General features: G+C 63.7%; 95 protein-coding genes and 2 pseudogenes. 56 read left to right on the forward strand and 41 right to left on the reverse strand.

The genetic code is table 11. The features are described from left to right. Positions 1 to 158: 158 nt before the first annotated feature. The 4 genes from BM374_RS22445 to BM374_RS22460 all read left to right on the forward strand — a co-directional run bounded on the left by BM374_RS22445 (position 159) and on the right by BM374_RS22460 (position 8,523). The gene (locus BM374_RS22445; protein WP_092296577.1) at positions 159 to 1,304 is read left to right on the forward strand and encodes an OpgC domain-containing protein; all 1,146 of its coding nucleotides are present in this window, start codon (positions 159 to 161) and stop codon (positions 1,302 to 1,304) included. A gap of 79 nt (positions 1,305 to 1,383) precedes the next feature. After that, positions 1,384 to 3,684 (forward strand): heavy metal translocating P-type ATPase, encoded by a 2,301-nt coding sequence (locus BM374_RS22450; RefSeq protein ID WP_092296580.1) that lies wholly within the window; start codon positions 1,384 to 1,386, stop codon positions 3,682 to 3,684. A gap of 406 nt (positions 3,685 to 4,090) precedes the next feature. Continuing rightward, positions 4,091 to 5,551, forward strand: a complete 1,461-nt coding sequence (locus BM374_RS22455) for a sensor histidine kinase (RefSeq protein ID WP_092296583.1) — start codon at positions 4,091 to 4,093, stop codon at positions 5,549 to 5,551. After that, positions 5,548 to 8,523, forward strand: coding sequence for a bifunctional [glutamine synthetase] adenylyltransferase/[glutamine synthetase]-adenylyl-L-tyrosine phosphorylase (locus BM374_RS22460; RefSeq protein ID WP_092296586.1), 2,976 nt, complete (start codon positions 5,548 to 5,550; stop codon positions 8,521 to 8,523). The genes BM374_RS22455 and BM374_RS22460 overlap by 4 nt, the downstream gene beginning before the upstream one ends. Before the next feature lie 70 nt (positions 8,524 to 8,593). On the opposite strand, the gene BM374_RS22465 is transcribed toward BM374_RS22460, so the two are convergent. The 7 genes from BM374_RS22465 to BM374_RS22495 form a co-directional block, all read right to left on the reverse strand. Continuing rightward, complete coding sequence (locus BM374_RS22465; protein ID WP_244552663.1) at positions 8,594 to 9,928, reverse strand: glycoside hydrolase family 3 C-terminal domain-containing protein; 1,335 nt, start codon at positions 9,926 to 9,928, stop codon at positions 8,594 to 8,596. Beyond that, entirely contained in the window at positions 9,819 to 11,177 is a 1,359-nt protein-coding gene (locus BM374_RS22470) for a glycoside hydrolase family 3 protein (protein ID WP_177248459.1), read from the reverse strand. Before BM374_RS22470 ends, BM374_RS22465 begins: the two co-directional genes overlap by 110 nt. Positions 11,178 to 11,255: 78 nt before the next feature. Beyond that, a complete protein-coding gene (locus BM374_RS22475) occupies positions 11,256 to 11,492 on the reverse strand; it encodes a formate dehydrogenase subunit delta (protein WP_177248460.1) in 237 nt (78 codons plus the stop codon). Continuing rightward, positions 11,479 to 12,309: a formate dehydrogenase accessory sulfurtransferase FdhD gene (gene fdhD / locus BM374_RS22480; protein ID WP_092296598.1), complete on the reverse strand. Its 831-nt coding sequence runs from the start codon at positions 12,307 to 12,309 to the stop codon at positions 11,479 to 11,481. Before fdhD ends, BM374_RS22475 begins: the two co-directional genes overlap by 14 nt. Positions 12,310 to 12,313: 4 nt before the next feature. Beyond that, positions 12,314 to 15,187 (reverse strand): formate dehydrogenase subunit alpha, encoded by a 2,874-nt coding sequence (gene fdhF, locus BM374_RS22485; protein WP_092296601.1) that lies wholly within the window; start codon positions 15,185 to 15,187, stop codon positions 12,314 to 12,316. A gap of 10 nt (positions 15,188 to 15,197) precedes the next feature. Beyond that, positions 15,198 to 16,754 carry a formate dehydrogenase beta subunit gene (locus tag BM374_RS22490; RefSeq protein ID WP_092296604.1) on the reverse strand — a complete coding sequence of 519 codons (1,557 nt, stop codon included), beginning with the start codon at positions 16,752 to 16,754 and terminating at the stop codon, positions 15,198 to 15,200. Next, the gene (locus BM374_RS22495; RefSeq protein WP_092296607.1) at positions 16,751 to 17,239 is read right to left on the reverse strand and encodes a formate dehydrogenase subunit gamma; all 489 of its coding nucleotides are present in this window, start codon (positions 17,237 to 17,239) and stop codon (positions 16,751 to 16,753) included. The genes BM374_RS22490 and BM374_RS22495 overlap by 4 nt, the downstream gene beginning before the upstream one ends. A gap of 224 nt (positions 17,240 to 17,463) precedes the next feature. Between BM374_RS22495 and BM374_RS22500 the strand changes: the two genes are divergently transcribed. Then, complete coding sequence (locus tag BM374_RS22500; protein ID WP_092296611.1) at positions 17,464 to 18,360, forward strand: LysR family transcriptional regulator; 897 nt, start codon at positions 17,464 to 17,466, stop codon at positions 18,358 to 18,360. A 3-nt stretch (positions 18,361 to 18,363) separates the two neighbouring features. Here the strand turns inward: BM374_RS22500 and BM374_RS22505 are convergent, their stop codons facing one another. The 12 genes from BM374_RS22505 to BM374_RS38685 all read right to left on the reverse strand — a co-directional run bounded on the left by BM374_RS22505 (position 18,364) and on the right by BM374_RS38685 (position 31,949). Then, entirely contained in the window at positions 18,364 to 20,694 is a 2,331-nt protein-coding gene (locus BM374_RS22505; protein ID WP_092296614.1) for a PAS domain-containing sensor histidine kinase, read from the reverse strand. Between the two features lie 225 nt (positions 20,695 to 20,919). Next, positions 20,920 to 22,293, reverse strand: coding sequence for a cation-efflux pump (locus BM374_RS22510; protein WP_092296617.1), 1,374 nt, complete (start codon positions 22,291 to 22,293; stop codon positions 20,920 to 20,922). A gap of 176 nt (positions 22,294 to 22,469) precedes the next feature. Continuing rightward, entirely contained in the window at positions 22,470 to 23,438 is a 969-nt protein-coding gene (locus BM374_RS22515; protein ID WP_092296620.1) for a zinc-binding dehydrogenase, read from the reverse strand. Between the two features lie 25 nt (positions 23,439 to 23,463). Further along, on the reverse strand, positions 23,464 to 24,459 hold the full coding sequence (locus tag BM374_RS22520; RefSeq protein ID WP_092296623.1) for an NAD(P)H-dependent flavin oxidoreductase: 996 nt from the start codon (positions 24,457 to 24,459) through the stop codon (positions 23,464 to 23,466). A gap of 344 nt (positions 24,460 to 24,803) precedes the next feature. Then, complete coding sequence (locus tag BM374_RS22525) at positions 24,804 to 25,454, reverse strand: hypothetical protein (protein ID WP_092296627.1); 651 nt, start codon at positions 25,452 to 25,454, stop codon at positions 24,804 to 24,806. A gap of 58 nt (positions 25,455 to 25,512) precedes the next feature. Beyond that, entirely contained in the window at positions 25,513 to 25,716 is a 204-nt protein-coding gene (locus tag BM374_RS22530; RefSeq protein WP_018647766.1) for a hypothetical protein, read from the reverse strand. A gap of 427 nt (positions 25,717 to 26,143) precedes the next feature. Beyond that, a complete protein-coding gene (locus BM374_RS22535) occupies positions 26,144 to 26,917 on the reverse strand; it encodes a fumarylacetoacetate hydrolase family protein (protein WP_177248461.1) in 774 nt (257 codons plus the stop codon). 11 nt (positions 26,918 to 26,928) lie between these two features. Further along, positions 26,929 to 27,942 carry a 2-dehydropantoate 2-reductase gene (locus BM374_RS22540; RefSeq protein ID WP_092296633.1) on the reverse strand — a complete coding sequence of 338 codons (1,014 nt, stop codon included), beginning with the start codon at positions 27,940 to 27,942 and terminating at the stop codon, positions 26,929 to 26,931. Between the two features lie 112 nt (positions 27,943 to 28,054). Beyond that, positions 28,055 to 28,480 (reverse strand): CBS domain-containing protein, encoded by a 426-nt coding sequence (locus tag BM374_RS22545; protein WP_092296636.1) that lies wholly within the window; start codon positions 28,478 to 28,480, stop codon positions 28,055 to 28,057. A gap of 205 nt (positions 28,481 to 28,685) precedes the next feature. Then, the gene (oxlT, locus tag BM374_RS22550) at positions 28,686 to 30,020 is read right to left on the reverse strand and encodes an oxalate/formate MFS antiporter (RefSeq protein WP_092296639.1); all 1,335 of its coding nucleotides are present in this window, start codon (positions 30,018 to 30,020) and stop codon (positions 28,686 to 28,688) included. Between the two features lie 252 nt (positions 30,021 to 30,272). Next, positions 30,273 to 31,562, reverse strand: coding sequence for an oxalate/formate MFS antiporter (oxlT, locus tag BM374_RS22555; protein ID WP_092296642.1), 1,290 nt, complete (start codon positions 31,560 to 31,562; stop codon positions 30,273 to 30,275). A 249-nt stretch (positions 31,563 to 31,811) separates the two neighbouring features. After that, on the reverse strand, positions 31,812 to 31,949 hold the full coding sequence (locus BM374_RS38685) for a hypothetical protein (RefSeq protein ID WP_177248462.1): 138 nt from the start codon (positions 31,947 to 31,949) through the stop codon (positions 31,812 to 31,814). Positions 31,950 to 32,245: 296 nt separating this feature from the next. Here BM374_RS38685 and BM374_RS22560 point away from each other — a divergent pair, with 296 nt between their 5' ends. After that, positions 32,246 to 33,574, forward strand: a complete 1,329-nt coding sequence (locus BM374_RS22560; protein WP_092296645.1) for an Hsp70 family protein — start codon at positions 32,246 to 32,248, stop codon at positions 33,572 to 33,574. A gap of 90 nt (positions 33,575 to 33,664) precedes the next feature. On the opposite strand, the gene BM374_RS22565 is transcribed toward BM374_RS22560, so the two are convergent. The 4 genes from BM374_RS22565 to BM374_RS22580 form a co-directional block, all read right to left on the reverse strand. Next, entirely contained in the window at positions 33,665 to 34,108 is a 444-nt protein-coding gene (locus BM374_RS22565) for an SRPBCC family protein (RefSeq protein WP_092296648.1), read from the reverse strand. 463 nt (positions 34,109 to 34,571) lie between these two features. Beyond that, on the reverse strand, positions 34,572 to 35,849 hold the full coding sequence (gene frc, locus BM374_RS22570) for a formyl-CoA transferase (protein ID WP_092296651.1): 1,278 nt from the start codon (positions 35,847 to 35,849) through the stop codon (positions 34,572 to 34,574). A gap of 63 nt (positions 35,850 to 35,912) precedes the next feature. After that, complete coding sequence (gene oxc / locus BM374_RS22575; protein WP_092296654.1) at positions 35,913 to 37,646, reverse strand: oxalyl-CoA decarboxylase; 1,734 nt, start codon at positions 37,644 to 37,646, stop codon at positions 35,913 to 35,915. 60 nt (positions 37,647 to 37,706) lie between these two features. Next, positions 37,707 to 38,402: a GntR family transcriptional regulator gene (locus tag BM374_RS22580; RefSeq protein WP_177248481.1), complete on the reverse strand. Its 696-nt coding sequence runs from the start codon at positions 38,400 to 38,402 to the stop codon at positions 37,707 to 37,709. A 344-nt stretch (positions 38,403 to 38,746) separates the two neighbouring features. Between BM374_RS22580 and BM374_RS22585 the strand changes: the two genes are divergently transcribed. The 7 genes from BM374_RS22585 to BM374_RS22615 all read left to right on the forward strand — a co-directional run bounded on the left by BM374_RS22585 (position 38,747) and on the right by BM374_RS22615 (position 47,826). Then, positions 38,747 to 40,876, forward strand: coding sequence for an acetate--CoA ligase family protein (locus BM374_RS22585; RefSeq protein WP_092296660.1), 2,130 nt, complete (start codon positions 38,747 to 38,749; stop codon positions 40,874 to 40,876). Positions 40,877 to 40,933: 57 nt separating this feature from the next. After that, on the forward strand, positions 40,934 to 41,770 hold the full coding sequence (locus tag BM374_RS22590; protein ID WP_092296663.1) for an IclR family transcriptional regulator: 837 nt from the start codon (positions 40,934 to 40,936) through the stop codon (positions 41,768 to 41,770). A 117-nt stretch (positions 41,771 to 41,887) separates the two neighbouring features. Then, on the forward strand, positions 41,888 to 43,690 hold the full coding sequence (locus BM374_RS22595; protein ID WP_092296666.1) for an adenine deaminase C-terminal domain-containing protein: 1,803 nt from the start codon (positions 41,888 to 41,890) through the stop codon (positions 43,688 to 43,690). A gap of 152 nt (positions 43,691 to 43,842) precedes the next feature. Beyond that, on the forward strand, positions 43,843 to 45,633 hold the full coding sequence (gene gcl / locus BM374_RS22600) for a glyoxylate carboligase (RefSeq protein ID WP_092296669.1): 1,791 nt from the start codon (positions 43,843 to 43,845) through the stop codon (positions 45,631 to 45,633). An 11-nt stretch (positions 45,634 to 45,644) separates the two neighbouring features. Beyond that, a complete protein-coding gene (gene hyi, locus BM374_RS22605) occupies positions 45,645 to 46,430 on the forward strand; it encodes a hydroxypyruvate isomerase (protein ID WP_092296672.1) in 786 nt (261 codons plus the stop codon). 11 nt (positions 46,431 to 46,441) lie between these two features. Then, the gene (locus BM374_RS22610) at positions 46,442 to 47,329 is read left to right on the forward strand and encodes a 2-hydroxy-3-oxopropionate reductase (protein ID WP_092296675.1); all 888 of its coding nucleotides are present in this window, start codon (positions 46,442 to 46,444) and stop codon (positions 47,327 to 47,329) included. 113 nt (positions 47,330 to 47,442) lie between these two features. Beyond that, the gene (locus BM374_RS22615; RefSeq protein ID WP_092297015.1) at positions 47,443 to 47,826 is read left to right on the forward strand and encodes a DUF1236 domain-containing protein; all 384 of its coding nucleotides are present in this window, start codon (positions 47,443 to 47,445) and stop codon (positions 47,824 to 47,826) included. Positions 47,827 to 47,902: 76 nt separating this feature from the next. Here BM374_RS22615 and BM374_RS22620 read toward each other — a convergent pair whose 3' ends face one another. Together BM374_RS22620 and BM374_RS22625 are read right to left on the reverse strand one after the other, a co-directional pair. Next, positions 47,903 to 48,499, reverse strand: coding sequence for a thiamine pyrophosphate-dependent enzyme (locus BM374_RS22620; protein WP_092296678.1), 597 nt, complete (start codon positions 48,497 to 48,499; stop codon positions 47,903 to 47,905). A 7-nt stretch (positions 48,500 to 48,506) separates the two neighbouring features. After that, positions 48,507 to 49,073, reverse strand: a complete 567-nt coding sequence (locus tag BM374_RS22625; protein WP_092296681.1) for a thiamine pyrophosphate-binding protein — start codon at positions 49,071 to 49,073, stop codon at positions 48,507 to 48,509. A 241-nt stretch (positions 49,074 to 49,314) separates the two neighbouring features. Here BM374_RS22625 and BM374_RS22630 point away from each other — a divergent pair, with 241 nt between their 5' ends. Together BM374_RS22630 and BM374_RS22635 are read left to right on the forward strand one after the other, a co-directional pair. Continuing rightward, a complete protein-coding gene (locus BM374_RS22630) occupies positions 49,315 to 50,364 on the forward strand; it encodes a hydroxyacid dehydrogenase (protein ID WP_092296684.1) in 1,050 nt (349 codons plus the stop codon). Positions 50,365 to 50,584: 220 nt separating this feature from the next. Continuing rightward, positions 50,585 to 50,797, forward strand: coding sequence for a hypothetical protein (locus tag BM374_RS22635; protein ID WP_092296687.1), 213 nt, complete (start codon positions 50,585 to 50,587; stop codon positions 50,795 to 50,797). A 3-nt stretch (positions 50,798 to 50,800) separates the two neighbouring features. Here the strand turns inward: BM374_RS22635 and BM374_RS22640 are convergent, their stop codons facing one another. The 3 genes from BM374_RS22640 to BM374_RS22650 all read right to left on the reverse strand — a co-directional run bounded on the left by BM374_RS22640 (position 50,801) and on the right by BM374_RS22650 (position 54,291). After that, positions 50,801 to 51,376 carry a GNAT family N-acetyltransferase gene (locus BM374_RS22640; protein ID WP_177248463.1) on the reverse strand — a complete coding sequence of 192 codons (576 nt, stop codon included), beginning with the start codon at positions 51,374 to 51,376 and terminating at the stop codon, positions 50,801 to 50,803. A gap of 6 nt (positions 51,377 to 51,382) precedes the next feature. Then, a complete protein-coding gene (locus BM374_RS22645; protein ID WP_092296693.1) occupies positions 51,383 to 53,740 on the reverse strand; it encodes an Orn/Lys/Arg family decarboxylase in 2,358 nt (785 codons plus the stop codon). A 71-nt stretch (positions 53,741 to 53,811) separates the two neighbouring features. Beyond that, positions 53,812 to 54,291 carry an Lrp/AsnC family transcriptional regulator gene (locus BM374_RS22650; protein ID WP_177248464.1) on the reverse strand — a complete coding sequence of 160 codons (480 nt, stop codon included), beginning with the start codon at positions 54,289 to 54,291 and terminating at the stop codon, positions 53,812 to 53,814. A gap of 134 nt (positions 54,292 to 54,425) precedes the next feature. On the opposite strand from BM374_RS22650, the gene ald reads away from it, so the two are divergent. Next, a complete protein-coding gene (gene ald, locus BM374_RS22655; RefSeq protein WP_092296699.1) occupies positions 54,426 to 55,541 on the forward strand; it encodes an alanine dehydrogenase in 1,116 nt (371 codons plus the stop codon). A gap of 11 nt (positions 55,542 to 55,552) precedes the next feature. Here the strand turns inward: ald and BM374_RS40290 are convergent. Next, positions 55,553 to 56,059 (reverse strand): annotated as a pseudogene (locus BM374_RS40290) (flavin-containing monooxygenase); the annotation flags it as partial. Positions 56,060 to 56,222: 163 nt separating this feature from the next. Between BM374_RS40290 and BM374_RS38690 the strand changes: the two are divergent. Further along, positions 56,223 to 56,441, forward strand: coding sequence for a hypothetical protein (locus BM374_RS38690; protein ID WP_177248465.1), 219 nt, complete (start codon positions 56,223 to 56,225; stop codon positions 56,439 to 56,441). A gap of 131 nt (positions 56,442 to 56,572) precedes the next feature. After that, positions 56,573 to 57,631 carry a YeiH family protein gene (locus BM374_RS22670; protein ID WP_092296702.1) on the forward strand — a complete coding sequence of 353 codons (1,059 nt, stop codon included), beginning with the start codon at positions 56,573 to 56,575 and terminating at the stop codon, positions 57,629 to 57,631. Positions 57,632 to 57,694: 63 nt separating this feature from the next. Here the strand turns inward: BM374_RS22670 and BM374_RS22675 are convergent, their stop codons facing one another. The 5 genes from BM374_RS22675 to BM374_RS22695 form a co-directional block, all read right to left on the reverse strand. Next, the gene (locus BM374_RS22675) at positions 57,695 to 58,567 is read right to left on the reverse strand and encodes an ABC transporter ATP-binding protein (protein ID WP_177248466.1); all 873 of its coding nucleotides are present in this window, start codon (positions 58,565 to 58,567) and stop codon (positions 57,695 to 57,697) included. Further along, on the reverse strand, positions 58,564 to 59,478 hold the full coding sequence (locus tag BM374_RS22680) for an ABC transporter permease (RefSeq protein ID WP_092296708.1): 915 nt from the start codon (positions 59,476 to 59,478) through the stop codon (positions 58,564 to 58,566). The genes BM374_RS22675 and BM374_RS22680 overlap by 4 nt, the downstream gene beginning before the upstream one ends. Beyond that, positions 59,475 to 60,896, reverse strand: coding sequence for an ABC transporter substrate-binding protein (locus BM374_RS22685; protein WP_177248467.1), 1,422 nt, complete (start codon positions 60,894 to 60,896; stop codon positions 59,475 to 59,477). The genes BM374_RS22680 and BM374_RS22685 overlap by 4 nt, the downstream gene beginning before the upstream one ends. A gap of 180 nt (positions 60,897 to 61,076) precedes the next feature. Continuing rightward, positions 61,077 to 61,850, reverse strand: coding sequence for a Crp/Fnr family transcriptional regulator (locus BM374_RS22690; protein WP_092296714.1), 774 nt, complete (start codon positions 61,848 to 61,850; stop codon positions 61,077 to 61,079). Between the two features lie 74 nt (positions 61,851 to 61,924). Beyond that, positions 61,925 to 62,230: a gamma-butyrobetaine hydroxylase-like domain-containing protein gene (locus tag BM374_RS22695; protein WP_092296717.1), complete on the reverse strand. Its 306-nt coding sequence runs from the start codon at positions 62,228 to 62,230 to the stop codon at positions 61,925 to 61,927. Positions 62,231 to 62,424: 194 nt separating this feature from the next. On the opposite strand from BM374_RS22695, the gene BM374_RS22700 reads away from it, so the two are divergent. The 16 genes from BM374_RS22700 to mmsB all read left to right on the forward strand — a co-directional run bounded on the left by BM374_RS22700 (position 62,425) and on the right by mmsB (position 80,282). Then, positions 62,425 to 63,198 (forward strand): ferredoxin--NADP reductase, encoded by a 774-nt coding sequence (locus BM374_RS22700; protein WP_092297019.1) that lies wholly within the window; start codon positions 62,425 to 62,427, stop codon positions 63,196 to 63,198. A 103-nt stretch (positions 63,199 to 63,301) separates the two neighbouring features. Next, a complete protein-coding gene (locus tag BM374_RS22705) occupies positions 63,302 to 65,044 on the forward strand; it encodes a fumarate reductase/succinate dehydrogenase flavoprotein subunit (protein ID WP_092296721.1) in 1,743 nt (580 codons plus the stop codon). 31 nt (positions 65,045 to 65,075) lie between these two features. Beyond that, positions 65,076 to 65,309, forward strand: a complete 234-nt coding sequence (locus BM374_RS22710) for a 4Fe-4S dicluster domain-containing protein (RefSeq protein WP_008141081.1) — start codon at positions 65,076 to 65,078, stop codon at positions 65,307 to 65,309. Positions 65,310 to 65,311: 2 nt separating this feature from the next. Beyond that, positions 65,312 to 66,289 (forward strand): HEAT repeat domain-containing protein, encoded by a 978-nt coding sequence (locus tag BM374_RS22715; RefSeq protein ID WP_177248468.1) that lies wholly within the window; start codon positions 65,312 to 65,314, stop codon positions 66,287 to 66,289. A gap of 114 nt (positions 66,290 to 66,403) precedes the next feature. Next, positions 66,404 to 67,576, forward strand: coding sequence for a fumarylacetoacetate hydrolase family protein (locus BM374_RS22720; RefSeq protein ID WP_092296727.1), 1,173 nt, complete (start codon positions 66,404 to 66,406; stop codon positions 67,574 to 67,576). Between the two features lie 368 nt (positions 67,577 to 67,944). Then, positions 67,945 to 68,910, forward strand: coding sequence for a galactofuranose ABC transporter, galactofuranose-binding protein YtfQ (gene ytfQ / locus BM374_RS22725; RefSeq protein WP_092296730.1), 966 nt, complete (start codon positions 67,945 to 67,947; stop codon positions 68,908 to 68,910). 119 nt (positions 68,911 to 69,029) lie between these two features. Next, entirely contained in the window at positions 69,030 to 70,571 is a 1,542-nt protein-coding gene (locus tag BM374_RS22730; RefSeq protein ID WP_092296733.1) for a sugar ABC transporter ATP-binding protein, read from the forward strand. After that, on the forward strand, positions 70,568 to 71,560 hold the full coding sequence (locus BM374_RS22735) for an ABC transporter permease (protein WP_092296736.1): 993 nt from the start codon (positions 70,568 to 70,570) through the stop codon (positions 71,558 to 71,560). The genes BM374_RS22730 and BM374_RS22735 overlap by 4 nt, the downstream gene beginning before the upstream one ends. Continuing rightward, positions 71,557 to 72,537: a galactofuranose ABC transporter, permease protein YjfF gene (gene yjfF, locus BM374_RS22740; RefSeq protein WP_092296739.1), complete on the forward strand. Its 981-nt coding sequence runs from the start codon at positions 71,557 to 71,559 to the stop codon at positions 72,535 to 72,537. Before BM374_RS22735 ends, yjfF begins: the two co-directional genes overlap by 4 nt. Then, entirely contained in the window at positions 72,534 to 73,304 is a 771-nt protein-coding gene (locus BM374_RS22745) for a FadR/GntR family transcriptional regulator (RefSeq protein ID WP_092296742.1), read from the forward strand. The genes yjfF and BM374_RS22745 overlap by 4 nt, the downstream gene beginning before the upstream one ends. Positions 73,305 to 73,307: 3 nt before the next feature. After that, positions 73,308 to 74,234, forward strand: a complete 927-nt coding sequence (locus BM374_RS22750) for a Gfo/Idh/MocA family protein (RefSeq protein WP_092296746.1) — start codon at positions 73,308 to 73,310, stop codon at positions 74,232 to 74,234. A 2-nt stretch (positions 74,235 to 74,236) separates the two neighbouring features. Beyond that, positions 74,237 to 75,313, forward strand: a complete 1,077-nt coding sequence (locus tag BM374_RS22755) for an aldose epimerase family protein (RefSeq protein ID WP_092296749.1) — start codon at positions 74,237 to 74,239, stop codon at positions 75,311 to 75,313. Next, entirely contained in the window at positions 75,313 to 76,191 is an 879-nt protein-coding gene (locus tag BM374_RS22760) for an SMP-30/gluconolactonase/LRE family protein (RefSeq protein WP_177248482.1), read from the forward strand. The genes BM374_RS22755 and BM374_RS22760 overlap by 1 nt, the downstream gene beginning before the upstream one ends. A 74-nt stretch (positions 76,192 to 76,265) precedes the next feature. Then, complete coding sequence (gene chvE / locus BM374_RS22765; protein WP_092296755.1) at positions 76,266 to 77,339, forward strand: multiple monosaccharide ABC transporter substrate-binding protein; 1,074 nt, start codon at positions 76,266 to 76,268, stop codon at positions 77,337 to 77,339. Positions 77,340 to 77,517: 178 nt separating this feature from the next. Then, positions 77,518 to 79,095: a multiple monosaccharide ABC transporter ATP-binding protein gene (mmsA, locus tag BM374_RS22770; RefSeq protein ID WP_092296758.1), complete on the forward strand. Its 1,578-nt coding sequence runs from the start codon at positions 77,518 to 77,520 to the stop codon at positions 79,093 to 79,095. Then, positions 79,092 to 80,282 (forward strand): multiple monosaccharide ABC transporter permease, encoded by a 1,191-nt coding sequence (gene mmsB, locus BM374_RS22775; protein ID WP_092296761.1) that lies wholly within the window; start codon positions 79,092 to 79,094, stop codon positions 80,280 to 80,282. Before mmsA ends, mmsB begins: the two co-directional genes overlap by 4 nt. Positions 80,283 to 80,405: 123 nt before the next feature. On the opposite strand, the gene BM374_RS38695 is transcribed toward mmsB, so the two are convergent. Next, positions 80,406 to 80,561 carry a hypothetical protein gene (locus BM374_RS38695; RefSeq protein WP_092296764.1) on the reverse strand — a complete coding sequence of 52 codons (156 nt, stop codon included), beginning with the start codon at positions 80,559 to 80,561 and terminating at the stop codon, positions 80,406 to 80,408. Positions 80,562 to 80,735: 174 nt separating this feature from the next. Here BM374_RS38695 and BM374_RS22785 point away from each other — a divergent pair, with 174 nt between their 5' ends. From BM374_RS22785 to BM374_RS22855, 15 genes are all read left to right on the forward strand, one after another. After that, the gene (locus BM374_RS22785) at positions 80,736 to 81,311 is read left to right on the forward strand and encodes a cytochrome c oxidase subunit 3 family protein (RefSeq protein WP_092296766.1); all 576 of its coding nucleotides are present in this window, start codon (positions 80,736 to 80,738) and stop codon (positions 81,309 to 81,311) included. Then, a complete protein-coding gene (locus BM374_RS22790; protein ID WP_177248483.1) occupies positions 81,311 to 81,571 on the forward strand; it encodes a hypothetical protein in 261 nt (86 codons plus the stop codon). Before BM374_RS22785 ends, BM374_RS22790 begins: the two co-directional genes overlap by 1 nt. Before the next feature lie 115 nt (positions 81,572 to 81,686). Next, positions 81,687 to 82,139 carry a c-type cytochrome gene (locus BM374_RS22795; protein ID WP_092296772.1) on the forward strand — a complete coding sequence of 151 codons (453 nt, stop codon included), beginning with the start codon at positions 81,687 to 81,689 and terminating at the stop codon, positions 82,137 to 82,139. 37 nt (positions 82,140 to 82,176) lie between these two features. Then, positions 82,177 to 83,523 carry a cbb3-type cytochrome c oxidase subunit I gene (locus BM374_RS22800; RefSeq protein WP_092296775.1) on the forward strand — a complete coding sequence of 449 codons (1,347 nt, stop codon included), beginning with the start codon at positions 82,177 to 82,179 and terminating at the stop codon, positions 83,521 to 83,523. 63 nt (positions 83,524 to 83,586) lie between these two features. Beyond that, the gene (locus BM374_RS22805) at positions 83,587 to 84,396 is read left to right on the forward strand and encodes a CbbQ/NirQ/NorQ/GpvN family protein (RefSeq protein WP_092296778.1); all 810 of its coding nucleotides are present in this window, start codon (positions 83,587 to 83,589) and stop codon (positions 84,394 to 84,396) included. A 3-nt stretch (positions 84,397 to 84,399) separates the two neighbouring features. After that, positions 84,400 to 86,319, forward strand: a complete 1,920-nt coding sequence (locus BM374_RS22810; protein WP_092296781.1) for a nitric oxide reductase activation protein NorD — start codon at positions 84,400 to 84,402, stop codon at positions 86,317 to 86,319. A gap of 78 nt (positions 86,320 to 86,397) precedes the next feature. Continuing rightward, on the forward strand, positions 86,398 to 87,060 hold the full coding sequence (locus BM374_RS22815; RefSeq protein ID WP_092296784.1) for an HAD family hydrolase: 663 nt from the start codon (positions 86,398 to 86,400) through the stop codon (positions 87,058 to 87,060). 4 nt (positions 87,061 to 87,064) lie between these two features. Continuing rightward, positions 87,065 to 88,015, forward strand: coding sequence for a sugar-binding transcriptional regulator (locus BM374_RS22820; protein WP_092296787.1), 951 nt, complete (start codon positions 87,065 to 87,067; stop codon positions 88,013 to 88,015). Between the two features lie 288 nt (positions 88,016 to 88,303). Then, complete coding sequence (locus BM374_RS22825) at positions 88,304 to 89,614, forward strand: ABC transporter substrate-binding protein (RefSeq protein ID WP_092296790.1); 1,311 nt, start codon at positions 88,304 to 88,306, stop codon at positions 89,612 to 89,614. A 149-nt stretch (positions 89,615 to 89,763) separates the two neighbouring features. Then, positions 89,764 to 90,636, forward strand: coding sequence for a carbohydrate ABC transporter permease (locus BM374_RS22830; RefSeq protein ID WP_092296792.1), 873 nt, complete (start codon positions 89,764 to 89,766; stop codon positions 90,634 to 90,636). Between the two features lie 4 nt (positions 90,637 to 90,640). Further along, positions 90,641 to 91,471 (forward strand): carbohydrate ABC transporter permease, encoded by an 831-nt coding sequence (locus BM374_RS22835; RefSeq protein ID WP_092296795.1) that lies wholly within the window; start codon positions 90,641 to 90,643, stop codon positions 91,469 to 91,471. Positions 91,472 to 91,486: 15 nt separating this feature from the next. Then, positions 91,487 to 92,494 carry an ABC transporter ATP-binding protein gene (locus tag BM374_RS22840; RefSeq protein WP_092296798.1) on the forward strand — a complete coding sequence of 336 codons (1,008 nt, stop codon included), beginning with the start codon at positions 91,487 to 91,489 and terminating at the stop codon, positions 92,492 to 92,494. 20 nt (positions 92,495 to 92,514) lie between these two features. Next, on the forward strand, positions 92,515 to 93,288 hold the full coding sequence (locus BM374_RS22845) for an SDR family NAD(P)-dependent oxidoreductase (protein ID WP_092296801.1): 774 nt from the start codon (positions 92,515 to 92,517) through the stop codon (positions 93,286 to 93,288). Positions 93,289 to 93,327: 39 nt separating this feature from the next. After that, positions 93,328 to 94,986 (forward strand): FGGY-family carbohydrate kinase, encoded by a 1,659-nt coding sequence (locus BM374_RS22850; protein WP_092296804.1) that lies wholly within the window; start codon positions 93,328 to 93,330, stop codon positions 94,984 to 94,986. Next, positions 94,980 to 95,915, forward strand: a complete 936-nt coding sequence (locus tag BM374_RS22855; RefSeq protein WP_092296807.1) for a carbohydrate kinase family protein — start codon at positions 94,980 to 94,982, stop codon at positions 95,913 to 95,915. Before BM374_RS22850 ends, BM374_RS22855 begins: the two co-directional genes overlap by 7 nt. A gap of 5 nt (positions 95,916 to 95,920) precedes the next feature. Here BM374_RS22855 and BM374_RS22860 read toward each other — a convergent pair whose 3' ends face one another. Continuing rightward, on the reverse strand, positions 95,921 to 96,808 hold the full coding sequence (locus BM374_RS22860; protein WP_092296810.1) for a LysR family transcriptional regulator: 888 nt from the start codon (positions 96,806 to 96,808) through the stop codon (positions 95,921 to 95,923). Between the two features lie 122 nt (positions 96,809 to 96,930). Between BM374_RS22860 and BM374_RS22865 the strand changes: the two genes are divergently transcribed. The 6 genes from BM374_RS22865 to BM374_RS22890 all read left to right on the forward strand — a co-directional run bounded on the left by BM374_RS22865 (position 96,931) and on the right by BM374_RS22890 (position 103,841). Beyond that, positions 96,931 to 98,352: an amidase gene (locus BM374_RS22865; RefSeq protein WP_177248469.1), complete on the forward strand. Its 1,422-nt coding sequence runs from the start codon at positions 96,931 to 96,933 to the stop codon at positions 98,350 to 98,352. Between the two features lie 86 nt (positions 98,353 to 98,438). Next, positions 98,439 to 99,389 carry an ABC transporter permease gene (locus BM374_RS22870; RefSeq protein ID WP_092296813.1) on the forward strand — a complete coding sequence of 317 codons (951 nt, stop codon included), beginning with the start codon at positions 98,439 to 98,441 and terminating at the stop codon, positions 99,387 to 99,389. Then, positions 99,386 to 100,279 carry an ABC transporter permease gene (locus BM374_RS22875; RefSeq protein ID WP_092296816.1) on the forward strand — a complete coding sequence of 298 codons (894 nt, stop codon included), beginning with the start codon at positions 99,386 to 99,388 and terminating at the stop codon, positions 100,277 to 100,279. The genes BM374_RS22870 and BM374_RS22875 overlap by 4 nt, the downstream gene beginning before the upstream one ends. A 2-nt stretch (positions 100,280 to 100,281) precedes the next feature. After that, positions 100,282 to 101,289: an ABC transporter ATP-binding protein gene (locus BM374_RS22880; protein WP_177248470.1), complete on the forward strand. Its 1,008-nt coding sequence runs from the start codon at positions 100,282 to 100,284 to the stop codon at positions 101,287 to 101,289. Further along, positions 101,286 to 102,290 carry an ABC transporter ATP-binding protein gene (locus BM374_RS22885; RefSeq protein ID WP_092296822.1) on the forward strand — a complete coding sequence of 335 codons (1,005 nt, stop codon included), beginning with the start codon at positions 101,286 to 101,288 and terminating at the stop codon, positions 102,288 to 102,290. The genes BM374_RS22880 and BM374_RS22885 overlap by 4 nt, the downstream gene beginning before the upstream one ends. A gap of 57 nt (positions 102,291 to 102,347) precedes the next feature. Continuing rightward, complete coding sequence (locus tag BM374_RS22890; protein ID WP_092297024.1) at positions 102,348 to 103,841, forward strand: ABC transporter substrate-binding protein; 1,494 nt, start codon at positions 102,348 to 102,350, stop codon at positions 103,839 to 103,841. Between the two features lie 326 nt (positions 103,842 to 104,167). Here the strand turns inward: BM374_RS22890 and BM374_RS22895 are convergent, their stop codons facing one another. From BM374_RS22895 to BM374_RS22910, 3 genes are all read right to left on the reverse strand, one after another. Continuing rightward, positions 104,168 to 105,250, reverse strand: coding sequence for an acyltransferase family protein (locus tag BM374_RS22895; RefSeq protein WP_092296825.1), 1,083 nt, complete (start codon positions 105,248 to 105,250; stop codon positions 104,168 to 104,170). Positions 105,251 to 105,598: 348 nt separating this feature from the next. Further along, positions 105,599 to 106,234, reverse strand: coding sequence for an alpha/beta hydrolase (locus BM374_RS22905; protein ID WP_092296831.1), 636 nt, complete (start codon positions 106,232 to 106,234; stop codon positions 105,599 to 105,601). Beyond that, positions 106,231 to 107,169, reverse strand: a complete 939-nt coding sequence (locus tag BM374_RS22910; protein ID WP_092296834.1) for a ring-cleaving dioxygenase — start codon at positions 107,167 to 107,169, stop codon at positions 106,231 to 106,233. The genes BM374_RS22905 and BM374_RS22910 overlap by 4 nt, the downstream gene beginning before the upstream one ends. 129 nt (positions 107,170 to 107,298) lie before the next feature. Here BM374_RS22910 and BM374_RS22915 point away from each other — a divergent pair, with 129 nt between their 5' ends. Then, positions 107,299 to 108,186 carry a LysR family transcriptional regulator gene (locus BM374_RS22915; protein ID WP_092296837.1) on the forward strand — a complete coding sequence of 296 codons (888 nt, stop codon included), beginning with the start codon at positions 107,299 to 107,301 and terminating at the stop codon, positions 108,184 to 108,186. 197 nt (positions 108,187 to 108,383) lie between these two features. Here the strand turns inward: BM374_RS22915 and BM374_RS22920 are convergent. Then, positions 108,384 to 109,116 (reverse strand): annotated as a pseudogene (locus BM374_RS22920) (IS5 family transposase). A gap of 180 nt (positions 109,117 to 109,296) precedes the next feature. Beyond that, positions 109,297 to 110,369 (reverse strand): peptidoglycan D,D-transpeptidase FtsI family protein (locus BM374_RS22925; protein ID WP_143270228.1); only part of this gene is annotated, 1,073 nt, incomplete at its 5' end.

Raw genomic sequence — 110,369 nt, forward strand, 5'->3', positions numbered from 1 at the left:
CGGGGTTTTTATCTGTGAGCGGTCGGTATCTATCCCAGCGACCGGGTTGCACCGGGGTCGCGCATATTAAAGAGGCCGCGTGATAGCTCGGAGCTTCGTGTATAAAGAGACGGAAAACGCAGGTGCGCCGGCACCGTCTCAATGCGGGAACGAACGACTTGAACCACGGTCCCAAGCACGGATGCGATCACGTTGGTTATCTTGATGACGATCGTCGTGATTTGCGTCTCGACGCCTGTCGCGGGCTCGCACTCTGGTTCATTTTCATCGACCACATTCCCGGCAACACTTTTGACTGGTTGACCCTTCGGAACTACGGATTTTCCGATACTTCCGAGATTTTTGTGTTCGTGTCCGGCTATACCTGCATGCTTTCCTATGGCGGGGCGCTGCGGCGGCAGGGTTGGCCAACCGTCGTTGTCCGCAGCCTGCGGCGGAGCCTGGAAATTTACGCTGCATTTGTGCTGCTGGTGATCGCCTATCTCGCTCTGGTCTGGGTCACTGGAAGTGCCCTCTATCGCGACGAGACCAATACCAGGGTCTTTTTTGACAATCCGGGAATTGCCCTCATCCATCTTCTGGCCCTGCAATACACACCTGTGAATACAGATATCTTGCCGCTGTTTGTCATGCTGCATTTCTGTTTTCCGCTCGTGCTGTGGCTCGTGATTCGCAATGCAACGCTCGCGCTCGGCGCCTCCTTTCTGCTGTACATTATGGTGCAGCTCTATAGCTGGAATTTGCCGGCGTGGCCGGGCCGTGAAGCATACTTCAATCCGTTGGCCTGGCAGATGTTGTTCGTGATCGGCGCTTACTCCGCAACTCCCGGCGCCGCCCGGCTCGCGGGTATCTCGTCGTCTCCGGTTGTGGTTTCGGTTGCCGCGAGCGTCGTCCTATTCAGCCTTGTCGTCACGCTGAGCTGGCGTATCGAACAGCTCAAATGGCTGGTCCCGGACGCAGTTGTGGGTTGGATCTATCCGATCTACAAAACTCATTTGGCGCCGCCCCGGCTCGCGCACTTCTTGGCCCTGATGTTCGTGGGACTGCGCTTCTTATCACCGATCACGCATGGCAAGCTGAAGCCGTGGGCGATTGCAATGGTTCGCTGCGGAGAAAACTCATTGTCGATCTATTGCTGCAGCGTACTGGCTTCATTTCTCGGCTTCGTCATCTTGAAAGAGATCTCCGGCGGACTGGCAATGGAGGCCATTGTCAGCGCCTCAGGAATTATCTTGATGATCGCGATTGCAAGCCTTCTTACTTGGGAGGCCAAGCTGGACCGGCGCGGTCCGAAACCGTTTTAGCGTTCCATAGCGAGAGTTCGAGGCGTGATGTTGATTCTCCTCAAATAGCCGGCCGGTTCCGGACGATAATCATCATGCGATGTGGAGCCAGACCAAATCCATAGAGCGGGTGCTGCGATGGAGCTTGGTCGCGATCGCAATCGCGGGATTGTCCGCGGGTGTTGTTGCACGAGTGGCGGGCCGGACCGATCTGGCGGATCTTGCGTGGGAGCTCGGCACCGCGCCCGTGGTCGGTGGATTGGGGGTCTCGATTGTCAGGGACCTTCTGAGCGGGCGCTTCGGAGTGGACGCGATTGCGCTGCTGTCGATGAGCGCAGCGTTGGCGCTCGGCCAGCCACTTGCCGGAGCCGTGGTTGCGCTCATGTATTCCGGTGGCAACGTGCTGGAGGAGATTGCGATCGCACGGGCGGAGCGCGACCTGCGCTCGCTGGCGGATCGGGCACCGCGGCAGGCGCACCGCAAGAGCAACGGTAGGATCGAGGACGTTCCGGTTGACGCAGTCTTGGTCGGCGAAGAGCTCCTCGTAAGGGCGGGCGAGATCGTGCCGGTCGACGGCATCGTTGGCTCGCTCGTGGCTATCATCGACGAATCTGCGGTGACGGGCGAGCCCATCCCTGTCGAGAAGACGCGCGGCAGCGCGGTTCTCTCCGGTTCGCTGAATGTGGGCGAGACTTTCGCGTTGACCGCGACCGCACCGGCAGGCGAGAGCACCTACTCGGGCATCGTGCGCATGGTGACCGCGGCGCAAACCGCGAAGGCTCCCTTTGTTCGGATGGCTGATCGCTTTGCGCTGATCCTTCTACCGGTGACGCTCGTCGTTGCCTTCCTGGCGTGGCGCATATCCGGTGATCTGACGCGCAGCCTTGCTGTGCTGGTGGCGGCGACGCCTTGTCCCTTGATTCTGGCAGCACCGGTCGCCTTCATTGCCGGGGTGGCGCGAGCGGCTCGGCGCGGCATCCTTGTCAAGGGTGGAGGGGCGCTGGAGGCGCTGGCCCGCGCTCACACGGTGCTGTTTGACAAGACCGGTACCCTGACCGTCGGAGGGGCACGGCTGCTTTCGATAGAGGTGGCTCCCGGTGAGGACCCTGACGAGGTCCTCTGGCTTGGCGCATCGCTCGAGCAGGCTTCGCATCACGTGCTCGCCAAGACCGTCGTCGCCGCGGCGCTCGATCGCGGGCTCAAGCTCAAAGCACCCGAACAGGTCAAGGAGACCATGGGCAGCGGCTTGTCGGGACTGGTCGATGGACGCCAGGTCACCGCGGGCTCGCGGGAGCTGCTTCGCTCGCATGGCGAACCGTCGCCTTGGGAGCTGCGGGCGATCCGGCGCGCGTCATGGCGCTCGGCACTGATCGTCTTCGTCGCCCTGGATAGCCGTCCGATCGGCGCGCTGCTGCTGGCTGACGAGTTGCGGGCCGATACGCCGCGCGCGATCCGCCTGCTGCGCGATGCGGGCATCGCGCGAATGGTGATGGTCACGGGCGATCGCGCGGCAGCAGCGCAAGCCATTGGTGCAGCGCTTGACCTCGACGCCGTGCTGGCCGATCGCGTTCCTTCGGACAAGGTCGAGGCGGTGCGCACCGAACAGCGGCTGCATCCGACCATCATGGTCGGCGATGGCATCAACGATGCCCCGGCACTTGCCGTGGCTGATGTCGGAGTTGCGCTCGGCGCGCGCGGCGCGACCGCCTCGTCCGAGGCAGCCGATGTGGTGATTTTGGCCGACCGGCTCGATCGCGTCAGCGAAGCGATCATCATTGCGCAGCGGGCGCGACGTATTGCCTTGCAAAGCATCATTGTCGGCATGGGGTTGTCATTGGTGGCAATGCTGGCGGCCACCGTTGGCTGGCTTGATCCCGTACCTGCGGCCATCGTCCAGGAGGTCATCGACGTTGCGGTCATCCTGAACGCCCTGCGGGCGCTCACTCCGGCGCTTATGAGGGGCGGAGCGCACATCAGCGCGGAGCAGGGGCTGGCACTTCATCACGATCATCAGGCCCTGTTCAAGGACCTCGATCGTTTGCGCAAGGTCGTCGATGCGCTCGATGATGCGGCCCCCGAATCTGCCGCGGCGTTGATCGGCGATGCTCAGCGCATCGTTCAGAGCAGCGTTGTCATGCACGAGCGTGCGGATGAGGACAGTGTCTATCCGAAGCTTGCTGAGGTGCTCCGCGAACGCCACGGCCTCTCCGCCATGAGCCGCGCCCATCGCGAGATTCTGCACCTTACTCGGCTGCTCGATCGGATCGTGGAGGATCTGCCGTCAGAGAAGGTCGATCGCTATCTCGTCCGCGACGCTCAACGGGTGATCGAGGCGATCGAAACGCTGGTGCGCATGCACACAGCCCAGGAGGAGGATATCTACGAAGCGGTGTCTGCGTGAGCGATGCAAATTCAATGTTCCAACGGTCGTCAGGCGGCTTGGTCAAATTCATCTTCGGCTGCGCTGTCGCGGTCGCCAGCCCTGGCGAACTCCATCTGCGCCCGCTTGCCCTCGGGGGACGGAACGCCCACACCGGTCACCACTCCTGCGGTCCACCGCGTGGGGTCCCCACAGTGTCCGCGTGACCGCCAGCTTGCGGGGAATTAACTTGGTTGGAGTTGAGTGGCACTTTAACGTTCCCCTTCCGCTTACCACCTACCGTCACGGGTGCTTTGCGCGTGTTCGGCGATCTTAGGCGATCGCAGACCACTGGTTATGAAGCCAAGGCATTGTAAACAAAGCAGAATTTAAAGAGTGGCGATGCTCGGTGATATCAGACGCGGTATCGAAATTGGATGCATGATCCGTGACGGCATTCGGTAAACTCGTTCGTACCACTGCGTTCCGGCTGACGCTGGTCTATCTGCTGCTGTTCGCGATGTTCGCGGCTTCGCTGCTCGGCTATTTCGCCTGGAATACGCGGCGGCTGATCACCGAAGAGATCACGCAGACGGTAAATGCAGAGACTTCTGAGATCAACGACATCTACGGTCGGCGCGGCTTGCGCGCCCTCGTGCTCGCGATCGAATACCGGGCGCTGCGTCCCGGCGCCAACCTCTATCTCGTCACCACGCCGACCGGGCAGGCGATCGCCGGCAATGTCGGCTCGCTCGCGCCCGGCGTGATGGCGACGCGTGGCTGGTCGGAGACCGCCTACCGGCGGATCGAGGATGCCGATGACCGCGACCATCGCGCGCTGGTGCGCGTCACCGAACTCGAGAACGGTTTCCGCCTCCTGATCGGCCGCGACCTCGCCGAGCGGCGGCGCTTGTTCGGCATCGTCGCCAAGGCGGCGCAATGGTCGATCCTGATCGTCGTCGTGCTTGGCCTCGGCGGTGGCGTCTTCGTCGCGCGCAGGGTGCTGACGCGCATCGATGCGATGTCCGGTACGGCCCATCGCATCATGACCGGCGATCTCAGCGAGCGCCTGCCGGTCGGCCGCAGCGGCGACGAGCTCGACCGCCTCGCCGAGAACCTCAACGCCATGCTGGAGCGGATCGAGGCGCTGATGTCGGGGCTGAAGGAGGTCTCCGACAACATCGCCCATGATCTCAAGACGCCGCTGACGCGCCTGCGCAATCGTGCCGAGGAGGCGCTGGCGAAATCGGGCTGCGAGGCGGATTACCGGGCCGCGCTGGAGCGGACCATCGAGGAATCCGACGGGTTGATCAGGACCTTCAACGCGCTGTTGATGATCGCGCGCGCCGAGTCCGGCCAGGCCCGCGGCAACATGGATGATTTCGATGCCGCCGAGGTCGCGGGCGGCATCCACGAGCTCTATGAGCCGCTCGCCGAAGAGGACGGCATGACCTTGAAGGTGAGGGCGGAGCCGACTCCGGTTCACGCCAACCGCGAATTGATCAGCCAGGCGCTCGCCAATCTCGTCGAGAATGCGATCAAGTACGGCAAGCCGGTCGCGCAGACCGGTGGAACCGTGGTCAGCATGGATTCCAGGCAGATCACGATCGAGGCCAAGCGCGAGGGCGATCAGGTGCTGCTCAGCGTTGCCGATCGCGGCCCCGGCATCCCAGAGGCGGACCGCAAGCATGCCGTCGAGCGTTTCGTGCGGCTGGAAGCGAGCCGCACGCTGCCGGGCTCCGGCCTCGGCCTCAGTCTCGCCTCGGCGGTTGCGACCTTGCATGGTGGCGAATTGCGGCTCGGTGATGCTCAGCCGGGTCTCATCGCCACGCTGGTGCTGCCGGCGCGGGCGGGCGCCGGCGACAGGGTTGCTCCGCCAATGCCGGATGTGCCACAGAAGGTGGCATGAACCACTCCGCGCCGGGAAACGCGGACAAGACTGGGAAGAGTCTGGCCGCACGCTTCGCGGAGGCTCCCCATATTGCCGCTTCCGCAACCCTCGAACGACGTCTTGAAGCATGGTTGGCAGAGCTCGAGCCGGCACATCAGGCCCGTCTCGAAGCGCTGCTGGTCCATCCTTTCGCCCGGGACATCCTGGCCGGCATCGCGGAATTCTCGCCTTATCTGTTCGATCTGGTGCGCGCCGATGCGTCGCGCCTGATCCGGCTGCTCGAATGCGATCCGGACGTACATCTTGCCGCGCTGATCGCGGAGGCGAGGGCTGCCGTGCTCGCCGCCCCCGCCGAGGCTGAGGTCATGCGGCTGCTTCGCCGCATGAAGGCGGAGGCGGCGCTGCTGATCGCGCTCTGCGACATCGGCGGGGTCTGGCCGGTGATGCGGGTGACGGCGGCGCTGACCGATCTTGCCGTCTCTTCGGTGCAGGCGGCGCTTCAATACCTGCTGCGACAGGAAGCCGCACGTGGCAAGCTTTTGCCGCCCAATCCGGAGGCACCGGAAGAGGGCTCCGGCGTGATCGTGCTTGCCATGGGTAAGATGGGTGCGGGCGAGCTGAACTATTCCAGCGACATCGATCTCATCGTGTTCTTCGATCCCGACACCACAACGCTTGCGCCCGACATCGAGCCGCAGCCGTTCTTCGTCCGGGTGACGCAGGGCATGGCGCGCATTCTTCAGCAGCGGACCTATGACGGCTATGTCTTCCGCGTCGATCTGCGGCTGCGGCCCGACCCGTCCTCGACGCAGGTCGCGATCTCGCGAGATGCCGCGCTGAACTACTATGAGCGGGAAGGGCGCACCTGGGAGCGCGCCGCAATGATCAAGGCGCGGGCCTGTGCCGGCGATTCCAGGGCGGGCGAGGCCCTGCTGGCTGAAATCGCTCCCTTCGTATGGCGCAAGCATCTCGATTTCGCCGCGCTCGCCGACGTGCACGACATGAAGCGACAGATGCAGACCTATCGCGGCCAGAGCGAGATCGCGGTGGAGGGGCACAACGTCAAGGTCGGTCGTGGCGGCATCCGCGAGATCGAATTCTTTGCCCAGACCCAGCAGCTGATCGCAGGCGGTCGCCATCCGGAATTGCGGGTGCGGCCGACGCTGGCTGCGCTCAACATTTTGGCGTCCAGCAACTGGATCACCTCTGCCGCGCGCGACGAACTGACCGCAGCCTATGAATTCCTGCGCCGGGTCGAGCATCGTCTCCAGATGATCGCCGACGAGCAGACCCACACGCTCCCCGAGGACAAGGAGGCGGTCGAGCGCTTCGCCTGGTTCTTCGGCTATGACAGCCGCGAGATCTTCGCACGCGACCTGCTGCGCCAGCTCGAGATCGTCCAGGGACACTATGAGAAGCTTTTTGAAGGCGACGATCCCACCGGCACGGCCAAACTGCCGGCGCTTGACTACAGTGCAGGTCCCGAAGATCCGCGCATGCTGCAGCACCTGGCCACGCTCGGCTTCAAGAAGCCCGCTGCGGTCGCGCAGACGGTTCGCGACTGGATCACCGGCGACTACCGCGTGTTCCGCAATGAGGCGACGCGCAGCGCCTTCGTCGAGTTCGTGCCGGCTCTGATCGACGGTCTCGCGCATGCCGAGGAGCCGGATCGCGCCGTCGTGACATTCGATCAGTTCCTCGGAGCGCTCCAGCGCGGTGGGCGGCTGATCACGTTACTCGGCCAGAACCGCGACCTCGTCGCGCTTGTGGCGCTCGTGCTTGGCGCGGCCCCCCGGCTTGGCGAGATGCTGGCGCGGCAGCCGCAGCTGATGGACGGCCTGATCGACCCGCGCTTCTTCGGTGCGATGCCGGATCGGCAGGAATTGTCGGCCCGGCTCGCAACTACGGTACAGGACGCCGGCTCCTACGAGGAGTTTCTGGACCGCCTGCGCCTGTTCGGACAGGAAAGCCTGTTCCTGATCGGCACGCGCATCCTCTCCGGCACCGTCTCGGCGCAGCAGGCAAGCACGGCATTCGCCGATGTCGCCGAAGGTATCGTTCACACCGTGCATGGCCTCGTCGCCGATCGCTTTGCAGCGCAGTACGGCCGGATCAAGGGACAGGAGACGGCGATCATCGCGATGGGGCGCCTCGGCAGCCGCGAGATGACGGCATCCTCCGATCTCGATCTGATCCTGCTGTACGATTTCGACAGCGAGAATCCGGATTCGGACGGCGAGAAATCACTTCAGGGCGCGCATTATTTCGCCCGCTTCACCCAGCGTCTGATCAGTGCCTTCACGACCCGCACCAACTATGGCGTGCTCTACGAGATCGATATGCGACTGCGGCCGTCGGGCCGCGCCGGTCCGGTAGCTTCGAGCCTCGTCTCCTTCGCGGACTACCAGGCCAACGAAGCCTGGACCTGGGAGCACATGGCGTTGACGCGTGCGCGCGTGGTGTCGGCATCGGGAGAATTCCGGGAGCGAATTCAGCGTGTCATCCGCGAAGTCCTCACCCGGCGCCGCGATCCCGCGATCATCGCCATGGACGTCGCCGACATGCGGCGCGCGATCGCGCAGGAGAAGGGCGAGAGCGACCATTGGGATCTCAAATATGCGGCCGGTGGCATGGTCGACATCGATTTCATCGCGCAATATCTCCAGCTCGTGCATGCCCACGACAAGCCGGAGATTCTCGACGTCGGCACCATACAGGTGCTGGACAATGCATGCAGACTAGGCGTGCTCGCACAATCGGAGACCGAGATATTGCGCGCCGCAGCGCGACTCTATCATGATCTCACGCAGATCCTGCGGCTTTGCGTCAGCGACCGCTTCAAGCCGGAGACGGCGGGCACCGACCTTCAGCGCCTGATGGCGCGCGCCGGCGATGCGCCGGATTTCTCATCGCTGGAAGCGCGGGTGAAGGAGACGCAGAGCGAAGTGAGAAGGGTCTTTCGGGGGATCGTAGAAGCTGGCATTTCGTAGGGCGGCAGCATCGCGTATGCAGGTTCTCGCCGTGCGCCAGCAAATCGACGCGTCCGTCTGTTGCAACCTCTCAAGATCGGTTTTTCGCTTCGACATCGAGGCTCAATGGATGATCGACGGAGGACGCGCCGATGGAGATCTTGTAGACTCCCGGGTTGACGATCCAGGCATTGGACTGCTCGCTGAAGTTCGAGAACGCGCGCTGGTCGAGGACGAAGGTGACGACCTTGCTTTCTCCGGGCGCGAGGTCGACCTTGTCGAAGGCACGGAGCAAGCTCGTCGGCTCCGCCGAGGCCTCGGGATAGGTGACGTAGAGTTCGGGAACGGCAGCGCCTCTGACTCTGCTCGTATTCGTCACTTTGACGCTGACCGAAACTCCGGGGTTGCCCTTGAAGGTCGCATCCTTCCCGGGAACGCCGATCCTGAAATCTGGACGGTCTGCGACGATGCCGCTGAAAGCAAACGTCGAATAGGATAGACCATAGCCAAAGGCAAACAACGGCCGCGGGGCGTTCGCGCCGTTGAAGTAGCGATATCCGCTTGCAAGTCCTTCGCGATAGACCGTTACGCGATCGATGCCGGGAAATTGCGTCCTGTCCGCGGTCGGCAGGTCCTCGTCCCTGACCGGAAAGGTGACCGGCAGCCGGCCGCTCGGATTGACGTCACCGAACAGGACCGAGGCCAGGGCTGCAGCGCCTTTGGTGCCGCCATACCAGGCTTCCACCACGGCCGACGCGCGGTCCAGCCAGGGCATGGTGACGGCGCTTCCCGTCGCCAGCACCACGATCGTGCGCGGATTGGCGCGAAGCACGGCTTCGATCAGACGATCCTGGTCATTTGGAAGGCTCAGAGATGGGCGATCAAGCTCCTCCGATTCCAGATCCCTGGCAAATACAATCGCGACATCCGCTGCTGAGGCGGCACGGGCGGCATCGGCGATGTCGGAATCGATCGATTCTGCGGGAGGATGCCAACCGACTTTGAGGTTGCCGGCGCCTGCGATACGAACTTCGATATCATGCAGTCCTGCGGTCAGGTCGAGGCTTCCCTCGGCGACGGCCGCTCCCTTGTCCTTGGACAGGACGCGCACCCCGTCGATCGAAAGCGTGACCGCCGCGTCGGTCACCGCATCGAATTGATAGCGGCCGGCCACATCGGCCAGTAGTTTCGCGCGCCATAGGGCTGAGACCGTTCCTTTCGGCGCTGCCTGTGATGTAGTGACCGTCGATGAAAACTGGCTACCCTGGCTCACGCACAGGCAACTGTCGATGCGGGACTCGATCGTCGTTCCGTCGCTATCGTAGTAAGTGGCCTGCCCCCTTCGTATCGTCCAAAGTGCGCAACGCAGCCGAGGGCAGTTGAGGAAGGCCTCTTGCGGCCGCAATGCCGTAGATCGGATCGACACCGGCTTTGAAGACGATCTTCGCATCTGATATCCGCGCCTTGATGGCATCGAGGAAGTTCATCTTCCCCGCGGGAGATGAATTGGTCGGCCCGCCGTGAATGTGCAGATCCGCGGCCGCCGCGCCGATAATTGCAATCGAGCGCAATGACGGATCGAGTGGCAGGATGCCGTTGTCATTCTTCAGCAAAACGATCGACTGCGCGGCAATGTCCTGCGCTTCCCGTCCGCTTTCGGCAAGGTCAGCCCCGACACGCTGCGGCGGATCGTCGAAAATTCCATATCGGATCATTGATGTGATGATCCGCACGACGGCCGCATCGACGTCTCGTTCCGGGAAATCCCCCTTGGTTACGGCAGCAATCAAATCCTTGCCGTAATACTTCTCTGACCGGAATTCCTGATCGACGCCGAGCGACAGTGATGGCAATGAATGTTCGGCGCCGGCATCGGTGCGGACGATCCCGTCAAACCCCAGTCGCTTGCGAAGCACGTCCTGAAGCAGGTCTGCGTCGTTGCAGGCGTGCACGCCATTGATCCTGGTGTAGGCGCACATGACCATGGCGACGTTGGCGTCCTGGACAGCGTCCTGAAACGGAAAGAGGTAAAGTTCCTCGAGGACTTTGCGCGACAGCCGCGCGTCGGTCGTCTTGCGATCCTGCTCGACGGTATTGACGGCGAAGTGCTTGGCGTCCGCCATCACGCCATTCTCTTGAACGCCCAGCACGTATTGCGTGCCGATGGCGCTTGTCAGCCATGGATCCTCGCCGAACGTCTCATGGGCTCGGCCGTGCCGCGGATCTCTTTGAACGTCGATGTTGGGCCCGTGGATGACGCCATATCCCAGCGCCCTGGCCTCACGCCCGAGGATACGACCATAGGATCGCGCGGCACCGCGCGAGAACGTGGCCGCCAGCGCGACCGAGGCGGGCAGTTGCGTGACATCGTTGCTGCCTTGCCAGATGCCCGCCGGAGAATCGCCCTGGACCATGTCCGGAATTCCGAGACGGGGATTGCCCTTGACGTAGACCTGCCATTTCTGGCCCTCGATTTCCCGCGTCCCGTAGCCGTAGAGCAGCGCGGATTTCTCCTCCAGGGTCATCTGCTTGACGAGAAGTTGCGCGCGATCGCCCGCGGTACGGCTGCGGTCGAGCCATGGCTGATCATCGGCAAGTGCCGTATCGGCCGTCCAAAGCGACGCCATAGCTGTCAGGCGCATTGCAATGGGACGAAGCCGGGTGTTGTCAGGCATGAAAATGCTTCCTCTTGGTGGGTTACCAAAAGGATGGGGCATTCAACCGAAAAAAGGAAGCGCAGGGTAGGCGCGTGTTCAGTGCGCTTCTGGAAGGGAAGTCGTCTGCTTGAGCGCGGTCAGCGCTTCGAGCACGTTCGGCTCCAGGCCCGCGCCGCCGGCCTCCAGATGCGCGAAGATCGCCCGTTTCATCCGGGGATCCCAGAACTTCTTGATGTGGTCGGCGATCCCGGGCACGGCCTTGTCGTGGCCCTGGCTGCGAAAGAACGTACCGATCTGGTTGGCCATGTAGACGAGGCGGTCAGGCGACGACATCGATAATCTCCTGAGCATGATGAGCCGTGATGCGGCCCTCATGCGTGAACACTTCAAACCCGTCGCTGCGGGCAATCGCGATCAGCGTAATACCGGCAGAAGCGGCGGTGCGGACCGCAAGCGCGGTGGGTGCGGAGACCGCGACCAGCACGGGTGCGCCGATGGCGGCCGTCTTCTGCACCATCTCGACCGAGACGCGGCTCGTCAGCAGCACCATTCCTGCACTTGGGTTCGTCCGGCTGCGGGCCAGCGCGCCCGCGAGCTTGTCGAGCGCGTTATGGCGGCCGACGTCCTCGCGCAGGGCGACGATGCCGTGCGAGGGCGACCAGAAGGCCGCGGCATGGACCGCGCGGGTCTGCATGTTGATCGATTGCAGGGGGCCGATCGCCTGCATCGCCGCCATGATCTGCTGCGGCGTGAAGCTCTGCCCCTGCGGCACGATGGAAGCAGGCCGCACGGCTTCGGCGATGGAGTCGATGCCGCAGAGGCCGCAGCCGGTCGGACCTGCGATATGGCGGCGCCGCTCGCTGATGCGCGCGGCGTCCTCGGGCGCCAGCCACATCCGCAGCTCGATACCCTCGTCGAGGCGGACCACATCGAGCGACTTGATGTCGTCGACCGATGTGATGATGCCTTCATCGAGGCTGAAGCCGACCGCAAAATCCTCCAGATTCTGCGGCGTCCCCATCATGACGGCGTAGGCGCCGCCATTGTAGGTCAGCGCCAGCGGCGTCTCCTCGGGGATCAGCCGCGTTCCCTCCGATGCGACACCGTCGCGCCAGATTTCGCGGTCGATGGCCTGAACCGGCACGTGCATGCGGTTACTCCGCGGCCTCGGCGGGCACGATGCGGCGGGATTGCCGCGCCTGCGCGTCGTAGCTCTTCTGCCAGTCGGACGGGCCGTTCGACGGCGAGATCTGCACCGCCGTGACCTTGTATTCGGGGCAGTTGGTCGCCCAGTCCGAATAGTCGGTCGTGATCACGTTGGCCTGCGTGTCCGGATGATGGAAGGTGGTGTAGACGACGCCAGGCGATACGCGGTCGGTGATCTCGGCGCGGAGGGTGGTTTCGCCGGCGCGGCTCGTCAGCCGCACCCAGTCGCCATCGCGCACGCCGCGCTGCTCGGCGTCGTGGGGATGAATCTCGAGCCGGTCTTCGGCATGCCAGATCACGTTCTCGGTGCGCCGTGTCTGCGCGCCGACATTGTACTGGCTGAGGATGCGGCCCGTGGTCAGCAGCAGCGGGAAGCGGGGGCCGGTGCGCTCGTCGGTCGCGACATATTCGGTGACGACGAACTTGCCCTTGCCGCGGACGAAGCCGTCGATGTGCATCACCGGCGTGCCCTCGGGCGCCTTCTCGTTGCAGGGCCACTGTACCGATCCGAGCTCGTCCAGCTTGGCATAGGAGACGCCCGCGAAGGTCGGGGTCAGCGCCGCGATCTCGTCCATGATCTCGGACGGATGGCTGTAGTTCATCTCGAAGCCCATCGCCTTGGCGAGGGCAATGGTGACTTCCCAGTCGGCCATGCCGTTCTTCGGCGACATCACCTTCCGGACGCGCTGGATGCGGCGCTCGGCATTGGTGAAGGTGCCGTCCTTCTCGAGGAAGCTCGAGCCGGGCAGGAACACATGGGCGTAGTTCGCGGTCTCGTTCAGGAACAGGTCGTGGACGATGACGCACTCCATCGCCGACAGCGCCGCCACCACATGCGTGGTGTTGGGGTCGGACTGCAGGATGTCCTCGCCCTGCACATAGAGCCCCATGAACGTGCCTTCGATGGCGGCATCGAACATGTTGGGAATGCGCAGGCCCGGCTCCGGGTTGAGCTTGACCTCCCACATCGCTTCGAACTGCTCGCGCACGGCATCGCCCGCGATGTGCCGATAGCCGGGCAGCTCGTGCGGGAACGAGCCCATGTCACAGGAGCCCTGCACGTTGTTCTGGCCGCGCAGCGGGTTCACGCCGACGCCGGGACGGCCGATATTGCCGGTGGCCATCGCGAGGTTGGCGATCGCGATCACCGTGGTCGAGCCCTGGCTGTGCTCGGTGACGCCGAGGCCGTAATAGATCGCGCCGTTGCCGCCGGTGGCGTAGAGGCGGGCGGCTTCGCGCAGCGCCTTCGGATCGACCCCGGTGAGGATCGCGGTCGCTTCCGGGCTGTTGTTCGGTTGGGCGACGAACGCCGCCCATTCCTCGAACTCGCTCCAGTCGCAGCGCTCGCGCACGAAGGCTTCGTTGACGAGACCTTCGGTGACGATGACATGCGCCAGCGCGGTCATCACGGCAACGTTGGTGCCGGGCAGCAGGGGCAGATGCAGCGCCTTCACATGCGGCGAGTCCACCATTTCGGTCCGGCGCGGATCGATCACGATCAGCTTGGCACCCTGGCGCAGCCGCTTCTTCAGCCGCGAGGCGAACACGGGGTGGGCCGAGGCCGGATTGGCGCCGATGATGACGACGACGTCGGTGTCCTCGACCGAGTCGAAATCCTGCGTACCGGCGGAGGTGCCAAAGGTGGTGGCGAGACCGTATCCCGTCGGCGAGTGGCAGACGCGGGCGCAGGTGTCGACATTGTTGTTGCCGAAGCCGGCGCGGATCAGCTTCTGCACCAGATATGTCTCTTCATTGGTGCAGCGGGACGAGGTGATGCCGCCGATGGCATCGCGCCCGTATTTCTTCTGGATGCCGCGCATCTTCGCCGCGGCAAACGAGAACGCCTCGTCCCAGGACACTTCGCGCCAGGGATCCTCGATCCGCTCGCGGATCATCGGGTTGAGGATACGCTCCTTGTGGTTGGTGTAGCCCCAGGCGAAGCGGCCCTTGACGCAGGAATGGCCGCGATTGGCCTTGCCGTCCTTGTACGGCACCATGCGCACCACTTCCTCGCCGCGCATCTCCGCCTTGAAGGCGCAGCCGACGCCGCAATAGGCGCAGGTGGTGACGACGGAGTGTTCGGGCTGGCCGATCTCGATCACGGATTTTTCCGTCAGCGTCGCGGTCGGGCAGGCCTGCACGCAGGCGCCGCAGGAGACGCATTCGGAGCCCAGGAAACTCTCGCTCATGCCGGGCGAGACGCGGCTGTCGAAGCCACGGCCGGAGATGGTCAGCGCGAACGTGCCCTGCACCTCCTCGCAGGCGCGGACGCAGCGCGAGCAGACGATGCACTTGGAGGGGTCGTAGGTGAAGTAGGGGTTGGACTCGTCCTTCGGCATCCAGGCGGCATTGATTTCACCGTTGGTTTTCGCGAAGACGTGGTTCTCGCCCTCATAGCCGTAGCGCACCTCGCGCAGGCCGACGGCGCCGGCCATGTCCTGCAATTCGCAATCGCCATTGGCGCCACAGGTGAGGCAATCGAGCGGATGGTCGGAGATGTAGAGCTCCATCACACCCTTGCGCAGCTTCTTCAGCCGCTCGCTCTGGGTGTGCACGACGAGGCCATTCATGACCGGCGTGGTGCAGGAGGCCGGTGTGCCGGCGCGGCCCTCGATCTCGACGACGCAGAGCCGGCAGGAGCCGAAGGCGTCGACCATGTCGGTCGCGCAGAGTTTCGGGATCTGGTGGCCGGCGTCCATCGCCGCTCGCATGATCGAGGTGCCCTCGGGCACCGTGACCTCGTTGCCGTCGATAGTCAGGGTGACCATCGTGGTCGATTTGGAAGCCGGCGTGCCGAAGTCGATTTCTTCGATCAGAGACATTGTCGTTCTCCTATTCCGCGGCTTGAAGCGTGGTCGGGGCGGGTACGAAATCCTCCCGGAAGTGCTTCAATGCGCTGAGCACGGGGTAGGGCGTGAAGCCGCCGAGCGCGCAGAGCGAGCCGAATTTCATGGTGTTGCAGAGATCTTCGACCAGCGCGAGGTTTTCAGCTACCCGCTCGCCGCGCATGATCTTCTCGATGGTTTCGACGCCGCGGGTCGAGCCGATCCGGCAGGGCGTGCACTTGCCGCAGGATTCGATCGCGCAGAACTCCATGGCGAAACGCGCCTGCTTGCGCATGTCGACGCTGTCGTCGAACACCACGATGCCGCCATGGCCGATCAGGCCGTCTCGGGCGGCGAAGGCCTCATAGTCGAAAGGCGTGTCGAACAGCGCGCGGGGGAAATAGGCGCCCAGCGGACCGCCAACCTGCACCGCCCGAACAGGACGGCCCGTGAACGTGCCGCCGCCGATGTCGTCGACGAGCTCGCCGAGCGTCACGCCGAACGCCGTCTCGAACAGCCCGCCCTGGCGGATATTGCCGGCAAGCTGGATCGGCATGGTGCCTCGCGAGCGTCCCATGCCGAAATCGGCATAGGCCTTGGCACCTTCGGCGAGAATGAAGGGGATGGCCGCAAACGACAGCACGTTGTTGATGACGGTGGGCTTGCCGAACAGGCCATGATGCGCCGGCAGCGGCGGCTTGGCGCGCACGATGCCGCGGCGGCCTTCGAGGCTCTCCAGCAGCGAAGTCTCCTCGCCGCAGACGTAAGCGCCGGCGCCGACGCGGACTTCCATGTCGAAGCAGGCGGTCGAGCCGCCGATCTTGTCGCCGAGATAGCCGCCGCGCCTCGCCGCCACTATGGCCGCATTCATCGCCTCGACCGCGTGCGGATATTCGCTGCGGATGTAGATGTAGCCTTTGGTCGCGCCGACCGTGATGCCGGCAATGGTCATGCCCTCGATCACGAGGAAGGGATCGCCTTCCATGATCATGCGATCGGCGAAGGTGCCGCTGTCGCCCTCGTCGGCATTGCAGACGATGAATTTGCGGTCGGCCTTGGCCTGCGCCACGGTCTTCCACTTGATTCCGGTCGGGAAGCCGGCGCCGCCGCGACCGCGCAGTCCCGACGCCGTCACTTCGTTCAGGATCGCGTCCGAGTCGAGCGACAGCGCACGCGCGAGGCCCTTGTAGCCGCCATGGGCGCGATAGTCGTCGAGCGAGCGCGGATCGATCACACCGCAGCGGGCGAAGGTGAGGCGGGTCTGACGCTTCAGCCAGGAAATTTCATCGGCGACGCCGAGCCGCAGCGCGTGTGGTCCGTTGCTCGTCATGGACTCGAATATTGAGGCGACGTCCTCCACGCTGACCGGGCCATACGCAACCCGACCCGTGGGGGTCGCGACCTCGACCATCGGCTCAAGCCAGCAGAGCCCGCGCGAGCCGGTCCTGACGATCTCGACGGGCAAGCCGTTGATCGCCGCGACCTGCTCGAAGGCGAGCGCGATTTCATCGGCGCCAACGGCAACCGCTGCGGCATCGCGAGGAATGAAGATCCGCATGTTCATCGCTGCGCCTCCGCAACCAGCGCGTCGATACGCTTCTCGTCGAGCCGGCCAACGAGGCGGCCATCGAGCATCGCGGACGGCGCGGTCGCGCACAGCCCGAGACAGTAGATCGGCTCCAGCGTGACGCGATCATCTGCCGTGGTGTTACCGAGCGAAAGGCCAAGCTTCGCCTCGGCGCGCGCCGCCAGCGCATCGCCGCCCGCGGCCTGGCAAGCCTCGGCGCGGCACAGCTTCAGCACATGGCGGCCGGCCGGCTTGTGGCGGAAGTCATGGTAGAACGTGAAGACGCCATGGACCTCGGCGCGCGACAGGTTCAATGCCTGCGCCACCAGGGGAATCGCGGCCGCCGGCACGTAGCCGAACGCCTCCTGCAGCGCGTGGAGGATGACGAGCGTCGCGCCCTCCTGGCTGGCATGTTCGGCGATGATCTCGGCGCCGCGCGTCTCGTCCCAAGGCTCGTAAGCAGGCTCAAAAACCGCTGTCATTCTTCATTCTCAACCAGAGCGTTTCCTTGGCGCAAACTAGTTGGAATCATTCGAAGATCAATAAAGCTGTCCCGTGCTGCGATTGCGAATTCCGATCGATTTACAACCGCAATCGGTCGATACGATCCGGTAATGAAACTTGTATCAGTTGCCGGTTTTTGCGTGTTGATGCAGGCCCGTCGTGATAGCTTGTATGCCAGGACGGACACGTAGGGGACGGACGGTTGATCGACAAGCTTGAACTGCTGCTGGCGCTGGCCAAGGAGCGGCATTTTGGACGGGCCGCAGAGGCATGTGGTGTCACCCAACCGACCATGTCGACGGGACTGAAGCAGCTCGAGGAGATCCTCGGCGTGATGCTGGTCCAGCGCGGGTCGCGATTCCAAGGCTTCACGCCGGAGGGCGAGCGGGCGTTGGACTGGGCGCGGCGCATCGTGGGCGATGCCCGCGCGATGCGCGATGAGATCAACGGACTGAAGCATCAGCTCTCCGGCGAAATCCGCATTGCGGCGATTCCGACGGCGCTCGGCATGGTGGCGTCACTGACGACGCCATACCGCGCGCGGCATCCCGAGGTGCGCTTCAGCATCCGTTCGACGACCTCCTCGGAGGTGCTCGGGCTGCTCGAAAATCTCGAGGTCGATGCAGGGCTGACCTATATCGAGAACGAGCCGATCGGGAAGGTGCGCACCATTCCGCTCTACAACGAGAGCTATCGTCTGCTCACGGCGCCCGACGGGATGTTCGGGGACCGCGAAACGGTGACTTGGAAGGAGGTCGGGCAGGTACCGCTATGTCTGCTCACGCCCGACATGCAGAACCGCCGCATCATCGATCGCGCGCTACGTTCGGTCGGCGCCGAGGCGACGCCGACGCTCACGTCGAACTCGCTGCTGGTGCTCTTCACCCACGTCAAGACCGGGCGCTGGGCCAGCGTGATGCCCGCCAAGCTCGCGGAGACGCTCGGCCTGTCGTCCGACAAGGTCCGTTCGATCCCGATCGTCGATCCCGAAGTCAACTACAGCATTGGCCTCGTGATCCCGCAGCGCGATCCGATGACGCCGCTGATCGCGGCCCTCGTCAACGTCGCGCGCGAAGTGGCGCCGACGCTGCAATCTTGATCTTCACGCCGCAGCCGAGATCCTCGATGCTGCCTTGATGGCATCGCGCGGCAGCGTCACGCGGACGACGGTGCCGACTTCGAGCCTGGAGCGCAGCCGCATCGAGCCGCCATGGAGCTGCGCCAGCGAGCGGGCGATCGCGAGGCCCAGGCCGGAGCCGTGATAGGTCTTGGTGAGCTGGCTCTCGACCTGCTCGAACGGTCGCCCGAGCCGCGCCAGCGAGTGCGGCGCGATGCCGATGCCGGTGTCGGCGATCATCAGCACGATCCTGTCTTCGAGCTGCCGGCTGCGCACCACGATGCGGCCGCCGTCGGGCGTGAACTTCACGGCATTGGACAGCAGGTTGACGACGATCTGCTTGGTGGCGCGGCGGTCGGCGACGACGGAGATCGATTTCTCGATATCGGCATCGAGCGTCAGATTTTTGTCCTGCGCCCGGCCGGAGACGACGCGTAAGGATTCGGCCAGCGTCCGCGACAGGTCGAGCTCCTCCATGTCGAGCTTCATGCGGCCCGCCTCGATCTTGGACATGTCGAGGATGTCGTTGATGACCTCGAGCAGATAATGGCCGCTGGTCAGGATGTCGTGGCAGTATTCCTGGTACTTCTCGCTGCCGAGCTCGCCGAACATGCCCGAGCCCATGATCTCGGAGAAGCCGATAATGGCATTGAGCGGCGTGCGCAGCTCGTGGCTCATATTGGCGAGGAATTTCGACTTGGTCTGGTTGGCTTCCTCGGCCCGCGTCTTCTCGCGCTGGTACTTCTCGGCGAGATCGGCGAGCTCGATGGTCTGGCGTTCCAGCGCGGCCTGCGAGCGCTTGAGATCGATGACGGTGGCGCGCAGGCGCAGATCGTTGTCGACGAGCTTCTGCTCGTGCTCCTTGATGCGGGTGATGTCGGTGCCGACCGAGACGTAGCCGCCGTCCTTGGTGCGGCGCTCGCTGATATGCAGCCAGCTGCCGTCGTCGAGCTGGGCCTCGAAGGTGCGGGCGCCCGGGCCTTGAGCCGCGGTCTCGTTGTGGCGGGTGCGCACCTCCGGCATGCGGCCGACTTCCAGCACGGTCTCGTAGGAGGTGCCGGGGATCACGGCCGTGTCGGGCAGCTTGTGCAGGCGCTGGAAGTGCGAGTTGCAGAGCACGAGGCGGTCGCTGGCGTCCCACAGCACGAAGGCTTCCGGAATGGTCTCGATCGCGTCGCGCAGGCGAAGGTCGGCTTCCACGGTGCGTTCGGCGAGGCTCTTCTGCTCGGTGATGTCGACCGCGATCCCGATCAGGTGCATGCCGGAATCGCTGGCGCCCCGGGTCCGCTCGCAGCGCACGCGCAACCAGATCCAGTGGCCGTCGACATGCTGCATGCGGAAGGTCTGGTCGATGTGGTCGATCTTCTCGGAGATGAGCTGGTCGGCGATCGCGAACAGGTCGATGTCGTCGGACTTCACCAGCGCGTTGACCTCGCCGAAGGTGAGGAGCTCGTTGCGGCCGTCGAGGCCCAGCATCGAGAACATCGATTGCGACCAGAAGATCCGGCCGCGCGACAGGTCCCAATCCCACAGGCCGCAGCGGCCGCGGTTGAGCGCGGTGTCGATCCGGCCGCGCACGGCATCGTTGATGAGATCGCCTTCGCGGGCCCGGGTCGACTGCCAGTGGAAGGCGAAACCGAGGATCAGGACGACGAAGCCCGTCGTCGCCGACAGCGTCACCGAGAGCGCGGCGTCCGAACCCCAGATCGGCTCGTTGCGCTCCTGGATCACGGTCACGAGGCCGGGCAGCGACTTGATCGGCCGCGAGGTCGCCAGCGCGGCGTTACCATCAGGCAGCGTCATGTTGGAGACGTCATTGTCGCGCGGCGGCGCGGCGAGCAGCTGCGCGGTGGTGATCGCGTCGAGCAGGCGGTCGTTGCCTGAGGGATCGCTGTCGATCGGAATGCGAGCGAGGATGCGGCGGTCGAGGCCGGCCGAGGTGACGACGACGTGGCGGCCCGAGACCCTGGCCTTGGTCGGAATCATGTCGGGCAGCAGCGTCGGCAGGTTCTCGATGTTCTTCAGCCGCTCCTGCCGAATCGAGGTGAGGCGGTCGATACGCTCGGCGAGCAGTTCGGCGAGCATCGAGATGTCGTTCTGGATCACCAGGCGCTTCTGGCGGGTCTGGTCGACGACCTGGACGAATGCGCCGAGGCAGATCGTGATGAGGAAGGCGATGATGAGCGTCGGTACGGCGCGACGAAGCGCCGGCTCCGCGATCAGGAGCCGATGATAGGCAGGTTTCGCGATCGATTGCGCCAATCCCTTGATCGAATCGGATTGGACGCATGCGTTCGCGGCGTCTGCACGCGCCATGCCTTCGGCCCCCTGAAAACCTGCTTGCTACTCATTTCGAAAGCAGCCCCACATCGCTTTCGAATCACAGCGATTTGAATCCAGTTTGCGCAGGCTGTCGAGAGTCAACGAAACGTTAACGTGAAATAATTCTTATCCAAGGAAGAGTTTGCGCGCTGCGACCCCGCAAACTCCCGTGCGCGACGAGTCCGAAACGAGAACGCGGCACCTTGCGCGCATTTCGCGTTACGCGCGCGGCGGCTCGGCGTGGCTGATGACGCGCTTCACGCTCGGGAACGCGCGGCGCAGCGCCCGCTCGATCGCGTCGACATGCTCGTGCACCTTGATCACGCTCATCGACGGCGCAGCGCGGCAGTGGAAGTTGACGATCTCGCCGGCATCGGTGTTGCGAACACGCACGTTATGGATGTCGTGGATCTCGCCGCCGGCGGCGTATTCGGCGAGCGCTGCGGCAATGGTCTGCACCCTCTCGGGCGCCGCATCGACGCCGAACGGCAATTCCGGTTCCAGCGGCTCGATATGGACGTCGACCTCGACGTCAGCGCCGAACTCCTCCTGGATGTTGCGTTCCAGCGTGTTGGCGATGTCATGGGCAGCCTCGAGCTGCATCGTGGCATCGACCTCGAGGTCGATGCTGACGATCAGTTTGGCGCCGAGATCATGAACCGTGACATGATGGATGGCGAGGCCTGAATTGCGCGCGATCACCATGATGCGGTCGCGCACGGTCTCGTTGTCGCGGGCGACGGGGACGGCCGTGAAGGAGAGGTCGGCATCGCCGAACGCCTTGCGGACGGCCGCCTCGGCGTTGCGCTTGATGCTCTCGACGCGGTCGATCGGATAAGTCCTGGGCACCTTGACGATGCTGTCGATGAATGTGGTAGCCCCGACCATGCGCACGCGCAGGCGCTCGACGTCGATCACACCGGGCGCGCTGCAGATCGCAGCGGTGGCCTTTTCCTGCGCCCCTTCCGGCGCGCGGTCGACCAGCGTCTGCACCGTCGATCCCGCCATGCGCAGGCCGAGAGCGGCGATCATCACGGCGACTGCGGCGGCCGCTGCGGCGTCGCCCCACCAGAAGCCGAGGGCGGCGAGGATCAGGCCGATGATGACGGCGAACGAGCCCATGACGTCGGAGGCAAAATGCAACGCGTCGGCCGCGAGCGCCTGGCTGTGCGTCTCGCGGGCAGCTCGGTGCAGGGCGCGGGCGCGCCACAGGTTGACGAGGATGTCGAGCACCAGCACCACGAACGGCACGGCCGAGATGGTCGGCGGCGGGGTTCCCTCGCGCAGCCGGCCGTAGGATTCGACCAGAATGCCGCCGGCCAGCACGTAGAGCAGGGCGGTGACACCGAGCGCGGAGATGCTCTCCAGCTTCCCATGGCCGTAATGGTGCTCGTCGTCCGCCGGCTTGTCCGAGACCCGCACCACGGCCCAGGTGATGACGGTCGCGACCAGGTCGATCGAGGAGTGCAGGGCTTCGGAGATCAGCGCCAGCGAGCCGATTGCAATGCCGACCACGAATTTGGCCGCCGCCATGCCGCCGCTGGCAAGGATCGATATTGCCGCGACCGATGTCTTGTCGTGTTGTCCGCTCATGGCGGGGGATTTAGCAGGGCGGCGGTGAACATCAAGCGACCATCCACAGGCGTAGTCGCGAGTGAGTTGCAGGAGCGACGCAGACACGTCGTTCCGGGGCGATGCGAAGCATCGAACCCGGAATCTCGAGAGTCCGGGTTCGCCCTTTTTCGGGCGCCCCGGAATGACGCTGGCCGCTAGAGCGTCACAACGATCTTGCCCAGATGCTTGTTCGCCTCCATGTGCTCGAAGGCCTGGTCGATTTCGGAGAACGCGTAGACCTTGTCGATCGGCAATTGCAGCTTGCGCGATTCCACCGCGCTCCAGATGTCGTTCCTGACCTCGTCGAAGATTGCGCGGACCTCCTCGATGGTGCGGGTGCGGAAGGTGACGCCGATATAGCTGATGCGGCGGGCGGCATGCAGGTCGAAGTTGAAATCGGCATGGGTGCCGCCGAGCCGGCCGACATTGACGATGCGGCCGAGGACCTTCGTTGCGGCGAGGTTCTGGTTGGCGACTTTGCCGGAGACCTGGTCGATGATGAGGTCGACCCCTTCACCGCCGGTGGCTTTAAGCACCTCCGCGACCCATTTGGGGTCGGAGGAGTCGACCGCGAGGTCGGCACCGAATTCCTTCAGCCGGCCGCGCCTGTAAGCATCGGTCGAGGAGCCGATCACGAGCCTGGCGCCCTTGAGCTTGGCGATTTGCATCGCCATCAGGCCGACGCCGGAACTCGCACCCTGGATCAGTACGGCTTGCCCCGGCTGCACGCCGCCGACGGTGACCACGGCATTGTGCATGGTCGCGAGCGCAACGGGGAGGGTGGCGGCCTCCTCGAAGCTCATGTTCGAGGGCGCGCGGAACAGCCGGCCGTGGTCGGCGAGCGTGTACTCGGCGAAGGCTGCGCTGCCCGAGCCCATGATGCGGTCGCCAACCTTGACGCCGTTCGCGTCGGGTCCAAGCTCGGCAACTTCGCCGGCCCATTCCATCCCGAGCACGGTGCCGACGCCGCCGGCGGCGCCGTGAGCGTGGCCTTTGCGCATGCCGGTGTCGGCGCGGTTGAGGCCGCAGGCGCGGACGCGCACCAGCACCTGCGTGCCTTTGGGCTTTGGTTGAGTGACGTCGGAAATCCGAGCGCCTTCAGGACCGTAGACGTAAGCCTTCATGAAATGCTCTCGCTTCTTGCAGTGACTATTCCGCGGCTTGTGCAGTTGGTTGAACGATCATGCCTTCGAGCCGGCCGCGAATGATGGCTTCTGCCTCGCGTACGATGCGGGAGATGAGCTCACCGCAGCTCGGGATGTCGTGGATCAGGCCCTGCACCTGGCCGGCCGACCAGATGCCCTCGTCGGAATTGCCTGTGGCGTAGACCATCTTGCCGCGGGCGCCCGCAACGAGTTCGCGGATATCCTCGAACTTGGCGCCTTCCTTCTCCATCGCGACGACCTTGGTCGAGATCTCGTTCTTGGCGACCCGCGAGGTGTTGCGCATGGTGCGGAAGATCAGCTCGGTCTCGCGCTCGTCATTGGCGACGATCTTCTCCTTGATGAGCTGGTGGATCGGGCTCTCCTTGGTCGCCATGAAGCGGGTACCCATGTTGATGCCTTCGGCCCCGAGCGCCAGGGCGGCGACGAGGCCGCGCGCGTCGGCAAAACCGCCGGAGGCGATCATCGGGATCTTGACCTTGTTGGCGGCGGCCGGGATCAGGATCAGGCCGGGCGTGTCGTCCTCGCCGGGGTGGCCGGCGCATTCGAACCCGTCGATCGAGATGGCGTCGACGCCCATCCGTTCGGCCGACAGCGCGTGGCGGACGCTGGTGCATTTGTGCACGACCTTGACGCCGTGCTTCCTGAACTCGTCGACATGCTCTTGCGGCTTGTTGCCGGCGGTCTCGACCACGGTGATGCCCGCTTCGATGATGGCGGCGCGGTATTCGGCGTAGGGCGGCGGCTTGATCGCTGGCAGGATGGTGAGGTTGACGCCGAACGGTTTGTCGGTGAGGTCGCGGCAGCGCGCGATCTCCTTGGTGAGGTCTTCGGGCGTCGGTTGCGTCAGCGCCGTGATGAAACCGAGCGCGCCGGCGTTCGCGACCGCCGCGACCAGCTCGGCCCGCCCGACCCATTGCATGCCACCCTGGACGATCGGGTGCTCGACGCCGACGAGTTTGGTGAACCGTGTCTGCAGCATGATGTTTCCCCCGCCTGCGGGGCAGGCTCTGTTGTCGATTGATGGGGAGGAGGATGCCGCCAGGGTCCGGAAATGTCTATTGCGCCGCCGTGCGGTGAGTCATGCGGGCGGTGGCGGTGATTCCGCGAGGCGGATAATTTCGATCTTCGTTCCGTCATCCTGAGGTGCGAGCTGCGCGGTGCGCAGCGCCGGGCAGGGAGCCTCGAAGGATGCGCGGCCGAGACGCAGCGGGGCGTCGCCCTTCGAGGCTTGCTCAGCGGCGCGATGCGCCGCTGAGCGCGCGCCTCAGGGTGACGGTTATGGATGAGTACCTGCTGCTTCAACCAGCTTGAAACGACGGAGGATCACTCCGCCGACAACCGCACCATCTGGCGGCCGCCGTTCATCTCTTTCAGGCTGTTGACGAAGTTTTCCGGGCGCTGCCAGCGGTTCGGGACTTTCAGTCCCATGTACTCGGCGATGTCGCCGATGAAGCCGGTGCAGTTGGTGGTCTCGGCGTTCCAGACCGGCGAATTCGCCTGCAGCTTCTTGATGTAGGCGAACACGCGCTTGGCGTCGGCCTCGTTGAGATAGACGCGATAGCTCGCGGTCAGATAGTCCGGATCGAGATCGCCATAACTCGCACCGGTCTCGGATGGCACCCAGGTGAAGTAGCCGAGCACGTAAGTCCAGGTGTCGCCGGCGGGCGTGAGGCCGGCGACCTCGACGGCTTTTTCACTGGACTTGCCGTACCAGACGAAGGCATGGCCCCAGCTCGCCGCCGTGCGGGCGCGGAAATCGACGTAATAGGGACCTTTCTCCGTCCGCGCGACTCCGCGCCGCGTTGCTTGCGGCGCGGAGCGCGGTGCGGCTTCGGTCGAGACAGACGCACTGGCGTCGGCCATGCGCTTGTTCGATTCGTGAGCCGAGGCCGAGGACATCAAGCATGCGAGCATGGTCGCAAGCGCGAGCCCCGCAAGGATGCAGGATCCCGATCGATCAGGTCTGTTCGTCACGTTGAGCCCCTCAACTGTAGGCCGTTACGCAGATTGCTGCGTGTGGTACGCCAGCGCCTCAGTAGCGCGCAGCGACCGGGCCAGGTGCCTTGCCGATCGGGGCCTTGCCGACCGGGCTCTTGCCGATCGGCATCTTGCCGATGGGGGCCTGCTCGGCCGGATAGACCGGCACGGGCTGGCGGCGCGGCAGATCCGCGGCGTTCGCAGCCGTCACCAGAGCAAGCGTCGCACCGAGAACAAATACAATCTTCTTCACAGTCATACCCCTAGAAGGTTTGGTCCAAACACGGCTGGGCCGTGCCCCCAGACACGCTCCCACATGGGCGGCCGAATGCGACCAAGTTGCGGCACCCGCGGGACATGATGGCGGCAATTGGATGGGCGCGCGCAGATGTGATGACGTGTCCGAATGTTTCCGCGCTCACGCGCTCTTCAGCGGTCGGCGCTGAGTTGAAAGTGCATCTCGATCTTCGCTTGCGAGCAGACCGGAGAGGAAGCCGAGGATGAAGCGCATGGGCTGTTGGTCGCGCGCAGATCATTCGCGCTTCGAACTTACCCGATCCGGCGCATCTCCGCCGTCATTCCGGGGCGGCGCAAGCGCCGGGCCCGGAATCCATTTTTCCCCAATCTCTGCTGCCCTATGGATTCGGGGCTCGCGACTTCGTTGCGCCCCGGAATGACAGCGAGGACTACAGCCGAAACTCGTTCGTGAGTTCGCCGATGCCGTCGATCGCCACGGTCACGGTGTTCACCGGCTCCTTCATCACGCCGACGCCGACCGAGGTACCGACGGCGATGAGGTCGCCGGGCAGCAGGGTCATGTCGTGGGAGATCTTGCTGACGAGCTGTTGCGTGCTGAAGATCATGTCGGAGATCGGATAGTTCTGCCGCTCCGCGCCGTTGAGGATGGTGCGGACGGTGAGTTTTGCCGGATCGAGGCCGGTCGCGATGACAGGGCCGAACGGGCCGTAATCGTCGATGCCCTTGGCGCGGGCCCATTGCGGAAAGGTGGGATCGCTGGTCAGGATGTCGTTGGCGGTGATGTCATTGACGCACGTGTAGCCGAAGATGAAGCCGTCGGCCTCATCAGGCGAGACGCGCGCGCAGGTCTTGCCGATGACGATGCCGAGCTCGCCCTCATAGGTCGTCTTGCCGTCGTAGTAAGAGGGACGGCGGATCACGGCGCCCGGCGACGTGATGGTGGTGGTGGCCTTGAGCAGATAAAGCGGCTCCGGCGGCTCGGGCTGGTTCAGCTTGGCCGCGAGCGCGTGAAAATTGTTCCAGAGCGCGACGATCTTGCTGGGCGCGCAGGGCGCCAGCAGCTCGACCTCCGACAGCGCCAGCGTCTTGCCGCTGGCCGCATTGCGTCCGAACATCTCGCCTTCATGCACGCTGATGCCGGATGCGGTGAGCGTGCCGAAGCCGGTGGTGCCGGCATGGCGGAAGCGGAGCCACTGTTTCATCTCGCCCCCCATCACGCCACCAATGCGCGCGGACCGGCGCTGGAGACGCCGTCATAGAGGCCGGCGACGCGGGCGCGCTGGGTGACCATCGCCAACACCGAATCGAGCGCCGGCGTCGGAATCTTGGTCAGGCGGCCCATCTCCTGCACCACGGTGACGAGGGGGTCGATCTCCATCGGGCGGCCGCGCTCGAGATCCTGCAGCATCGAGGTCTTGTGCGCGCCGACCTTGCGGGCGCCCTCGATGCGGCGCTCGACGTCGACGCGGAATTTGACCCCAAAGCTTTCGGCGATCGCCTGCGTCTCCATCATGATCGCGCGCGACAGCGCCCGCGTGGACGGATCGGTGCAGATCACGTCGAGCGTGGCATGGGTGAGGGCACTGATCGGGTTGAAGCAGACATTGCCCCACAGCTTGAGCCAGATCTCGTCGCGGATGCGGTCGAGCACGGGCGCCTTCAGCCCCGCTGCGACGAACAGGTCGGCGAGGCGCTGCACGTCGGCCGTGATCTCGCCGGAGGGCTCGCCGAGCGGAAAATTGTTGCCGTAGACGTGACGGATCACGCCGGGCGCCTCGATCTCGGTGGCGGGATAGACGATGCAGCCGATGGCGCGTTCGGCCCCTAACTCGCGCCATTGCCGCCCGCCGGGATCGATGCTCTCCAGCGTCGCGTTCTCGTAGGCGCCGCCGTGCTTGTAGAAGTACCAATAGGGGATACCGTTGACCGCGGTAACGATGCGGGTGTGGGGCCCGAGCAGCGGCTGCATCTTCTCGATCACACCGGTGATCGAATGCGCCTTCAGCGTGACGATGACGTAGTCCTGCACGCCGAGCTCCGCCGCATCGTCGGTGCAGCGGGGATGGACGGTGTATGTCTCCTCGCCGGCGAGCAGCGTCAGGCCGCGCTCGCGCATCGTGGCGAGGTGGGCGCCGCGTGCGACCAGGCTGACGTCAGCGCCTGCGCGCGCCAGCTGCACGCCGAGATATCCGCCGATCGCGCCGGCGCCGTAGATGCAGATCTTCATGAAATCCTCGCGGGGGTAGCGGAATTTTGGGACGAATGATCCGGTCCGGCTCGGATCGAGTCCGAGCCGGGGCCGGTCGTCGCGGGGCAAGGGGAGTGGCTGCTTTAGACGATCAGGCCGCTTGCGGCGTCGAGTTGGCCGCCTCGTCGACGGCAGCTGCGATGTCGCGCATGCTGATGACCGAGACGAGGCTGTAGTCGTCGATCACCGGCAGGTGCCGGATGTGATTGCGGTTCATCAGATGCCTGACGTGCTCGATCGTATCGGAGGAGGTGCAGGAGACGAGCTGTTGCACCGAGACGAGCTGCGAGACCTTGATGTTGACCGCATTGGCGCCGTGCTCGGCGACCGCGCGCACCACGTCGCGCTCGGTGAACATGCCGACGGCCGTGTTGCCTTCGGAGCGGACCACGTCCTTCACTACCAGCGCGCTGATGTTGTTGGCCCGCATCAGCTTGGCGGCGATCCCAACCGTTTCGTTCATACGCACCGTGACAACGCGCGGTGTCTTCTTGCGCAGAATGTCTCCGACCAGCATTGCAACCTCCCTGGGTGAATGATGAGTCAAGTGTGGTATACATAATGCCAATCGTCAAGCACTGGATTTGGCTGATCCGAAAAATCTTGCGGCAGCAACGCTGACGTTTGTCATCGCGAAACACGGCCGCGAAATACAGAAGCGGGCAAAAGAAAAGGGGCGCATCGCTGCGCCCCTTTCGTTCGTCGTATCGGTATGCGGCGGCTCAAGCCGTCCCGGTCTTGGCGCGGGTCTCGGCAGGAGCGGGTGCGGTGCTGGCGCTCTCGGCCTCGTTGCCCAGGATGAAGGAGCGACGCATGGGCTTGATCACGAACAGCGCCATCAGCGCGGCCGTCGCGTTCAATGCCACGGACACCACGAACACGGCCTTCCAGCCATAGGCGGCCGAGATCACGCTGGCGAGCGGAACCAGCAGCGAGGCGGTGCCCTTCGCGGTGTAGAGCATGCCGTTGTTGGTGGTCGCGAACTTCGAGCCGAAGGTGTCGCCGCAAGTCGCGGGGAACAGCGAGTAGATCTCGCCGAACACGCCGAAGTAAACCGCGGTTGCCAGCACGAACACGAGCGGGACATGGCCATAGGTCGACAGCGTCAACAGCATGAGCGCCGCCGTGCCGAATGCGATGAACATTGTGTTCTCACGGCCGATCGTGTCGGACACGAAGCCGAAGAACGGACGTCCGAAGCCGTCGAAGATGCGGTCGAGCGAGATCGCAAACGTCAGCGCCGCCATCTGGAAGCCGGCGAGAGAGACCGGCGTGTCGGCGATCTTGAAGTCGTGCGCGATCGGAGCGATTTGCGCCGCGGTCATCAGACCGCCGGAGGCGACCATGACGAATACCAGGTACATCACCCAGAAGATCGGAGCGCGCAGCACTTGCGGCGGCGTGAAGTCGATATGGGTCTGCGGCAGATTGAGCCGCTTCTTCTTCGGCGGGATGGAGATCCGCGGCGGCTGGATGAAGAAGGCGAGGAGGAGCACGATCAGGCCCTGACCGATGCCGAACGTAAAGAATGCGCTCTGATAGCCTGATGTCGCGATCATCTTCGCAATCGGCACCACGGTGAGGGCTGCGCCCGCGCCGAAGCCCGCGGCCGTTGCCCCGGCCGCGAGGCCGCGGCGATCCGGAAACCATTTCAGCGCATTGCCGACACAGGTGCCGTACACTGCGCCCGCGCCCATGCCGCCCAGGACGGCCGCCGTGTAGAGCAGGGGAAGCGAGTCAGCGTAGGAATTGAGCACCCAGGACAGCGTGATCATCACGGCACCGAACATGATGACGATGCGCGGGCCGTATTTGTCGACGAACCACGCCTCGACCGGCACCAGCCAGGTCTCGGTGACCACGAAGATGGTGAAAGCAAGCTGGATCGCGGCGCGACCCCAATGGTGGGCGTGATCGATCGGATCGACGAACAGCGTCCAACCGTATTGCAGGTTGGCGATCATCGCCATGCAGACGATGCCCATCACGAGCTGGAGCCAACGGAAACCTGTGCGAAGAGGCGCGGCCGTGACGGCGCCATCCGTGCTGGAAATCATCAACAATCTCCCAAGCGCTTGTCTGGTCGCGGCAGGCTCGGCCGATATGACGGAGTGTCGCAAATATTGTGGCTTATCGTCGCAAGCGTAGCCGGCAACTTGGTATACCATATTCCAGAATGCAAGCCTTATCTTCTGACGCGACGCAGCAAAATGATCGGTTCCTTCGCGGTTTCCGATGAGGCGTTTTCGGCAAAACGAAAACGCCCGGCGCAAGGCCGGGCGTCGTGAGCGAGATCGTCGTGAGGCGTGTCAGATGGTCGATTGCGCGACCACCGTCTTGCGCCAGGGCTTGAGCACCACGATCGCCAGCAGCGAGGCCAGGATGTTGGCGCCGGCCGCCATGATGAACACGTTGTCCCAATGGCCTGAGGTCTGCTGCACATAGTTGGCGAGCGGCACCAGCAGTGCGGCGGTGCCCTTGGCGGTGTAGAGCAGGCCGGCATTGGTGGTCGCGAACTTCGCGCCAAACGTGTCGGTGCAGGTCGAGGGGAACAGCGAGTAGATCTCGCCCCAGGCGAAGAACACGAAGCCTGACAGGATCACGAACCAGATCGGATCGTGGCCCCAGAGATAGAGCATCCAGATGCCGACGCCCTCCATGCCGAAGGCGATGAACATCGTGTTCTCGCGGCCGATCATGTCGGAGATCCAGCCGAAAAAGGGACGCGTCAGGCCGTTGAGCACGCGATCGATGGTCGCAGCGAACGTCACCGCGGTCATGGTCATGCCGACAAGCGTGACCGGCACGGCGTCGACCTTCCAGTCCACCGCGATCGGCTTCAGATTCGCCGTCACCATCAAGCCGCCGGCGCCGACGATCACGAACATGAAATACATCAACCAGAAGATCGGCTGACGCAGAACTTCCGTCGGCTGATAGTTGCGCCGGCTCTGCAACAGCGCGGCATTCGCCACTACGTTCGGCACCTGGCCCGCCTTCGGAGCCAGCAGGAAGAAGGCGAGAACGCAGATGATGATGCCTTGCCCGAGGCCGAAATAAAGAAAGGTGGTCTGGAAGCCGCTATCCTTGATCATCGCCTGGATCGGCGCCACGGTCAGCGCCGAGCCTGCACCGAAGCCTGCAGCCGTGATGCCGGCCGCAAGGCCGCGCTTGTCGGGAAACCATTTCAGCGCGTTGCCGACGCAGGTGCCGTAGACGCCGCCGGCACCGATGCCGGCGATGATCATGCCGAGATAATAGCCGTTGAGCGTGGTGGCCTGCGCGTTGATCGCCCAGCCGATCGCGCAGAGCACGCCGCCGACGAGCACGACGAGGCGCGGACCGTATTTATCGACAAACCATCCTTCGACCGGCACCAGCCAGGTCTCGAACAAAACGAAGAGAGTAAAAGCCCATTGGATCGAGGCGCGATCCCAACCGAATGTCTTCTGGATGTCGGGGACGAAGAATGTCCAGCCATATTGGTAATTGGCGATCATCACCATGGCCGCTACGCCGATCGCCAATTGCGCCCAGCGATAGGTATCGCTGACGCGTGCGGCCGTAGGAGCCGTAGATGTTTGCACCATGTCCGTCATGCTTCCTCCAATAGCGCTTGTGTTTTTTTGAGTGAGCGTTGGCGGCATTCTTGTATTCATTATGCCAAGCATCAAGCGCGCGCCGGCCCATTGTGCGCTTATGACGCAACCTCGTTTGAGAGGTTGCGCGAATGTGCCTGATCCCAAATAGAAATGGCCCCGCAGAGCAGGGCCATTCTTCAAAAGTAGGAGTTCGCTGGTTTTACAACCGGCGCGACAATTCGACGCGCCAGCTCCCGGCGCTGAGCCTTAAAGGCCGAAGCGGGGCAGATCGCCGTTGTGATTGGAGATCTCGGCGCTCGCCATCAGGAAGCGGTCGAGGGCGGCCATGAAGCGGGCGAACAGCGAGGCAGAGGGAGCGAGGGCGACGGAAGCGGTCTTGGACATTGGAATTCCCTTTCCTTGGGACAGACAGTACTGCTGTCCCATTTCGAAGGTTGTTCTATGTATACCAGATGCCAATGTCCATGCATCCCATTGCATAGCAGCATATAAATTGCCGCATTGCAGCATAGCACTTCCCTAAAACAGCCGGTTTGGGGCTCAAAACCTGTCGTTTCCGGCTCAACTGGATGAGAGTGGCAGCCGGGCCACTTCGGATCGCTCTTGACCCGAGCTCTTGGCACCGCACTGCAAAACGGTTAGTGGTTCGCCCCCTTTCCAACAATCCGTCAGAGTGGTTCATGTCGAGCGCCTCGCCCGCCGTCTCGATCGGCATCGATTTTGGGACCAGCAACACCGTCGTCGCACTCGCGGCCGACGATCGCCGGGTCGAGGCCGTCCGCTTCGACCATGGCGGCCACCGCCACAGCACCTACGTCTCGGCCCTCTGCTTCTGGGAGGATCGGCCGGGCGCCGGGGCCCAGGCCGAGGGCGGTCCGTGGGCGATCGAGCAGTTCCTCGAAGGCCGCCACGTCTATCGCTTCCTCCAGTCGTTCAAGACCTTCGCGGCGAGCTCCAGTTTCAACACCACCCAGGTGTTCCGGCAACGCTTCAAGTTCGAGGACATTCTGGCGGCGTTCTTGCGCACGCTGGCGCGCCACGGCGGCGACCGGTTCGGCTTCGAGGCGGCCAACATCACCGTCGGCCGTCCCGTGCGCTTTGCCGGCGGCAATCCCGATGATGATCTCGCCATGCAGCGCTACCGCGCCGCGTTCGAACGTCTCGGCGCCGGCCATGCCCGCTACGTCTACGAGCCCGTGGGCGCGGCGTTCTCGTTCGCCCGAAGGCTGGAACGCGATGCCACCGTGCTGGTGGCTGACTTCGGCGGCGGCACCAGCGACTTCTCGGTGATGCGGTTCTCGCGCGCCGGCGGACATTTGCGCGCCGAGCCGCTGGGGCATGCCGGTATCGGCATTGCAGGTGACACGTTCGATTATCGCATCGTCGACCACGTCGTCTCGCCGCGGCTCGGCAAGGGCTCGAGCTTCCGCTCGTTCGACAAGGTGCTGCCGATCCCCAACAGCCACTACACCAATCTCGCGCGCTGGCATCAGCTCGCGCTGATGAAGAGCAACGGCGATCTGCGCGAGCTTAGGGAGCTCGCGCGCACCGCGCTGAAGCCCGATCTGCTCGAGGATTTCATCACCATCGTCGATCTCGACCTCGGCTTTTCGCTGTATCGCGCGGTGTCCGACGCCAAGGTCGCGCTGTCGGCCCGAGACGAGGTCGACTTCCGCTTCAAGGGCGGCGGCGTCGATATCGGCGCCACCATCACGCGGAAGAATTTCGACGGCTGGATTGCCGACGACATCGCGCGCCTCGGCGCCACAGTCGATAAGGTGCTGAATGAGTCCGGCATCACCGCGCGCGACGTCGAGAAGGTGTTTCTGACCGGCGGCACCTCGTTCGTGCCGGCAGTGCGAAAACTGTTCGCCGACCGGTTCGGCAATGAGCGGCTGATGTCAGGGGACCAGTTCGAGTCGATCGCCTACGGCCTCGCGCTGATCGGCCACAGTGCCGAACCGGACCGCTGGACCGCGGACGGCGGGCTGAAGAAGGCGGGCGGGTAGGGTCGTCATTGAACGAAGCACGCTCGACCGGGCTTGGGACACCTCTCCCTTCGGAAGAGGTGTCCCCTCGACCGCAAAGCCATCCCGCCGCTACTGATTGATCTCCGGCTCGACGAGCTTCGCCAGATTGCGCAGCGATTCCTGCCAGCCGAGATAGCAGGCCTCCACGGGAATGGCATCCGGAAGCCCGGTCTGCGTGATATCCACCTCGGTGCCGACCAGGACCTTCTTCAGGGTCACGGTCACCTCGATCAAGCCCGGCAGGTTCGGATCGTCGAACTTGTCGGTGTAGCGCAGGCGCTGGCCCGGAACGAGCTCGAGATATTCGCCGCCGAACGAATGGCCGTTGCCTGTCGTGAAATTCCGGAATGACATCTTGAACGTGCCGCCGACCTTGGCCTCCAGATGGTGCACGGTGCAGGTGAAACCGTTGGGCGGAAGCCATTTCGCCAGCGCGTCCGCCTCGATGAAGGCGCGATAGACTTTCTCGGGACTGGTCGTGAGAACGCGGTGCAGGCGTACGGTGCCGGGCATGATTGTTCTACCTCTTGCATTGTCGGGCGCGAATTGGGCGTTTGGGGCCCAATTACGTCACGAGGACGAACGGGCGGGAGCCGATCCGACACGGTATTTCATTTTTTTGCGGAATCTGGGTTCGGAGCGCCAGCTGCCCCCGTCCCCGCAGGCCTTGCGATCCAGCGCAAAGACTCCGGCTGAATCGGTAATCGCGCCATCGGCGAAATTGCCATCACACATTTGCGCCAGTACCTCGAAGTGGCGGGCGCCGCTCTTTCCGATTGTGTTATCTTAGTCCTGTTTTGCCCGACGCGTCAACGGAAATTCGAAAAATACGAAATTGGCTTTAAGGCCAAGGGATTGGCTACTGTGCATGGGGTTGTTTTTCAGTTTTTGGTTTGAGCCCGTGGCCGCACAGCCTTGCTCATGCAAAAAGGCCGCCTCGATGGGCGGCCCTTTGTCTTGGTCGAAGCGCTTCCGCTTACTCGGCGGCCTGCTTCTGCGGCGGGTCGAGCGCGCCTGATTTATGGATATCGGCGACCTGGTGATCGCTGAAGCCGAGCACCGAGCGCAGGATCTCATCGGTGTGCTCGCCGAGCAGCGGCGAGCGGGTAACGTCGGCCGGGCTATCCGACAGCTTGATCGGGTTGCCGACCGAGACGTACTTGCCGCGGGTGGGGTGGTCGACCTCGACCACGGTGCCGGTCGCGCGCAGCGACTGGTCTTCGGCGATCTCCTTCATCGACAGGATCGGGCCGCAGGGGATGTCGTCCTTGTTGAGGATTTCCATCGCCTCGAACTTGGTCTTGGTCATCGTCCACTGTTCGATGCGCGCGAAGATCTCGTTCAGGCGCGGCAGGCGGGCCGCCGGCTTGGCGTAGTTCGGATCGGTCTTCCAGGTGGGCTCGCCGATCACGTCGCAGATCTTCTCCCAGACCGGGGCCTGGGTGATGAAGTAGATGTAGGCGTTGGGATCGGTCTCCCAGCCCTTGCACTTCAGGATGCGGCCGGGCTGGCCGCCACCCGAGTCGTTGCCGGCACGCGGCACGGCATCGCCGAACGGCACGCCTTCGCCGAACTGGCTGTATTCCTTGAGCGGGCCATGGGCGAGGCGCTGCTGGTCGCGCAGCTTGACGCGGCAGAGGTTGAGCACGCCGTCCTGCATCGCGGCGGTGACGCGCTGGCCCTTGCCGGAATGCGTGCGCTGGTAGAGCGCGGTAACGATGCCGAGGGCGAGATGCAGGCCGGTGCCGGAATCGCCGATCTGCGCACCGGTGACGAGCGGCAGGCCGTCGCGGAAGCCGGTGGTGGAGGCGGCGCCGCCGGTGCACTGCGCGACGTTCTCATAGACCTTGCAGTCCTCGTACGGTCCGGGGCCGAAGCCCTTGATCGACGCGACGATCATCTTCGGGTTGATGGCCTGGATCTTCTCCCAGGGGAAGCCCATGCGGTCGAGCACGCCGGGGCCGAAATTCTCGACCAGCACGTCGCACTTTTTGATCAGCTCGGTCAGGACTTCCTTGCCCTTCGGGTTCTTGGTGTCGAGCGTGATCGAACGCTTGTTGTGGTTGAGCATGGTGAAATACAGGCTGTCCACGTTCGGGATGTCCTGCAGCTGGCCGCGGGTGATGTCACCCACGCCCGGGCGTTCCACCTTGATCACGTCGGCGCCGAACCAGGCCAGCAGCTGCGTGCAGGTCGGTCCTGACTGGACGTGGGTGAAGTCGAGAATGCGAACGCCCTCGAGCGCTTTGGTCATGGTCTTGCTCCGTACTCTGTCTGCCCCTGCGAACCACAGGGAGTAAAGGCTTGAGGGGTGGACTTACTTCTTCTTCTGCAGAACGCTCTGCGGATTGAGGTTGCCGATGCGGCCGCTCTCCGAGCCCGCAGCCGGATCGATCACCGCGTTGATGAGCGTCGGCTTGCCCGACTTCATCGCCTCAACGACGGCGCGCTTCAGCTCGTCCGGCGAGGTGGCATTCACGCCGACGCCGCCGAACGCTTCCATCATCTTGTCGTAGCGCGCGCCCTTCACGAACACTGTTGTCGCGGGATCGGAATTGGCGCCGTTGACGTCGGTGCCGCGATAGATGCCGTCATTGTTGAAGATGACGACGCAGATCGGCAGATTGTAGCGGCAGATGGTCTCGACCTCCATGCCGGAGAAGCCGAACGCCGAGTCGCCCTCGACTGCGAGCACGGGATGGCCGGTCTCGAGCGCGGCTGCGATCGCCTGGCCCATGCCGATGCCCATCACGCCCCAGGTGCCGACGTCGAGACGCTTGCGCGGGCGGTACATGTCGATGACGCCGCGGGCGAGGTCGAGCGTGTTGGCGCCCTCGTTGACGAGGATCGCCTCCGGGTGCTCCTTGATGACGTTCTTCAACACGCCGAGCGCGCCGTGATAGTCCATCGGCGATTTGTTGTTCATGAGCTTCGGCGCCATCTTGGCGATGTTCTCTTCGCGCTTGGTCGAGATCGCCTTGGTCCATTCCGCGGGCGGAGCGGTCCAGCCCGTTCCCATCGCCTGGTTGAAGGCCGAGACCACGGAGCCGATGTCGCCGACGACGGGCGCGACGATCTCGACGTTGGAGTCCATCTCCTTCGGCTCGATGTCGACCTGGATGAACTTCTTCGGCTGATCGCCCCAGCTCTTGCCCTTGCCGTGCGAGAGCAGCCAGTTCAGCCGCGCGCCGATCAGCATGACGACGTCGGAGTCTTTCAGTACGGTCGAGCGGGCTGCACCGGCGCATTGCGGATGCGTGTCGGGGAGAAGGCCCTTGGCCATGCTCATCGGCAGGAACGGCACGCCGCTCTTCTCGACGAAGCTCTTGATCTCCTCATCGGCCTGCGCGTAGGCCGCGCCCTTGCCGAGGATGATGAGCGGGCGCTTCGCGCCCTTGAGCACGTCGAGGGCGCGCTTGACCGAAGCAGGCGAGGGGATCTGTGCGGGAGCAGCATCGATCACCTTGACCAGTGACTTCTGGCCCGCCTCGGCGTTCATCACCTGGCCGAACAGTTTGGCCGGCAGGTCGAGATAGACGCCGCCCGGACGGCCAGAGACCGCGGCGCGGATCGCGCGGGCGAAACCGATGCCGATGTCCTGGGCGTGCAGCACGCGATAGGCCGCCTTGCACAGCGGCTTTGCGATCGCGAGTTGGTCCATTTCCTCGTAGTCGCCCTGCTGCAGGTCGACGATCTCGCGCTCGGAGGAGCCCGAGACCAGGATCATCGGGTAGCAGTTGGTGGTCGCGTGCGCGAGCGCAGTGAGACCATTGAGGAAGCCGGGCGCGGAGACCGTGAGGCAGACGCCGGGCTTCTTGGTGAGATAGCCGGCGATGCCCGCGGCGTAGCCGGCGTTCTGCTCGTGGCGGAAGGAGATCACGCGAATGCCGGCGGCCTGCGCCATGCGGCCCAAATCCGTGATCGGGATGCCCGGCACATTATAGATGGTGTTGATGCCGTTCAGCTTGAGCGCGTCGATGACGAGATGGAAGCCATCTGTCAGTTCCTGCTCGGTGCCCGGTGCCTCGGACTTGGTCGCGGTATTCAGCATGGGCTTGTCTCCCTGGTCTCAAGATGCGGGGCGAGTTTTTCGCCCTTCTGGTGAATGTCGTTACGTGAACAGTTCCTGGCCGTGCGCCTCGACGTAAGCGGCAAGGCCAAGGGTGTGATCGCGGGCGCGCTTCTCGGCGAGCTCGGTGTCGCGCGCTTCCAGCGCCTCGATCATGGCGAGATGCTCGGGCAGGGAGGTCGCGGTGCGGTCCTTGCGGCCGATCGTCAGCTGGCGATAGCCGCGCACGTGCAGCAAGAGATCATTGGTGAGATCAACCAAGACAGGGGATTCCGACAGCGAGATCAGCGCCTGATGGAAGGCGATGTTGGCTTTCGAATATTCCTCGACGTGATCCTCGGGCAGGCGGTCCTTGCCAAAATCCTTGAAGAAATCGCGCAGCGCCGAGATGTCCTTCTTGCGCGCGGTCGTGGTGATGAGGCGGGCCGCCATGCTCTCCAGCGCCGCCCAGGCGCGGATCATGTCGACGATCTCGCTCTTGGTCCGGCGCACCACCATGATGCCACGGCGCGGCACGGTCTTCACGAAACCGTCCTGCTCGAGCATCGCGATGGCTTCGCGGATCGGCGTGCGGCTGACACCCAGGCGTTCGGATAGTGCGCGCTCGTCCAGCATCACCGGCTCGGGCGTCGAATAGATGTCCATCTTGAGGATGGCTTCCTTCAAGGCGTCATACGCCTTGTTCTTGAAGCTGCTCTCCGGGGCAATACGAACGATTGCGATGTCTGCCTCGGCCATGTTCGGCAACGCCTTGGTTGGTTTCCGCAGTGACACGACGATTCTCCTCCAGTGGGAGTCGTCTTTTACAGGAATATTGACTGGAAAGTTTTTGGCATACCACATGCCAGAATGTCAAGCTGGCTAATTTTTGCGGCGTTCCGGGTGGTGCTCTGGCTTGACAAGTTGGCTTCTGGCATACCAAATGCCATCGCTAGCCATTTTTGATCCAAGCTGGCGGAGTAATCAAGGCCTTTCGCCGCTCCGTTCCGCCTGATGGAACAGAGCGCGGCGATGGCAAGTGTCACGGCAGCCGCATCACGCGCGCTTTGCCAAGCAAGAACTGAAGGTCAAGGGAGAAGCTCATGTCCAATTCCAAAGACGTCGTCCGCAAGGTCCTTGACCAGGTCAAGGCCGACAACCGCACCAGCCTGACCGCGCCGGAAGGCAAGGTGGTCTGCGACGCCTACGGCATTCCAGTGCCGAAAGAGGGCGTGGCGAAGTCGGCGGGCGAGGCCGGCAAGATGGCCTCCGCGATGGGCTTCCCAGTCGTGATGAAGATCGTCTCGCCGGACATTCTCCACAAGACCGAGGCCGGCGGCGTCATCGTCGGCGTCAAGACGGCCGAGGATGCCGAGAAGGCCTACGAGACCATTCTCGGCAACGCCAAGAAGTACAAGGCCGATGCCAAGATCGAGGGCATCCAGGTGCAGCAAATGCTGGCCGGCGGCACCGAAGTCATCGTCGGCTCGATCACCGACGGCTCGTTCGGCAAGCTGGTCGCCTTCGGTCTCGGCGGCGTGCTGGTCGAAGTGCTCAAGGACATCACCTTCCGCCTCGCGCCGGCGACCAAGGAAGACGCGCTCTCGATGCTCGACGGGATTCAGGCGCATGAGATTCTGAAGGGTGTACGTGGCGGCGAGCCGGTGAACCGCACGGCGCTCGCCGATGTCATCGTCAAGGTCTCGCAGCTCGTCACCGATTTCCCAGAAATTGTCGAGCTCGACCTCAATCCGGTTTTCGCGACGCCGAAGGACGCGACCGCTGCTGACGTGCGCATCGTCGTCGACTTCGCCTACAAGCCCAAGCCGAAGCCGCGTCCGACCGAAGAGATCGTCGCAGCCATGAACCGCATCATGCAGCCGAAGGCGGTTGCTGTGATCGGCGCCTCCGCCGAGGACGGCAAAATCGGCAACTCCGTGATGAAGAACCTCATCAACGGCGGCTACAAGGGCGAGATCATCCCGATCCACCCCAAGGCCGCAGAAATCCTCGGCTACAAGGCCTACAAGAGCGTCAAGGACGTGCCCGGTGTGATCGATGTCGCGGTGTTCGCGATTCCCGCGAAGTTCGTTGCGGGCGCGCTGACTGAATGCGGCGAGAAGAAAATCCCGGGCGCGGTGCTGATTCCGTCAGGCTTTGCGGAAGCTGGCGCGCCGGAGCTCCAGGCCGAGATCGTGGAGGTCGGCAAGAAATACGACATTCGCCTGATGGGGCCGAACATTTACGGCTTCTACTACACGCCGGCCAACCTCTGTGCGACCTTCTGCACCGCCTATGACGTCAAGGGCCACGCGGCGCTGTCGTCACAGTCGGGCGGCATCGGCATGGCCATCATCGGCTTCTCGCGCTCGGCCAAGATGGGCGTCTCGGCGATCGTCGGCCTCGGCAACAAGTCGGATATCGACGAGGACGATCTGCTCGCCTTCTTCGAGCAGGATCCGAACACCAACCTGATCGCGCAGCACTGCGAAGACCTCAAGGACGGCCGCGCCTTTGCGGAAGCCGCCAAGCGCGTCTCCAAGAAGAAGCCGGTCGTCGTGCTCAAGGCCGGCCGCACCTCGGCCGGCGCCAAGGCCGCTTCGTCGCATACCGGCGCGCTCGCCGGCAACGACCGCATCTATGAGGACGTGTTCAAGCAGTCCGGTGTGATCCGTGCCCGCAGCTTGCGCCAGTTGCTGGAGTTCGCCCGTGGCGTGCCGGTGCTGCCGACGCCGAAGGGGGAGAACGTGCTGATCATCACCGGCGCGGGCGGCTCGGGCGTGCTGTTGTCGGACTCCTGCGTCGACAACGGCCTTTCGCTGATGTCGATGCCGCCGGATCTCGATGCGGCCTTCCGCAAGTTCATCCCGCCGTTCGGCGCTGCCGGAAATCCTGTGGATATCACCGGCGGCGAGCCGCCCATCACCTACGTGAACACGGTGAAGCTCGGCCTCTCCGACGATCGCATCCATTCGCTGATCCTCGGCTACTGGCACACCATCGTCACGCCGCCGATGGTGTTCGCCCGCAACATGGTCGAGGTGAAGAAGGAAATGGAGGCCAAGGGCTTCGTGAAGCCGATGGTCGCCTCGCTCGCCGGCGACGTCGAGGTCGAGGAGGCCGCCGAATATCTCTACCAGCACGGCATCCCGGCCTATGCGTATTCGACCGAGCTGCCGGTCGAGGTGCTCGGCGCCAAGTACAAGTGGGCCCGTGGGGCAGGGCTGCTCTGAGACAAAGACTTTCACCTCTCCCCGTCCGCGGGGAGAGGTGATAACTGTCAGGTCGCGATGGGCAAGAACGTGATCCGGCGCAAACCGCTCGAAACACGATCGGCATCGGAGGCCGATCGTGACGGCGGCGTGCAGTCCGTCGACCGCGCGTTGTCGATCCTCGAGACTCTGGCCGAGGACGACGAAGGCTATCGCCTCAGCGATCTGGCCGTGCGCACCGGCCTCTCAGCCTCCACCGTGCATCGCCTGCTGGCGACGCTGGAAAGCCGCCGCTTCGTGCAGTTCGACCGCGTCGAATCCAAATGGCATGTCGGTGTGCGCAGCTTTACCGTAGGCGCGAGCTTTGCGCGCCGGCGCAATTTCACGGCGCAGGCCATTCCCTATTTGCGTAAGCTGCGCGATCTCACCCGTGAGACCGCCAATCTCGCTGTGGTCGACGACGAGTTCATCATCGTGCTCACCCGCATGGAGAGCCGCGAGATCATGCGCTCGCTGACCAAGGTCGGTGGCCGCGTCGCGATGGTGACGTCGGGCGTCGGCAAGGCCGTGCTTGCGACCTATTCCGACGAGGATGTCGGCGCCATCATCCGCCATCACGGCATGCCGCGGCTGACGGAAAAATCCATCGTGCGCCCCAGCGACCTCTTTAAGGAACTCGCGACCATCCGTAAGCAGGGATATGCGATCGACGACGAGGAGGCCGAGATCGGCCTGCGCTGCGTTGCCGCCGTGGTCTACAACGGGCTCGGCGAACCGCTGGCCGCGATTTCCGTCTCCGGCCTGACCAGCCGCGTCACCGACACGCGCTTGCCGGAGATCGGCCGCACTGTGCGCGAGGTCGCCGCGGAACTCACGGCCGCGCTGGGCGGTGTCGTCCCGTCACCCCAAGCCTGAGTTTGATGCATCCGCGGCTGCCCAAAGCGTAAGCACGAGTGCCGTTTTATTTGAGTTGCCCCGCTGGCTCACGGCGGCAACCATTGCCTGATCACTCCCGTTTTGCGAGAGCCCCCTATGCGAATACTCACCCGCTTCGCCGTCGCGCCGCTGCATGAGATGACGCGGCGCCTTGCCGACGTCGCCTCAGCGCGTGTCGCGCCCGATCTCGTCATCTCAGGCGCACGCGTGCTCTCGACATACTCCGAGCGCATCCATCCGGGACGGGAGGTCTGGATCACGGGCGGCCGCATCGCGGCGATCAAGCCGGTGGGTTCGGCGAAAAAGGCGTGGAGCGAAGTTCCGCTATACGACTCCGCCGGAGGGATCATCGCGCCGGGGCTGGTCGATCCGCACATCCACATCGAATCCTCGATGGTGACGGCGTGCGCCTATGCCGAGGCCGCGCTGCTCAACGGCACCACCACTATCTTCTGCGACAGCCACGAGATCGGCAACGTCATGGATGTCGCCGGTGTCGAGGCGATGCTGGAGGACGCCCGCGAGGCGCCGCTCTCGATCTTTTTGACGGTACCGAGCACGGTGCCTGCGACATCGGCCGAACTGGAGACGGCGGGCGGCGACCTCACGCCCGACAAGATCGCCGGCCTGTTCGACCGCTGGCCTGAAGCTGTCGCACTCGGCGAGAAGATGGATTTCGTACCTGTCACTATGGGCGACGAGCGCAGCCACGCGATCCTCGCCGCGGCATTGAAGCGCGGGCGGCCGGTGTCAGGCCACGTCTACGGCCGCGAATTCGTCGCGGCCTACGCGGCATCAGGTGTCACCGACACCCATGAGGCGATCGACCGCGACATCGCCGACGATCTGCTCGACGCCGGTGTGTGGGTTTTCTTGCGCGGCGGCCCGCCGACCACGCCCTGGCATTCGCTGCCGCAGGCGATTCGAACGATCACCGAGCTCGGCGCTTCACATAAGCGCACGGCGGTCTGCACCGACGATCGCGATGCTGATGATTTGCTTCTTTTCGGCCTTGACTGGGTGGTCCGCGAAGCCGTGAAGGCGGGAATGTCGCCGGAGCAGGCCTGGTCGATGGGGTCACTGCATGGCGCCACGCGGTTCAATATGGAAGGCGATATCGGCGGGCTCGGCGGTGGCCGCCGCGCCGATCTCGTGCTGATGGACGACAATCTCAAGCCGCAATCGACCTGGTATGGCGGTGAGTTGGTGGTGGAGAACCGGAAGATCACTCCTCGGTTGGATCAAGCGCTATCGCAGCGCTACCAATATCCAAAGGCGGCTTATGCCACAGTGAAACTGCCTGAGAAGCTGAAGCTGACGCCGGAGCTGCCGGGGAAGGCCTGCACTGTCAACGTCATCAAGACCGCGCTGCCGGGCATCACGCTGATCCACGAGAAGGTCGCGATCGAACCGTCCAAGGACTGGCCCTCGTTGTTTCAGCGTTATGGCCTATGCTTTGTCACGGTGGTCGAACGCCACGGCAAGTCGGCCGGCAATGTCGCCTACGGCTTGCTCAAGGATTTCGGCCTCAAGCGCGGCGCGGTGGCCTCCAGTGTCGGCCACGACAGCCACAACATCATCGTCGCCGGCACCAACGAGGACGACATGCAGGTCGCAATCGCAGCGATCAAGGCGCAGCAGGGCGGCGTCTGCGTCGTTGCCGAGGGCGAGGTGAGGGCACTGGTCCCGCTGCCGATTGCTGGCCTGCTCTCGGACAAGCGGGTTACCGAGGTCGCCGATGAGGTCAAGGTGCTGAAGAGGGAATGGGCCGAGGCCGGCTGCACCATCCCCTACATGGGCTTCAATCTGATTCCGCTATCGGTCATTCCGGAAATTCGCATCACGGACAAGGGCCTTGTGCTGGTGCCGCAGATGGAGCTGGTGCCGCTCTTCGAGTGAACGGCTTTCACGTATTTCTTGATCTAACAGCTTGAGACGACCACAGTTTTTTTCACGGCTGCCGCATCGTGGAAAATAAAATCCATCTCATTGAGATCGCATCGCGCGCACCCGATGATCTCGCTCGCTGATTTAACCGAGCGAGGTCCGATATGGCGAAGATGCGAGCTGTCGATGCAGCCGTGCGTATCCTGGAGAAGGAAGGCATCTCGACGGCCTTCGGCGTTCCCGGCGCTGCGATCAATCCGCTTTACTCTGCATTGAAGAAGCGCGGCTCGATTCGCCACATCCTGGCGCGCCATGTCGAAGGCGCCTCGCATATGGCCGAGGGCTATACGCGGGCCAGGGCCGGCAATATCGGCGTCTGCATCGGCACGTCAGGGCCGGCCGGCACCGACATGATCACCGGGCTCTATTCGGCGATCGCCGATTCCATCCCGATCCTCTGCATCACCGGGCAGGCGCCGCGCGCACGGCTTTATAAGGAGGACTTCCAGGCTGTTGACATCGAGTCGATCGCCAAGCCTGTAACCAAGTGGGCGGTCACCGTGCGCGAGCCGGCGCTGGTGCCGCGCGTCTTCAGCCAGGCCTTTCACGTGATGCGCTCCGGCCGGCCCGGACCGGTGCTGATCGACATGCCGCTGGACGTGCAGCTCGCCGAGATCGAGTTCGACGACGAGACCTATGAGCCGCTGCCGGTCTACAAGCCGGCTGCGACGCGTAAGCAGGTCGAGAAGGCGCTGGAGATGCTTAATGCCGCCGAGCGGCCGCTTATCGTGGCAGGGGGCGGCATCATCAATGCCGATGCCTCGGACCTGCTAGTCGAGTTCGCTGAGATCGCCAACGTGCCCGTCGTCCCGACTCTGATGGGATGGGGGGCGATCCCTGACGATCACGTGCTGATGGCCGGCATGGTCGGCCTGCAGACCAGCCATCGCTATGGCAACGCCACGCTGCTGGAATCCGATTTCGTGCTCGGTATCGGTAACCGCTGGGCCAACCGCCACACCGGCTCGGTCGAGACCTACACCAAGGGCCGCACCTTCGTGCATGTCGACATCGAGCCGACCCAGATCGGCCGCGTGTTCAATCCCGACCTCGGGATCGTCTCGGACGCCAAGGCAGCGCTGGAGCTGTTCGTCTCCGTCGCCAGGGAGTGGCGCCGATCAGGTAGCCTTCGCGAGCGCCAGGCGTGGCCCGCTTCCTGCCGCGATCGCAAGAAGACCATGCTGCGCAAGAGCCATTTCGAGAACGTGCCGATCAAGCCGCAGCGCGTCTATGAGGAGATGAACAAGGCGTTCGGCCGCGACACCACCTATGTCACCGTTATCGGCTTGTCGCAGATCGCCGGCGCGCAATTCCTCGGCGTCTACAAGCCGCGCAACTGGATCAACGCCGGGCAGGCGGGGCCGCTCGGCTGGACGCTGCCGGCGGCGCTCGGCGTGCGTGCGGCCTGCCCGGATCGCGACATCGTCGCGCTGTCGGGCGATTACGACTTTCAGTTCCTGATCGAGGAGCTCGCGGTCGGGGCGCAGTTCAATCTGCCTTACATCCACGTCGTCGTGAACAATTCCTATCTCGGGCTGATCCGCCAGGCCCAGCGCGGCTTCGACATGGACTATCACGTCCAGCTCTCCTTCGAGAACATCAACGCACCGGAGATCGGTGTTTATGGCGTCGACCATGTCGCGGTGGCCGAAGGCCTCGGCTGCAAGGCGATCCGCGTTACCGACCCGAAGGACGCGCAGGCTGCCTTCGCGACCGCCCGCGAACTGATGAAGAAGCACCGCGTGCCCGTGGTGGTCGAGTTCATCCTGGAGCGCGTCACCAACATCGCGATGGGCACGGAGATCGACAACATCGTCGAGTTCGAAGAGGTGCTGGACCTGCCGCTCGACGAGGTCGGGACCACAAGGTCCGGCGTATTGCAGCCGGCAGAGTAGGGGACCGCATCATGCCGAAATTTGCCGCCAACCTCACCATGCTCTTCAACGAGATGCCGTTTCTCGATCGCTTCGCCGCGGCGAAGGCGGCAGGCTTTGCCGGGGTCGAGTATCTCTTCCCCTACGATTTCGACAAGGCGCAGCTCCGCGAACAACTCGAGGCCCACGGACTTACCCAAGTGCTGCACAATCTGCCGGCCGGCAACTGGGCCGGCGGCGAGCGCGGCATCGCGATCATGCCCGATCGCACAGCCGAATTCCGCGACGGCGTGTTCCGCGCCATCGACTACGCAAAGGCTCTCGATTGCGAACAGCTCAATTGCCTCGTCGGAATTGCGCCTGTGGAGGCCGATCCGCGCGAATTACAGGAGACGCTGGTCGGCAATCTGCGTTTCGCGGCCTCGACGCTTGCGCGGGAGAACATCAAGCTGCTGGTCGAGCCGATCAACACGCTCGACATTCCCGGCTTCTTCCTCAACGGCACCGAGCAGGCGATCCAGCTGATCTCAGAGGTGCGGTCGGGCAATCTGTTCGTGCAGTACGACATCTATCACATGCAGATCATGGAGGGCGATCTCGCCCGCACCATGCAGGAGTATCTTCCGCAGATTGCGCACATCCAGCTCGCCGACAATCCCGGCCGGCATGAGCCGGGCACGGGCGAGATCAACTATCCCTTCCTGTTCCGCCATCTCGACGCGATCGGATATCGCGGCTGGATCGGCTGCGAGTACAAGCCGCGTACCACGACGCTGGAGGGCCTGTCCTGGCACGCGGCGCAGACCTTTGAGACGTGAGGATATCTGACATGATCGACATCGGCTTCATCGGACTTGGCACCATGGGACGGCCGATGGCCGGCCATCTCCTGGCAGCAGGCCATCGCGTGCTCCTGCACGACGTCGCGCCGGTCGCGCCGGAACTCATTGCGGCCGGGGGCGTCGCCTGCAAATCGGCCAAGGAGGTCGCTGAAGAGGCGGATGCCGTCATCGTCATGGTGCCTGACACCCCGCATGTCGAGGCCGTGTTGTTCGCCAAGGACGGTGTCGCCAGTGGCATCTCCAAGGGCAAGATCGTGGTCGACATGAGCTCGATCTCACCGCTCGCGACCAAGGAGTTTGCAAAGAAGATCGAGGCGCTCGGCGCGGATTATCTCGATGCCCCGGTGTCGGGCGGCGAGGTCGGCGCCAAGGCGGCGAGCCTCACCATCATGGTCGGCGGTCCCGAGCGGGCCTTCGGCACCATGAAGCCGGTCTTCGACAAGATGGGCAAGAACGTCACGCATGTGGGTGCCAATGGCGACGGCCAGACCACGAAGGTCGCCAACCAGATCATCGTCGCGCTGACGATCGAGGCGGTGAGCGAGGCGTTGCTGTTCGCATCCAAGGCGGGTGCGAACCCCGCGCTGGTGCGCAAGGCGCTGATGGGCGGTTTTGCCTCGTCGCGGATTCTCGAGGTGCATGGCGAGCGCATGGTGAAGCGCAATTTCGATCCCGGCTTTCGCATCGAGCTGCACCAGAAGGATCTTAACCTTGCGCTCGAGGGGGCGCGTGCGCTCGGTCTGTCGCTGCCAAGTACCGCGGTGGCGCAGCAATTGTTCTCCTCCTGCACCGCGCATGGCGGCAAGGGCTGGGATCATTCGGCAATGGTGCGGGCGCTGGAACTGATGGCTGGGCACGAGATCGCTGGAGCCTGAACTGTTACGCGGTAACAGTCGCCCGTTTGACGCGTGTTTCATCGCCCTGGAACCGGAACAATGCTCCGGTCCCGCGGTTGATGACGCACAACAATCACTGGAGACATCAGGTCATGAAAACCCGTCTTGCGATTACGTTGGCTGCTGCGTCGCTGCTGGCGTCGAGCGCAGCCTTTGCCCAGTCGACGACCGCCGAGGGCGCCGCGAACGGTGCGCGCGCGGGCGGTGATATCGGCGGCCCGGTTGGCGCGATGGTCGGCGGCACCGTGGGTGCGGCGGTTGGCGCCGGACTTGAAATTCCGAATGCGATCTTGGGCGGAATCCCGCGTGATGATTCCGTCGTGGTTCACGAGCGCGTCGTCGTCGGCGAGCCGCTGCCGCCGACCGTGGTCTTGCGGCCCGTGCCTAACTACACCCAGTATCGCTATGCGGTTGTGAACGATCGCCGTGTGATCGTCGAGCCGCGCACGCGCCGGGTGATCAAGATCATCGACTGATCGGCGCGTAAGGCGAATTGAATATGGGCCCCGCAGAGCGACGCTCTGCGGGGCCTCTGTCGTCCATGTGAGGATGTCAGAGCGGTTCGCGCACGCCGAGGCCGTGCATAAAGCGCTCGCGGATCTGCACCGGATCCCGGCGGGTGGTGCCGACGCCGGGCTTGTCGTCGATGCGCAGCGCGATCAGGCTGGGTTCGTCGGCCGACATGGCTTCGTCGACCAGCCGTTCGAAATCCTCCTCGTCCGCGGCCCAGGCGCTGTTGGTGAGTCCCGAGCCCAAGGCGATCGCGACGAGATCGGCGACGCCAGCTGCGGGCGTCGGCTGCGCGCCGGTGATCTGGTAGATGCCGTTGTCCATCACGATCATGATCAGGTTCTTCGGCTTCAACGCCGCGATGGTCGAGAGCGCGCCGAGCTGCATCAGCAGCGAGCCGTCCCCCTCCAGCGCGAAGACGCGCCGGTCGGGCTGCGCCAGCGCGACGCCCAGCGCGATCGGGAAAGCGAGGCCCATGCTGCCCAGCATGTAGAAATTCTGCGGGCGATGGCCGGCGGCCCATAGGTCGAAATTGGTGTTGCCGATGCCGCCGATCACCGCTTCCTCGTGCTTGAGCTTCGCGATCAGGCGCGAGGTCACGTCGAAGCGGTTCATCACTTTGGTGTTGCGCGTGGTCATGACCGGCTCACTTGTCGAAGACCTTGCCGCCCGTGAGCAGCGGGTTGAGGATCAGCGCTACCGGCGCCTGGGTGGTGACGGCCTGCTTGATCGAGCGGTCGGCGATGAATTCGAGCTCGTCGAGCCGGGTGATGGTGTGGTGCTCGATCGCGAGCGAATCCAGCACCGGACGCATCGTACGGCAGACCAGCGACTGGCCGTAATTGAACTCGCCGAGCGTGCCGCGCTCGGAAACGAACATGATCAGCGGAATCTGGTAGGGCACGGCCAGCGAGGCGAGCGTGTTGGCGAGCGTGGCAAAGCCGGAGGTTTGCATCAGCACCGCGCCGCGCCGTCCGCCCATCCAGGCACCGGAGACGATGCCGACGGCCTCTTCCTCGCGCGCGGTGGCAAAGGTCGTGAAGAAGGAATCGGCGTGCAAACTCTTGATCAGCGGCGTCAACACGCGGTCGGGCACGTAAGGGATCAGGCTGATGTCGTTCCGCTTCAGGGTCTGCAGGACGATGCCATGCCAGCTTTTGTCGCCGGACCCCGGTCCCGCCTGGGACGAGGGCTGCTGTTCCGCCACCGCCATCGTTTTCTCCCTTCGGCCGCGTATGCTTCTTGTTGGTCCGTCGCGGCGGTCTGCCGAACTTGACGGAGCGGGCGGGATTGTCAACATGTCCGGGCCGGTACCGTGATCTGCGCAAGATCGCCTGCCGTGGCCAGCACCGCCATGTCATAAGCGGGATAACGAGAAACGGGAGGGACGCTAGGGGACGAGCGCACATGGCGCTGACCTTGCGGGTCTCCGTGAGAGAGACGGAAGGGTCCTGATGTCGGTCAACAGCAAGCGCGTCTTCTACGTCAAATACCTGGCCAACCCTGTTTATATCGACATCCTGAAGGCCCGGCCCGACGTCCGGCTCGACCGCATCGAGAATGAGAGCCCCGAGGATTTCTACGCCCCCATCCTGAGCGCGGCGCATGTCTACCAGATTGGCGCCGCGCGCGACGAGCTGGCGCCGCATTTCCATATCGATGCCGCCTTCCTAAAGCGCGCGCCGAACCTGCTGCTGGTCTCCAGCAACGGCGCGGGTTTCGATCCGGTCGACGTCGAAGCCTGCACCGATGCGGGCGTGCTGGTCGTGAACCAGTCCGGCGGCAATGCCCATTCCGTCGCCGAGCACGCGCTGGCGATGATGCTGACCTTGTCCAAGCGCATCATCCAGTCCGACCGCAAGCTGCGCCGCGAGTCCAACGTCAACCGCAACGAGCTGATCGGCAACGAGGTCGAGCACAAGACCGTCGGCATCGTTGGCCTCGGCAATGTCGGCCGCCGCATCGCCGCGCTGTGCAAGGGCCTGCTCGGCATGAAAGTACTGGCTTACGATCCTTATCTCACGGCCGAGGTGATGGCCGAGCGCGGCGCCGAGAAGGTCGAGCTCGACGAGCTCCTGCGCCGCGCCGATTTCGTCTCGATCTCCTGTCCGCTCAACAAGGGCAGCCGCAACATGATCAGCGTGCGCGAGTTCGGCCTGATGCAGCCGCACGCCTATTTCATCACCACCGCACGCGGGTTCATCCATGATGAGGATGCGCTGTTGCAGGCGCTACGCGACAAACGAATCGCCGGTGCAGGTCTCGATGTCTGGTCCAAGGAGCCGCCGCCGCCGGAGCATCCGTTGCTTCAGTTCGACAACGTGCTGGCGAGCCCGCACACCGCCGGCGTGACAGTCGAGGCGCGCCAGAACATGGGCCGCATCGCTGCCGAGCAGGTGCTGGAGACGCTCGACGGCAAGCGCCCGCCGCGCATCATCAATCCCGAGGTCTGGCCCGTTTATGCCGAGCGCTTCAAGCACGCGTTTGGCGTCACGCCGGGGTAGGGCGCGCGCGGAGTGATCGCGCTCCGATCGTTGGTTACGGGGACGAAAACAGAATGCGGCGGATTTTACCGATGACGTGAGTGAACGCGTATGACTTCTTAGGCGGGTCGCCGCCTGAATGGGCTTCGGGAACCTTGCCGGGCTTTGATCCGCGTCAAAATCTCTCTCCCTTCGCTGCTCTAAATGGGGCTAGAGTGCTGCCGGTCCAGCAGGAGGTCCCATGTCAACTTATGTCGTCAGGTTCATGAAGGACGTGCTTGGCGAGTACGGCCGTCAGTGCGAGGTCTGCCAAGGCACGCTTGAGATCGACGCGGCCGACGAGGACGAGGCTACGGAACGGGCGAAAGCAAAATTCTGCGAGGACCAGGCGTTGCATCACTGGTCCCTGCATGCCGATCGCATCCACGTCAGACCGGCTGACTTTCCTTCGTGAAACTTATCGGCCCGGTGCGGTGACAGGCGGCGGCGCCGTGGCGCCGGTGCCGAGCGAGCGCTGCACCATGGCGGTATCCGACCAGCGGCCGTGCCGATAGGCTACGCCGCAGAGCAGGCCGACGCGCGCAAATCCAAACTTCTCATGCAGCGCCAGCGAGGGCGCGTTGTCGGCATCGATATAGCCGATCATCTGTCGGAAGCCGGCCGCCGCACAGGCATCGATCAGCTGCTGGAGCAGCAGCCGCCCGACACCGCGGCCGAGATGCTCGTGGTGGACATAGATCGAGTGCTTGGCCGTGTAGCGATAGGCCGGGCGCTTGCGAAACAGCACCGCATAGGCATAGCCGATGACCTCGCCGCGACAGGTCGCGACCAAATGCGGCAGGCGGGTCTGCTTCAGATTCTTGCGCCGGTCGCGCAGATCGTCGGGTTCCGGTGCGCCGGTTCCCTCGACGTCGCGGGGCACGCCGTTGCGGACGTGATGCCGGTAGATCGCCAGCATGGCCTCGACATCGCTCTCGCGTGAGGCGCGGACCAGCACCGGTTCGTCGCTTGCGCGCACAGCTGTTTCGTTCATCGGCACCTACTCGGCAACGACGTAGGTATAGAGCCCGATCCGCCCCTGCGCATCGACCTCCCTGTAGACCCCCTGGATTTCCACATCGAAGCCCGGGAATGTATTGAAGCAGGTCTCGAACATCTTGAGGTAATCGATCATCGGCTTGGCCCGTTGCGTCAACCGTTCGCCGGGCACGATGGTGGCGATGCCGGGCGGATAGACCACGAAGGGCGTGGTGGCAATGCGGCCGGCGATCGCTTCGATCGGCAGATAGTCGACGTCGTTCTTGAACAGGTAGCGCGCGGCATCGCGCGGCGACATCGCGATCTCAGGCATGTGCTCGGGCATGAATTGCCGCGCCTGGAGACCGCTTACATCGGCGGCGCGAAAGAAGCGATGCATCTCGCCGCAGAGGTCGCGCAGCCGCACGCCGGCATAGCGCGCCTGCCGCCGCTGATGGAATTCCGGGATGGCGTCGGCGAGCAGCGCGTTATCGTCGTGTAGCTTCTTGAAGGCGACGAGGCCGGAGATCAGCGTGCCGGCCTTGCTCGCCTCGACCCCGGGGGTGAGCAGGAAAAGCAGGGAGTTGAGGTCGTTCTTCTCGGGGACGATGCGGTTTTCGCGCAGATACTGCGCGACCACAGGGGCGGGGATGCCGTGCTCGGCATAGGCGCCGGTCGCGCGGTCGAAGCCGGGGGTGAGCAGCGTCAGCTTGTTCGGATCGGTCATGGCAAAGCCCTCGGCCATGCCAGGGAAGCCGTGCCAATTGCTGTCGGGGCCGAGCTGCCAGAGCGCCGGATTGGTGGCGAGCTCGTCGGTCGACAGCGTCTCCCAGGCGACGTTGTGCGCGGCGCCGGGGCGGCTGACATCGGGGATGGCGACACGGTCGGGAACGAAGGGCTCGAAGAACCAGCGGCGGTCCTCCTTTTGCTCCTTCTCTTCGAATTCCCGGCGCATCGCGCGGATCTTCTTGCGTAGCTCGATCCCGAGCCGGATCGTGTCGTCCCACAGCACCTCGCCGGATCGGCCTTTCATCATCTGCGCGCCGACATCGAGGGACGCGAACAACGGATAGAAGGGGGACGTTGAGGCGTGCTGCATAAAGCTTTCGTTGAAGCGGCGATGCTCGACGCGCCGCTTCTGGCCGCGGATGTGGCGATCCTTGATGTGGATCTGCGATGCCTGCGAGAAGCTCGCAAGCTGCTTGTGGGTCGATTGCGTCGCGATGATGCCTGGCGCTTCCGGCGGAAGGTCGGCAAGGCCCATCGCGAACCGGCCGGCATAGAGCGGGTGGAATTTCATGAAGCCCGCCCAGGCCTCGTCGAACAGGATGTAGTCGCAGAGATGGCCGATGCGCTTCAAAATCATCTCGGCGCTGTGGATCGAGCCGTCATACGTGCACTGCTCGACCACGGCGACGCGGAAAGGCCGCTCCTTGCGCCAGGCATCCTTGTTCGTGACCAGCGGATGATTGCGGATCGCCTCGCGCAAGGCCTTCTCGTCGAGCGCGTCCCAGCGCATCGGGCCGATCAGTCCCCAGGCGTTGCGGATGGTCGGCACATAGACCGGGATGCCGCCGTTGATCATCAGCGCGCCGTGATGGGCGGCCTTGTGATTGTTGCGGTCGAACAGCACGAGGTCGCCGTCGGTGACGAGGGCGCCGAGGGCGACCTTGTTCGAGGTCGAGGTGCCGTTGAGCACGAAATAGGTCTTCTCCGCGCCGAAGATTGCTGCCGCTTCCTTTTGCGCCTTCAGCGCAGGGCCTTCGTGGGTGAGGAGGTCGCCGAGATCGAGTACGGAATTGTCGAGGTCGTCGCGGAACACGGATTCGCCGAGGTGCTCGACGAAGACCCGACCGATCGGGCTGCGGTTGTAGAACACGCCGCCATTATGGCCCGGACAGGTCCAGAGCTGGTTGCCTTCCTCGGCATAGTCGACCAGCGCGCCGAAAAACGGCGTCTTCAGCGTCTCGGCATATTGCTTGAGCCGGCTGATCAGGTTCTTGGCAATGAACGTCGGCGTCTCCTCCGATAGGAAGACATAGCCATCGATGAAGTCGAGCACCTCGACCGGCAGGTCCTCGAACCGCTTGCGCCGGATCAACAGGATGATGGGGAAATCGAGGCCGCGGCGCCGCATCAGATTGATCAGCGCCGAGGTCCTGCCCTCGAGCCCCTTCTTGCCCCAGTCCACCACCATGCAGCCGATCGCGGCATCGGTCTGCACCGCGATCTCGGCGTCCTCCAGCTTGCGGGCCCGCACCACCTCGAAGCCGGAGCGCTGGATCTCCTCGATGATCTGGCTGAAGCGGAGGCCCTCGAGGTCGTCGGCGTCGAACACCGGTGCGGCGAACAGGAAGTTGAAGCGCTTGAAATAGTCCATTGTCGATCCCGAATATGCTGGAGATACAGCTCTCGGCACATTCGATGACAGTTGGATGACAGGGGGCGCCGCTACCGCCTTCCTTCGCCGAACACCACCGTCGGCACGGCGCGATTGACCACATCGCGCAATGCAAAACTCGATTGCACGCGCGCCACGCGCGGCAGGCGCGACAGTTCGGTGCGGTGGATGCGCTCGAAATCCTGGATGTCGCGGGCGAGCACGATCAGGATGTAGTCGTCGGTGCCCGACATCAGGAAGCAGCGCACGACCGACGGGCACTTCACCACTTCGGCCTCGAACGCCTTCAGCGCCTCGTCGCTCTGACTCTCCAGCGCAATGCGCACCAGGACCGTCGTATTCAGGCCGAACTGCGCGAGGTCGAGCGCGGCCTGATAAGCCTGGATGTAGCCGTCATCCTCGAGCGCCTTCTGCCGGCGCGCAAGTGCCGTGCTGGAGAGCCCGACCTTGTTGGCGAGCTCAGTGTGGCTGGCGCGGGCATTGGTCGTGAGTTCCGCGAGAATGGCGAGATCTTTCCGGTCGAGGGCCAAGGTTTCGTTTCCGGCGTTAAAGGGCATTTCCGCGCCCGAAACCGGCGCGGGAAGACCAAAGCTAGCGGATATTTGCACGAAACCAAACTGGCTGCGCCGCTACGATTACAAAAGTGAATCAAGAGGAGCTGAGGATGCGCATCGGTGTGCCCAAGGAGATCAAGGTCCAGGAATATCGCGTCGGGCTCACCCCGGGGGCTGTTCGCGAATATGTCGCAGCCGGGCACCAGGTGACGGTCGAGACCGGCGCCGGCGGCGGCGTCGGCGCCTCCGACGAGGTGTACCAGCGGGCAGGGGCCTCCATTGCCGCGAACGCGCGCGACGTCTTCGCTAAATCCGACATGATCGTGAAGGTGAAGGAGCCGCAGCAGAGCGAATGGGCCCAGCTCCGCGAAAGCCAGATCCTGTTTACTTACCTCCATCTCGCGCCGGACCCTGATCAGGCCAAGGGCCTGCTCGCCTCCGGCTGTACTGCGATCGCTTATGAGACCGTCACCGACGCGGCCGGCCACCTCCCCCTGCTCGCGCCGATGAGCGAAGTCGCCGGCCGCCTCGCCATCGAGGCCGCCGGCGCCGCGCTCAAGCGGTCGGCTGGCGGTCGCGGGCTGCTGCTCGGCGGCGTCCCAGGCGTGCAGCCGGCGCGCGTTGTCGTTCTCGGCGGCGGTGTCGTGGGAACGCAGGCCGCGCGCATGGCCGCGGGCCTCGGTGCCGAAGTCACCTTGATCGACCGCTCAATCCCGCGCTTGCGTGAGCTTGATGATCTCTTCACCGGTCGCGTCCGCACCCGCTTCTCCACAATCGAGTCGGTCGAGGAGGAGGTGTTCGCAGCCGACGTCGTGATCGGCGCCGTGCTGGTGCCGGGCGCGAGTGCGCCGAAGCTCGTCACGCGCGCAATGCTCAAATCGATGCGGCCGGGCGCCGTGCTCGTGGACGTGGCGATCGACCAGGGCGGCTGCTTCGAGACTTCGCATGCGACCACGCATACCGCGCCGACCTACGAGGTCGATGGCGTCGTGCATTATTGCGTCGCCAATATGCCTGGCGCGGTGCCGGTGACGTCGAGCCAGGCGCTGAACAATGCGACGCTGCCGTTCGGCTTGATGCTCGCCAATAAGGGATTTGCGGCGGTGCTGGAAAATCCTCACTTGCGCAACGGGCTGAACGTGCATCGCGGTCGCATCACCAACAAGGCGGTGGCCGAGAGTCTCGGGATGGAGTTCGCGCCGGTCGGGAGTGGGCTCGCGGCGTAGAGCCTTCAGATCTACGCCGTCGTCAGCCGGTACTGCCGCACGTCCGGGTCATGCGTCATCCGCCAGTAGTCGACGAACCGCCACGGCATCGCCGAGAACACGCGGCCGCTGGCGTTGCGGCAATAGGTGCTCATGCCCGGATGGGTCCAGATCATCGCCTCGTGCTCGGCATCGACCTTGCGGACGTCGTCATCCAGCACATCAGGGCGAACGTCGATGGCAACTCGGGTCCTGCCCACGGCGGCAGCGTCATTGTTGGCCCAGGCTCGGCGCAAATTCTTGGCGTCGTGACCGCTGATGTTGAGACGCGCGGCCATCTCGGTGAGCATGAAGCCGGTGGCGACGACGATGATGTCGGCGGGACGGCGCGTGCCGGTAACGATGCCACTTTGGTCGAAATGGTCGATCGTGTCGGTGACAAGCTCGACATGGTCCCGCGTCAGGGTCTTGATTGTCGAGCAAGATGCGCTTGCCGTAAGGCGGATAGGTCGGCCGCATTTTTCGATCAGTCGTCTACGCGGTGTCTCCGGTGCCCCAATAGGGCCGAAGAAGAAAATTATTGCCCCGGGCCCGTCTGACGGAAGGAGTTTCCCCTCCGGAGGACAAAAACGCCAATCGCTTCCATTGCCGTTTGGGTCCGAAACGACGACATTCCTGTCAGGATTTGGTGGATTGACGGCCATGGAACGTACTGGATTTGAGCCCTTCGGCGAGCGGCTGGTGTCCGCAACGGACACCCAGCCGCGGTCGCGTGCCTCAAAGGTCCTGCTGCGGGCCGGTACGGGCCTGTTTTGGTCGCTGGTCGCCGCCATCGTGTTCGCGCGGGCCGCGTTCTTCGAGCCGGGGGTCTATGACAGCTTCAGCCACGTGGCCTCGCTTGCCAAGAACTTGTTCTTCTAAGACCGACTTGCCAGTCTGAAACCGGATTATTCCAGGCCGAGGATCAAACTTCCCTCGGCCCTGATATGTCGAAAACTTATTCCCCAGCGGAAGAGTGCTGCGTATAAATCTTTCTCCTCAGGGAGAGATTTGTGTCGCAGAATCAAGCATCCAGCCCGGCCGACGCCAAGCCCGCCACCGCTGCCAGTCGCGTGGTCGCGCTGATTCCCGGCATCCTCCTCTGTATGGCGGTCGCCGCCGTTTCGGCCCTGCTGGAACGGGCCGAGCTCGGCGTGTTCGAGCATCCCTATATCGAGGCGCTGGTGATGGCGATTCTGCTGGGGATGGCGCTGCGCAGTTTCTGGAGGCCGGCGCCGCGCTGGCAGGCCGGCATCGCCTTCAGCGCCAAGCAGCTGCTTGAAGTTGCGGTCATGCTGCTCGGCGCCTCCATCAGCTTTGCCGCCATCGCGGCCTCGGGCATCGCGCTGCTGGCTTCGATTGCTGCGGTGGTCGTCGTCGCGCTCTGCGTCTCCTTCGGTCTTAGCCGGATGCTTGGGCTGTCGACGCGGTTGTCGATCCTGATTGCCTGTGGCAACTCGATCTGCGGCAATTCGGCGATCGCGGCAGTGGCGCCGATTATCGGCGCCAACAGCGACGAGATCGCTTCCTCGATCTCTTTCACTGCGATTCTCGGCGTGATGATGGTGCTGGGCCTGCCGCTGCTGATCCCGCTGCTGCAGCTCACCGCCACCCAATACGGCATCCTCGCAGGCCTGACCGTTTATGCCGTGCCTCAGGTGCTGGCGGCGACGGTACCGGCAGGCCTGATTTCCACGCAGATCGGCACTCTCGTGAAGCTGATGCGCGTCTTGATGCTCGGGCCCGTCGTCGTCGGCCTGTCTCTCGTCGCCGCGCGCTGGCAGGCGGATACCAAGAAGACCAATATTGGCTTCTTCCGCCTGGTGCCGTGGTTCATCCTCGGCTTTCTCGCGCTTGCGACGTTGCGCTCCCTCGAGATTGTGCCGGCGACCGTGGTGGGGCCGGTGACGAAGATCACGACCTTCCTGACGGTGGTGTCGATGGCCGCGCTTGGCCTCGGCGTCGACGTGCGCGTGCTTGCGAACGTCGGGGGCAGGGTGACAGCGGCGGTAACGCTGTCCCTGATGCTGCTGCTCGGAATCAGCATCGCGCTGGTGCACTGGTTCAAGTGAGGAACGCGGAGCTGCGGCCTCCTCTCTCTCCTCTCCCTTGTAAGGGGAGAAGGGAAGTAAGGATCAGATCACGTCTGCCAGTGAATGCCCATGTAGCTCGATGTTCAATCCCTGCATGCCCATATCGTTGATCTCGCCGCCCATCGCTTTCAGGCTTTCCTCGCGGATCAGCGACATCAACCCACGGCGCAGCGCCAGGAACTCCGACGACATCATCATCGATTGCTGCCGCGGCCGCTCCAGGGGAATCGGAATCTCCGCCTTGATCGAGCCAGGGCGGGCGGTCATGCAGTAGACGCGGTCGGACAGGAAGATCGCTTCGTCAATATCGTGGGTGACGAACAGCACGGAGATCTTCAACCGCTGCCACATGTTGGTGAGGATCTGCTGCATGATGACCCGAGTTTGCGCATCCAGCGCGCCGAAGGGCTCGTCGAGCAACAGAACCTTCGGTCCTGTGGCGAGCGCGCGGACGATGCCGACGCGCTGCTTCATGCCGCCGGAGAGCTTTTCCGGATAATGCTTCTCGAACGCCTCGAGTCCAGCGAGCCCGAGCAGTGTGCGCGCGGCGCGCTCGCGCTGGGAACGCGGCATGCCGCGCATCTTCAGGCCGAACTCCACATTCTCCCGCACGGTCTTCCAGGGAAACAGCGAATATTGCTGGAACACCATGCCGCGTTCGGCGCTGGGGCCGTTCACGCGCTCACCGTCGACGGTGACAATGCCCGTTGTGGGCTTGAGGAATCCAGCGACTGCGTTGAGCAGCGTCGACTTCCCGCAGCCGGAGGGGCCGACGATCGAGACGAACTCGCCGGGGTTCACGTGGATCTGGGTATCCGTGACCGCCTGCACTGGACCTTCGATGCTGTCATAGCTGAGAGAGAAGTTCCTGACCTCGATATGGCCTTTCGATCCGCTCGCCAGAATCTCACTCATCTCGTCGACCTCCACGGCATCACCAGATGTCCCGCGCCCCGGATGAGCACGCTTGATCCGAGCCCGAGCACACCGATCGCGATCATGCCGAGTGCGATGTCGGCATACTGAACCAGCGAATAGGCTTCCCACGTGAAGTAGCCGATGCCGTACTGACCCGAGATCATCTCGGCCGCGATCAGGGAGACCCAGGCGACGCCCATGCCGACGGTGAGGCCGGTGAAGATGTGCGGCAACGAGGCGGGGAAGTAGACCTCCCGGAAGATCGCTCGCTCCCGCGCGCCAAGACATTGCGCAGCGCGCACCAGCACGGGATCGACCAGCGACATGCCGTGCAGCGTGTTGACCAGGATCGGGAAGAACGATCCGAGGAAGGTGATGAAGACGATGCTCTGCTCGTTGGTCGGCCAAAGCATGATCGCCATCGGCACCCAGGCGATCGCCGGGATCGGCCGCAGCACTTCAGCGACCGGGAAGACGACCTCGTGCACCAGCTTGAAGCGTCCCATGACCAGGCCGAGCGGCACCCCGACGATCGCCGCAAGCGAGAAGCCGATGAAGATGCGCCGGCAGCTCAGCACGACGTGCATCAGAAAGTGGGGATCGTGAATCGCCTTGGTGAAGCTCGCATAGACCGCGAGCGGCGAGGGCACATTGGTGAAGCGCACGAAGAACACGACGCGATAGGTCGTGAGCAGGTGCCAGATCAGCAGGAAAGCGAGCAGCGAGATCACGCCGATCGCGGTGGCGCGCAGCCGGCCCTGGTTCAGTCGGTACCAGCGCAGCGCGAGCGTGCCGAATGAGGACGGTGTTGCGGGCGTTGTAGTGGCGGGCGGTGGGACCGCCTCTGGAAGTGCTGCTGTTGCCGGCATGTTGTCCTCGGGATGTCTGACGAGGGCGGGACTGCTCACGTCTTGCCTCCGCTCACGGCGGCCTTCACGGCGTCGTCGAAGCCGAGAACCTTGCCGCTGATCTTGGCGGCATAGGCCTCCGCATCCTTCTTGAGCAGGAACGGTGCGACGTCGCCATTGCCGACTGCGAAGAAGGCCTGGTCCGCGAACAGCTTGATGCCGCGACTGGTGTCGAAGACATAGGCGACGTTGATCTTCTTGCCCTTGGCCTTGTAGTCGGCATAAGCCCCGAGCGTGCAGGCAGCGGAGGAAAACGGCATAATGCCTGTGTCGTCGATCCAGACCTCGCCGGCCTTGCGCGGATCGGTGATCGGCTTCTTGCAGAAGGTGTCTTCGCCTGCGACTTCGTAGTTCTTGGTGCTCGCAAGCTGCGCGTCATAGTCCAGCTTCATCTCGGAATAGGCCTTGCGGATATAGCTGTCGTCGACCCACTTCTTGGGATCGAACTCCTTCATGCGGCCGAGATTCTGCAGCACTTTGACGTCGGCGGTCGCGGCATCGACCAATGCCGGCTTGACGGTCGGATCAGTGGTCATGTTGCCGCCGGGGCCGAGGAAGATGTAGACGACCTCCTTGTTGATGCCGGTCCATTCCTGGATCTTTTCGGCCGCGAGCTTGGGATCCTCGCGCAGCCATTGGTTGGCCGCGATCAGCGCCTTGAAGTAGGCGACGACGACTTCAGGGTATTTCTCGGCAAAATCGGTGCGGACCACGATGCCGTGGAAGGTCGGCAGATTCGTCTCGACGCCGTCGAAGATCTTTCGGGCGAAACCGCGGAATGGCAACAGCTCGGCGAACGGGACGAAGTCGGCATGTGCATCGATCTTCTTCTCCTGGAGATTGGTCGAGCCGACTTCTGGGCTTTGGCTGACGAGCTGGAAGAAGTCGCTCCCATAGCCGCGGTCTTGCATCGCCTTCAGCACCATGCCGTGCGCGGCGGAGCCGAAGGGCACGCTGACGAGCTTGCCCTTGAGATCGGCGAGATCGTAATAGGGCGAGTCCTTGTGAACGACGATGCCGTTGCCGGAGCCTTCGAGGCTGTAGGCAGCGATGCCGATCAGCCGACTCTTGCTTTCGGGGTTACTCTCGAAGGTGAATCCGTTCACGATCAGCGGGTAGTCGCCCATCATGCCGATCTGCAGCTTGTTCGCCATCATCGCGTTGGTGACGGGCGGACCCGACGTAAAGTTCTGCCATTCCAGCTCGAACTTGATGTTGGTGTATTTGCCTGTCGTCGGGAGATATTTTTCGAGGAGATGAAGCTGGCGGATGACGACGCCGGCGGTCACGGTGTTGGTCGTGGTGTCCTGAGTCCCAATGCCGAGCGTGACGGTTTCCGCCGAGGCCGGCTGCGTGATCAGAAGCGCCAGCGACGTCATCGACATCGCGATCGAGAACGTGGGAAGATGGCGGGCCATTCTCATCCTCATTCGGTTGGATGTGCTGTGGTTGCCATGATTGGAGGAGGGCCCGGACAGGGCAAATCCGGAATGACCGCGGTAGTCGATTAGTTGCCGGGAAAAGTTGATTGCATACTCCTTGGGCAGTCCTGCACTATAAAGCCGCTTGCCTGAGCATCGGCCTGGTCGCAAATTCTCTCAGTCGGATGCGTGGCCGCGCATCTCCTCCAGCACGTCGGTCCGGCAGACCACGATTTGCGAGCGCCTCGTCAGGACGATTCCTTTCTCCTGCATCCGCTTCAGGCTGATCGTGACCCATTGCCTGGTGGCGCCGACCATGTGGGCGATGTCGGCATGGGTGAAGGCCGCCGCGATCACGCGCCCGTCGGCGTCCGCGACGCCGTAGAGCTCGACGAGATGCAGGAGCAGATGCGCAAGGCGCTGCGTGATCGAACGCGTTCCGAGCATTTGCGCCAGTGCCGAATAGCATTTGCCCTTGAAGGTCAGGCCTTCAATCAACCCGATTGCAAGATTCGGGATCTCTGCGGCAAGCGATCGCAGCTCCTTTCCGGGCAGGTGCACGACGCTGCAATTGCTGGATGCGACGCCGGACCATTGATGCACGGTGCCTTCGAACACTTCGGGTCCACCGACGAAATTGCCGACATGCCAGTAGGCGAGCGTGATCTCGCGCCCGAGTGGGGAGGTGTAGAACACGCGGATGCGTCCGCTCTCGATCAGCCAGATGCCGTCATGCTTGCCGCCCTGGCTGAACAGCGTCTGGCCACGATTGAGCACTTTCCGCCGGCCCTGCTTCAGCACCAGCTCCCGCTCGCGTGGGGTGAGCTTGTCCATCAGCGGCGGCGGTCCGCCGATCCATTGCTGGTTCTCGGTGAGCAGGAGCGAGGAACCGCCTGCAGACCGGACCACCGGGGGAACGGTCCCGCGAACCACATTCGCCGCCTGCAACATCGTCTGCCTCCAGAACGTTCAAACCGTTCTAAAGAAGAGCAATGTCCGTGCCAGATGCGTGGGCAAACGGGTGCTTACCGCCCCGCCAGGCCCAGCAGATACGGTTTCGGGTAAATTCCCCGGTTGTGTCCATCCGAGAACGAGATGTTCAGGCCATATCCGAGATCACCGATCTCAGTGATAGCGATGCCCGGAAATGCTTCGGGGAAGCGCTCGTCGTAGCGAGCGCGGGTGCAGTGGGCGCATTTGCAGGAGAGGCGAAGTGTTTCGGCGGGAACGCCGAGCGCATCGCCCTCGGTCGTACGGATGAGGAGCGTCGTAAGGTCGGCGCTTGCTTCGTAATCGGCCACGGTCGGTGCAACCAATGCAGTCATGGTCATGACGAACCTCCGACTTCTATCTATGTCGTGGTGGGCGTGCGCGAATAGCAACTAATTGCCGCCACGGGCATGACTACGCGCGTTCAGCTCGATCGCCGCCCGCGAAATGTGAAACTAATCGACCAGGAAACTCACTTCAGAATTGCCGGACTCTCTTCTCTTCGTGACCTTTGCGCTATCGAGAAGGAGAGATGATGAGCGCATTTCAGAAGGAAACGGTCTTGTCGGTCCGGCACTGGACCGAGTCCCTGTTCAGCTTCACCGCGACGCGCGATCCCGGCTTCCGTTTCCAGAATGGTCAGTTCGCTATGATCGGCCTGGAGATCGAGGGCAAGCCGTTGATGCGGGCCTACAGCATGGCTAGCGCCAATCACGAGGAAGCGCTCGAGTTCTTCTCGATCAAGGTGCAGGATGGCCCGCTGACCTCGCGCCTGCAGAAGATCAGGGAAGGCGACGTCATCCTGGTCGGCCGCAAGGCGACAGGCACGCTCATCACCGGTAACCTCATTCCCGGCAGGCGCCTGCTGCTGCTTTCGACCGGCACCGGGCTCGCGCCATTTGCCAGCCTGATCAAGGATCCGGACGTCTACGAAAACTACGAGACCATCGTGCTCGCCCATGGCTGCCGCCAGGTCTCCGAACTCGCCTATGGCGAGCACGTCGTCGACGGCTTGCGCAATCACGAATTCTTTGGCCCCCTGATCCGCGACAAGCTCGTCTATTATCCGACTGTCACCCGCGAGCCTTTCCGCAATCGCGGCCGCATCACCGATTTGATCGCGTCCAATCAGCTGTTCGACGACATCGACCAATCCGGCCTCAATATCGAGACCGACCGCATCATGCTGTGCGGCAGCCCGGCGATGCTCGAGGAACTGCACTCGATGTTTTCCGATCGCGGCTTCGTCGAGGGCAACCATAGCCAGCCCGGCCATTTCGTCATCGAGAAGGCCTTCGTCGAGCGCTGAGGCGCAAATCGCGTACCGGCGACAACTAATTGCTATCGCCGGAAAGTCACCTGAACAAATCTGTTGCAAAGGCGCCGGACATTCGGCGAACCAGGAGCAAGCGATGGCACTAGATCAGATCGTCGACGGACTTTCGGAGGTTTCCTGCGACGTGCTGGTTATCGGCGGCGGCACGGCCGGCCCGATGGCGGCGCTGAAGGCGAAGTTGAAGAACCCGAAGGCCAATGTCGTCCTGCTCGAAAAGGCCAACGTCAAGCGCTCCGGCGCGATCTCGATGGGCATGGACGGGCTGAACAACGCCGTCATTCCCGGCTATGCGACGCCGGAGCAGTACACCAAGGAAATCACCATCGCCAATGACGGCATCGTCGACCAGAAGGCAGTCTATAAATACGCGCAAAACTGCTACTCGATCATCGAGGAGCTCGACAGTTTCGGCATCCGCTTCCTGAAGAACGAGAACGGCGACTATGCCGTCAAGAAGGTGCACCACATCGGCACCTACGTGCTGCCGATGCCGAACGGCGAGACCGTGAAGAAGGCGCTCTATCGTCAGCTCCGCCGCGCCCGAATCCTGATCTCCAACCGCTACATGGCGACGCGGCTGCTCAAATCGTCTGATGGTCGCATTGCCGGCGCGATCTCCGTCAACACCCGCACCGCCGAGATCCTGGTGATCAAGGCCAAGGCCGTGATCCTCTGCATGGGTGCCGCCGGCCGGCTGGGCCTGCCGACGTCCGGCTACATGTTCGGCACCTATGAGAATGCCGCCAATTCGGGCGACGGCTACTCGATGGCCTATCACGCCGGTGCCGCGCTCGCGAACCTCGAATGCTACCAGATCAATCCGCTGATCAAGGATTATAATGGCCCGGCCTGCGCCTATGTTGCCGGTCCCTTCGGTGCCTTCACGGCCAACAACGAAGGCTCCCGCTTCATCGAATGCGACTACTGGTCCGGTCAGATGATGCTGGAGTTCTACAACGAACTGCTGTCAGGCAAAGGCCCGGTGTTCCTGCAGCTCAAGCATCTCCACCCCGACACCATTTCGGAAATCGAATCCACTCTGCACAAGGTCGAGCGGCCCACGCGTGGCCTGTTCCAGCAGGGGCGCGGCGTCGATTACCGCAATGACTCGATCGAGATGCACATTTCCGAGATCGGTTTCTGCTCTGGCCACAGCGCTTCCGGCGTGTTCGTCGACGATAATGCCCGCACCACGGTGCCCGGCCTCTATGCCGCCGGTGACATGGCGAGCGTGCCGCACAATTACATGCTGGGCGCGTTCACCAACGGCTCGGTGGCGGGTGTTGACGCGATGGAATTCGCCAATAGCCACGATTTTGCGGAGTTCGATGCCGCCGACGTCGCGATGGAGCGTGATCGCGTCATGGCGCCGACCAAGCGTGAGGACGGCATCCCGCCGAACCAGGTCGAGTACAAGACCCGCCGCCTCGTCAACGACTACCTCCAGCCGCCGAAGGTCACGCGCAAGTACGAGCTCGGCATGCGGCGTCTCGCCGAGGCACGAGAGGACATGCAGGAGCGCATGATCGCGCGCAACGCGCATGAACTGCTCCGGGCACTCGAAGTGCAATCGATCATGGACTGCGCAGACATGGCTGTGCACGCCTCGCTCTATCGCGAGGAGAGCCGTTGGGGCCTCTATCACTGGCGTACCGATTTCCCGGAGAAGGACAACGAGAACTGGTTCTGCCACACGCTGCTGAGCAAGCAGAACGGCAAGATGACCAGCGAGAAGCGCGCAGTGGAACCTTACGTGGTGCCGATCGCAGACGACGAGAAGGACCTCTACGACAAGCAGCGCATCCGCGCCTCCGCCTGATCCACCGCAACAGAACAACAGGAGACATCAAATGCCTCTCGCGTCCTATCAAACATCAGTTCCGGTGGTCGTCGACGACGCCAAATGCATTGCCGACAAGGGCTGTACTGTCTGCGTCGACGTCTGTCCGCTCGACGTGCTCCGGATCAGCGACATGACTGGCAAAGCCTATATGGCCTATGACGAGTGCTGGTACTGCATGCCCTGTGAGGCCGATTGCCCGACCGGCGCCGTCACCGTCAACATTCCCTATCTATTGAGGTGATCATGTCGAGCCCGTTCGAATCCTACGACGATCTCGAGGACGCCGATGAGCGGCTGCAGGCAGCCGATCCCGCCGAGCGCCGCGTCGCCATCATCGCGCTCGGCCATTCCGGTGATCCCGCCGCGGTGGCGCATCTCGCCAACATGGTCGCCGATCCCGATGCCGGCGTGCGCCAGCAGGTCGCGATGGCCCTTGGCGAGTTCGACGGGCCGGAAGCCGCGAGCGCGCTGGTCAAGCTGCTGGTCGATCCGGAACGGATCGTCGCAGCCGCCGCCGCCGACAGCATGGCCGAGTTCAAGGATCCCGCCTGCGCCGAAATCATCCTGCCACTGGTCAAGCATGCCCATGCCTTCGTCCGCATGGGCGCTCTGCGGGCGCTGAAGGAGTTGCGGTCCAGGGATACGCTGAAGCCGGCGCTGGAAGCGCTGCAGGATACTGATGCCGCGGTGCGCGTGCAGGCGATCGGTGTCATCGGCTTCCTCAAGCTGGAGGAATCCATTCCCGCGCTGACCGCATTGATCAACGATCCCGACGCCCATGTGCGCCGTGCCGCGGTGAGCGCGCTGGCGTTCTCGCAGATGAAGCCCGCAGCCGAGACGATCACACGCGCGCTGAAGGACAGCGACTGGATGGTGCGTGAAATGGCCGCGGAAACGCTGGGCCTCAACGTCAACGGCGCGATCGCGGCGGACCAGCTCATCGCGTGCCTTGCCGACGAATTCTGGCAGGTGCGCCTGAAGGCGATCCGCAGCCTCGGCCGGATGAAGGTCGAGCGCGCGGTGCGCCCGATCGGCAATTGTGTCAATCACGACCAGGCCAATTTGCGAAAGGAAGCGGCGGCAGCCCTCGGCGAGATCGCCCATCCCGACGGCGAGGCGTTCCTGGCTGTGATCGCCGACGATCCCGATCCGGACGTCCGCAAGAATGCACGCTGGGCGCTGCAGCAGATTGCGGCGCGAAAGGCGCGGGCAGGGACATAGCAGCGGCGCATCCTGCCGCGCTGGACTTCCCCGGCCAGACGTTTATTGGTCTTCGCCAATGGGATCGGCGGCTTGCGAAGGTGGCCGGTCGGAAAAACAGCGAGGACGCCTGCCATGACGACTTTGACGGTTAAAGACCTTCTCCCCGAAGACGGAACGAAGGGAACGCTGGTCGGTCGTGTCTGGCTGCCGCAGGCGAACGGTCCTGCCGTCGTCGCCGTGCGCGCCGAGGGCGTCTTCGACGTCACCGCCAAGTTTCCGACCGTCAGTGCGCTCTGCGAGGAGGACAATCCGGCCAAGGCGCTTAACTCGGTGAAGGGCGAGCGCATCGGCGATCTCGAAGCCCTCGTCGCCAATACGGCGCCTGACGGGCGCGATCCGAGTAAGCCCTGGCTGCTCGCACCCGTCGATCTTCAGACCCTGAAGGCCGCCGGCGTCACTTTCGCGATCTCGATGCTGGAACGTGTCATCGAGGAGCGGGCCAAGGGCAATCCAGCCTCGGCCGAAGCGATCCGGAAAGAAGTCACGCGACTGATCGGCGACGATCTGTCGAAGCTCAAGCCGGGTTCGGACCAAGCGATGCATCTGAAGCAGGTGCTGATCGATCAGAACGCCTGGAGCCAGTATCTCGAAGTCGGCATCGGTCCCGATGCCGAGGTCTTCACCAAGGCGCCGACGCTGTCCTCGGTCGGCACCGGCATGGATGCTGGCCTGCATCCGAAGTCGACCTGGAACAATCCGGAGCCGGAACTGGTGCTGTTCGTATCGAGCCGCGGCAAGATCGTCGGCGGCACGCTCGGCAACGACGTCAATTTGCGCGATTTCGAGGGCCGCTCGGCCCTGCTGCTGTCCAAGGCCAAGGACAACAACGCCTCCTGTGCGATCGGCCCGCTGCTGCGCTTATTCGACGACACTTTCACGCTCGACGACGCGCGCAAGCTCGACATCAGCCTGAACGTGAAGGGCACCGACGGCTTTGTGCTCGAAGGCCACTCCTCGATCAGCAAGATCAGCCGCGATCCCACCGATCTCGTCGCGCAGACCATTGGCAAGGTGCATCAATATCCCGACGGCTTCGTACTATTCCTCGGCACGATGTTCGCGCCGGTCAAGGATCGTGACGCCCCGGGGCAGGGCTTCACCCACAAGCGCGACGACATCGTCACCATCGCCGCGCCTCAGCTCGGCAAGCTCGTCAACCGCATGCGCACCAGCGACGAGTGCGAGCCCTGGACCTTCGGCATCGGTGCGCTGATGAAGAACCTCGCGCAGCGGAAGTTGATCTAGTTTCTTCGCTTCTCCGCGAGCCACTTGGTCGAAATCCGCGGCGCGCGCAATGACGGTCAAGAATCGTTGCGAGCCCGCTTGTCATTGTTCGCAAGGATAAGGCCCTCACCTTGCAACAACGAGGGAGGGAGCGATCGCCCACAAAAATTTCTTCACCTCAGCGTTGCACTTGTGGCACAAAATCGCGCGCGGCGTGTAGTTTGCGTAGCGTGCGCGCGCATCCCAATATTCATCTAAATAGTCAAATAATATGACTATACGGAACCGCTCTTCCATGAAATAGTGCCTCCAGCCGCCGCAGAGGCTGGCCTGAGGGTGCCATGCTACCGATTGGTGCCTCAGATAAACATCTTGGGAGAGAACGCCTGATGACCCCTAAAGCCCTTTTTGCGGCCAGCGCCACGGCCGCACTGCTGTTTGCGTTGCCGGCCAGTGCCGCCGAGCTCACCGTCGGCTTTTCGCAGATCGGATCGGAATCCGGCTGGCGCGCGGCCGAAACCTCGGTTTCCAAGCAGGAGGCCGCCAAGCGCAAGGTCAACCTCAAGATCGCCGACGCGCAGCAGAAGCAGGAGAACCAGATCAAGGCGATCCGCTCCTTCATCGCGCAAAATGTCGATGCGATCTTCCTTGCACCCGTCGTCTCGACCGGCTGGGATTCCGTGCTGAAGGAAGCCAAGGAAGCCAAGATCCCGGTCGTGCTGCTCGACCGCGATATCGATCCGTCGGGCAAGGACCTCTATCTCACCGCCGTCACGTCGGACAGCGTGCATGAAGGCGAGGTCGCCGGCGACTGGCTGGCCAAGACCGTCGGCGACAAGGCATGCAACATCGTCGAATTGCAGGGCACCGTCGGCGCCAGCGTCGCCGCCAACCGAAAGAAGGGCTTTGACACCGCCATCGCCAAGCACGCCAATCTGAAGGTGGTGCGCAGCCAGACCGGTGACTTCACCCGCGCCAAGGGCAAGGAAGTGATGGAGAGCTTCATCAAGGCCGAAGGCGGCGGCAAGACGATCTGCGCGGTCTACGCCCACAACGACGACATGATGGTCGGCGCGATACAGGCGATGAAGGAAGCCGGTCTCAAGCCGGGCAAGGACATCCTCACCGTTTCCATCGACGCAGTTCCCGATATCTTCAAGGCGATGGCTGCTGGCGAGGCCAATGCAACGGTCGAGCTGACCCCGAACATGGCGGGCCCGGCACTCGATGCCATCGCGGCCTTCAAGGGCAAGGGCACCGTTCCGCCGAAATGGATCCAGACCGAATCCAAGCTCTATACTGCCGCTGACGATCCGCAGAAGATCTACGATAGCAAGAAGGGCCTCGGTTACTGAGGCGGGCGCCTCGCCGGACTGCTTCCAGCTGTCCGGCGATCCCCTCTTCGAATCCGTTGCGCGAACGAATAGGCTGGGTGTCCGTAGCATGAGCGGGCCCCGGTGGGAGTGACGTCGTCATGGAGAACAGCCTTGATCCTGCTCCGCCCCTGCTGGAGGTGCGCGGGATCAGCAAGAGCTTCGGCGCGGTGCGCGCATTGCAGGAAGTCGATTTCACGCTTCGCGCCGGCGAGATCCATGCGCTGCTCGGCGAGAACGGCGCCGGCAAATCCACGTTGATCAAGGTCGTGACCGGGGTGTTCCCGCGCGACGCCGGCGTTGTCAGGCTCGGCGGCGAGGAGGTCGCGCCGCGCTCGGCCAAGGCGGCGCTGCAGGCCGGCATTGCCACCGTCTACCAGGAGGTCAATCTGCTGCCGAACCTGTCGGTGGCGCAAAATCTGTTTCTCGATCGCCAGCCGATGCGCTTTGGTATCGTGCGCGAAGGCGAGATGCGTCGCCGCGCCAACGCGCTGCTCACGGAGTTCGGTCTCGATATCGATGTCGCCGCGCCGCTTGGCAATTATTCGGTGGCCATCCAGCACGTCACCGCGATCGCCCGCGCGGTGGATCTCTCCGCGCGCGTGCTGATCCTGGACGAGCCGACCGCGAGTCTCGACCGTCATGAGGTCGAGATCCTGTTCGGCATCATGCGCCAGCTTGCCAGGCGCGGCATCGGCATCGTCTTCGTCAGCCATTTCCTCGACCAGGTCTACGAAATCTCCGACCGCATCACCGTGTTGCGCAATGGCCGCCTGGTCGGCGAGCGCGAGACCGCCTCGCTGCCGCGCCTCGAACTGATCCGGATGATGCTCGGCCGTGAGCTGGCGGAGACAACCAGCGCACGGGCTGCGGCGAGCGAGCCCAAAGCGCGCGAGATCTGCGCCAGTTTCGAGAATTACGGCAAGGCCGGTTATGTCGCTCCGTTCAATCTCGAGCTGCGTCACGGCGAGGTCGTCGGCCTCGCTGGCCTGCTCGGCTCGGGCCGCACCGAGACGGCACGGCTGGTGTTCGGTGCCGAGCGCGCCGATGGTGGGCAGGCGAGGGTGGAGGGCACTTCCGTGCGGCTCCAGTCGCCGCGCGACGGTGTGCGCCACGGCTTTGGATATTGCCCGGAGGAGCGCAAGACGGACGGCATCGTTGCCGAGCTCACCGTGCGCGAGAATATCGTGCTCGCGCTTCAGGCCAAGCGTGGGCTGCACAGGCCGCTGTCGCGTCGCGAGCAGGACGAGCTTGCGGCCCGTTACGTCAAGATGCTCGACATCCGCCCGCCCGATCCCGAGCGCCCGGTAGGCCTGCTTTCCGGCGGCAATCAGCAGAAGGTGCTGCTGGCGCGCTGGCTCGCGACTGCGCCGCGGCTTCTCGTGCTGGACGAGCCCACGCGCGGCATCGACGTCGGCGCGCATGCCGAGATCATCCGCCTGATCCGCGAGCTCTGCGACGACGGGCTGGCGCTGCTCGTGATCTCCTCGGAGCTCGACGAGATCGTGACCTATTCCGATCGCGTGATCGTGCTGCGCGATCGCGCCCATGTCGAGGAGCTCGCCGGCGAGGCGATAGACGTTACCAATATTCTCGCGGCCATCGCCGCCGACGGTGCTGCGATGCAAGAGGCGCGGGCATGACAGCGCTATTGCCGCGCCGCGGCCTTGCCCAGATTCTGGCCTTGATCGTCATCCTCGCGGTCGACCGCGTGGTGTCGCCGCAATTCTTCGACCTGCGCCTCCAGGACGGCCGGCTGTTCGGCAGCCTGATCGACGTGCTCAATCGAGGTACGCCGGTGGCGCTGCTCTCGCTCGGCATGGTGCTGGTGATCGCGACGCGCGGCATCGATCTATCCGTGGGAGCGGTGATGGCGATCTGCGGCGCGATCGCCGCAAGCCTCGCCGACAGCCACGGCCTGCCGGTAGTACTGGCGGCGGCGCTTGGCGCGGGCCTCGTCTGCGGATTGTGGAACGGTTTCCTCGTCGCCGTGCTCGGCATGCAGCCGATCGTGGCGACGCTGATCCTGATGGTCGCCGGGCGTGGCATCGCCCAGCTCATCACCGAAGGGCGTATCGTGACCTTCACCTCGCCCGATCTGGTCTGGCTCGGCAACGGGGCCATCCTCGGCGTGCCGGTACCGGTCGCGATTGCGCTCGGCATGCTGATCCTGACAGGTGCGGTGGTGCGCGGCTCGGCACTCGGGCTCCTGATCGAGGCGACCGGCGGCAATGCGCGGGCGAGCGAGCTGGCCGGCGTCGGCACGCGTGCGATGATCCTGGCGGTCTACGTCTGGTGCGGTGTTTGCGCTGCGCTCGCCGGTGTGATCGCCGCGGCCGACATCATGGGTGCGGATGCCAACAATGCCGGCCTCTGGCTCGAGCTCGACGCCATCCTCGCGGTGGTGATCGGTGGCACGTCCTTGTTCGGTGGTCGCTTCAGCCTTATCCTGGCCGTGCTCGGCGCGCTGATCATCCAGACCATGAACACCGGTATTTTGCTGTCTGGCTATCCGCCGGAGTTCAACCTGCTGGTCAAGGCTGTGGTTGTGCTGGCCGTGCTGCTGCTGCAATCGCCGAAACTATCCGGCTTTGCCGGCATCATGGCGCGGCTGCGGAGGACGAAACCATGAAAGGCCTGCCGCCCGTCCTGATCACGGCCATCGTTCTCGTCGCGGGCTTTGCGGCTTGCGCGGTGCAGTTTCCCAACATCGCTTCAACCCGCGTGGTGGGCAACCTTCTCACCGACAACGCTTTTCTCGGCATCGTCGCGACCGGCATGACCTTTGTCATCATCTCCGGCGGCATCGATCTGTCGGTCGGCTCGGTGATAGGCTTCACCACCGTGTTCGTCGCCCTCGCCATCGAGCGCTGGGGCATCCCGCCGCTGGTGGCCTTCGTCGCCGTCCTCGCACTCTCGGCGGCCTTCGGGGCTGCGATGGGCGCGATCATCCACGTGTTCGACCTGCCACCCTTCATCGTGACGCTGGCCGGTATGTTCCTCGCGCGGGGCGCAAGCTTCCTGCTTTCGACGGAATCGGTGCCTATCACCGCGCCTGTTTATTCGACCGTGTCCGACTTCGCGCTGCGCATGCCTGGTGGCGGAAGGCTGACTGCGATTGCGATCATCATGCTTGCGATCGTGATCGGCGGCGTCCTGCTGCTGCGCCTCACCCGGTTCGGCGCGAATGTCTATGCGCTTGGTGGCGGCCGGGCGACCGCCAGCCTGATGGGCGTCGCCGTTGGCAAGATGACCGTGAAGATCTATATGCTGTCGAGCCTGCTCGCGGGGCTCGCCGGCATCGTGTTCTCTTTCTACACCAGCGCCGGCTATTCGCTCTCCGCCGTCGGTGTCGAGCTCGATAGTATCGCGGCCGTCGTGATCGGCGGCACGCTGCTCACGGGCGGGCAGGGCTCTGTGATCGGCACCTTCCTCGGCGTGCTGATTCAGGGCATGATCCAGACCTACATCAATTTCGACGGCACGCTGTCGAGCTGGTGGACCAAGATTGCGACCGGCGTCCTGCTGTTCGCCTTCATCGCCCTGCAGCAAGGGCTGGTCGCGCTGGCGCGAAGGCCGGCGGCGAAACGTGCGGGAGCCGTCTCATGACCTCACGCATTGTCGTGATTCCGACGCGCCGGGCCCATTCCAACCATGCGGAGGTGGCCCGCTCGATCGGCGTCGACATCATTGCAGGCCGCTATGCCGAGGGAGCGCGGCTGCCGGGCGATGCCGAGCTGACCGCGATGTTCGGCGTGTCGCGGCCGGTCTTGCGCGAGAGCGTGAAGACGCTCGTCGCCAAGGGGCTGCTCACCACCAAGGCGCGGGTCGGCACCGTCGTGCGCGAGCGCGCCGCCTGGAACATGTTCGACGCCGATGTCCTGGCCTGGCATCTCGATGCCGGCATCGACAAGCGTTTCCTCAACGATCTCGCCGAGATCCGCCTCGCCGTCGAGCCGCGAGCCGCGGCGCTGGCGGCGGCACAGCGGTCGGAGGAGGATGTCGCCGAGCTTCGCCGCTGCATTGAACGCATGCGGCTCGAGGCTTCCGATTCCGTTGGCTTTGCCGATGCCGATCTTGCGCTCCATGTTGCAGTGGCCCGGGCATCGGGTAATCTGTTCATGCGCTCGATCGGACATGTGATCGAGGCCGCCTTGCGCGCCTCGTTCCTGCTCAGTGCCCCGGTCGAGCCGGAGGACCGCGACACCGTGCTGCTCTGGCATCAGAAGATCGTCGATGCGATTGCTGCCTGCGATGCCGGGACGGCCTCGGAGGCGATGGTCTATGTCATTCACAACGGCATGAGCCGCCACGAGGACACCGTGAGTGAGACGGTCCCCGCCGAGCCGCTGCCGTCGACGAAGAGTGGAGAGTAGAGCGTGACTGAATTTCGCATCGCCATCGTCGGCTTCGGCAAGATCGCGCGCGACCAGCATGTCGGTGCGATTGCCGCGACGCCAGGTGCGATGCTCGCCGCCGTCGCCAGCCGTAACGCGTCGCTGCCGGGCCTGCCGCATTTCGCAACAATCGAGGAGCTGCTGGAGAAGGGACCTGACATCGACGCGGTGTCGCTCTGCACGCCGCCGCAGGTGCGTCGCGCCCAGGCTGCCGCGGCACTCGCCGCCGGCAAGCATGTCATGCTGGAGAAGCCACCCGGCATGGGCGTCGCCGAACTCGATCCACTTGTCGCGATGGCAGCGGATGCAAAGCGCACCCTGTTTGCGACCTGGCATTCGCGTCATGCGCCAGCGGTCGAGCCGGCTCGCGAATGGCTGGCGACGCGCCGGATCAAGGCGGTGCACATCAACTGGAAGGAGGACGTCCGCGTCTGGCATCCCGGCCAGGCTTGGATCTGGGAACCGGGCGGGCTCGGCGTATTCGATCCCGGCATCAACGCGCTCTCGATCCTGACGCGCATCCTGCCCAAGCCGGTATTCGTCACCGCGGCCGAGCTCGCCTTTCCGGCCAATTGCCAATCGCCGATTGCCGCCAACTTGACCTTGACCGATATCGACGGACTGCCGGTGACGGCCGAATTCGACTTCCGCCAAACCGGACCCCAGAGCTGGGATATCGTTGCGGAAACGGATCAGGGCCGGATGACATTGTCCCGTGGCGGCAGGATCATGGAAGTCGACGGTAAGATTGTTGCGGAGGCGCCCGATCACGAATATCGCGAGCTGTACCGGCATTTCGTCAAGCTCGCCGCGACCGGCGCGCGCGATGTCGACCTGGCACCGCTTCGTCTCGTTGCCGACGCTTTCCTGCTCGGCAAGCGCAACATCGTCGAACCGTTCGTGGACTAGGCATGGCCGGCGCAACAATAACAAAAGACGTCTTCGGAACGCTGCCTGACGGACGCGATGTCGAGCGCATCGTGCTGCGCGGAGAGGGCGGCTTCGAGGCCCGCATCATCACCCATGGCGCGGTGATCCAGGCGCTGCTTGCGCCGGATGCCAAGGGCATTTGCGATGACGTTGTGCTCGGCCATGACGCCTTTGCCGGCTATCTTGCCGAACGAAAGTTCTTTGGCGCGACAGTCGGTCGCTATGCCAACCGCATCGCCAACGGGCGATTCTCGCTTGATGGCGAGACCTTCCAGCTTGCCGTCAACAACGGCCCGAATGCATTGCATGGCGGCCTCGACGGTTTCGACCGCAAGCTCTGGGACGTTGCCGAGATCGACGACGGCGCCAGCCCGGCGGTCACGCTGACCTACACGAGCCCGCATGGCGAGGAGAATTATCCCGGCAAGCTCGACGTGCGCCTGACCTATCGCGTCACCGGTCCGGCTGAGCTGTCGCTGACGATGGAAGCGCGGACCGACCGCCCGACCATCGTCAACCTCACCAATCACAGCTTCTTCAATCTGGAAGGTGCGACGTCAGGCACATCCACGCTTGATCACAAGCTGATGGTTGCGGCCGAGCATTTCCTCGCCATCGACCCGACCGCCATTCCGCTGCCGGAGCCGCCGCGCAGCGTGGCCGGCACGCCGTTCGACTTTCGCGAAGCTCGCGCCGTCGGTGCTCGCATCCGTGAGAGCGATCGGCAACTACTTAGCGGCAAGGGCTACGACCACACGTATTGTCTGGCGCGCGACGGCAAGCTCGCGCTCGCCGCCCGGCTGGAGGCGCCGCATTCGGGCCGCATCATGGAGCTGTTCACCGATCAGCCCGGCCTTCAGGTCTATTCCGGCAACTATCTTGACGGCGCGATCTTGGGCAAGGGCGGCAAGCTGATCCGGCAATCGGACGCTATCTGCCTGGAGCCGCACATCTGGCCGAACGCGCCGAACCGGCCGGACTTCCCGAGCCCGCGCCTCGATCCGGGCGGGATCTATCGCCATCACACCGTCTATCGCTTTGCAGTGAGGGCGCCATGATGGAAGACGTGCCGACCTCCATTCTCTCCGCCGAGCACTGTCATCTCGGTGAAGGTCCGACCTATGACGTCGCGACCGACACCGCCTGGTGGTTCGATATTCGGGAGGGACGCCTGTTCGAGGCGCATCTTAGCGAAGGCAGCATCCGGATTCACGCGCTTGGCCGGATGGCGAGCGCGCTTGGACGGATCGATGCGGAGCGCCAGCTCGTCGTCGCGGAGGATGGGTGTTACGTCCGCACTCTCTCAGATGGCGCGATGACCTTGTTCTGCCCGCTCGAAGCGGATAATCCCGCCACGCGCTCCAATGATTGCCGCGTGCATCAATCCGGGACGTTCTGGATCGGCACCATGGGCCGCAAGGCCGAGCGGAGACTTGGAGCGATCTATGCGCTCCACCGCGGCAAGATCTCGACGCTGTTTCCCGGCATCAGCATTCCCAATTCGATCTGCTTCTCGCCGGATGGCGCGACAGGCTATTTTGCCGACACGGCCCGCGCCGTGCTCTATGCGGTGCCACTCAATCCCGCCACCGGCCTGCCGCGCGGTGAGCCCGAGGTGTTGCTGCGTCACACCGGCATTGGCGGGCTCGACGGTTCGGTGTGCGATGCCGACGGGCGGATCTGGAATGCCTGCTGGGGCGCCGGCCGGGTCGATGTCTACAGCCCGCAAGGCGAGCGTCTGCGCTCGCTGCGCGTGCCGGCCAAGCAGGCGAGTTGTCCGGCCTTCGTCGGCCCGGATCTGTCGCGCCTGCTCGTCACCTCTGCCTGGCAGGATATGGACGCTGAGGCGCGAGCCGCCGATCCGCAAGGTGGCTGCACCTTTCTGTTGGAGGCATCCGCACGTGGGCGTGCGGAGCCTGATGTCAAGCTCGCATAGGAGATCCAAAGCCGACCTCTACCTCTCTACTCGACGAAACGTAGAAACTGTCTGACACCCAAAGGGAGTGAAGCATGTTGAAATTAAAGACGACATTTCTGGCATTGGCGCTGGCCGGTGCTGCAACGATGGCCGCAGGCGTTACCGCCTTCGCGCAAAACAAGGGAACCGTCGGCATCGCCATGCCGACAAAATCCTCGGCGCGCTGGATCGCAGACGGCGATAACATGGTGAAGGTGCTGAAGGAGCGCGGCTACAACACCGACCTGCAATATGCCGAGGACGACATTCCGAACCAGCTCTCGCAGGTCGAGAACATGGTGACCAAGGGCGCCAAGGTGCTGGTGATCGCCGCGATCGACGGCACCACGCTGTCCGACGTGCTCAAGCAGGCTAAGGCCAAGGGCGTCACCGTGATTGCCTATGACCGCCTGATCCGCGGCACGCCGAATGTCGACTACTACGCCACCTTCGACAATTTCCAGGTCGGCGTGCTCCAGGCGCAATCGATCGAGAAGGGGCTCGGCCTGAAGGAAGGCAAGGGTCCGTTCAACATCGAGCTGTTCGGCGGCTCGCCCGACGACAACAACGCCTTCTTCTTCTACAACGGTGCGATGTCGGTGCTTCAGCCTTACATCGATAGCAAGAAGCTCGTCGTCGTGTCCGGCCAGACGGGCATGGACAAGGTCGCGACCTTGCGCTGGGACGGCGCTACCGCGCAAGCCCGCATGGACAATCTGCTCAGCGCCTACTACGGCAACAAGAAGATCAATGCCGTGCTGTCGCCCTATGACGGCATTTCGATCGGCATCATCTCCTCGCTGAAGGGCGTCGGCTACGGCAGCCCCGACCAGCCGATGCCGATCATTTCGGGCCAGGATGCGGAGGTTCCCTCGATCAAGGCCATGCTGCGCGGTGACCAGTATTCCACCATTTTCAAGGACACCCGCGATCTCGCCAAGGTGACCGCCGATATGGTTGACGCCGCGCTTGCCGGCAAGGAGGTCACAGTCAATGATACCAAGACCTACGAGAACGGCGCCAAGATCGTGCCGTCCTACCTCCTGAAGCCGGTCGTGGTGTACAAGGACAATTGGGAGAAGGTGCTGGTCGACAGCGGCTATTACAAGAAGTCGCAGTTCCAGTAAGCTTCTTTCTTCCCCTCTCCCCGCTTGCGGGGAGAGGGTAGGGTGAGGGGGAGCCTCTGCGAGGGAGGTGGCAATGGGACTCGTGGAGACTCCCCCTCACCCGGAATTCAAGCTGCGCTCGAATTCCGGCCTCTCCCCGCAAGCGGGAGAGGCGAAGTAACGTAAGGGACAAGACACGATGACGGCCATGCTGGAGATGCGCAACGTCAGCAAGAGCTTTGCCGGTGTGCAGGCGTTGCGCGACGTCAATTTTTCGGTCGAGGCCGGCCAGATTCACGCCCTCGTCGGCGAGAACGGCGCCGGCAAGTCGACCTTGATGAAGGTGCTAAGCGGCGTCTACCCCGCAGGGAGCTATGAGGGCACCATCGTCTTCGAGGGCGAGGAGCGCCGCTTCCGTGACATCAACGATTCCGAGGCGCTCGGCATCATCATCATCCACCAGGAGCTGGCGCTGATTCCGCTGATGTCGATCGCGGAAAACATCTTCCTGTCGCATCCGCCATCGAAGTTCGGCGTGATCGATCGCGACGAGGTTTATCGCCGCACCCAAGACTTGCTCCGGCAGGTCGGCCTGAAGGAATCGCCTGATACACTGATCACCGATATCGGGGTCGGCAAGCAGCAGCTGGTCGAGATCGCCAAGGCGCTGTCCAAGCGGGTGCGAATGCTCATCCTGGACGAGCCGACCGCTAGCCTGAACGAGGCCGACAGCGCCGCCTTGCTGGATCGGTTGATGGCATTCCGCGAGCAGGGTATCGGCTCGATCCTGATCTCGCACAAGCTCAACGAGGTCGCGAAGGTCGCTGACCACATCACCGTGCTGCGCGACGGCCGCACCGTCGACAGCATCGACTGTCGCGCCGAGTCGATCCAGGAAGATCGCATCATCCGCAGCATGGTCAACCGTGATCTCGCGCATCGTTTCCCCGAGCGCAGCGTCAAGATCGGCGAGCCGGTGATGGAGGTTTCGAACTGGTCAGTCTACCACCCGATCCATCCCGAGCGGCAGGTGATCAAGAACGTCAATTTCAGCGTCAGGCGTGGCGAGGTCGTCGGCATAGCCGGGTTGATGGGGGCGGGACGCACTGAATTCGCCATGAGCCTGTTCGGCCGCTCCTGGGGCACCAATATCAGCGGCCATATCCGGCTTGAGGGCCGGGAGATCGTGCTGCCGAGCGTCGCCGCGGCGATCGACGCCGGCCTTGCCTATGTCACCGAGGACCGCAAGCAGCTTGGGCTGATCCTGGCCGACGACGTCCGCAAGAATATTACGCTGGCAAGCCTGGACCAGGTTGCGCCGGGCAGGGTGATCGACGACATCGCGGAGCTGAAGATCGCCAGCGACTACCGGAACCGGATGCGCATCCGTTGCTCCGACGTCTACCAGGAGACCGGCCAGCTCTCCGGCGGAAACCAGCAGAAGGTGGTGCTGTCGAAATGGCTGATGACCGATCCCAGGGTTCTGATCCTGGACGAGCCCACAAGGGGCATCGACGTCGGTGCCAAATACGAGATTTACTGTATCATCAACGAGCTGGCAGAAGCCGGCCGCGGTGTGGTGGTGATCTCCTCGGAGATGCCCGAGCTGCTCGGCATCTGCGACCGCATCTGTGTCATGAACGACGGTGCCTTTGTCGGCGAGTTCCCGGGCACGGATGCGACTCAAGAAAAGATCATGCGCGCCATCATGCGCAACGAACGAAGCAACGGTAACGGCGCGGCCGCGGCCGCGGAAATGGGAGGATCGCAGCCATGACCGACAAGACGGTGTCGCTGCCCGAGGAGCGCCGGCACGGCAGCTTCATCAAGAACAATTTGCGCAACTACGGCATGCTGATGTCGCTGATTGCGATCATGCTGTTCTTCCAGGTCATGACCGGCGGCACGCTGCTGCAGCCGCTCAACCTGACCAATCTGGTGCTCCAGAACAGCTACATCGTCATCATGGCGCTGGGCATGCTGCTGGTGATCGTCACCGGCCACATCGACCTGTCGGTCGGCTCGGTCGCCGGCTTCGTCGGCGCGGTCGCGGCTCTCCTCATGGTGACCTACAAGGTCGACTACACGATCGCCTTCATCGCCTGCCTCGTGGTCGGCGCAGCCATCGGCGCCGCACAGGGCTACTGGGTCGCCTATTTCAAGATCCCGTCCTTCATCGTGACACTGGCCGGCATGCTGGTGTTCAAGGGTCTCGCACTTGCCGTGCTGCAGGGCCAGTCGCTCGGGCCATTCCCATCGACGTTCCAGAAACTGTCATCGGGTTTCATTCCGGAGCTGTTGCCCGAATCCGGTACGCTGCATCCGACCTCCATGCTGATCGGCGCGCTGCTGGCGCTCGGACTGGTCTATGCCAGCGCCAAGGGCCGCGCGCGTGAAGTGTCGCACGGCATCGAGGTCGAGCCCTACGCATTCTTCCTCGGCAAGAGCGTCGTGCTCGCCTGTGCCGTGCTGTATTTTACCTATTTGATCGCGACCTACCGCGGCCTGCCCAACGTGCTTGTGATCATGAGCGCCCTGATTGCGCTCTATGGCTTCGTTACCCGCCGCACCGTGATCGGCCGGCAGATCTATGCCGTCGGCGGCAACGCCAAGGCGGCCGGCCTGTCGGGCATCAAGACCGAGCGGCTGACTTTCTTCACCTTCGTCAACATGGGCGTGCTTGCCGCGCTCGCCGGCCTCGTCTTCGCCGCGCGGCTCAACACCGCGACGCCAAAGGCAGGTCTCGGCTTCGAGCTCGACGTCATCGCCGCCTGCTTCATCGGCGGCGCCTCGGCCTATGGCGGCGTCGGTCGCGTCGGCGGCGCCGTGGTCGGCGCCATGATCATGGGCGTGATGAACAACGGCATGTCCATTCTCGGCATCGGCATCGATTATCAGCAGGTCATCAAGGGTCTTGTGCTGCTCGGGGCGGTGTGCATCGACGTGTATAATCAGCGGCGGTAGCCGAATTGGCAGGGCTGTCTGGTGGGCAAAGGCGCAACGCGCCGTGCCCACCATCTTCTCGCGAACATGGTAGAGACGGCGAGCAGCCCTACGCCTGCGGCAACGACTTTCCCCATCGTACGATTACTGCGTCGTGAACAGCACCGCCGCGATCGCGACGGAAAGGCTCACCGCTGATACCGCCGCAACGGTCGATAGCACCCCCATCCGCTGCAGCGCGATGGCGAAGACGATCATGATCGGCGTCGCCGTCATCAACCCGAGTTGTGCTTCACTCATGTCATCATCAGCCGTCGTCTGGAACCAATATATCGGCCCACGATATTGTGGAGGGACCCGCAAAACGTTGCGTTAGCGCAAACGCTGCTCCGGCCGGTTGCACTATTTCTGCGGCGACAAAGTCGGAACTGCAGCGGTAGGATATCCGGGCGCCGGCTTTGATGTGGAAATCAGATGTCGGCGACGGATTGCGAACAACCAGAAACCGGCTGGGGTATCCTGGAGGATCTTCCTGGCCATCCCATGATCTGGGTGCTGATCTTCAGCGAGCTCGTCGCCTTCGGCCTGTTTCTCGGCGCCTTCATGGTCGCCCGCGCCATCCATCCAGCGGTGTTTGCGGCGGGGCAGGCCACACTGAATTCGCGTCTCGCCGGGTTCAATACCCTCGTTCTGGTGACCAGTGGTTGGGCGGCGGCGCGCGGCACGGCGGCGCGCGACTCCCACAGGCGGACTGCGCGCGGCTGGCTGTTCGGAGCCATGGCGCTCGGCTCGCTTTTCATCGGGATCAAGCTGTTCGAATATGCCGGCGAGATCGCGCTGGGAAACGGTCTGGAGACCAGCCCGTTCTTCACGCTGTATTTTCTCCTGACCGGCTTTCATCTCCTGCATGTCGGCCTCGGCATCGTGATTCTGGCCGTGGTTTCCCGAAGCGCCAGCCTGACCGGCGTGGAGACGGGAGCCGCCCTCTGGCACATGGTCGATCTGTTGTGGATCGTCATGTTCCCGATCATCTATCTGGTGCAGCAGTGATTCCGGATCGCATCGACATCACCTGGCTCATGCTGATCGGCCTTGCGCTCGCGACCCTCCTGATTCCACCTCTCGTCGCACGTCCGCTGCTCGGCAATGCTCTTCTGCTGATCTTCGCTGGACTCAAGGGTCGTCGTCTCGTGCTCGACTTCCTCGATCTTCGCGCAGCGCCGCCGCTCTGGCGCGGTCTCGTCAGCGCCTGGGTCTTCGTCGTGGTGCTGTTCGCCTGGCTCGCATCCTCGATCGTGGCCCTGGTCTAACGGCGGCGCTGCGCATCGCCGCTATCCTTGCGCTTCGACAAAGAGCGACCCGCGCCGATCGGCAACAAATCACACGATCGCATTTCTCCAAAGAATCAAACGGAAAGGATCGGCAATGGCTGAACGCCTGACCAAGTCGGCCGCTCGAAACATCTTCTACGGCGGCTCGGCCTTCTTCTTCGCCATCTTCATCGGACTGACGGCGCACAGCCATTACTACATGGCCACGACCTCCACGGACGCGGCGGCGCTGACCGCGTCGGTCGCGCGCGGCAAGCATGTCTGGGAGCGCAATTCCTGCATCAACTGTCACACGCTGCTGGGTGAGGGCGCTTATTTCGCTCCGGAAGTCGGCAACGTCTGGGATCGTTGGGGCGGCAAGGAGGATCCGGCCACGGCACGCGAGACGCTGAAGGCCTGGATGCAGTCGCAACCCTCGGGTGCGCCGGGCCGGCGGCAGATGCCGCAGTTCAACCTCACCGACCAGGAGCTCAACGATCTCGCCGATTTCCTGCAATGGACCTCGACGATCAAGCGTCAGAACTGGCCGCCGAACCAGGCCGGCTGAGCGCGCTGCTTCTTCTTTCAGACAGAGAGAACTCGAGATGAAATATCAGACCCAGAAAGTCGCGATGCTGTATTTCTATGGCGCGCTGACCTTGTTCATGGCCCAGGTCCTGTTCGGCCTGCTCGCCGGGACCATCTACGTCCTGCCCAACACGTTGTCGGTGCTGCTGCCGTTCAACATCGTCAGGATGATCCATACCAATGCGTTGATCGTGTGGTCGTTGATAGGCTTCATGGGAGCCACCTACTATCTGCTGCCGGAGGAGACCGAGACCGAGCTGTACAGCGCGCTGCTCGCGAAGATCCAGTTCTGGATGTTCTTCGGTGCTGCGGGCCTTGCCGTGGTCGGATATCTCTTCCACTTTCATGAGGGCCGCGAATTCCTCGAGCAGCCGTTCCCGATCAAAGTCGGCATCGTCGTCGTCTGCCTCATGTTCCTGTTCAACGTGACCATGACGGCGCTGAAGGGGCGCAAGACCACGGTCACCAACATCCTGTTGTTCGGCCTATGGGGTGTTGCGATCTTCTTCCTGTTCGCCTTCTACAACCCGGCGAATCTCGCGGTCGACAAGATGTACTGGTGGTACGTCGTCCATCTCTGGGTCGAAGGCGTCTGGGAGCTGATCATGGCCTCGGTGCTCGCCTACCTGATGATCAAGCTGAACGGCATCGACCGCGAGGTCGTGGAGAAATGGCTCTTTGTCATCATCGGCCTTGCGCTGTTCTCCGGCATCCTCGGCACCGGCCACCACTTTTACTGGATCGGCGCCCCCGGCTACTGGCAGTGGATCGGCTCGCTGTTCTCCACGCTCGAGGTCGCGCCGTTCTTCACCATGGTGATCTTCACCGTGCAGATGACCTGGAAGGCCGGCCGCAAGCATCCGAACCGTGCTGCGCTGTTGTGGTCGGTCGGCTGCTCGGTGATGGCGTTTCTGGGCGCCGGCGTCTGGGGTTTCCTGCACACGCTGTCGTCGGTGAACTACTACACCCACGGCACCCAGGTGACCGCCGCGCACGGGCATCTCGCCTTCTTCGGCGCGTATGTGATGCTGAACCTGTCGGTGATGGCCTATGCGATTCCTCAAATCAAGGGACGGGCGCCTTATAATCAGTGGCTTTCTATGACCAGCTTCTGGATCATGTGCACGGCCATGATGGTGATGACCTTCGCGCTGACCTTCGCCGGCGTAGTCCAGGTCCATCTCCAGCGCGTGCTCGGCCAGAGCTACATGGACGTGCAGGACCAGCTCGCGATGTTCTATTGGATCCGGCTCGGCTCCGGTGTGTTCGTCGTCATCTCCGCGCTGATGTTCGTCTGGGCGGTGCTGGTGCCAGGCCGCGAGAAGCGGGCGGTCATTCCGGCTGCGCTGCAGCCGGCCGAGTAAACGAGAAACGGCGGCCGCGGTTTGCTGCGGCAGCCTGCTTCCTGGAACGTCCGGAGAGATATCATGAAACCCGCCCTCCACACCGTGACCTCAGCACCAGCGCTCCCGGCCTATGTCGCAAGCGGCAATGAATGCGCGCTGTTCGAGCATGCCTGGCGGAATCAGCTTCCGGTGCTGCTGAAGGGGCCGACCGGCTGCGGCAAAACGCGCTTCGTCGCGCATATGGCAGCGCGGCTGGGCTTGCCGCTGCACACCGTCGCCTGCCATGACGATCTCACCGCGGCCGATCTCACGGGCCGCTATCTCCTGCAGGGCGGAGACACCGTGTGGACCGACGGCCCGCTGACACGCGCGGTGCGCGAGGGCGGCATTTGCTATCTCGATGAAGTCGTGGAAGCGCGCAAGGATGTCACCGTGGTGCTACACCCGCTGACTGACGACCGCCGCATCCTGCCGCTGGAGCGCACCGGCGAGGAGCTCGCCGCGCCCAAGAGCTTCATGCTCGTCGTCTCCTACAATCCCGGCTACCAGACCTTGCTCAAGGCATTGAAGCCGTCGACGCGGCAGCGCTTCGTCGCGATCGAGTTCGGCTTTCTGCCGGCCGAGCAGGAGATTGCAGTGGTCTCCGCCGAGAGCGGATTGCCGCTGGATCGCGTGCGGCCATTGGTCGTGCTGGCCGGACGGCTGCGTGCGCTCAAGGGCCACGATTTGGAGGAGGGCGTCTCGACCCGGCTCGTCGTCTATTGCGCGACCCTGATCGCCGCGGGCACGCCGGTCGCGGACGCGATCCTTGCCGGCATGATTGAACCTTTGACCGACGACGCCGACGTCAAGGCGGCGCTGCTGGATGTCGCGCGCGCCGTGATCGGGTGAGCCATGCTCGACTTTCTCGAACTGGAGGAAACGGTCGGCCGTGCCTGGCACCGGATGGTTGGCGGCACCGCGAGCTATCCGGTTCACGATGAGCATGCAGTCTCGCTTGCCGAAGTGAGGGGCCGAATCGCGGTCATGTTCCGCGCGCTCGGCGGCGAGACGGGCGTGCAGATCGCGAGCGCAGGCGCGCGCAGGTCGGGCCACCGGCTCGGCTGGCGGCAGCGCATCGGGCTCGGCGACGAGCGTCTCGAGCAGCCGGGCCGCGACGCCGCGACCATCTTACTGCCCGATCGCATCGCGATCTTTCCCGATCGCGCGCTGAACGCCGCGCTTTATCGCTGGCTCGCGGCGTGGTTCGCTACTGCGCCGGTGGAAGCGATCACGGAAGACGATCTGCTGCGGCGGGATCTTCTGGTGCTGCGCCGGGCAAGCGATACGGCGGTCTGGGTGCTCACGCAATTTCCCGGGCTCGTCGCCGACTATGCGCAGCTCGCCGCGGCGACCGCCGAGGCTCGGCCGAAACGCCCCTTGCCGCGCGTGGAGCGGGAGGTCGAGCAAATCGTGCTGGCCCTGCTCGGAACCGGAAATGCGCCCGCAGGCCCGCTATGGCCGGCGATGATGGGGACAGGCCCGCTGCCGGACAAGGCGCCGCCGGGCTATCGTTCGATCCTGCCCTGTCCGCTCTGGGGCGATTGCTGGACGCGCGAGCTCTCGCCCGTGAATTCTGGAGGCGATGAGTGTGTGGCGGATTCGGACGTTGCGACCCAGGACAATCGCAAGCGCTTTGCCGTGCGCGAACGCGAAGATGGCGCCAATCGCCGCGATCCTTTCGTGCTCAACCGCTTCGAAAAGATCCTGGCTATGGCCGAGATGGTCAATGTCGACCGCCCCGACGACGACAGCGACGACGAGGACGCGCAGAAGGCCGCCGATGATCTCGAGGAGATTACGCTGAGCCGCCGCAGTGGCAAGCCGGCGAGCCGCTTCAAATTCGATCTCGACCTGCCGCCGGGAGCGCTCGATGCCTCGCGATTGAACGCGGACCTGACCTATCCCGAATGGGACTATCGCAGCGGATGCTATCTGCCCGATCATTGCCGCGTGCTTGCGGGGTCGGCCTCCGAACAGGGCGAGAGCTGGGCGCCCGATGATGCCATGCGCCGGCACATCCGCCAGGTGCGTCGCCGCTTCGAAGTGTTGCGGCCGCGTCATGAATTGCTGCGCGCCCAGTCCGACGGACACGATCTCGATCTCGACGCACTCGTGCGCGCGCGATGCGACTTGCGCGCCGGCAGCAGCAATGCCGGGATGGATCGCGTCCACATGGCGATGCGGCCGCAAGGCCATGATCTCGCCGTCACGCTGCTCGTTGACGTGTCGCTCTCGACGGATGCCTGGGTCGACAATTATCGCGTGCTCGACGTCGAGAAGGAGGCCCTCCTGGTGCTCGCTCATGGACTAGCAGCCTGCGGCGACCACCACACCATCCTGACCTTCACTTCGCGGCGGCGCTCCTGGGTGCGGCTCGAGACGGTCAAGGCGTTTGGCGAGCCGATGAGCGCGACAGTGGAACGCCGCATCGGCGCGCTGAAGCCCGGCTATTACACCCGGATCGGCGCCGCGGTGCGCCATGCCGCGGCCGAACTCGCCCGCCAGCCCCAGCGCAAGAAGCTGCTGCTCGTCCTCACCGACGGCAAGCCGAACGACGTCGATCATTACGAGGGCCGCTTTGCGCTCGAGGACACCCGCAAATCCGTGCAGGAAGCGCGCCGGCTCGGCATCGCCGCATTCGGCGTGACCGTCGATGCGACCGCACAGTCCTATTTTCCGACGCTGTTCGGCCGCGGCGGCTACGCCATCGTCGGCAACATCAAGCGGCTCCCGGGCGCGCTGCCGGCGATCTATCGGCAGGTGGCCCATTGAACGAGCGGACAGAGGCTGCGCCATGGTGTTCCTTGGCGAGCTATTGCCCAGCATGTGGGTATATGATCGAATGGCGGGATGAACCAGGGCTGTCCAAAACCCGATCTGATCATCTTCGATTGCGACGGTGTACTCGTCGACAGCGAGCTGCTCAGCTGTCGCTGCCTGTCCGAGGTGTTGGCGGAATTCGGGATCGCGCTGAGTGTTGAGCAGGCGCTTGAGCTGTTCCTCGGACGCAGCACCAAGGCCATCGAGCAGCACTACCGCGATCTCGGACAGGTCGTGCCGGACGGCTTTCTGCCGCGCCTGAAGGCCCGCGTGCTGACGACGTTCGCACGCTCGCTCAGGCCAATTCCCGATGTTGCTGCCGTAGTGTCGGAGTTATCAGTGCCGTTCTGCGTGGCATCGTCGAGCGACCTCGATCGTGTCTCGCTCTCGCTCGACGTCACGGGTCTCGCGTCGCATTTCGGTGACCGCCTTTACACCGCCCAGATGGTCAGGCACGGCAAGCCGGCGCCGGATCTCTTTCTCCACGCGGCGGAGAAGATGGGCGCACAACCCTCGCGCACGCTGGTGATCGAGGACAGTATTAGCGGCGTGCAGGCCGCCAAGGCGGCAGGGATGATGGTCTGGGGATTTGTCGGCGGTGGCCATTATCGCAGCCGCGACGGCCGCGCTATATTGTCCGCAGCTGGAGCCGATCGGGTGTTCGCACAGATGAGCGATTTCTGGGAGGCGTGAGGCCGTGGCCGCCGAGAACGAAAAATCCAGGCTTGACGACGCCGCCCGTGCCGGCTGGCTCTATTTCATTGCCGGCCACACCCAGGACGAGATCGCCAAGATGCTCCAGGTGTCGCGCGCCTCGGCGCAGCGGTTGGTGTCGCTGTGCCTTGCGGAGCGTCTCATTACCTTCCGGCTCGAGCACCCGATCGCCGCCTGCATGGAACTTGCGGCGCAGCTGAAAGAGAGGTTTGAGCTGAGGCATTGCGAGGTGGTGCCTACAGATCCAGCGGCCCCGCAGGCCACCGCCGGCATCGCGGAGCGTTGCGCCAATCTGCTCGATGCGACGCTGCGCTCGGAAACGCCCGTGATCGTCGCGCTCGGCACCGGGCGGGCGGTGCGCGCCGCGGTCGAGCGCGTCATGCCAATCGACCGGCCCAACCACCAGATCGTTTCGCTGGTCGGCAACATCTCCGCCGATGGTTCGGCGAGCTTTTACGACACCGTCGGCCGGCTCGCCGATCGTACCGGCGCGCGGCATTATCCGATGCCGCTGCCGTTCCTGATGTCGTCGGAGGACGAGCGCAACAAGATGGTGCGGATCGAGCCGATCGCCAAGGTCAAGGCCGTGGCGGCCAAGGCTGATCTGCGCCTCGTCGGCATCGGCCAGATGGACCAGAAAGCGCAGGTCCATGTCGACGGCTTCGTCACGCGCGATGAATTGTTCGAGATGATGCGGCAGGGCGCCATCGGCGAGATCACCGGCTGGGCCTATGATTCCAAGGGCCGCCTGCTCAAAGCCGGCACCAACAAGCGCCTCACCAGCATTCCGCCGGAGGCGCCGGCCAAGACCACGACCATCGGCGCCGCAATTGGCGCAGCCAAGGTGCCGGCGATCGCGGCGGCACTGAACGGGCGGCTGATCAACGGCCTGATCACCGACGAGGCCACCGCAACGGCGATCCTGGAGCGCTAGGGGCAGGCGGTCTTTCCACCCGCACCGCTGTCATAGTCCGCCTTGTGCGCAATTGCGCGCCGGGGCGGGCGACCCAGTATGCCGCGTCCAAGCGTGAGCCAAACCGGTAGAGGACACGCAGGGCTGGATGCCTCGCTTTCGCGGGGCATGACGGGGGAGGTTTGTCGCACCGCAGCACTCATAAGTTGCTGAAACGCCCGCGCGTCCGCTTGACATCTGGCGTAGCTCGTCCGAACATACGCTCAACGCGTGGGCATATGCTCAAATGCGCGGGCTAGGGAGGTCACCGTGAAACACGTTTTGGGCGCCGTCTGCGGCGCGTCCGTACTGCTTGCCGTCCCCGCGATGGCCGAAACGACCCTGACGATCGCCACCGTCAACAACGGCGACATGATTCGCATGCAGGGCCTGACCAGCGAATTCACCAAGAAGAACCCGGACATTTCCGTGAAATGGGTGACGCTGGAGGAGAACGTTCTGCGTCAGCGCGTCACCACCGACATCGCCACCAAGGGTGGTCAGTTCGACGTGCTAACCATCGGTACCTACGAGGTTCCGATCTGGGCCAAGAAGGGCTGGCTGGTGCCGCTCGCCAATCTCGGCGCCGACTATGACGTGGCCGACCTCCTGCCCAAAATCCGCGACGCGGTCTCCGTCGACGGCAAGCTGTACGCGGCGCCGTTCTACGGCGAGAGCTCGATGGTGATGTATCGCACCGACCTGTTCGACAAGGCCGGCCTGAAGATGCCGGAAAAGCCGACCTGGGATTTCGTCATCGATGCCGCCAAGAAGCTGACCGACAAGAACGGCGGCGTCTACGGCATCTGCCTGCGCGGCAAAGCCGGTTGGGGCGAGAACATGGCGTTCCTCACCGCCATGTCCAATTCCTACGGCGCGCGCTGGTTCGACGAGAAGTGGGAGCCGCAGTTCAACACGCCGGAATGGAAGACGACGCTCACGACCTACGTCAACCTGATGAAGGAGGCGGGCCCTCCCGGCGCGAGCTCGAACGGCTTCAACGAAAATCTGGCGCTGTTCAACGCCGGCAAATGCGCGATGTGGATCGACGCGACGGTGGCGGCGTCCTTCGTCACCAACCCGAAGGATTCCAAGGTCGCCGACAAGGTCGGCTTCGCACTCGCGCCCAACACCGGCCTCGGCAAAAATGCCAACTGGCTGTGGGCCTGGAACCTTGCAATCCCGGCCGGCTCGAAGAAGACCGAAGCGGCCGAGAAGTTCATCGCCTGGGCGACCAGCAAGGACTACACCAAGCTTGTCGCTTCGAAGGAGGGCTGGGCCAACGTGCCGCCGGGCACGCGCACCTCGCTCTACACAAATCCTGAGTACCTGAAGGCCGCGCCCTTTGCCAAGATGACGCTGGCCTCGATCGACGCGGCTGATCCGAACAAGCCGACCGTGAAGCCGGTGCCTTACGTCGGCGTGCAATACGCCGCGATCCCTGAATTCCAGGGCATCGGCACGCAAGTGGGACAGCAATTCTCGGCCGCGCTTGCGGGATCGATGACGGTCGATGCGGCGCTCGCTGCCGCGCAATCCGCCACCGAGCGCGAGATGAAGCGCGCCGGCTACATCAAATGAACCCGAGCTCTCCCTGAGCTCAAACTTGCGGCCATCCACTCCTTGCGCGATGGATGGCCGCTTTCTTCCCGAGGTTTTGTCTTGACGCGTTTTCTTCCCGCGAACCGGTCTCCATTTCGCGCGAAAACGCTCTGAAGGAGAGGCTGAGGATGGCAACCCGGCAAACGCAATTTCTTGCGCGGTCGCTGTTGACCCCGGCCGTCGGCCTGCTGTTCATCTGGATGATCGTCCCGCTCGCGCTGACGATCTACTTCTCGACGCTGCATTACAGCCTGCTTGATCCCGGCTCGGAATCGTTCGTCGGGTTGGAAAACTTCAGCTACTTCCTGACAGACCCCGCCTTCCTTGCCTCGCTGCAGAACACGCTGGTGCTGGTCGGCTCGGTGCTGGCGCTGACGATCCTGCTCGGCATTCCGCTGGCGCTGCTGCTCGATCAACCGGTGGTGGGGCGCAACTTCGTGCGGCTGATGGTGATCGCGCCGTTCTTCGTGATGCCGACGGTGAGCGCCCTGGTCTGGAAGAATTTGCTGATGCACCCGGTGTCCGGCCTGTTCGCCTGGCTCGCCAGGCTGGTCGGAGTGACGCCCATTGACTGGTTCAACGACGTGCCGCTGTTCTCGGTGATCCTGATCGTGGCCTGGCAATGGCTGCCGTTCGCGACGTTGATCCTGCTCACCGCGCTGCAATCGCTCGACGAGGAGCAGAAGGAGGCGGCCGAAATGGATGGCGCGAGCGCAGTCTCGACCTTCATTTACATCACGCTGCCGCATCTGGCCCGCCCGATCACGGTGGTGATCCTGATCGAGACCATCTTCCTGCTGACGGTGTTCGCCGAGATCTTCGTCACCACCGGCGGCGGGCCTGGCCTGCAAACCACCAACATCGCCTTCCTGATCTATTCGCAGGCGCTGATCCAGTTCGATGTCGGCAGCGCCTCGGCGGGCGGTCTCGTCGCCGTGGTGATCGCCAACGTGGTCGCCTTCTTCCTCGTCCGCATCGTCGGCCGCAACCTGGAAGCCTGACATCATGGCGCGCAAATCAACGACGCAGCAGGTGGTGGTCTCGACGATCGGGGCCTGGTTCTTCGGCTTCCTGATCTTCTTCCCGATCCTGTGGATGGTGCTGGCGAGCTTCAAGACAGAGCTCGAGGCCTTCGCCATTCCGCCATCCTTCCTGTTCTTCCACTGGACCACCGAGAACTACGCCACCGTGCAGGAGCGCAGCGACTATTTCCTCCACGCCCTGAACTCGATCATCATCGCCGGCGGCTCGACGCTGATTGCGCTCTTGATCGCGATACCGGCGGCATGGTCGATGGCGTTCTCGCCGACTAAGCGCACCAAGGACATCCTGCTCTGGATGCTCTCGACCAAGATGATGCCGCCCGTCGGCGTGCTGGTGCCGATCTACCTGATCTACAAGGGCTTCGGCCTGCTCGATTCTCGCATCGGCCTTGTCTTCATCCTCTGCCTCGGCAATTTGCCGATCGTGATCTGGATGCTGTTCACCTATTTCAAGGAGATTCCGCGCGACATCCTGGAAGCCGCGCGCATGGACGGCGCCACTATCGGCCGCGAGTTGGTCTATGTTCTGACTCCAATGGCGATCCCGGGGCTGGCCTCGACCTTGCTCCTCAATCTGATCCTGGCCTGGAACGAGGCGTTCTGGACGCTCAATCTGTCGACCTCGAACGCCGCGCCGCTCACCACGTTCATTGCCTCCTATTCCAGTCCGGAAGGGCTGTTCTGGGCCAAGCTGTCGGCGGCCTCCACGCTGGCGATCGCGCCCATTCTCGTCCTCGGTTGGTTCAGCCAGAAGCAGCTCGTGCGCGGGCTAACCTTCGGCGCGGTGAAGTAAAGGGGCTGCCGGATCATGGGTCAGATCACACTTCAGGGCGTGCAGAAATCATTCGGCCCGGTGCACATCATCAAGGGCGCCGATCTCGACATCGCCGACGGCTCCTTTGTCGTCTTCGTCGGCCCCTCCGGCTGCGGTAAGACCACGCTGCTGCGGCTGATCGCCGGCCTCGAGGACGTCACCGGCGGCAGCATCTTGATCGACGGCAAGAATGTCGTCGACACGCCGCCCGCCAAGCGCGGGCTGTCGATGGTGTTCCAGTCGTACGCGCTCTATCCGCATATGAGCGTGCGCGGCAATATCGGCTTCGGCCTGAAAATGGCCGGCCTTGCCAGGGACGAGATCAACCACAAGGTCGAGGCCGCTGCCGCAACGCTGAACCTCACGCCCTATCTCGATCGCAAGCCACGCGAGCTCTCGGGCGGCCAGCGCCAGCGCGTCGCGATCGGGCGGGCCATCGTCCGCGAGCCCAAGGCGTTCCTGTTCGACGAGCCGCTCTCCAACCTTGACGCCGCGCTGCGTGTGCAGATGCGCATCGAAGTGACGCGACTGCAGAAGCAACTCGGCACCACCGCGATCTACGTCACCCACGACCAGGTCGAGGCCATGACCATGGCCGACAAGATCGTCGTGCTCAACGCCGGCAAGATCGAGCAATACGGCTCGCCGCTAGAGCTCTATGAACGGCCCTCCAACCTCTTCGTCGCCGGCTTCATCGGCTCGCCCAAGATGAATTTCGTGACGGGCGATAGCGCCGCACAGAAGGGCGCCGCGACGATCGGCGTTCGGCCCGAGCACCTGAAGATCGAGCGCGACGGCACGGGCGGCTGGCAGGGCACCATTTCGGTCGCCGAGCATCTCGGCAGCGACACTTTCCTCTATGTCGATGCCGGGCCGCTCGGGATGTTGACAGCACGCTACATCGGCGAACTGAGCCTGCATGCCGGCGATCGCGTATCGCTCGTGCCGGACCCCGCGCGCATTCACCGCTTCGACGCGAGCGGCAATGCGATCAGGAACTAACAAGAAACGGGAATACGATCATGTACCTGGAGAAATTCAAGCTGAGCGGCAAGACCGCGTTCATCACCGGCGGCGGCCAGGGTATTGGCCTTGCCTGCGCGGAAGCGCTGGCTGAGGCCGGCGCCAGGGTGATTATCGGCGATCGCGACAGCAAGGTCGCCGGCGACGCCAGGGCCAGCCTGAGGGCCAAGGGTTTTGATACCGAGACCGCGATCATGGACGTCACCGACACCAAGCGTGTGGCGGAGGTCGCGAACGATCTCGTCGGCCGCTACGGCAAGGTCGATATCCTCGTCAACAATGCCGGCATTGCCCGTAGCGAAACGCCGGCCGAGACCGTGACCGACGAGCACTGGCTCAACGTGATCGACGTCAATCTCAACGGTACCTTCTGGTGCTGCCGTGAGTTCGGCAAGCACATGCTCAAGGCTGGAAGCGGCGCCATCGTCAATGTCGGCTCGATGTCGGGCTTCATCGTTAACAAGCCGCAGGAGCAGTGCTTCTACAACGCCTCCAAGGCCGGCGTGCATCATCTGACCAAGTCCTTGGCCGCGGAATGGGGCGCGCGCGGCATCCGTGTCAATGCGGTGGCGCCGACCTATATCGAGACGCCGCTTAACGCTTTCGTGAAGAGCAACCCGAGAATGTACGACGCCTGGATCGGTGGAACCCCGATGGCGCGGATGGGGCAGGTCGAGGAGATCGCCTCGGTCGTCCTGTTCCTGGCCTCGGAGGCTGCGAGCTTGATGACCGGCAGCATCGTGCTGGTGGATGGCGGCTACACTTGCTGGTAGGCTTGCCGTCAAAACTGACGGTAGCGACCGGGAGTGACAATGTCGCGAGCCTATATCGGCGTCGACGTAGGGACCACGAGCACGCGGGCAGGGGTGTTTGACGAGGCGGGAACGCTGCTTGCGACCGCCAAGCATCCGATCCGGATCTGGTATGAGGCCGGCGACATCGTCGAACAATCGTCGGAGGACATCTGGCAGGCCTGCATCAAATCGGTGCGGGCGGCAATGGCGGAAGCGGCGATTGCGCCGGACAGCGTCGCCGGCATCGGCTTCGACGCGACCTGCTCGCTGGTTGTCCTCGACAGGCAAGGCGAGCCGCTCACGGTCAGCGCTTCGGGCGAGGCGCAGCGCAACGTCGTTGTCTGGATGGATCATCGTGCCATTGCGGAGGCGCGGCTGATCAACGAAACCGCCGACGATGTGCTGCGCTATGTCGGCGGCTCTATCTCGCCCGAGATGGAAATGCCGAAACTATTGTGGCTGAAGCGGCACATGCGCGCGAGCTTCGACGCTGCCGGGCACTTTTTCGATCTGGCGGACTATCTGACCTGGCGCGCCACCGGCTCGCTGCAGCGCTCGACCTGCACCGTCACCTGCAAATGGAACTATCTCGCCCATGACGGTGGGGGCTGGAGCGCACCGTTCTTCAAGCGTATCGGTCTGTCTGATTTCGTCAGCGAAAAATATGCACGCATCGGCACCGAGATCGTCGCCCCCGGCACGCGGCTCGGCGCCGGTCTCACCCGCGGGTCCGCCGCCGATCTCGGCCTGCCGGCTGGCACGCCGGTCGGCGCCTCCTTGATCGATGCCCACGCCGGCGGCATTGGCGCGATTGGCGGCCGTGACGGATCGGGCGGAACGACCGATGTCACCGATCGTCTCGCCTACATCATGGGAACCTCGGCCTGCATCATGGCGACGACGAGGGAGCCATGCTTCGTGCCCGGCGTTTGGGGCCCCTATTATTCCGGCATGGTGCCGGACTTCTGGCTTAACGAGGGCGGCCAGTCAGCCGCAGGTGCGGCAATCGATCATCTCCTCAAGTCGCATCCGGGCCACACCGATGCAAGCGCCGCTGCGCGCAGCGAGGGCGTCGATCTCATTGAGTTTCTCGAGCGCCGCATCATCGCGCGCGCCGGCGATGCCAGCCGCGCTGCGCTGCTCGCACGCGACGTCCACGTGCTTCCTGAGTTCATCGGCAACCGCTCGCCCTATGCCGACCCTGACACCCGCGCGGTGATCGCGGGCCTCGATCTCGACACCGACATCGGCTCGATGGAACGGCTGTTCGTCGCAGGTCTTTGCGGGCTCGCCTACGGGCTCGCAGAGGTGATTGAGGCCTTTGCCGCGCATGGCGTGCATGCCGGCATCATGATCATGGGCGGCGGCGCCAGCCGCAGCCCCCTCGTGCGGCAGATCATGGCTGACACGACTGGGCTGACCGTCGCGCTGCCGCAGACCAGAGAGCCCGTGTTGCTAGGCGCCGCGATGCTAGGTGCCGTCGCTGGCGGCGCCTATGCCTCGATCGGCGAGACCATGGCAAAGATGTCGGCGCTCGGACGCAAGAGCGAGCCGACCACGCCTGACATGGCCGCGTTTCACACCAGGAAGCGCGCGGTGTACAAGCTGTTGCGCGAGGTCGATCGCGGCAGCCGAGCGGCAATGCGTGACATCGTCGAGGGCCAAGAGATATGCTGATTTCCTGTGGCGACGCGTTGATTGATTTCGTGCCAACGAAAAACGCCGACGGCCGCGAAGCCGTGATGCCGGCGGTCGGCGGCTCCTGCCTCAACGTCGCCATTGGCATCGCGCGGCTGGGCGCTCCGACCGGTTTCGTCGGCGGCATCTCGACCGACATGTTCGGGCGCATGATCGCCGACCATGCCGCTGCGTCGAATGTCGAGCTGGGCTTCGCCACCCGCAGCGATCACCAGACCACGCTCGCCTTCGTCCGCATCGTCGCCGGCGAGTCGCATTACGCCTTTTATGATGCCGACACCGCGACGCGGAACTGGACATTTCGGCGCGGGAGCATTCCCTTCGATACCGTCGAAGCCGTGCATGTCGGCTCGACCACGTTGGTCAACGACCAGGGCGCCGCCGAAACGAAGGCCCTCATCGCGGATGCGCAGGCGTCGTCGACGATCTCCTTCGATCCGAATTGCCGCCCCAACCTCGTCAAGGACAGGCCGGCCTATCTTGCACGCATGACCGAATTCGCTGGGGCCGCCGATCTCGTCAAGATGTCGGATGTCGACTTCGCCTATCTCTTCGGCGAGGAGCCGTATCAGCAGCGCGCGAACGCGCTGCTTGGGCAGGGCACCCGCCTCGTCATCATCACCCGCGGCAGCGACGGCGCCATCGCTTGGCACGCGAAGGCCGGGCAGATCGCGGTCGAGGCGCCGAGGGTCACCGTCGCCGACACGATCGGCGCGGGCGACAGCTTCCAGGCTGCACTGCTGTTCGCCCTGCACAAGCAGGGGCGTCTCGCCCGGCCGCAACTCAAGGACATCGGTGCGGAAGAGCTCCGCCGCGCGCTTTCCTTTGCCGCCAATTGTGCCGGTCTCACCTGCACCCGCCCAGGTGCCGATCCGCCCTGGAGCCATGAGATCAGCTGGAGCTGGTAGTCTCGTCACAGCCGCGCGACGACCTTCTCGGCGCATTTTACAAATCTGGGGATCAGCGGGCTCTGCGAATCCCGCCGCCAGCACACCGCGATGTCGATGGAATCGACCGCGTCCCGCAGCGGCCGGAATACGATGCCGCGCGGCGCGCCGAGCTTGGCGCAAGCCGGCAGGATCGCAAAGCCTTCGCCAGCGAGCACAAGGCTCATTGCCGAATGTGCCGTCTCGACCCGGCTCGCGATCGGCATCACGACCCGATGCCGCCGCAGCAAGGCCGCGACCGCGGAGGAGGCGGGGTCCCGCTCCGGCGGCGGTAGCGCAATCAGCGGACGGCCCTGCAACCGAGCCATCGGCACGGCGCCGAGGCGCGCCAGCGGCGAGCGGTTCGGCATCGCCAGCATGAAGCGCTGCGCACCGATCCGCGCGACCTGAATCTCGGGATGGTGGATCGCCGGCATGCACAGTGCCACCGTGACGCTGCGGTCGAGCAGCCGTACCTCGCGCGTCGATGCGCTGAGGTCGACGAAGTCGAGGTCGACGCCGGGAATGGATCGCCGCAGCTCGGGGATCAGTCGCGGCAGCACGGCGTTCGCCAGCACGAACATGTAGCCGACCGAGATACGCCCGCGCTGGCCCGCAGCAACAGCACGCGCGGCCTCGATGCCGTCGGCCGCCAGCGCCAGTGCTTCGCCAGCGCGGGCCAGCAGGGCCTGGCCCGCGTCGGTCAGATCCATGCCACGCGTGCCGCGGTGGAACAGCGGCGCGCCGATTTCGGCCTCGAGCTTGCGGATCTGGACCGAGAGGGGCGGCTGCGCCATCCGCAGTCGTTCGGCAGCCTTGCCGACGCTGCGCGCCTCGGCCACGGCAACGAAATAGCGGAGCCGGCGAAGATCCATGGGCATACCGAAACCGTATGGGTTGACCACCAAAATCGTATTGGACGCCGAGTTAACAAAACTGTCATTCTGATTGTCAATGCATGGGGCCAACGGCGGCCGCTTCGGAGCATGATCTGACGATGAACAGCGATCCCTGCCTGCTCTCCGGAACCGAATTGCGTCACCTGATCGCGAACAAGCAGATCTCCGCCGTCGAAGTTACCCGCGCCGTACTCGCGCGCGCCGAAGCTCTCCAGCCCAAGCTGAACTGCTTCATCACGATCTGTGGCGACGAGGCGATGGCGGCGGCGCGCGAGGCCGAGTGCAAGGTGATGGCGGGCGAGCCGCTCGGGCTGCTGCATGGCCTTCCCGTGACGGTCAAGGACATCGTCAACACCAAGGGCGTGAAGACCACTTTCGGCGCCGCCCCCTACAAGGACAACGTTCCCACCGAGGATGCCGTTGCGGTCGCAAGACTGCGCAGCGAAGGCGCGATCCTGATCGGCAAGACCACGACTCCGGAATTCGGCAGCAAGTGCCTGACCGACTCGCCGCTGTTTGGCCGCACGCGCAATGCCTGGAGCGCGGAGCGCTCCTCCGGCGGCTCCAGCGGCGGCGCCGCGGTGGCGGTGGCGAGCGGCATCGCGCCGCTGGCGATCGCGACTGATGGCGGCGGCTCGACTCGCATTCCCGCCGCCTGCAACGGCGTCGTGGGCTTGAAGCAGAGCAATGGCGTGATCGCACACAGCCAGGCGCTCGACGCGTTCGGCAACCAGACCTATGTGACGCCGACCACGCGCACCGTCGCCGATACCGCGTTGATGATGCAGGCAATGGCCGGCGAGGACGCCAGCGATCCCTGGTCGATCGGCGTGCCCGCGCCCGATTTTATCGGCACTGCGGCCCCGCGCGGTGATCTGCGTGGGCAGAAGATCCTGTTCTGCGCCTCACCACCGGGACGTCCAGTGTCGTCGGATGTCGCGACCGCCTTCAAGGCGAGCCTCGACCGGCTTGCCAATCTCGGCGCCGAGCTCGAGGAGTTCTCCGGCGAGGGCTTTGACGTCGAGCCGATCTGGCGCGCAATCAACCACACTGTCTGGCGGTCACGCTTTTCGAAGCTGGTGGCCGAGCATGGCGACGCCCTCAGCGAAGCCTTCCTCAAGCAGATCGCCCTGGCGACCAATTTCAGCGGCGTCGACTACCAGGAGGCGATGTTCGCGCGCACCGCGTTGTTCCGTCGCGTGCAATCCCTGCTTGCGGGCGGGCACCTTCTGGCGATGCCAACCATCACCCGCTCCGCGCTGCCGATCGACCAGGACCTGTTCGGCAAGATCGAGATCGACGGAATGCAGTTTGACAGCGTCCGGCCGCACTGGTTCCCCTGGACCATGCCGTTCAACATGACCGGCCACCCCGCGATCAGTCTGCCCTGCGGCTTCGGCCGTGATGGCCTGCCGATCGGGCTCCAGCTCGTCGGCCGCTTTCGCCGTGACGCGGAATTGCTGCGCGTCAGCGCCCTGTTCGAAGCCTCGAGTGACCTTCTGTCCCGCTGGCCGGCTTAAGGGGGCGACGATGGATAGCAAAGGGCTTGCGTCGGGCGTGCGGACATGTTGATCGTGCCGGTAGTGAGCCCTGAAGCCGACGGCGTATGAGCGTATTTCTCCTCCGACGTGTCCTGACATTGCTGGCGACGCTGGTCGGCGCGTCCGTGATCATTTTCCTGGTGCTGGATGCGTTGCCGGGCAATGCCGCGCAAATGCTGATGGGCGCCGATGCCTCGGCCGACGCGGTGCGTGCGCTCACCGTCAAGCTCGGGCTGGATCAGCCGCTCGCGGTCCGCTACCTGCAATGGATCAAGGGCATCGTCGTTGGCGATCTCGGCAATTCCTATGTTTACGGCACGCCGGTCTCTGGCCTGATCGCGGAGCGGCTGGTGCTGACCATTCCGCTCGCGATCATGTCGATGCTGATCACCGTTGTGCTGGCGCTCTCGGCCGGCATCTACACCGCTGCCAATCATAACAAGCTCGGCGATGTCGGCGTGATGTCGCTGACCCAAATCGGCATCGCGCTGCCGAACTTCTGGTTCGCGATCCTCCTGGTCCTGCTATTTGCCGTGCGGCTGCAATGGCTCTCCGCCGGCGGCTTTGCCGGCTGGGATGACGGCATCTGGCCAGGGATCAAATCGCTGCTGTTGCCGTCGATTTCGCTGGCAGTGGTACAGGCCGCGATTCTTGCGCGCGTCACGCGCTCGGCGGTGCTGGAAGTGCTGCGCGAAGACTTCGTCCGCACTGCGCGCGCGAAAGGACTCGGCAAGCGCGAGGTGCTGTGGCGCCATGTGCTGCGCAACGCCATGATTCCCGTGATGACGGTGATGGGCCTGCAATTCGCCAATCTGCTCGCCGGCACCATCGTGATTGAGAACGTGTTCTACCTACCCGGTCTCGGCCGGTTGATCTTCCAGTCGATTGCCAATCGTGACCTGATCGTGGTGCGAAACTGCGTGATGCTGCTGGCAACCATGGTCGTCATCGTCAATTTCGTGGTCGACGTGCTCTATGCCTTCATCGATCCCCGCATCAAGGTGCACGACCTGTGAGCGCGCAGCTTTCCACGCCCGTTGACGCGCCGGTCGCAACGCGCCCCGTGCCTGCGCGGACCTTTTGGAGCCGCGCGCTGCGCCATCGCAGCTTCGTGCTGGGCGGCGCTCTCAGCCTGCTGGTAGTTGCCTCGGCGCTGCTCTCGCTGGTGTGGACGCCCTGGTCGCCTTACGAGATCGACATCGCCTCGAAGCTGCGGCCGCCCTCGGCGACGCATTGGCTTGGCACCGATACCTTCGGTCGTGACATCATCTCGCTGCTGCTCGCAGGTGCGCGCTCCACCATCCTGGTCGGTATCATCGCGGTCAGCATCGGTCTCACCTTCGGGGTCTGCCTCGGCCTGATTGCGTCGGCCAAGCGCGGCTGGACCGAAGAGGTCATCATGCGCTTTTCCGATTTCACCTTCGCCTTTCCGGCTGTGCTCTCGGCGATCATGCTGGCGGCGGTCGCAGGTCCAGGCATGGTGACTTCGATCATTGCGATCGGCATTTTCCAGATCCCGACCTTGACCCGGCTGACGCGCGGTTCGGCCAATGCGATTTGGGCGCGCGAATTCGTGCTGGCGGCGCGCGCCTCGGGCAAGGGCGCCCTTCGCATCACCATCGAGCATGTGCTGCCGAACATCCTGTCGATCCTGATCGTGCAGGCGACGATCCAGTTTGCGCTCGCGATCCTTGCCGAAGCCGCTTTGTCCTATCTCGGCCTCGGCACCCAACCGCCACAGCCGTCCTGGGGTCGCATGCTGAACGACGCGCAGACCATGTTGTTCCAGTCGCCGATGCTTGCGGTCTACCCCGGTGCCGCGATTGCGATCGCCGTGCTCGGCCTCAATCTGCTCGGCGACGGCTTGCGTGATCTGCTCGATCCCAGGCTGGCGCGGGAGCGGTGACGATGGTTGATCCAGCAACCCTGATCGAGGTCGATAATCTCGGCGTCCGCCTCAACACCTCTCGCGGCGCCGCGCAGGCCGTGCGCGGCGTCAGCTTTACCCTGAAGCGCGGCGAGACGCTTGGGCTCGTCGGCGAATCCGGCTGCGGCAAGTCAGTCACGGCGCTCTCGCTGATGGGGCTGTTGCCTGAGAGCGCTGTTATCACCGGCAGCATCAAGCTTGACGGCAACGAGCTCGTCCGGTTGCCGGATGGGGATTACTGCAAGCTGCGTGGCAACCGCATCAGCATGATCTTCCAGGAGCCGATGACGGCGCTGAACCCGATGCACACGATCGGCCATCAAGTCGCCGAGCCGCTGCGCCGTCACAAGAAATATTCGGCCGCGCAGGCGCGGAAAGAAGCTATCGCCTTGCTCGACCGCGTCGGGTTGCCCGATCCGGCGAGGCGTATCGACGCCTATCCGCACCAGTTCTCCGGCGGCCAGCGCCAGCGCGTCACCATTGCTATGGCGCTGGCCTGCGAGCCTGATCTGTTGATCGCGGACGAGCCGACCACCGCACTCGACGTCACGATCCAGGGCCAGATCCTAGATCTCATCGCCGATCTCGTCGAGGAGCGCGGCATGTCGATGATCCTGATCTCGCATGATCTCGGCGTCATCGCCGAGAACGTGCAGCGCATGATGGTGATGTACGGCGGCACAGTGGTCGAGAGCGGGCCAACCGACGAAGTGTTCCGCCGCATGGGCCACCCCTATACGCAAGGCCTGTTTCGCGCCCGTCCAAAACTCGGCGCGCGCAAGGGGACGCGGCTGACGACGATCTCGGGTACCGTGCCGGAGCTCGCCGATCTGCCGGTGGGCTGCACCTTCGCCGATCGATGTCCGCTCGTGATCGATGCGTGCCGGGCGGCGCTGCCGCCGATGGTCGAGGTTGGCCCCCGGCACGGCGTGCGTTGCATCAGGACCGATGTCTCCATGGCAGCGAATGTCGGAGCCCTGTCCGCATGACCGCAGCACCTCTTCTCGACGTCAAAAATCTCGAGCAGCGCTACACGCTGCCGCGCGAAAGCCTCTTCCGTCCGCCCGGCGAGGTGCGCGCGCTCAACGGGGTCAGCGTGCAGGTCCAGGCCGGCAAGAGCCTCGGCATCGTCGGCGAATCCGGCTCCGGCAAATCCACTTTTGCGCGCGTCGTGATGGCGCTGGAGCGGCCGACCGCGGGTGAGGTCACGCTGCTCGGCCGCGATCTCAACCGCATCTCGCCCGATGAACTGCGCCGCGCGCGGCGTGATTTCCAGATGGTGTTCCAGGACCCTTATGGGTCGCTCGACCCGCGCCAGACGGTTGCGCGCATCGTCGCCGAGCCGCTCACCGTGCTTGATGACGTCGATCGCACCACGTTTCGCGCCCGCGTCTCCGCGGTGCTGAAGCAGGTCGGCTTGCGCGAAGCGGACATGGACAAATATCCGCACGAGTTCTCCGGCGGCCAACGCCAGCGCATCGCCATCGCGCGCGCGTTGATCACCCAGCCCAAGCTGATCGTCGCGGACGAACCGGTCTCCGCGCTCGACGTCTCCGTGCAGGCGCAGGTCCTGAACCTGATGCAGGACCTCCAGGAGGAGTTCGGCCTCAGCTATATCCTGATCAGTCACGATCTTGCCGTTGTCGATTATCTCTGCGACGAGGTCGCCGTGATGTATCTCGGCCGGGTCGTCGAGCAGGGGCGGCCGGAGGATTTGTTCGAGCGCTGCGCCCATCCCTATACGCGGGCACTGCTCGATGCCGTGCCGCGGGCTCGTGCCGGTGGTGGCCGGCGCCGGCGCGGGGCGCAGGCGATCGCCTCGCAATCGGCGGCAGCGAGCGGATGCCCCTATGTCGCGCGCTGTCCGCTCGCCGACCAGCATTGCCGGGAGGTTCCGCCCTTGCTACGCAGGGTGGGCGCGGGACATCTTGTCGCCTGCCACAAGGCGGAGGCCGTGATGGCATTGCCGCAGGCGGCCATGGAAGGCTAATGTCGGCGGCAAGATTGGCGTCGTCCCAAAGGACAGAAGAAGGCCGGGGAGTTGGGCATGTTGAAGAAGCTATCGATCGTCGCTTTTGCCGCAGCACTAGCCGCGGCGCCGCTGCCGGTGCTGGCGCAGAGCAAGAAGGACAGCGTCGTCATGGGTATGACGCTGGAGCCGCCGGGGCTCGATCCCACCAACGCTGCGGCTGCAGCGATCGCTGAGGTCACGCTCTACAACATCTACGAGACCCTGACCAAGATCAACGAGGACGGCTCGGTCTCGCCGCTGCTCGCCGAGAGCTGGACCGCCTCGCCTGACCTGAAGACCTATACGTTCAAGCTGCGCAAGGGCGTCAAATTCCAGAACGGTGAGGCGTTCAATTCCGCCGCCGTCAAATTCTCGTTCGAGCGCAACGCAGCCGCGAACAGCACCAATAAGGACAAGAGCCTGTTCCAGGCTTTCGAGAAGATCGATGCGCCCGATGCCGACACGATCGCGCTCACGCTGAAATATCCCGAGCCGAACCTGCCGTTCCTGATGGGACAGGCGAGCGCCTCCATCGTCGAGCCGAAGAGCGCGGCGACCAATATCACGCAGCCGGTCGGCACCGGGCCTTATCAGCTCGGTGCCTGGGCCAAGGGCTCGTCGATTACGCTGAACAAGTGGGCCGACTATCGCAACGCCTCCGCGATCAAGCTCGCGAAGGTGACGATCCGCTTCATCTCCGATCCGGCCGCGCAGGCCGCGGCGCTGCTCTCGGGTGATGTGGATGCATTTCCGCGCATCGCGACCCGCGTTGTTGCCCAATTCAAAGCTGACCCGCGCTTTACCGTGCTGATCGGCGGTTCGAAGGCCAAGACCATCGTCGCCATCAACGAAAAGAAGAAGCCGCTGGACGACGTCAGGGTGCGCCGCGCGATCCTCGCTGCGATCGACCGCAAGGCATTGATCGATGGCTCGGTCGAAGGCTTCGGTACGCCGATCGGCAGCTTCTACACACCGGGGTCGCTCGGCTATGTCGATACCACCGGCATCAACCCGTACGACCCCGAGAAGGCGAAGAAGCTGCTGACTGAAGCCGGCGTCACCACGCCGCTCGAGCTCAGCCTGAAGCTGCCGCCACCGCCCTACGCGCGGCAGGGCGGCGAGATCCTCGCAGCCCAGCTCGCCAAGGTCGGCATCGTCGCCAAGATCGAGAACGTCGAGTGGGCGCAGTGGCTGTCGCAGGTGTTCGCTGGCAATGGTCCGCACAATTACGACCTCACCATCGTTTCCCACGTCGAGCCGTTCGATCTCGTCAAGATCACCGAGCCCGACTTCTACCTCGGCTACAACAACGAGGCGTTCAACGCGCTCTACAAGCAGATCGTGTCGACGCCGGATGAGGCTGCCCGCGCAAAGCTGCTCGGTGATGCCCAGAAGATGCTGGCGACGGACGCGGTCGCCGGCTTCCTGTTCCAGCCGCAATGGCCGACGGTGATCAACAAGAAGCTGAAGGGCGTCTGGAAGGAAGTCCCGCAGTTCGAGAACGATTTCTCGGCCTGGTCCTGGGAATAGGCTCCCGGTCAGGCCGAGCCTGGCGCTTCAAAATGGGCCTCTCTCCGTCGGAGAGCGGCCCATTTTCTTGTGCGGGCTGAAAAAACGAGAAAACAACCCCATGCACAGTAGACCGGCCTTGTTCTTTCAATGGCTTGCGCGGTCCGATCAGGCGATTTCGAAAATCCGAAAAATCGATTGACCCGTCGGGCAAAACACGGGCATGATGCCATCCTTGACGAAGGACGCACCACCGGGCGAGCACGTCATCAGGAAGCTGTTCCGAGACGTCGATGGCTGGCCATCCGACCCGTCAGACGAAGTCCATTTTTGAAGACCGAGATCGATCAGGATTTCTGATCGGCGGTGTTGGCCAATTTGAACGTCGCTTTGGTCGTGATCGCCGGCATGGGCTGGTTCTTTGTCCTGCCGTCGGTGAGGTGATGGCGAAGTCGCTCCAGGGGCCTCTCGACACCGACGACGATGAGGCAGGACAGCAGCAGGCTTGTCGCGACCACAACGGCATAATTATCGCTCAGGAACTGAATGATCGGGAAATGCAGGAGATAGATGGGATAGGAGAGATCTCCGACGAACCGATCGACGCTGGCGTCCTTGAAGGCGGCGAAGGCAATCGGAACGACCGCTGCCGCCATGGTCGCTCCAACGAAGCTGTACTGCACCGGAACGTTCAAGACAAAAAGCTGTGCGAGCATGATCAATCCGGCGATGACGACCAACGCCAGGGGTCTGGACTGCGAGAACGGCAGCAATTCGATCCGGTTGAACAGGCGGAAGCTGAGCATGCCCAATACAAAGAGAGGAAGCTCGAATGGGAAGAAGCGATAAAACCAGGGATCGTGATCCAGTCCTGCGCCATAGGCTGCAAGCCTCGCTCCGGTGAGGATGAGAGCGAGCGCACCCAGGTAGGAGCTGCGAATTCGCGCCAAAGACGGCGCCACCAGGTAAAAATACAACTCCAGGGCCAGCGTCCACGATGGGCGCACCATCAGATATGAGGACAGTTGAGGGGTAGTGGAATGAAAATCTGCTGTGAAGAATAGTCCGCTGTAGTCCACTCCGAGGAACAACAACGTGTCTTGAAGAAAAATCAAGATATTGGTTGCCAACAGCAGAATGGCTGGTTGCCATCCCAGACTGGCGAGGTCGTGGAAGCCTTTCGCGGGCCAGAGCGCGAAAGCCAGAGCAGCCACGAGCCAATAGGTCGGAAAAATGCGAAATGCCCGGCTGAGGTAGAACGCTCCTGGGGACGCGTATCGCTGCGACAGCACCATCTGCATGTAGAAGCCGGAAATCACGAAAAAGACTTCAACTGCCATGATCCCCGTCGTGAGACGAAGCCAAGTGAATGGCGGCAATACATGGTCGCCGACAACGGCCAGCGCCAGGAGCAATCGCAACAGTCCCATCGGTTCACGCGATCGGACGCAGCACAGCGTCGAACGCGATGGACGGATTGCGACTAGCCATTTTCGGCCACTCCCTGCATTACGGGAATGTTCGTGCCACAGCAACTCTTAATAGTTCAACAACATATGCGTGTGTTCTTGGGCTGGAACACGTCGATCGATCGTCCAATTTTTTGGAACCTTAGCCGGTCGGATCGTCGCTTTGCGCGCATGATGTGACCATTCTCGGCTGGTCGACGAGGGGGGAGAACCGCGTCGAAAAATCTGCCTGATCCTTCACGAAGCGGTGCGGCCGCTTCGAGCGATAGCAGCGGCGCACCGTCCGGAAACGATGCGCCGCTTGTCGGTTCATGCCGCTTTCGCGCTGATATTGCCGATCCATTTGCGGGCCAGTGTCACGTCGGCTTGCGACAATTGATGGCCCGCCGGCAAGACGTTGTGGTCGACACGGGCGCCTGCGTCCGACAACAGCGCCGCAAGCTTCGCGGAATTGCTCGACGGCACGATCGGGTCAGCCTGCCCCGACAGCAGAAGCACCGGCTTGCCGCCAAGCTCCGGCTTTGCCTGATCAGTGTTGGGCGGATCCGACAGCGGCACCATCGCGCGCAACAGCACTGCGCCTGCCAGCACGTCCGGCTTCAGCAGCAACAGCGCGGCCGCGATGTTGGCGCCGTTGGAGAAACCGATCGCGACTGGCGCGGCGATGCCGTAGTGCCTGCGTGCCTCCGCGACGAAGTCGCCGAGCTCGCGCGCACGCCGGCGCACGTCCTCTTCGTCGAACACGCCTTCCGCAAGGCGGCGGAAGAAGCGCGGCATGCCGTGCTCGAGCACGCGGCCGCGCGGAGAGAGCAGGGCGGAACCGGGCGAGATCATCTGGCCGAGCCCGAGCAGATCGTTCTCGTCGCCGCCGGTGCCGTGCAGCAGCAATAGTGGGGGTGAGCCCGCGTCGCGCGCGGGCTCGAAACGGTGGATGAAATCGGTCATGACGCGGTCTCTTCCAGGCTCGGCAGCACGCCCTCGATCTCCTTGCGATGCTTTTCGAGGAAGCCGGGCAGCTTCAAATCGCGTCCGAGCGTCGCGACAGGCTCGTCCACGGCGAAGCCGGGGATATCGGTTGCGATCTCGAACAGCACGCCGCCGGGCTCGCGGAAGTAGATCGAGCGGAAGTAGTTGCGGTCCCTCTGCTCGGTCGGGTGCAGGCCGTGATTGCTGACGAGCCTCTCGGCCATCTTGCCCTGCTCGGCATCATCGGCCGCACGGAAGGCGATGTGATGGACGGAGCCGCCGCCCTGATGACCGCGCAGAAAGCCCTTGGCCGCGTAGATGTCGACGACGCTGCCCTCAGTGTCGCCCGATGCCTTGAAGCGGATCACGGAGCCTTCGCGGCCCGTCTCCTTGAAGCCGAGCACGTCGGTGAGGACGGCCGCCGTCTTCGCCGCGCTGTCGAGCAACAGGGTCACGCCATGGAATCCGCGGATCGCATGCTCGGCCGGCACCTCGCCATTGCTCCAGCCCGACTCGTTCTCGGCCCCGGGGACGCCGACCAGCGCGAGCGCCATGCCGTCGGGGTCAGTGAACGGCAACACGGATTCGCCGAAGCGCTTTTCCAGCGCCTCGTAAGCGATGCCCTTCTCGGTGAAGCGCTGCGTCCAGTAGCCGAGCGAGCGCTGCGGCACGCGGAAGGCGGTCTGATGGGTCTCGCCGACGCCGCGGCGCCCGGGGGACACGCCGGCCCACGGGAAGAAGGTCAGGATGGTGCCGGGGCGGCCGGTCTCGTCGCCATAATAGAAATGGTAGGTGCCGGGATCGTCGAAATTGACCGTCTTCTTGACGAAGCGCAGGCCGAGATCCCGCGTGTAGAACCCGAAATTGCGGATGGGGTCGCCGGCGATCGCGGTGACATGGTGCAGTCCAGACATTGTCGTTCTCCTGAAATCGGGGAGCGGTCTTGCTCTGGGCGGAAATATTGTTCTGCTTTGGATTGGAGACAATCCATGCAAATATGACGACTATGTCTATGATCTGGAAACAATCGCCGAGGCCGGCGCTTGGATAAGGTCGCCAGCCTCCGGGCCTTCGTCAAAGTGGTCGAAAGCGGCAGCTTCGCCGAAGCCGGCCGGCAATTGCGGCTGTCGCGCTCGGCCATCAGCAAATACATCGCCGACCTCGAGGAGAGCCTGGGCGTCCAGCTCCTGAACCGGACCACGCGGCACGCCAGCCCGACTGAAAACGGCCAGCGCTATTTCGAGCGCGCGGTGGTGATCCTCTCGGAGATCGAGGCCGCCGACCAGGCGGTGACGCAGGCCCAGTCGGCGCCGCGTGGACTGCTCCGCGTCAACGCGCCGATGTCGTTCGGGACGATGCGGCTCGGGCCTGTCCTCGCGGACTTCATGGAAGCGTATCCGGAGCTTCAGCTCCAGATCGTGCTCAGCGATGACCTGCTCGATCCCGTCCAGGACGGCTTTGACGTGACGCTGCGGATCGCAGACCTGGAATCGTCGAGTTTGATCGCACGAAAAATCATGCCGGTGTCGCGCATGATCTGCGCTTCGCCCGGTTATCTCGCGCATCACGGTGTGCCAAGGCATCCGCAGGATTTACGCGAGCATACCTCGCTGACCTACGGCTTCCTGCTGACGGGCAATCAGTGGAAGCTCACCGGCCGCGATGGCGATCACTGGATCCAGCCGTCCTGGTCGCTCTGCGTCAACAATGCCGAGGTGCTGCGCGATGCCGCGATCAAGGGCAGGGGCCTCGCGTTGCTGCCCGAGTTCATCGCCGCGGACGCGTTGAAGAAGGGCGAACTGCGGACGGTGCTGGACGATTATTCCGCGCCGCCGCTCGCGCTTTATGCGGTCTACCCGCCGACGCGGCATCTGTCGGTGAAGGTGCGGTTGTTCATCGATTTTCTGGTGGACCGAATAGCCACGAAATGACTATTCCGAATTCGATCACAAGAAAACCGACCAAACGGCCTATAATTCGTGCGCGCATTTTTGCTTCCGAGAGGGGGCGCCTCAGTCAGACTGCTCCGAGGGTGGACCACGTCGCAAACCGCTCAATCAAAGACATCTCCTCTTTGACCCTGGTATATTCAGACGGCCCCAACTGAAGGGGACACGGAAAAGCGGATTTAGGACGTGGACTCATTAACGCGAAGCCATAGCCTGATCGAGGCAAGCTGAATGAAAGCGAGATAGTTCGTTTGTCGTAGCGCGTTGCGACCCGACGGCATTGTTTGATCCTGTTGAAGAACCGCTCGACCCGGTTGCGACCGCGGTAGAGATATGGGCCACTTTTTGGTGGGATGTTGGCCCACGCGTCCTTCTTCATGGCAAGCTCTCTAATCCAGTCGGCGTCATAGCCACGGTCGGCAGGCAGCATCGACCCGGATTTCAAACGAGATAGCAGTTTTCCGGCAAGGCTAACATCATGGGTCTCACCAGGGCTCAGCGCCAGCCGCACCGGCAGACCATTGCTATCGACAACAGCGTGGATTTTGCTCGTCAAGCCGCCGCGGGACCTTCCCATCGATTGGCTCGCTGGTTGCTCGTGATGCAGGCTCCACGCTGATGCACGCGGACAATGGAGGTGTCGATCATCTGGACAGCAGCATCGTGGGCAGCGGCAAGTGCATCTATGATGCGGCCCCAGACGCCAGCCCGTCGCCACCTGACGAAGCGGTTGTAACAAGTGGTGTACGGACCAAACGCCGCCGGCAGATCACGCCAAGGTGCTCCGGATCGCAAGATCCAGATGATACCATTGAGGACACGTTGGTCGTTTACCCGAGGAATGCCACGCGGTTTGTTGGGCAGCATCGGCTTGATGGCGACCCATTCAAAGTCGGCGAGTTCATAGCGCATGATTCGTCCCCCGGTTTGAGAGTTTGAATCACGTGAGGCTGACCGAAGGCAACGCCGCAGGGCCTGGTCCTGGCGCGGCGCCTGCGGGCACGGGCACCGTCAAAATGACCCACATGTAGGTCCTGCTCAGCGATCCGGGCGAGCTTGTTAGCGAGCACAATCGGTAGCACCGCGGGCTCATCAATGCGCCACTGACTCGCTCTTTTCCTGCTGGCGCGCTGTTGACGCTGCAAGAATAAGCCGGTCCGCAGGCGGCAGGTCGTAGCGGGGCTCGATGCCGAGAAGCGGTCCGATCCGGGCGATGACGTTGCCCGCGGTCGGAACGGCGTTCCAGCCCGACGCTATCTGGCCGTAGGTCTCCTTCAGCGGCTGCGGCTCGTCCAGCATGATCAGGAGCTGGTACTTCGGCTTGTCAGCTGGAATGATCGCGGTAAACGCCGTCAGCACCTTCTTCTTGGCATAACGGCCGTTGACCACCTTTTCTGCTGTGCCGGTCTTGCCGCCGATGTAGTAACCGGGAACATTCGCCTTCTTGGCGGTACCGATCTCTGCGTTCAGCCGCATCAGGAAGCGCATCTTGTCCGACGTCTCGGGCTTGATCACGCGCTTGGCGATCGCCCGCGCCTCCTCCTCGGAGCGCTTGAGGAAAGTCGGCGGAATCAGCAGGCCGCCGTTCGCCAGCGCGCTGACGCCCATCACGGCCTGCAGCGGCGCGACCGCGATGCCGTGACCGAACGCGATGGTGATGGTGTTGAGATCGCCCCAATGCCGCGGCACGATCGGCGAGGCGCTTTCCGGCAGCTCAGTGCGGAGCCGCTCGAGCTGGCCCATCTTGCGCAGGAACGCCTTGTGCGCTTCCACGCCCTGCGACAGCGCAATTCGCGCCGCGCCCACGTTGGAGGAGAAGGTGAACACCTCCTTCATGTTGAGGAAGCGGCCCTTCGGCTCGTCGTCATGGATGGCGAACTTGCCGTAGTGCAGCGGCCCGCGCGCATCCCACAGCGAATCGAGGCCGTATTTGCCGGTGTCGAGCGCCATCGCGAGCGTGAACGCCTTGAAGGTCGAGCCCATCTCGTAGACGCCTGTGGTCAGGCGGTTGATGCGATCAGGGTCGTGGGCTTCCTTCGGATTGTTCGGGTCGAAATCCGGAACCGAGACCATGGCCACGATCTCGCCGGTGTTGACGTTGGTGACGAGGCCGGAGGCGGCCTTGGCGTGGAATTTTTCCTTGGCCTTGAGCAGCTCGTCGCGCA

It is taken from the genome of Bradyrhizobium sp. Ghvi (genome assembly GCF_900115265.1).
In the GTDB taxonomy this organism is placed as follows: domain Bacteria; phylum Pseudomonadota; class Alphaproteobacteria; order Rhizobiales; family Xanthobacteraceae; genus Bradyrhizobium.

What these genes read in the sequence shown, in the direction of transcription:
- BM374_RS22860 (WP_092296810.1), bottom strand. Translation starts at nt 96,808, where the DNA reads ATGGATCTTCGCCGGCTCCGCTATTTCGTTGCCGTGGCCGAGGCGCGC.
- frc (WP_092296651.1), bottom strand. Translation starts at nt 35,849, where the DNA reads ATGACCAAAGCGCTCGAGGGCGTTCGCATTCTCGACTTCACCCACGTC.
- BM374_RS22795 (WP_092296772.1), top strand. Translation starts at nt 81,687, where the DNA reads ATGGCTGAACGCCTGACCAAGTCGGCCGCTCGAAACATCTTCTACGGC.
- BM374_RS22810 (WP_092296781.1), top strand. Translation starts at nt 84,400, where the DNA reads ATGCTCGACTTTCTCGAACTGGAGGAAACGGTCGGCCGTGCCTGGCAC.
- BM374_RS22540 (WP_092296633.1), bottom strand. Translation starts at nt 27,942, where the DNA reads ATGAAGATCTGCATCTACGGCGCCGGCGCGATCGGCGGATATCTCGGC.
- BM374_RS22865 (WP_177248469.1), top strand. Translation starts at nt 96,931, where the DNA reads ATGAACAGCGATCCCTGCCTGCTCTCCGGAACCGAATTGCGTCACCTG.
- mmsA (WP_092296758.1), top strand. Translation starts at nt 77,518, where the DNA reads ATGACGGCCATGCTGGAGATGCGCAACGTCAGCAAGAGCTTTGCCGGT.
- yjfF (WP_092296739.1), top strand. Translation starts at nt 71,557, where the DNA reads ATGAAAGGCCTGCCGCCCGTCCTGATCACGGCCATCGTTCTCGTCGCG.
- BM374_RS22845 (WP_092296801.1), top strand. Translation starts at nt 92,515, where the DNA reads ATGTACCTGGAGAAATTCAAGCTGAGCGGCAAGACCGCGTTCATCACC.
- BM374_RS22720 (WP_092296727.1), top strand. Translation starts at nt 66,404, where the DNA reads ATGACGACTTTGACGGTTAAAGACCTTCTCCCCGAAGACGGAACGAAG.
- BM374_RS22450 (WP_092296580.1), top strand. Translation starts at nt 1,384, where the DNA reads ATGTGGAGCCAGACCAAATCCATAGAGCGGGTGCTGCGATGGAGCTTG.
- BM374_RS22530 (WP_018647766.1), bottom strand. Translation starts at nt 25,716, where the DNA reads ATGACTGTGAAGAAGATTGTATTTGTTCTCGGTGCGACGCTTGCTCTG.
- chvE (WP_092296755.1), top strand. Translation starts at nt 76,266, where the DNA reads ATGTTGAAATTAAAGACGACATTTCTGGCATTGGCGCTGGCCGGTGCT.
- BM374_RS22690 (WP_092296714.1), bottom strand. Translation starts at nt 61,850, where the DNA reads ATGTTGCAGGCGGCGAATGTGGTTCGCGGGACCGTTCCCCCGGTGGTC.
- BM374_RS22620 (WP_092296678.1), bottom strand. Translation starts at nt 48,499, where the DNA reads ATGACCACGCGCAACACCAAAGTGATGAACCGCTTCGACGTGACCTCG.
- BM374_RS22735 (WP_092296736.1), top strand. Translation starts at nt 70,568, where the DNA reads ATGACAGCGCTATTGCCGCGCCGCGGCCTTGCCCAGATTCTGGCCTTG.
- mmsB (WP_092296761.1), top strand. Translation starts at nt 79,092, where the DNA reads ATGACCGACAAGACGGTGTCGCTGCCCGAGGAGCGCCGGCACGGCAGC.
- BM374_RS22505 (WP_092296614.1), bottom strand. Translation starts at nt 20,694, where the DNA reads ATGGCGCGTGCAGACGCCGCGAACGCATGCGTCCAATCCGATTCGATC.
- BM374_RS22515 (WP_092296620.1), bottom strand. Translation starts at nt 23,438, where the DNA reads ATGAAGGCTTACGTCTACGGTCCTGAAGGCGCTCGGATTTCCGACGTC.
- BM374_RS22590 (WP_092296663.1), top strand. Translation starts at nt 40,934, where the DNA reads ATGGGCAAGAACGTGATCCGGCGCAAACCGCTCGAAACACGATCGGCA.
- BM374_RS22545 (WP_092296636.1), bottom strand. Translation starts at nt 28,480, where the DNA reads ATGCTGGTCGGAGACATTCTGCGCAAGAAGACACCGCGCGTTGTCACG.
- BM374_RS38690 (WP_177248465.1), top strand. Translation starts at nt 56,223, where the DNA reads ATGGAACGTACTGGATTTGAGCCCTTCGGCGAGCGGCTGGTGTCCGCA.
- BM374_RS22890 (WP_092297024.1), top strand. Translation starts at nt 102,348, where the DNA reads ATGTTGAAGAAGCTATCGATCGTCGCTTTTGCCGCAGCACTAGCCGCG.
- BM374_RS22565 (WP_092296648.1), bottom strand. Translation starts at nt 34,108, where the DNA reads ATGCCCGGCACCGTACGCCTGCACCGCGTTCTCACGACCAGTCCCGAG.
- BM374_RS22815 (WP_092296784.1), top strand. Translation starts at nt 86,398, where the DNA reads ATGAACCAGGGCTGTCCAAAACCCGATCTGATCATCTTCGATTGCGAC.
- BM374_RS22850 (WP_092296804.1), top strand. Translation starts at nt 93,328, where the DNA reads ATGTCGCGAGCCTATATCGGCGTCGACGTAGGGACCACGAGCACGCGG.
- BM374_RS22535 (WP_177248461.1), bottom strand. Translation starts at nt 26,917, where the DNA reads ATGAAACAGTGGCTCCGCTTCCGCCATGCCGGCACCACCGGCTTCGGC.
- BM374_RS22760 (WP_177248482.1), top strand. Translation starts at nt 75,313, where the DNA reads ATGGAAGACGTGCCGACCTCCATTCTCTCCGCCGAGCACTGTCATCTC.
- BM374_RS22835 (WP_092296795.1), top strand. Translation starts at nt 90,641, where the DNA reads ATGGCGCGCAAATCAACGACGCAGCAGGTGGTGGTCTCGACGATCGGG.
- BM374_RS22635 (WP_092296687.1), top strand. Translation starts at nt 50,585, where the DNA reads ATGTCAACTTATGTCGTCAGGTTCATGAAGGACGTGCTTGGCGAGTAC.
- BM374_RS22595 (WP_092296666.1), top strand. Translation starts at nt 41,888, where the DNA reads ATGCGAATACTCACCCGCTTCGCCGTCGCGCCGCTGCATGAGATGACG.
- BM374_RS22520 (WP_092296623.1), bottom strand. Translation starts at nt 24,459, where the DNA reads ATGCTGCAGACACGGTTCACCAAACTCGTCGGCGTCGAGCACCCGATC.
- oxlT (WP_092296642.1), bottom strand. Translation starts at nt 31,562, where the DNA reads ATGACGGACATGGTGCAAACATCTACGGCTCCTACGGCCGCACGCGTC.
- BM374_RS22495 (WP_092296607.1), bottom strand. Translation starts at nt 17,239, where the DNA reads ATGACAGCGGTTTTTGAGCCTGCTTACGAGCCTTGGGACGAGACGCGC.
- BM374_RS22610 (WP_092296675.1), top strand. Translation starts at nt 46,442, where the DNA reads ATGATCGACATCGGCTTCATCGGACTTGGCACCATGGGACGGCCGATG.
- BM374_RS22840 (WP_092296798.1), top strand. Translation starts at nt 91,487, where the DNA reads ATGGGTCAGATCACACTTCAGGGCGTGCAGAAATCATTCGGCCCGGTG.
- BM374_RS22905 (WP_092296831.1), bottom strand. Translation starts at nt 106,234, where the DNA reads ATGACCGATTTCATCCACCGTTTCGAGCCCGCGCGCGACGCGGGCTCA.
- BM374_RS22645 (WP_092296693.1), bottom strand. Translation starts at nt 53,740, where the DNA reads ATGGACTATTTCAAGCGCTTCAACTTCCTGTTCGCCGCACCGGTGTTC.
- BM374_RS22800 (WP_092296775.1), top strand. Translation starts at nt 82,177, where the DNA reads ATGAAATATCAGACCCAGAAAGTCGCGATGCTGTATTTCTATGGCGCG.
- BM374_RS22710 (WP_008141081.1), top strand. Translation starts at nt 65,076, where the DNA reads ATGCCTCTCGCGTCCTATCAAACATCAGTTCCGGTGGTCGTCGACGAC.
- BM374_RS22460 (WP_092296586.1), top strand. Translation starts at nt 5,548, where the DNA reads ATGAACCACTCCGCGCCGGGAAACGCGGACAAGACTGGGAAGAGTCTG.
- BM374_RS38695 (WP_092296764.1), bottom strand. Translation starts at nt 80,561, where the DNA reads ATGAGTGAAGCACAACTCGGGTTGATGACGGCGACGCCGATCATGATC.
- hyi (WP_092296672.1), top strand. Translation starts at nt 45,645, where the DNA reads ATGCCGAAATTTGCCGCCAACCTCACCATGCTCTTCAACGAGATGCCG.
- BM374_RS22715 (WP_177248468.1), top strand. Translation starts at nt 65,312, where the DNA reads ATGTCGAGCCCGTTCGAATCCTACGACGATCTCGAGGACGCCGATGAG.
- gcl (WP_092296669.1), top strand. Translation starts at nt 43,843, where the DNA reads ATGGCGAAGATGCGAGCTGTCGATGCAGCCGTGCGTATCCTGGAGAAG.
- BM374_RS22470 (WP_177248459.1), bottom strand. Translation starts at nt 11,177, where the DNA reads ATGCCTGACAACACCCGGCTTCGTCCCATTGCAATGCGCCTGACAGCT.
- BM374_RS22745 (WP_092296742.1), top strand. Translation starts at nt 72,534, where the DNA reads ATGACCTCACGCATTGTCGTGATTCCGACGCGCCGGGCCCATTCCAAC.
- BM374_RS22695 (WP_092296717.1), bottom strand. Translation starts at nt 62,230, where the DNA reads ATGACCATGACTGCATTGGTTGCACCGACCGTGGCCGATTACGAAGCA.
- oxc (WP_092296654.1), bottom strand. Translation starts at nt 37,646, where the DNA reads ATGCTGAATACCGCGACCAAGTCCGAGGCACCGGGCACCGAGCAGGAA.
- fdhF (WP_092296601.1), bottom strand. Translation starts at nt 15,187, where the DNA reads ATGTCTCTGATCGAAGAAATCGACTTCGGCACGCCGGCTTCCAAATCG.
- fdhD (WP_092296598.1), bottom strand. Translation starts at nt 12,309, where the DNA reads ATGCACGTGCCGGTTCAGGCCATCGACCGCGAAATCTGGCGCGACGGT.
- BM374_RS22585 (WP_092296660.1), top strand. Translation starts at nt 38,747, where the DNA reads ATGTCCAATTCCAAAGACGTCGTCCGCAAGGTCCTTGACCAGGTCAAG.
- BM374_RS22705 (WP_092296721.1), top strand. Translation starts at nt 63,302, where the DNA reads ATGGCACTAGATCAGATCGTCGACGGACTTTCGGAGGTTTCCTGCGAC.
- oxlT (WP_092296639.1), bottom strand. Translation starts at nt 30,020, where the DNA reads ATGATTTCCAGCACGGATGGCGCCGTCACGGCCGCGCCTCTTCGCACA.
- BM374_RS22630 (WP_092296684.1), top strand. Translation starts at nt 49,315, where the DNA reads ATGTCGGTCAACAGCAAGCGCGTCTTCTACGTCAAATACCTGGCCAAC.
- BM374_RS22895 (WP_092296825.1), bottom strand. Translation starts at nt 105,250, where the DNA reads ATGGGACTGTTGCGATTGCTCCTGGCGCTGGCCGTTGTCGGCGACCAT.
- BM374_RS22580 (WP_177248481.1), bottom strand. Translation starts at nt 38,402, where the DNA reads ATGGCCGAGGCAGACATCGCAATCGTTCGTATTGCCCCGGAGAGCAGC.
- BM374_RS22785 (WP_092296766.1), top strand. Translation starts at nt 80,736, where the DNA reads ATGTCGGCGACGGATTGCGAACAACCAGAAACCGGCTGGGGTATCCTG.
- BM374_RS22855 (WP_092296807.1), top strand. Translation starts at nt 94,980, where the DNA reads ATGCTGATTTCCTGTGGCGACGCGTTGATTGATTTCGTGCCAACGAAA.
- BM374_RS22560 (WP_092296645.1), top strand. Translation starts at nt 32,246, where the DNA reads ATGTCGAGCGCCTCGCCCGCCGTCTCGATCGGCATCGATTTTGGGACC.
- BM374_RS22510 (WP_092296617.1), bottom strand. Translation starts at nt 22,293, where the DNA reads ATGAGCGGACAACACGACAAGACATCGGTCGCGGCAATATCGATCCTT.
- BM374_RS22730 (WP_092296733.1), top strand. Translation starts at nt 69,030, where the DNA reads ATGGAGAACAGCCTTGATCCTGCTCCGCCCCTGCTGGAGGTGCGCGGG.
- BM374_RS22640 (WP_177248463.1), bottom strand. Translation starts at nt 51,376, where the DNA reads ATGAACGAAACAGCTGTGCGCGCAAGCGACGAACCGGTGCTGGTCCGC.
- BM374_RS22490 (WP_092296604.1), bottom strand. Translation starts at nt 16,754, where the DNA reads ATGAACATGCGGATCTTCATTCCTCGCGATGCCGCAGCGGTTGCCGTT.
- BM374_RS22880 (WP_177248470.1), top strand. Translation starts at nt 100,282, where the DNA reads ATGGTTGATCCAGCAACCCTGATCGAGGTCGATAATCTCGGCGTCCGC.
- BM374_RS22675 (WP_177248466.1), bottom strand. Translation starts at nt 58,567, where the DNA reads ATGAGTGAGATTCTGGCGAGCGGATCGAAAGGCCATATCGAGGTCAGG.
- BM374_RS22475 (WP_177248460.1), bottom strand. Translation starts at nt 11,492, where the DNA reads ATGTCGTCGCCTGACCGCCTCGTCTACATGGCCAACCAGATCGGTACG.
- ytfQ (WP_092296730.1), top strand. Translation starts at nt 67,945, where the DNA reads ATGACCCCTAAAGCCCTTTTTGCGGCCAGCGCCACGGCCGCACTGCTG.
- BM374_RS22805 (WP_092296778.1), top strand. Translation starts at nt 83,587, where the DNA reads ATGAAACCCGCCCTCCACACCGTGACCTCAGCACCAGCGCTCCCGGCC.
- BM374_RS22910 (WP_092296834.1), bottom strand. Translation starts at nt 107,169, where the DNA reads ATGTCTGGACTGCACCATGTCACCGCGATCGCCGGCGACCCCATCCGC.
- BM374_RS22885 (WP_092296822.1), top strand. Translation starts at nt 101,286, where the DNA reads ATGACCGCAGCACCTCTTCTCGACGTCAAAAATCTCGAGCAGCGCTAC.
- BM374_RS22625 (WP_092296681.1), bottom strand. Translation starts at nt 49,073, where the DNA reads ATGGCGGTGGCGGAACAGCAGCCCTCGTCCCAGGCGGGACCGGGGTCC.
- BM374_RS22870 (WP_092296813.1), top strand. Translation starts at nt 98,439, where the DNA reads ATGAGCGTATTTCTCCTCCGACGTGTCCTGACATTGCTGGCGACGCTG.
- BM374_RS22700 (WP_092297019.1), top strand. Translation starts at nt 62,425, where the DNA reads ATGAGCGCATTTCAGAAGGAAACGGTCTTGTCGGTCCGGCACTGGACC.
- BM374_RS22830 (WP_092296792.1), top strand. Translation starts at nt 89,764, where the DNA reads ATGGCAACCCGGCAAACGCAATTTCTTGCGCGGTCGCTGTTGACCCCG.
- ald (WP_092296699.1), top strand. Translation starts at nt 54,426, where the DNA reads ATGCGCATCGGTGTGCCCAAGGAGATCAAGGTCCAGGAATATCGCGTC.
- BM374_RS38685 (WP_177248462.1), bottom strand. Translation starts at nt 31,949, where the DNA reads ATGTCCAAGACCGCTTCCGTCGCCCTCGCTCCCTCTGCCTCGCTGTTC.
- BM374_RS22755 (WP_092296749.1), top strand. Translation starts at nt 74,237, where the DNA reads ATGGCCGGCGCAACAATAACAAAAGACGTCTTCGGAACGCTGCCTGAC.
- BM374_RS22685 (WP_177248467.1), bottom strand. Translation starts at nt 60,896, where the DNA reads ATGGCCCGCCATCTTCCCACGTTCTCGATCGCGATGTCGATGACGTCG.
- BM374_RS22615 (WP_092297015.1), top strand. Translation starts at nt 47,443, where the DNA reads ATGAAAACCCGTCTTGCGATTACGTTGGCTGCTGCGTCGCTGCTGGCG.